At 61.3% G+C, this 113,247-nt stretch carries 103 protein-coding genes, 1 tRNA gene and 2 pseudogenes (1 of these 106 cut by a window edge); 32 read left to right on the top strand and 74 right to left on the bottom strand.

What is annotated here, in order from left to right:
- Positions 1-71: 71 nt before the first annotated feature.
- Genes GTP46_RS12535 through GTP46_RS12575 form a run of 9 tightly spaced genes read right to left on the bottom strand, consistent with a single transcriptional unit; the run spans position 72 to position 12,580 of the window.
- On the bottom strand, positions 72-908 hold the full coding sequence (locus GTP46_RS12535) for an ABC transporter permease (protein WP_161006975.1): 837 nt from the start codon (positions 906-908) through the stop codon (positions 72-74).
- Positions 905-1,810 (bottom strand): ABC transporter permease subunit, encoded by a 906-nt coding sequence (locus GTP46_RS12540; protein ID WP_161006976.1) that lies wholly within the window; start codon positions 1,808-1,810, stop codon positions 905-907. The genes GTP46_RS12535 and GTP46_RS12540 overlap by 4 nt, the downstream gene beginning before the upstream one ends.
- Before the next feature lie 11 nt (positions 1,811-1,821).
- Positions 1,822-2,949 carry an ABC transporter ATP-binding protein gene (locus GTP46_RS12545; protein WP_161006977.1) on the bottom strand — a complete coding sequence of 376 codons (1,128 nt, stop codon included), beginning with the start codon at positions 2,947-2,949 and terminating at the stop codon, positions 1,822-1,824.
- Between the two features lie 54 nt (positions 2,950-3,003).
- Positions 3,004-4,374 (bottom strand): glutamine synthetase family protein, encoded by a 1,371-nt coding sequence (locus tag GTP46_RS12550; RefSeq protein WP_161006978.1) that lies wholly within the window; start codon positions 4,372-4,374, stop codon positions 3,004-3,006.
- Between the two features lie 54 nt (positions 4,375-4,428).
- The gene (locus GTP46_RS12555) at positions 4,429-7,149 is read right to left on the bottom strand and encodes a nitrate reductase (RefSeq protein WP_161006979.1); all 2,721 of its coding nucleotides are present in this window, start codon (positions 7,147-7,149) and stop codon (positions 4,429-4,431) included.
- A 9-nt stretch (positions 7,150-7,158) separates the two neighbouring features.
- A complete protein-coding gene (locus GTP46_RS12560; protein WP_161006980.1) occupies positions 7,159-8,373 on the bottom strand; it encodes an NAD(P)/FAD-dependent oxidoreductase in 1,215 nt (404 codons plus the stop codon).
- Positions 8,370-8,717, bottom strand: a complete 348-nt coding sequence (nirD, locus tag GTP46_RS12565; RefSeq protein WP_161006981.1) for a nitrite reductase small subunit NirD — start codon at positions 8,715-8,717, stop codon at positions 8,370-8,372. The genes GTP46_RS12560 and nirD overlap by 4 nt, the downstream gene beginning before the upstream one ends.
- Positions 8,718-8,727: 10 nt before the next feature.
- Positions 8,728-11,262 (bottom strand): nitrite reductase large subunit NirB, encoded by a 2,535-nt coding sequence (gene nirB, locus GTP46_RS12570; RefSeq protein WP_161006982.1) that lies wholly within the window; start codon positions 11,260-11,262, stop codon positions 8,728-8,730.
- A 13-nt stretch (positions 11,263-11,275) separates the two neighbouring features.
- Complete coding sequence (locus tag GTP46_RS12575) at positions 11,276-12,580, bottom strand: MFS transporter (protein ID WP_161006983.1); 1,305 nt, start codon at positions 12,578-12,580, stop codon at positions 11,276-11,278.
- A 296-nt stretch (positions 12,581-12,876) separates the two neighbouring features.
- Between GTP46_RS12575 and GTP46_RS12580 the strand changes: the two genes are divergently transcribed.
- Positions 12,877-13,233: an iron chaperone gene (locus GTP46_RS12580; protein ID WP_161006984.1), complete on the top strand. Its 357-nt coding sequence runs from the start codon at positions 12,877-12,879 to the stop codon at positions 13,231-13,233.
- A 2-nt stretch (positions 13,234-13,235) separates the two neighbouring features.
- Here the strand turns inward: GTP46_RS12580 and GTP46_RS12585 are convergent, their stop codons facing one another.
- The 17 genes from GTP46_RS12585 to GTP46_RS12665 all read right to left on the bottom strand — a co-directional run bounded on the left by GTP46_RS12585 (position 13,236) and on the right by GTP46_RS12665 (position 31,260).
- Positions 13,236-13,910, bottom strand: a complete 675-nt coding sequence (locus tag GTP46_RS12585; protein ID WP_229258924.1) for a methyl-accepting chemotaxis protein — start codon at positions 13,908-13,910, stop codon at positions 13,236-13,238.
- A gap of 16 nt (positions 13,911-13,926) precedes the next feature.
- Positions 13,927-14,727, bottom strand: coding sequence for an ABC transporter ATP-binding protein (locus GTP46_RS12590; protein ID WP_161006985.1), 801 nt, complete (start codon positions 14,725-14,727; stop codon positions 13,927-13,929).
- A 12-nt stretch (positions 14,728-14,739) separates the two neighbouring features.
- Positions 14,740-15,639, bottom strand: coding sequence for a nitrate ABC transporter permease (gene ntrB / locus GTP46_RS12595; protein WP_161006986.1), 900 nt, complete (start codon positions 15,637-15,639; stop codon positions 14,740-14,742).
- 15 nt (positions 15,640-15,654) lie between these two features.
- Positions 15,655-16,827: a CmpA/NrtA family ABC transporter substrate-binding protein gene (locus GTP46_RS12600; RefSeq protein ID WP_161006987.1), complete on the bottom strand. Its 1,173-nt coding sequence runs from the start codon at positions 16,825-16,827 to the stop codon at positions 15,655-15,657.
- A gap of 349 nt (positions 16,828-17,176) precedes the next feature.
- Positions 17,177-17,794, bottom strand: a complete 618-nt coding sequence (locus GTP46_RS12605; protein WP_161007186.1) for an ANTAR domain-containing response regulator — start codon at positions 17,792-17,794, stop codon at positions 17,177-17,179.
- A gap of 118 nt (positions 17,795-17,912) precedes the next feature.
- Positions 17,913-18,785, bottom strand: a complete 873-nt coding sequence (locus GTP46_RS12610) for an ABC transporter permease (RefSeq protein WP_161006988.1) — start codon at positions 18,783-18,785, stop codon at positions 17,913-17,915.
- Positions 18,782-19,675, bottom strand: coding sequence for an ABC transporter ATP-binding protein (locus GTP46_RS12615; RefSeq protein WP_161006989.1), 894 nt, complete (start codon positions 19,673-19,675; stop codon positions 18,782-18,784). Before GTP46_RS12615 ends, GTP46_RS12610 begins: the two co-directional genes overlap by 4 nt.
- On the bottom strand, positions 19,672-20,667 hold the full coding sequence (locus GTP46_RS12620) for an ABC transporter substrate-binding protein (RefSeq protein WP_161006990.1): 996 nt from the start codon (positions 20,665-20,667) through the stop codon (positions 19,672-19,674). Before GTP46_RS12620 ends, GTP46_RS12615 begins: the two co-directional genes overlap by 4 nt.
- A 19-nt stretch (positions 20,668-20,686) precedes the next feature.
- Positions 20,687-21,556: a TauD/TfdA dioxygenase family protein gene (locus GTP46_RS12625; protein WP_161006991.1), complete on the bottom strand. Its 870-nt coding sequence runs from the start codon at positions 21,554-21,556 to the stop codon at positions 20,687-20,689.
- Positions 21,557-21,645: 89 nt separating this feature from the next.
- Complete coding sequence (gene can / locus GTP46_RS12630; RefSeq protein WP_161006992.1) at positions 21,646-22,317, bottom strand: carbonate dehydratase; 672 nt, start codon at positions 22,315-22,317, stop codon at positions 21,646-21,648.
- An 89-nt stretch (positions 22,318-22,406) separates the two neighbouring features.
- Entirely contained in the window at positions 22,407-23,531 is a 1,125-nt protein-coding gene (dnaJ, locus tag GTP46_RS12635) for a molecular chaperone DnaJ (protein WP_161006993.1), read from the bottom strand.
- 164 nt (positions 23,532-23,695) lie between these two features.
- Positions 23,696-25,630, bottom strand: coding sequence for a molecular chaperone DnaK (gene dnaK / locus GTP46_RS12640; RefSeq protein WP_161006994.1), 1,935 nt, complete (start codon positions 25,628-25,630; stop codon positions 23,696-23,698).
- 76 nt (positions 25,631-25,706) lie between these two features.
- Entirely contained in the window at positions 25,707-26,258 is a 552-nt protein-coding gene (gene grpE, locus GTP46_RS12645) for a nucleotide exchange factor GrpE (RefSeq protein WP_161006995.1), read from the bottom strand.
- A 212-nt stretch (positions 26,259-26,470) separates the two neighbouring features.
- Positions 26,471-27,580, bottom strand: coding sequence for a ferrochelatase (gene hemH, locus GTP46_RS12650; protein WP_161006996.1), 1,110 nt, complete (start codon positions 27,578-27,580; stop codon positions 26,471-26,473).
- Between the two features lie 3 nt (positions 27,581-27,583).
- Positions 27,584-29,236 carry a DNA repair protein RecN gene (recN, locus tag GTP46_RS12655; protein ID WP_161006997.1) on the bottom strand — a complete coding sequence of 551 codons (1,653 nt, stop codon included), beginning with the start codon at positions 29,234-29,236 and terminating at the stop codon, positions 27,584-27,586.
- Between the two features lie 18 nt (positions 29,237-29,254).
- Positions 29,255-30,163 (bottom strand): NAD kinase, encoded by a 909-nt coding sequence (locus GTP46_RS12660; protein ID WP_161006998.1) that lies wholly within the window; start codon positions 30,161-30,163, stop codon positions 29,255-29,257.
- 62 nt (positions 30,164-30,225) lie between these two features.
- Positions 30,226-31,260 carry a DUF3667 domain-containing protein gene (locus tag GTP46_RS12665; protein ID WP_161006999.1) on the bottom strand — a complete coding sequence of 345 codons (1,035 nt, stop codon included), beginning with the start codon at positions 31,258-31,260 and terminating at the stop codon, positions 30,226-30,228.
- Between the two features lie 132 nt (positions 31,261-31,392).
- On the opposite strand from GTP46_RS12665, the gene GTP46_RS12670 reads away from it, so the two are divergent.
- The 3 genes from GTP46_RS12670 to gloA are packed head-to-tail and all read left to right on the top strand — an operon-like array spanning position 31,393 to position 33,413.
- Positions 31,393-31,632 (top strand): hypothetical protein, encoded by a 240-nt coding sequence (locus GTP46_RS12670; RefSeq protein WP_161007000.1) that lies wholly within the window; start codon positions 31,393-31,395, stop codon positions 31,630-31,632.
- 16 nt (positions 31,633-31,648) lie between these two features.
- On the top strand, positions 31,649-32,965 hold the full coding sequence (locus tag GTP46_RS12675) for a PQQ-dependent sugar dehydrogenase (RefSeq protein ID WP_161007001.1): 1,317 nt from the start codon (positions 31,649-31,651) through the stop codon (positions 32,963-32,965).
- Between the two features lie 40 nt (positions 32,966-33,005).
- A complete protein-coding gene (gene gloA, locus GTP46_RS12680) occupies positions 33,006-33,413 on the top strand; it encodes a lactoylglutathione lyase (RefSeq protein WP_161007002.1) in 408 nt (135 codons plus the stop codon).
- Positions 33,414-33,417: 4 nt separating this feature from the next.
- On the opposite strand, the gene GTP46_RS12685 is transcribed toward gloA, so the two are convergent.
- The 9 genes from GTP46_RS12685 to GTP46_RS12725 form a co-directional block, all read right to left on the bottom strand.
- Positions 33,418-34,326, bottom strand: coding sequence for a UbiA family prenyltransferase (locus GTP46_RS12685; protein ID WP_161007003.1), 909 nt, complete (start codon positions 34,324-34,326; stop codon positions 33,418-33,420).
- A complete protein-coding gene (locus GTP46_RS12690) occupies positions 34,323-35,276 on the bottom strand; it encodes a hypothetical protein (RefSeq protein WP_161007004.1) in 954 nt (317 codons plus the stop codon). Before GTP46_RS12690 ends, GTP46_RS12685 begins: the two co-directional genes overlap by 4 nt.
- A 90-nt stretch (positions 35,277-35,366) precedes the next feature.
- Positions 35,367-36,101, bottom strand: coding sequence for an SDR family oxidoreductase (locus tag GTP46_RS12695; protein WP_161007005.1), 735 nt, complete (start codon positions 36,099-36,101; stop codon positions 35,367-35,369).
- Between the two features lie 160 nt (positions 36,102-36,261).
- Complete coding sequence (locus GTP46_RS12700) at positions 36,262-37,584, bottom strand: TolC family outer membrane protein (protein WP_161007006.1); 1,323 nt, start codon at positions 37,582-37,584, stop codon at positions 36,262-36,264.
- 85 nt (positions 37,585-37,669) lie between these two features.
- Complete coding sequence (locus GTP46_RS12705; RefSeq protein ID WP_161007007.1) at positions 37,670-37,993, bottom strand: rhodanese-like domain-containing protein; 324 nt, start codon at positions 37,991-37,993, stop codon at positions 37,670-37,672.
- 15 nt (positions 37,994-38,008) lie between these two features.
- Positions 38,009-38,662 (bottom strand): protein-L-isoaspartate O-methyltransferase family protein, encoded by a 654-nt coding sequence (locus GTP46_RS12710; RefSeq protein ID WP_161007008.1) that lies wholly within the window; start codon positions 38,660-38,662, stop codon positions 38,009-38,011.
- A 169-nt stretch (positions 38,663-38,831) separates the two neighbouring features.
- Entirely contained in the window at positions 38,832-39,476 is a 645-nt protein-coding gene (locus tag GTP46_RS12715; protein WP_161007009.1) for a TetR/AcrR family transcriptional regulator, read from the bottom strand.
- Between the two features lie 74 nt (positions 39,477-39,550).
- Positions 39,551-41,197, bottom strand: a complete 1,647-nt coding sequence (locus tag GTP46_RS30190) for a methyl-accepting chemotaxis protein (protein WP_161007010.1) — start codon at positions 41,195-41,197, stop codon at positions 39,551-39,553.
- A 215-nt stretch (positions 41,198-41,412) separates the two neighbouring features.
- The gene (locus tag GTP46_RS12725) at positions 41,413-41,925 is read right to left on the bottom strand and encodes an arsinothricin resistance N-acetyltransferase ArsN1 family B (protein ID WP_161007011.1); all 513 of its coding nucleotides are present in this window, start codon (positions 41,923-41,925) and stop codon (positions 41,413-41,415) included.
- A 142-nt stretch (positions 41,926-42,067) separates the two neighbouring features.
- Between GTP46_RS12725 and GTP46_RS12730 the strand changes: the two genes are divergently transcribed.
- Together GTP46_RS12730 and GTP46_RS12735 are read left to right on the top strand one after the other, a co-directional pair.
- On the top strand, positions 42,068-42,553 hold the full coding sequence (locus GTP46_RS12730; RefSeq protein ID WP_161007012.1) for a hypothetical protein: 486 nt from the start codon (positions 42,068-42,070) through the stop codon (positions 42,551-42,553).
- An 18-nt stretch (positions 42,554-42,571) separates the two neighbouring features.
- Entirely contained in the window at positions 42,572-44,554 is a 1,983-nt protein-coding gene (locus GTP46_RS12735) for a glycoside hydrolase family 97 protein (RefSeq protein ID WP_229258925.1), read from the top strand.
- On the opposite strand, the gene GTP46_RS12740 is transcribed toward GTP46_RS12735, so the two are convergent.
- From GTP46_RS12740 to GTP46_RS12755, 4 genes are all read right to left on the bottom strand, one after another.
- Positions 44,538-45,335 carry a DUF2145 domain-containing protein gene (locus GTP46_RS12740; RefSeq protein ID WP_161007013.1) on the bottom strand — a complete coding sequence of 266 codons (798 nt, stop codon included), beginning with the start codon at positions 45,333-45,335 and terminating at the stop codon, positions 44,538-44,540. The genes GTP46_RS12735 and GTP46_RS12740 overlap by 17 nt on opposite strands.
- Entirely contained in the window at positions 45,332-45,814 is a 483-nt protein-coding gene (locus GTP46_RS12745; RefSeq protein WP_202414251.1) for a hypothetical protein, read from the bottom strand. The genes GTP46_RS12740 and GTP46_RS12745 overlap by 4 nt, the downstream gene beginning before the upstream one ends.
- A gap of 44 nt (positions 45,815-45,858) precedes the next feature.
- Positions 45,859-47,472, bottom strand: a complete 1,614-nt coding sequence (locus tag GTP46_RS12750) for an ABC-F family ATP-binding cassette domain-containing protein (protein ID WP_161007014.1) — start codon at positions 47,470-47,472, stop codon at positions 45,859-45,861.
- 114 nt (positions 47,473-47,586) lie between these two features.
- Complete coding sequence (locus GTP46_RS12755; RefSeq protein WP_161007015.1) at positions 47,587-48,021, bottom strand: ester cyclase; 435 nt, start codon at positions 48,019-48,021, stop codon at positions 47,587-47,589.
- Positions 48,022-48,116: 95 nt separating this feature from the next.
- Between GTP46_RS12755 and GTP46_RS12760 the strand changes: the two genes are divergently transcribed.
- Positions 48,117-49,034, top strand: coding sequence for a LysR family transcriptional regulator (locus GTP46_RS12760; protein WP_161007016.1), 918 nt, complete (start codon positions 48,117-48,119; stop codon positions 49,032-49,034).
- Here the strand turns inward: GTP46_RS12760 and GTP46_RS12765 are convergent.
- The 3 genes and pseudogenes from GTP46_RS12765 to GTP46_RS12775 form a co-directional block, all read right to left on the bottom strand.
- Positions 49,031-49,431, bottom strand: a pseudogene (locus GTP46_RS12765) (aldo-keto reductase family protein). The gene GTP46_RS12760 and the pseudogene GTP46_RS12765 sit on opposite strands and share 4 nt — an antisense overlap.
- Before the next feature lie 7 nt (positions 49,432-49,438).
- A pseudogene (locus tag GTP46_RS12770) lies at positions 49,439-49,663 on the bottom strand (SRPBCC family protein); the annotation flags it as partial.
- Positions 49,664-49,667: 4 nt separating this feature from the next.
- Positions 49,668-50,687, bottom strand: coding sequence for an aldo/keto reductase (locus GTP46_RS12775; RefSeq protein WP_202414252.1), 1,020 nt, complete (start codon positions 50,685-50,687; stop codon positions 49,668-49,670).
- A 101-nt stretch (positions 50,688-50,788) separates the two neighbouring features.
- On the opposite strand from GTP46_RS12775, the gene GTP46_RS12780 reads away from it, so the two are divergent.
- From GTP46_RS12780 to GTP46_RS12795, 4 genes are read left to right on the top strand one after another with little or no spacing between them, the layout of a single operon-like run.
- Complete coding sequence (locus GTP46_RS12780; RefSeq protein ID WP_161007018.1) at positions 50,789-51,700, top strand: LysR substrate-binding domain-containing protein; 912 nt, start codon at positions 50,789-50,791, stop codon at positions 51,698-51,700.
- Positions 51,701-51,737: 37 nt separating this feature from the next.
- On the top strand, positions 51,738-52,742 hold the full coding sequence (locus tag GTP46_RS12785; protein WP_161007019.1) for a M14 family zinc carboxypeptidase: 1,005 nt from the start codon (positions 51,738-51,740) through the stop codon (positions 52,740-52,742).
- On the top strand, positions 52,739-53,497 hold the full coding sequence (locus GTP46_RS12790; protein ID WP_161007020.1) for an alpha/beta fold hydrolase: 759 nt from the start codon (positions 52,739-52,741) through the stop codon (positions 53,495-53,497). Before GTP46_RS12785 ends, GTP46_RS12790 begins: the two co-directional genes overlap by 4 nt.
- A 14-nt stretch (positions 53,498-53,511) precedes the next feature.
- Positions 53,512-53,775: a YkgJ family cysteine cluster protein gene (locus tag GTP46_RS12795; protein ID WP_161007021.1), complete on the top strand. Its 264-nt coding sequence runs from the start codon at positions 53,512-53,514 to the stop codon at positions 53,773-53,775.
- A 1-nt stretch (position 53,776) separates the two neighbouring features.
- Here the strand turns inward: GTP46_RS12795 and GTP46_RS30100 are convergent, their stop codons facing one another.
- Positions 53,777-53,899, bottom strand: a complete 123-nt coding sequence (locus GTP46_RS30100; protein WP_267877421.1) for a hypothetical protein — start codon at positions 53,897-53,899, stop codon at positions 53,777-53,779.
- Between the two features lie 124 nt (positions 53,900-54,023).
- Here GTP46_RS30100 and GTP46_RS12800 point away from each other — a divergent pair, with 124 nt between their 5' ends.
- Positions 54,024-54,920, top strand: coding sequence for a LysR substrate-binding domain-containing protein (locus GTP46_RS12800; protein ID WP_161007022.1), 897 nt, complete (start codon positions 54,024-54,026; stop codon positions 54,918-54,920).
- On the top strand, positions 54,920-55,621 hold the full coding sequence (locus GTP46_RS12805) for a substrate-binding periplasmic protein (RefSeq protein ID WP_161007023.1): 702 nt from the start codon (positions 54,920-54,922) through the stop codon (positions 55,619-55,621). Before GTP46_RS12800 ends, GTP46_RS12805 begins: the two co-directional genes overlap by 1 nt.
- On the opposite strand, the gene GTP46_RS12810 is transcribed toward GTP46_RS12805, so the two are convergent.
- The 4 genes from GTP46_RS12810 to GTP46_RS12825 form a co-directional block, all read right to left on the bottom strand.
- Positions 55,622-57,841, bottom strand: coding sequence for a glycoside hydrolase family 3 N-terminal domain-containing protein (locus GTP46_RS12810; protein ID WP_161007024.1), 2,220 nt, complete (start codon positions 57,839-57,841; stop codon positions 55,622-55,624).
- Positions 57,838-59,739 carry a glycoside hydrolase family 2 protein gene (locus GTP46_RS12815; RefSeq protein ID WP_161007025.1) on the bottom strand — a complete coding sequence of 634 codons (1,902 nt, stop codon included), beginning with the start codon at positions 59,737-59,739 and terminating at the stop codon, positions 57,838-57,840. The genes GTP46_RS12810 and GTP46_RS12815 overlap by 4 nt, the downstream gene beginning before the upstream one ends.
- Positions 59,740-59,751: 12 nt before the next feature.
- Positions 59,752-61,584, bottom strand: coding sequence for a hypothetical protein (locus tag GTP46_RS12820; RefSeq protein ID WP_161007026.1), 1,833 nt, complete (start codon positions 61,582-61,584; stop codon positions 59,752-59,754).
- 65 nt (positions 61,585-61,649) lie between these two features.
- Positions 61,650-62,645, bottom strand: coding sequence for a LacI family DNA-binding transcriptional regulator (locus GTP46_RS12825; RefSeq protein ID WP_161007027.1), 996 nt, complete (start codon positions 62,643-62,645; stop codon positions 61,650-61,652).
- Between the two features lie 86 nt (positions 62,646-62,731).
- Between GTP46_RS12825 and GTP46_RS12830 the strand changes: the two genes are divergently transcribed.
- The 5 genes from GTP46_RS12830 to recQ all read left to right on the top strand — a co-directional run bounded on the left by GTP46_RS12830 (position 62,732) and on the right by recQ (position 71,125).
- The gene (locus GTP46_RS12830) at positions 62,732-63,544 is read left to right on the top strand and encodes an NAD-dependent epimerase/dehydratase family protein (protein WP_161007028.1); all 813 of its coding nucleotides are present in this window, start codon (positions 62,732-62,734) and stop codon (positions 63,542-63,544) included.
- A gap of 56 nt (positions 63,545-63,600) precedes the next feature.
- A complete protein-coding gene (locus GTP46_RS12835) occupies positions 63,601-65,754 on the top strand; it encodes a glycoside hydrolase family 88 protein (RefSeq protein WP_161007029.1) in 2,154 nt (717 codons plus the stop codon).
- 104 nt (positions 65,755-65,858) lie between these two features.
- Positions 65,859-68,255, top strand: a complete 2,397-nt coding sequence (locus GTP46_RS12840; RefSeq protein WP_161007030.1) for a TonB-dependent receptor — start codon at positions 65,859-65,861, stop codon at positions 68,253-68,255.
- Between the two features lie 187 nt (positions 68,256-68,442).
- Positions 68,443-69,282 (top strand): undecaprenyl-diphosphate phosphatase, encoded by an 840-nt coding sequence (locus GTP46_RS12845; protein WP_161007031.1) that lies wholly within the window; start codon positions 68,443-68,445, stop codon positions 69,280-69,282.
- Between the two features lie 22 nt (positions 69,283-69,304).
- A complete protein-coding gene (gene recQ, locus GTP46_RS12850) occupies positions 69,305-71,125 on the top strand; it encodes a DNA helicase RecQ (RefSeq protein ID WP_161007032.1) in 1,821 nt (606 codons plus the stop codon).
- A 50-nt stretch (positions 71,126-71,175) separates the two neighbouring features.
- On the opposite strand, the gene GTP46_RS12855 is transcribed toward recQ, so the two are convergent.
- The gene (locus tag GTP46_RS12855) at positions 71,176-72,111 is read right to left on the bottom strand and encodes a helix-turn-helix domain-containing protein (RefSeq protein WP_161007033.1); all 936 of its coding nucleotides are present in this window, start codon (positions 72,109-72,111) and stop codon (positions 71,176-71,178) included.
- A gap of 111 nt (positions 72,112-72,222) precedes the next feature.
- Here GTP46_RS12855 and GTP46_RS12860 point away from each other — a divergent pair, with 111 nt between their 5' ends.
- Genes GTP46_RS12860 through GTP46_RS12875 form a run of 4 tightly spaced genes read left to right on the top strand, consistent with a single transcriptional unit; the run spans position 72,223 to position 75,852 of the window.
- Positions 72,223-73,125, top strand: a complete 903-nt coding sequence (locus GTP46_RS12860) for a DMT family transporter (RefSeq protein WP_161007189.1) — start codon at positions 72,223-72,225, stop codon at positions 73,123-73,125.
- A 13-nt stretch (positions 73,126-73,138) separates the two neighbouring features.
- Positions 73,139-74,917: an amidohydrolase gene (locus tag GTP46_RS12865; RefSeq protein WP_161007034.1), complete on the top strand. Its 1,779-nt coding sequence runs from the start codon at positions 73,139-73,141 to the stop codon at positions 74,915-74,917.
- Between the two features lie 30 nt (positions 74,918-74,947).
- On the top strand, positions 74,948-75,457 hold the full coding sequence (locus tag GTP46_RS12870; RefSeq protein ID WP_161007035.1) for a hypothetical protein: 510 nt from the start codon (positions 74,948-74,950) through the stop codon (positions 75,455-75,457).
- Positions 75,454-75,852 carry a hypothetical protein gene (locus tag GTP46_RS12875; RefSeq protein WP_161007036.1) on the top strand — a complete coding sequence of 133 codons (399 nt, stop codon included), beginning with the start codon at positions 75,454-75,456 and terminating at the stop codon, positions 75,850-75,852. The genes GTP46_RS12870 and GTP46_RS12875 overlap by 4 nt, the downstream gene beginning before the upstream one ends.
- Here GTP46_RS12875 and trmB read toward each other — a convergent pair whose 3' ends face one another.
- The gene (gene trmB, locus GTP46_RS12880) at positions 75,853-76,533 is read right to left on the bottom strand and encodes a tRNA (guanosine(46)-N7)-methyltransferase TrmB (RefSeq protein ID WP_161007190.1); all 681 of its coding nucleotides are present in this window, start codon (positions 76,531-76,533) and stop codon (positions 75,853-75,855) included.
- Positions 76,534-76,744: 211 nt separating this feature from the next.
- Between trmB and GTP46_RS12885 the strand changes: the two genes are divergently transcribed.
- Together GTP46_RS12885 and GTP46_RS12890 are read left to right on the top strand one after the other, a co-directional pair.
- Positions 76,745-78,085, top strand: coding sequence for a GH1 family beta-glucosidase (locus GTP46_RS12885; RefSeq protein ID WP_161007037.1), 1,341 nt, complete (start codon positions 76,745-76,747; stop codon positions 78,083-78,085).
- Positions 78,086-78,190: 105 nt separating this feature from the next.
- On the top strand, positions 78,191-79,567 hold the full coding sequence (locus tag GTP46_RS12890) for an MFS transporter (RefSeq protein ID WP_202414253.1): 1,377 nt from the start codon (positions 78,191-78,193) through the stop codon (positions 79,565-79,567).
- On the opposite strand, the gene GTP46_RS12895 is transcribed toward GTP46_RS12890, so the two are convergent.
- From GTP46_RS12895 to GTP46_RS12915, 5 genes are all read right to left on the bottom strand, one after another.
- A complete protein-coding gene (locus GTP46_RS12895) occupies positions 79,568-79,804 on the bottom strand; it encodes a hypothetical protein (protein WP_161007038.1) in 237 nt (78 codons plus the stop codon). It abuts the gene before it with no gap.
- Positions 79,805-79,876: 72 nt separating this feature from the next.
- Positions 79,877-81,004, bottom strand: a complete 1,128-nt coding sequence (gene torT / locus GTP46_RS12900) for a TMAO reductase system periplasmic protein TorT (protein WP_161007039.1) — start codon at positions 81,002-81,004, stop codon at positions 79,877-79,879.
- Positions 81,005-81,006: 2 nt separating this feature from the next.
- On the bottom strand, positions 81,007-81,810 hold the full coding sequence (locus tag GTP46_RS12905; RefSeq protein WP_161007040.1) for a substrate-binding periplasmic protein: 804 nt from the start codon (positions 81,808-81,810) through the stop codon (positions 81,007-81,009).
- Positions 81,811-81,838: 28 nt separating this feature from the next.
- Positions 81,839-82,756, bottom strand: coding sequence for an alpha/beta hydrolase (locus tag GTP46_RS12910; RefSeq protein WP_161007041.1), 918 nt, complete (start codon positions 82,754-82,756; stop codon positions 81,839-81,841).
- 133 nt (positions 82,757-82,889) lie between these two features.
- Positions 82,890-85,364, bottom strand: a complete 2,475-nt coding sequence (locus tag GTP46_RS12915) for a TonB-dependent receptor (RefSeq protein WP_161007042.1) — start codon at positions 85,362-85,364, stop codon at positions 82,890-82,892.
- 240 nt (positions 85,365-85,604) lie between these two features.
- Here GTP46_RS12915 and GTP46_RS12920 point away from each other — a divergent pair, with 240 nt between their 5' ends.
- Together GTP46_RS12920 and GTP46_RS12925 are read left to right on the top strand one after the other, a co-directional pair.
- On the top strand, positions 85,605-87,176 hold the full coding sequence (locus tag GTP46_RS12920; protein WP_161007043.1) for a tryptophan halogenase family protein: 1,572 nt from the start codon (positions 85,605-85,607) through the stop codon (positions 87,174-87,176).
- Between the two features lie 70 nt (positions 87,177-87,246).
- A complete protein-coding gene (locus GTP46_RS12925; RefSeq protein ID WP_202414254.1) occupies positions 87,247-88,128 on the top strand; it encodes a hypothetical protein in 882 nt (293 codons plus the stop codon).
- A gap of 174 nt (positions 88,129-88,302) precedes the next feature.
- Here GTP46_RS12925 and GTP46_RS12930 read toward each other — a convergent pair whose 3' ends face one another.
- Genes GTP46_RS12930 through GTP46_RS12940 form a run of 3 tightly spaced genes read right to left on the bottom strand, consistent with a single transcriptional unit; the run spans position 88,303 to position 90,092 of the window.
- Positions 88,303-89,286, bottom strand: coding sequence for an alpha/beta fold hydrolase (locus tag GTP46_RS12930; RefSeq protein ID WP_161007044.1), 984 nt, complete (start codon positions 89,284-89,286; stop codon positions 88,303-88,305).
- Positions 89,286-89,663: a GFA family protein gene (locus tag GTP46_RS12935; protein ID WP_161007045.1), complete on the bottom strand. Its 378-nt coding sequence runs from the start codon at positions 89,661-89,663 to the stop codon at positions 89,286-89,288. Before GTP46_RS12935 ends, GTP46_RS12930 begins: the two co-directional genes overlap by 1 nt.
- A 21-nt stretch (positions 89,664-89,684) precedes the next feature.
- Positions 89,685-90,092, bottom strand: a complete 408-nt coding sequence (locus GTP46_RS12940) for an organic hydroperoxide resistance protein (protein WP_161007046.1) — start codon at positions 90,090-90,092, stop codon at positions 89,685-89,687.
- Between the two features lie 145 nt (positions 90,093-90,237).
- On the opposite strand from GTP46_RS12940, the gene GTP46_RS12945 reads away from it, so the two are divergent.
- Positions 90,238-90,684: a MarR family winged helix-turn-helix transcriptional regulator gene (locus GTP46_RS12945; protein ID WP_161007047.1), complete on the top strand. Its 447-nt coding sequence runs from the start codon at positions 90,238-90,240 to the stop codon at positions 90,682-90,684.
- Between the two features lie 6 nt (positions 90,685-90,690).
- Here GTP46_RS12945 and GTP46_RS12950 read toward each other — a convergent pair whose 3' ends face one another.
- On the bottom strand, positions 90,691-91,671 hold the full coding sequence (locus GTP46_RS12950) for a choice-of-anchor A family protein (protein WP_161007048.1): 981 nt from the start codon (positions 91,669-91,671) through the stop codon (positions 90,691-90,693).
- A gap of 179 nt (positions 91,672-91,850) precedes the next feature.
- On the opposite strand from GTP46_RS12950, the gene GTP46_RS12955 reads away from it, so the two are divergent.
- On the top strand, positions 91,851-92,102 hold the full coding sequence (locus GTP46_RS12955; protein WP_161007049.1) for a type II toxin-antitoxin system prevent-host-death family antitoxin: 252 nt from the start codon (positions 91,851-91,853) through the stop codon (positions 92,100-92,102).
- Positions 92,092-92,379 (top strand): type II toxin-antitoxin system RelE family toxin, encoded by a 288-nt coding sequence (locus GTP46_RS12960; RefSeq protein WP_161007050.1) that lies wholly within the window; start codon positions 92,092-92,094, stop codon positions 92,377-92,379. The genes GTP46_RS12955 and GTP46_RS12960 overlap by 11 nt, the downstream gene beginning before the upstream one ends.
- Positions 92,380-92,390: 11 nt before the next feature.
- On the opposite strand, the gene GTP46_RS12965 is transcribed toward GTP46_RS12960, so the two are convergent.
- The 4 genes from GTP46_RS12965 to GTP46_RS12980 all read right to left on the bottom strand — a co-directional run bounded on the left by GTP46_RS12965 (position 92,391) and on the right by GTP46_RS12980 (position 94,930).
- Positions 92,391-92,464: transfer RNA gene (locus GTP46_RS12965), tRNA-Gly, on the bottom strand.
- A gap of 44 nt (positions 92,465-92,508) precedes the next feature.
- A complete protein-coding gene (locus tag GTP46_RS12970) occupies positions 92,509-92,808 on the bottom strand; it encodes a hypothetical protein (protein ID WP_161007051.1) in 300 nt (99 codons plus the stop codon).
- Between the two features lie 10 nt (positions 92,809-92,818).
- Positions 92,819-93,391, bottom strand: a complete 573-nt coding sequence (locus tag GTP46_RS12975) for a peptidoglycan-binding domain-containing protein (RefSeq protein ID WP_161007052.1) — start codon at positions 93,389-93,391, stop codon at positions 92,819-92,821.
- Positions 93,392-93,472: 81 nt separating this feature from the next.
- A complete protein-coding gene (locus GTP46_RS12980) occupies positions 93,473-94,930 on the bottom strand; it encodes a sulfatase-like hydrolase/transferase (RefSeq protein WP_161007053.1) in 1,458 nt (485 codons plus the stop codon).
- A gap of 143 nt (positions 94,931-95,073) precedes the next feature.
- Between GTP46_RS12980 and GTP46_RS12985 the strand changes: the two genes are divergently transcribed.
- Entirely contained in the window at positions 95,074-96,300 is a 1,227-nt protein-coding gene (locus tag GTP46_RS12985; RefSeq protein ID WP_161007054.1) for a M28 family peptidase, read from the top strand.
- Here GTP46_RS12985 and GTP46_RS12990 read toward each other — a convergent pair.
- On the bottom strand, positions 96,290-97,171 hold the full coding sequence (locus GTP46_RS12990) for a LysR substrate-binding domain-containing protein (protein ID WP_161007055.1): 882 nt from the start codon (positions 97,169-97,171) through the stop codon (positions 96,290-96,292). The two genes, GTP46_RS12985 and GTP46_RS12990, sit on opposite strands and share 11 nt — an antisense overlap.
- 102 nt (positions 97,172-97,273) lie before the next feature.
- Here GTP46_RS12990 and GTP46_RS12995 point away from each other — a divergent pair, with 102 nt between their 5' ends.
- Complete coding sequence (locus GTP46_RS12995) at positions 97,274-97,672, top strand: tautomerase family protein (protein ID WP_161007056.1); 399 nt, start codon at positions 97,274-97,276, stop codon at positions 97,670-97,672.
- Positions 97,673-97,677: 5 nt separating this feature from the next.
- Entirely contained in the window at positions 97,678-98,235 is a 558-nt protein-coding gene (locus GTP46_RS13000; RefSeq protein ID WP_202414263.1) for a DUF4865 family protein, read from the top strand.
- Here the strand turns inward: GTP46_RS13000 and GTP46_RS13005 are convergent.
- The 11 genes from GTP46_RS13005 to leuS form a co-directional block, all read right to left on the bottom strand.
- The gene (locus GTP46_RS13005; protein WP_161007058.1) at positions 98,232-99,689 is read right to left on the bottom strand and encodes a flagellin N-terminal helical domain-containing protein; all 1,458 of its coding nucleotides are present in this window, start codon (positions 99,687-99,689) and stop codon (positions 98,232-98,234) included. The two genes, GTP46_RS13000 and GTP46_RS13005, sit on opposite strands and share 4 nt — an antisense overlap.
- A gap of 83 nt (positions 99,690-99,772) precedes the next feature.
- Positions 99,773-101,368, bottom strand: coding sequence for an SEL1-like repeat protein (locus tag GTP46_RS13010; protein WP_161007059.1), 1,596 nt, complete (start codon positions 101,366-101,368; stop codon positions 99,773-99,775).
- Positions 101,369-101,377: 9 nt separating this feature from the next.
- Positions 101,378-103,633: a putative bifunctional diguanylate cyclase/phosphodiesterase gene (locus tag GTP46_RS13015; protein ID WP_229258932.1), complete on the bottom strand. Its 2,256-nt coding sequence runs from the start codon at positions 103,631-103,633 to the stop codon at positions 101,378-101,380.
- 7 nt (positions 103,634-103,640) lie between these two features.
- Positions 103,641-105,731 carry an HDOD domain-containing protein gene (locus GTP46_RS13020; RefSeq protein WP_161007061.1) on the bottom strand — a complete coding sequence of 697 codons (2,091 nt, stop codon included), beginning with the start codon at positions 105,729-105,731 and terminating at the stop codon, positions 103,641-103,643.
- A 267-nt stretch (positions 105,732-105,998) separates the two neighbouring features.
- Positions 105,999-107,282 carry a multidrug effflux MFS transporter gene (locus tag GTP46_RS13025; protein ID WP_161007062.1) on the bottom strand — a complete coding sequence of 428 codons (1,284 nt, stop codon included), beginning with the start codon at positions 107,280-107,282 and terminating at the stop codon, positions 105,999-106,001.
- Positions 107,283-107,400: 118 nt separating this feature from the next.
- Positions 107,401-108,600: a THUMP domain-containing class I SAM-dependent RNA methyltransferase gene (locus GTP46_RS13030; protein ID WP_371869655.1), complete on the bottom strand. Its 1,200-nt coding sequence runs from the start codon at positions 108,598-108,600 to the stop codon at positions 107,401-107,403.
- Between the two features lie 42 nt (positions 108,601-108,642).
- Positions 108,643-109,059 carry a CopD family protein gene (locus tag GTP46_RS13035; protein ID WP_161007063.1) on the bottom strand — a complete coding sequence of 139 codons (417 nt, stop codon included), beginning with the start codon at positions 109,057-109,059 and terminating at the stop codon, positions 108,643-108,645.
- 8 nt (positions 109,060-109,067) lie between these two features.
- Positions 109,068-110,339 (bottom strand): glutamate-5-semialdehyde dehydrogenase, encoded by a 1,272-nt coding sequence (locus GTP46_RS13040; protein ID WP_161007064.1) that lies wholly within the window; start codon positions 110,337-110,339, stop codon positions 109,068-109,070.
- Positions 110,340-110,359: 20 nt separating this feature from the next.
- Positions 110,360-111,376: a DNA polymerase III subunit delta gene (gene holA / locus GTP46_RS13045; RefSeq protein WP_161007065.1), complete on the bottom strand. Its 1,017-nt coding sequence runs from the start codon at positions 111,374-111,376 to the stop codon at positions 110,360-110,362.
- 9 nt (positions 111,377-111,385) lie between these two features.
- Positions 111,386-111,931: an LPS-assembly lipoprotein LptE gene (locus GTP46_RS13050; RefSeq protein WP_161007066.1), complete on the bottom strand. Its 546-nt coding sequence runs from the start codon at positions 111,929-111,931 to the stop codon at positions 111,386-111,388.
- A 7-nt stretch (positions 111,932-111,938) separates the two neighbouring features.
- Positions 111,939-113,247: the 3' portion of a leucine--tRNA ligase gene (gene leuS, locus GTP46_RS13055; protein WP_161007067.1), read on the bottom strand. 1,319 nt of this gene lie beyond the right edge of the window; only the last 1,309 of its 2,628 coding nucleotides appear in the window; its start codon lies beyond the right edge, outside the window; it ends in the stop codon at positions 111,939-111,941.

The following is a 113,247-nucleotide window of genomic DNA, read 5'->3' on the forward strand; positions in this document are numbered from 1 at the left end:
CCTTTTGTTAGGGGTGCCAGGAAGCAGCAAACCTGTTTGGGGCCTACTATTACTGATGCGCCGTACCCCTGTTAACCCTTGGCCGCTTGCGCCAGTTGCTTGGAACGCAAGCGCTCGGCGCGGGCGATGTACAGGCTCGATGCGATCACGCCAATCGACACCACCAGAATCGTCAAAGCCGCTACCGCATTCACGCGCGGGTCGAGGCCCAGGCGTGCACGCGAGAAGATCACGATCGGCATGGTCGACGAGCCGGGACCGGACAGGAAGGCCGACAGCACCACATCATCCAGCGACAGCGTGAACGTCAGCAGCCACGCGGAACCCAATGCCTGCTTGATGTTCGGCAGCGTCACCAGGAAGAACACCTGGAACGGCCGGCAGCCCAGATCCATCGCCGCTTCTTCCAGCGACTTGTTCATCTCCTGCAAACGCGATTGCACCACCACGGTCGCATAGGCCATACCAAGCAGGGTGTGCCCCAGCCAGATGGTCACGAGGCCACGCTCCGGGAAACCAAACATCTTCTGCACCGACACCAGCATCAGCAACAGCGACAGGCCGATAATCACCTCCGGCATCACCAGCGGTGCGCTCACCATGCCGGTGAACAGCGTGTGGCCAGCGAAGCGCTGGTAGCGGTCCAGCACAAACGCCGCAAACGTACCAAGGATCACCGAACCGCACGCCGTCAGCAACGCAATGCGCAACGACAAACCGAAGCCGCTGATGATCTCCTGGTCGTTCAGCAGCGCCGCATACCATTGCAGCGAGAAGCCGCTCCACACCATGTCCTGGCGCGAGCTGTTAAACGAGAACACCACCAGCACAACAATGGGAATGTAGAGGAACAGATAGCCGAGCGACAGCCAGCCGCGCCCGAACCAGCGATGCAGGAACTGGGTCATTTGCGGCCTCCCTGCTCCGCTTGATACTTATTGAAGATCGCCATCGGCACAAGAATCAGCAGGATCACCACCACCGTCACCGAGGACGCCAGCGGCCAATCGTTATTGGTAAAGAATTCGTCCCACAACTGGCGGCCGATCATCAGCGTTTCCGGGCCGCCCAGCAGCTCAGGAATCACGTACTCGCCCACCGCAGGAATGAACACCAGCATGGTGCCGGCGATGATGCCCGACTTCGACAGCGGCACGGTGATGCGCCAGAAGGTCTGCCACGGCGTTGCGCCCAGATCGGAAGCGGCTTCGATGAAGCGCACGTCCATCTTCACCAGATTCGCATACAGCGGCAAGATCATGAACGGCAGGTAGGCGTAGACCATGCCGATAATGAGCGAGAACTGGGTGTTCATCAAATGCAGCGGTTCGGTAATTGCGCCGATATCGATCAGGAAGCTGTTGAGAATCCCGTTGTTGGCCAGGATGCCCTTCCATGCATAGATACGCAGCAGGAAGGAAGTCCAGAACGGCATCATCACCAGCATCAGCAACACCGGACGCATGGCCGGCTTGGCGCGCGCCATGAAGTAAGCGAACGGATAACCGATGGCCAGGCACAGCGCCGCCGTAATCGCCGCAAACTTCACGGAGTTCAGGTAGGTAATCGCATACAGCTCGTCCTGCGCGATGAACAGGTAGTTGGCGAACTTGATCTTCAGCGTCATCACGCCGTCGACCATGGTCATCAAGGTGCCGAACGGACTGCCATCACCGGAATCCAGATCGGCAAAGCTGATGCGCAAGACGATCAGGAACGGAATCAGGAAGGCAAACGTCAGCCACAGAAACGGCACGGCAATCACCGTGGTGCGTCCCGGATTCTTGAACAGGTTCTTGAGGAAGTTCATGTCCGCCTGCCTTAGCTGGTCAGCACGACGACGTCGGCGCCGTCCCACCACGCGTACACGCGCTGGTCGCGCTTGAGCGCAGATTCGTCGTGACGCGCCGCATTGGTGCGTGACACCTTGAGCACCATGCCGCTATCGAGCGTGAGGTGGTAGCTGGTCTCGTTGCCGAAGTAGGAGATGCCGCTGATAGCACCCTGCACGCAGTTGTAACCATGCTCGGAGGCGTTGGCGCGCTGCTCCAGCGTTGGCGCGTCGGCCTGCAGTGCAATCTTCTCAGGACGCACCGCCACCGACACTGGCATGCCCAGCGTGCCGGTAATGCCGTGGGTGATGTAATGCTTGCCTTCCGGCGTTTCAACGATAACGTGGTCCGGCTGATCGACCGCCACGCTACCATTGAACAGGTTCACGCTGCCGATAAAGTCGGCGACGAAGCGGCAGTTCGGGGTCTCGTAAATTTCGTCCGGCGCGCCGACCTGCAGGATGCGGCCTGCGCTCATGACGGCGATGCGGGTGGCCATGCTCATGGCTTCATCCTGGTCGTGGGTGACCATCACACAAGTCACGCCCACTTCTTCGATGATGCTGACCAGTTCCATCTGGGTGCGTTCGCGCAGCTTCTTATCCAGTGCGCCGAGCGGCTCGTCCAGCAGCAGCAACTGCGGACGCTTGGCCAGCGAACGCGCCAGCGCCACGCGCTGCTGCTGGCCGCCGGACAGCTGGTGCGGCTTGCGCTTGGCGTAATCAGTCAGCTGGACCAGCGACAGCATCTTCTCAACGCGCGCGGCAATTTCGTCTTTCGGCAGGCCGTCGCGGCGCAGGCCAAAGGCGATGTTGTCCCATACCGACAGGTGCGGGAACAGCGCGTACGACTGGAACATCATATTGATAGGACGCTGGTACGGCGGCACGCTGACGATATCCTGCCCGGCCAGCGTGATGGTGCCCGAAGTCGGCGTTTCAAAGCCGGCCAACATGCGCAACAGGGTCGACTTGCCGCAGCCCGAACTGCCCAACAGTGCGAAGATTTCGCCCTTGTTGATCGTAACCGATACGTCATTGACGGCACGGTCGCCGTCGAATTCCTTCACCAGGTTCTTAATCAGGAGGAAAGGTTCAGCAACTCGCTCTATGGTCATGTTATTAGAAAAGTAAAATAATATTTGCCAAACCTGTGATTATAAAGGCAGCGCTCAAACATGCAGCAATAAGTGTTCCCGCTCCCAAGGGCTGATAACGGTCATGAACTCTTGATGCTCTAACTCTTTGATGGCGGTGTAGACGTCGATGAAGCGTTCACCCAGCACTTCGCGCAGCCGGTCTTCCTGTCGCAGCATGGTCAGCGCCTGCGGCAAACCTTGCGGCAGCTCGTATAAATGGTTGTAGGCGCTGCCGTTGTACATCGGCGTTGGTTCCAGCTGGTCGATCAGGCCAAGATAGCCGCAGGCCAGCGTCACAGCCATCGCCAGATACGGATTGGCGTCCGCACCAATGATGCGGTTCTCGACGCGGCGCTGCTCTACGCCGGAAATCGGAATACGGAAGCCCACAGTGCGATTGTCCATGCCCCACTGGATGTTGATCGGCGCTGCCGTATGGCGCACGATGCGGCGATACGAGTTCACATATGGTGCAAGGATGGCCATCGCGGCAGGCGTGTAACGCTGCAAGCCGCCGATGTAATAACGGAAGTGCGGCGACGGTGAGCCGTCGGGCAAATTAAAGATGTTACGGCCGGTGGCGGTGTCGCTCACGCTCTGGTGCACGTGCATGGCCGATCCGGGCTCTCCGGCCATCGGCTTGGCCATGAAGGTGGCGTACATGGAGTGCTTGAGCGCCGCTTCGCGCAAAGTGCGCTTGAAGTAGAACACATTGTCGGCCAGCGCCATCGCATCGCCGTGCTGGAAGTTGAGGCCCATCTGGCCGGCGCCGGTTTCATGGATCAACGTGTCCACGTCGAGATTCATCAACGCGCAGTAATCGTAGATGTCTTCAAACAGCGGATCGAATTCGTTGACCGCATCGATGCTGTAGACCTGGCGCGTGGTTTCGGAACGGCCGCTGCGGCCTATCGGCGCTTTCAGTGGCAGGTCGGGATCGATGTTCTTTTCAGTGAGGTAGAACTCCAGCTCCGGGCCCACTACCGGCGTCCAGCCTTTGTCTGCATACAGTTTGAGCACGCGGCGCAGCACGGAGCGTGGCGCGAAATCGACCAGCGTGCCGTCGGCGAAGTAGCAATCGTGGATTACCTGCGCGGTGGGATCGATGGCCCAAGGGACGGTGGTAATGCTGCCGGGGTCCGCGCGCAAAATCATGTCGCGGTCCGTGTTGGAGATGGCGCGGTCGTAAGCCGCATCTTCGGTCGGGTAGTTGCCGGTGACGGTCATGCCCAGCACCGCTTCCGGAATGCGCATGCCGCGCTCCTGGGTGAATTTGGCGCGAGGGAGAATCTTCCCGCGCGCCACGCCCGTCAGGTCGGGCACCAGGCATTCAATTTCAGTGACTCGGTTCTCATTGAGCCACTGGTCCATATCAGCATCGGAAAAATTTTCTCGGATAGACATGATGCATTCAAGGTTGCGATCGACAAGTCTAGCTTACCATAATCGCAACCTTGTTTACTGGGCCTCCGCTGCTTCCACGCGTGTTTGCACCAGTATCTTCTTAATCTCCGGGACGCAGGAACCACAGTTGCCGCCGGCCTTCAGGCAAGCCGTCACCTCCGGTACCGTCTTCAAGTCCTTCTCGATGATGGCGTTGCAGATGGTGTTGCGGCCAACGCCGAAGCATGAGCACACGGTAGGACCGGTGTCCGCGCCCTTCTCCACCGGCATGCCGACCAGCAGGCCAACACGATCGATTTCGCTCAACTGCTCTTTCACGAACAAGCTAGCCAGCCATGCGCGCGAAGGCATGTCCTGGCGCGGCGAGACGAAGATGCACTGATCGATGCGGTCATTCACCACGTGCACGGCGCGGTACACGCCGGCGGTGCGGTCTTCGTATTCGAGCCAATCAGCATCAAGGTCGGTCACGCCAAGCAGCTCGCGCCCCCAGGCAGGATAGTCCTTGATGGTGTTGCGGCCTGCGAGTTCGAAGCGCGCGAACTGGCGGCCTTGGATGCGGGTCCAGTGGGCCACGCTATCGAGGTTTACGTCCGAGCGGCTCAGGATGAAACCATGCCAGCTAACGCGGAACTCTTCCACACGCACTGGCGTGTGTTTGAATTCAGGCTCGCCGGAAACCGGGTCCACCACAGGATTGACCACCGCGCCGACGCGGGCGTCGGATGCGGTCTGGCCATTCCAGTGAATCGGAATGAACACCGCACCGCGCGGGATGCCGCCGCCGTGCTGCACACGCGCCACCATCGCACCCCACTCGGAAGTGATGCGTGCCAGTTCGCCTTCGCGCACGCCACTCAGCAACGCATCTTGTGGGTGCATGTCGACGAAGGACTCGGCGATGTGGTCAGCCAGCGTGGCGGATTTTCCGGTGCGGGTCATGGTGTGCCACTGGTCGCGCACGCGGCCCGTGTTGAGCGACAGCGGATAGTCTTCGCTGACGGCATGCTTCGGCGCGCGCGGCGCGGTGGCGATGAAGCGTGCCTTGCCGTCCGGGTGTGCGTAGACATTGTCCTTGAACAGGCGCACTTCAACTTGCAGCTCGCCAGAGGCGGTGCGACGCACCGGCCACTGGGTCGGCTCCATATCGTCGTACTCGCGCTGATTCAGACCGCCAAGGCCGGACATGTCAAATGCGCGCGGCACGTCGCCGACGGCGTTGCGGAAGCCGCTCAGGCGCGCGTGCTCATCGAACACGCCGTGCTGGCCACAGAAATCAAAACCGCTGTAGCCCATACGCTGCGCGAACAGCGACAGGATCTTCCAGTCCGGCAGCGCTTCGCCCGGCGTAGCGAGGAAGGCGCGCTGGCGCGAGATGCGGCGCTCGGAGTTGGTTACCGTGCCGTCCTTCTCGCCCCAGCCCAGCGCCGGCAGCAGCACGTCGGCGTAGGCGGTGGTGTCGGTGTTCTGCATGATGTCGGAGGAGATCACCAGCTCGCACTTTTCCAGCGCGCGACGCACCTGATCCGCATCCGGCAGGCTGACGACAGGATTGGTGGCGATCACCCACACCGATTTCACCTTGCCTTCTTCAATGGCCTGGAACAGGTCCACCGCTTTCAGGCCGCCCTTGTCGGCCATGGCCGGCGATTCCCAGAAAGTCTGCACCACGTCGCGGTGATCGGCGCGTTCCAGGTCCATGTGCGCGGCCAGCATGTTGGCCAAGCCGCCTACTTCGCGGCCACCCATGGCATTCGGCTGGCCAGTGATGGAGAACGGGCCCATGCCCGGCTTGCCGAGTCGGCCGCCGATCAAGTGGCAGTTGATGATGGCGTTGGCCTTGTCCGTACCCGCCGACGACTGGTTCACGCCCATCGAGTAAGCGGTGATGGTCTTGCGGGTGGCGGCGAACAGTTCGTAGAACTCCAGCAGCACCGGCAATTCGATACGGCAGATTTTGGCGACGACGGCTGGATCGGCGCAATCGGCGTTAGCGACGCCCAGCGCATTGTCAAAGCCGTTGGTGTGGTTCTCGATGAAGCGTGGATCGACTGCGCCAATGCGCGACAGATAGCTTAGCAAGCCATTGAACAGCCACACATCGGTGCCGGCTTTGACTGGCAGGTGCAGGTCGGCCAGTTCGCAGGTAGCAGTGCGGCGTGGGTCGATCACCACCAGCTTCATTTCAGGCCGCGCTTCTTTGGCTTTCAAAATGCGCTGGAACAGAATCGGGTGGCACCAAGCGGTGTTGGAGCCCACCAGCACGATCATATCGGCCAGTTCGAGATCGTCGTAGCAGACCGGCACCAGATCTTCGCCAAAGGCGCGCTTATAGCCCGCCACAGCGGAAGACATGCACAGGCGCGAGTTGGTGTCGATGTTGGCGCTGCCGACGTAGCCCTTCATCAGCTTATTGGCGACGTAGTAGTCTTCGGTCAGCAACTGGCCGGAGACGTACAGCGCCACCGCATCCGGGCCGTGTTCGGCGATGATGGTCTTCCACGCATCGGCCACTTTGCCGAGCGCTTCGTCCCACGAGGTGCGGCGCAGGCCACTCTCATCGCGCACTTGCGGATACAGCAGGCGACCTTCCAGCCCCACGGTTTCGCCCAAGGCAGAACCCTTCACGCACAGGCGGCCCTGGTTGGCCGGGTGCTGCTTGTCGCCGGCGATGGCGATCGTGCCGTCGGCCAGCGGCGTGGCCTGCACGCCGCAGCCTACGCCGCAGTATGCACAAGTAGTACGGATAGCCAGATGGTCGGTGGACAGGTTCAAGATAATCCTTCAGGCGGCCCGGTTGGACAGAGCTTCGCCAAATAACAGGGTTTGCCGGATTGGCGTAATGTCGGCGCGGTTCTGGATCAAACCGAAATACCACGGACCGTCCTTGACGTCACCATAAAGTACGGCGCCGGTAACGCGACCATCTTTAATCACCAGCCGCTTGTAGACGCCACGGCGTGCATCACGCAGCACCAGATCTTCACTGCCTTCGCCGCCGATAAAATCACCGACCGAGTACAGGTCCACGCCAGTCACCTTCAAGCGCGTTGGCGAAGTCGATTGCACGTAGCGGCGCACGCCGGCGCCAGCCAAGTGAGCGCCGCACACGCGGGCCTGGTCCCAGATAGGCGCCACAAGGCCGAAAGTGGCGCTGCGGTGTTGCACGCATTCGCCGACGGCGTACACGCGTGGGTCGTAGGTTTGCAGCGTGTCGTCCACCACAATCGCGCGGTCGCAATGCAGGCCGGCCGATTTGGCCAGCTCGATGTTAGGACGCACGCCGGCGGTCATTACCACCAGATCGGCAGGAATCACGGCACCATCCTTGAAACGTACGCCGGTCACGCGGTCAGGTCCAAGGATTTCTTCGGTCTGCGCACCCATCATGAACTTCAGGCCTTTGGCTTCCAGCGCTTTTTGCAGCAGCAGCGCGGCAGGCTTGTCGAGTTGCTGGTTCATCAGCGCGTCGGTCACGTGCACCACGGTCACGGACATGCCTTGGCGTTGCAGGCCATTGGCCGCTTCAAGACCCAGCAAGCCGCCGCCGATTACCACCGCGTGGCGATGATTGCGCGCCATGGCCAGCATGGTTTCCACGTCCTGAATATCACGGAAGGCCAGCACACCTTTCAATTTATGGCCCGGCACCGGGATGATGAAAGGCTTGGAGCCGGTGGCAATCAGCAAACGGTCATAGCGCACTTCGAGGCCGGACTTGGCACGCACGATGCGATTGCGGCGATCGATGTGCACCACTGGGTCACCGGCGTGCAGCGTGATGTTGTGCTGAACGTACCACTCGCGCGTGTTGAGCATGATGTCGTCGATGCTCTTCTCGCCCGCCAGCACCGGCGACAGCAGGATGCGGTTGTAGTTACCATGCGGCTCGGCGCCAAACACGGTAATGTCGTACATGTCGGGCGCCAGCTTGTACAGTTCTTCCACCGTACGCATGCCGGCCATGCCGTTGCCAATGACGACCAGCGCCGGTTTCATAAACCTACCCAGACCTTTCCGCCGTCAATGCGGGTTGGATAGGTGCCGACCGAGTGCTCCGGCGCTTCCAGGCATTCGCCGGTTTGCAGGTCGAAGTGCTGCTTGTAGATCGGCGAAGCGACAACTATGCGCTCGCCCAGCGAACCGACCAAGCCACGCGACAGCACCGAGGCTTCCGAATTCGGATCGTAGTTATCGATGGCGAACACGCGCGGGCCGCCGTCGTCGACGTGGAACACGGCCACTTGTTCGTCGTTCAGCAGCGCGCACACGCCGGTGTTAGGGACGATGTCCTCCAGGTTGCAGACGGCGACCCATTTATCGGTTTGGATATCACGGTGCATACAAATCTCCTTAAGCTGCCTTGACTGCGATAGGGATAACGCGTTTGCGCTCTTCGATAGTGGCCGGGCGAATCTGGCCGCGTTCTTCCATGAACAGCACGTTCTCGTCGCCCTTCTCGCTGTTGACGAAGTGGCGGAAGCGTTTGCGGGTCTCTGGATTTTCGACTGCTTCTTTCCACTCGCAAGCGTAGGTGCTGACCACGTGTGCCATGTCGGCTTCCAGCTCGGCGGCGATGCCCAGCTTGTCGTTGATGATCACGCTCTTCAGGTAATCCAGGCCGCCTTCCATGTTTTCGCGCCAGGTGCTGGTGCGTTGCAGGCGGTCGCCGGTGCGGCTGTAGAACATCAGGAAGCGGTCGATGTACTGTATCAGCGTGGCCTTATCCAGTTCCGTGGCGATCAGTTCCGCGTGGCGTGGCTTCATGCCGCCGTTGCCGCACACGTAAAGGTTCCAGCCTTTTTCGGTGGCGATGATGCCGACGTCTTTGCCTTGCGCTTCCGCGCATTCGCGGGTGCAGCCGGATACGCCGAACTTGATTTTGTGCGGCGTGCGCAGGCCTTTGTAGCGGTTCTCCAGTTCCACGGCCAGGCCGATGGAATCGTCAACGCCGTAACGGCACCAGGTCGAACCGACGCAGGACTTCACGGTACGCAGCGACTTGCCGTAGGCGTGGCCGGATTCAAAACCGGCAGCGATCAGCTCTTCCCAGATTAGCGGCAGCTGTTCAACGCGGGCGCCGAACATGTCGACACGCGCGCCGCCGGTGATCTTGGTGTACAAGCCGTACTTCTTGGCCACCATGCCGACTGCGATCAGGCCATCGGGCGTTACCTCACCTGCCGGCATGCGCGGCACCACCGAGTAAGTACCGTCTTTCTGGATATTGCCAAGGAAGTAGTCGTTGGTGTCTTGCAGGCTGGCGTGTTCCTTCTTCAGCACGAACTCGTTGTTGATGGTGGCGAGGATGCTGGCCGCCAGCGGTTTGCACACGTCGCAGCCCAAGCCCTTGCCATGCTTGTGCAGCAGGTCGCCAAAGGTGCTGATCTTGCCGACTTTAATCAGGTGGAACAGTTCCTGACGCGAGTAGCCAAAGTGTTCGCACACATGGTTGTTAACTTCCATGCCCTGCTTCTTCATCTCGGCCTTCATCACTTGCGTGACGAGTGGCACGCAGCCGCCGCACGCGGTGCCGGCGGTGGTGCACGACTTCAGTTCACCGATGGTGCAAGCGCCGTTGGCGACAGCGGCGCACAGCTGGCCTTTGGAGATGTTATTGCAGGAGCAGATCTGCGCGCTGTCAGGCAAAGCATCCACGCCCAGCGCCGGCCTGGCCGCGCCATCCGATTGCGGCAGGATCAGGAACTCCGGCGATTCCGGCAGCTCGATTTTGTTCAGCATCATTTGCAGCAGCGTGCCGTATTCGCTGGCGTCGCCCACCATCACGCCGCCCAGCAGGTACTTGCCGCAGCTGGAGACCACGATTTTTTTGTAGATCTGTTTGCGCTCGTCGATGAACTGGTAAGAATGGCTGCCCTCTTCCTTGCCGTGCGGGTCGCCGATCGAGGCCACGTCCACGCCCATCAGTTTCAGCTTGGTGCTCATATCGGCGCCAGCGAATTCGCCCGCTTCGCCCAGCATGTGCTTGACGGCGACGCGCGCCATTTCATAGCCCGGCGCCACCAGGCCGAAGATCATGCCGCCCCACAGCGCGCATTCGCCAATCGCGTACACGTGCGGATCGGAGGTGACGCAGTTGTTGTTGATTTCAATGCCGCCGCGTGGGCCGATGACCAGTCCAGCTTCTTTCGCCAGCATGTCGCGAGGCCGGATACCGGCCGAGAACACGATCATGTCGGCATCCAGATGGCCGCCATCGGCGAACTCCATGCGGTGGGTGCCATCCACGCCGTCAACGATGGCGGTGGTGTTTTTACCCGTGTGGACGGTCACGCCCAATTCTTCAATTTTACGGCGCAGCACACGGCCGCCGCCATCATCCACCTGCACTGCCATCAGGCGCGGCGAGAATTCAACCACGTGGGTTTCCAGCTTCATGTCGCGCAGGGCCTTGGCGCATTCGAGGCCCAACAAGCCGCCGCCGATTACCACACCGGTCTTCGAGCGCTGGCCGCATTCCAGCATCGCTTCCAGATCTTCGATGGTACGGTAGACGAAGCAATCCTTGCGCTCCTTGCCCGGCAGCGGTGGCACGAACGGGAAGGAGCCGGTGGCAATGACCAGTTTGTCGTAGTCCAGCACACTGCCATCGGCGACAGTAACCGTCTTCGCTTTAGTATCGATGGCGGTGGCGCGGCTGTTCAGGCGCAGCACCATGCTGTCGTTTTGCTCAAAGAAGCCCGGCTTCACCAGCGACAGGTCTTCCGCCGATTTACCCGAGAAGAATTCGGAAAGGTGCACACGGTCGTACGCGGGACGCGGCTCTTCGCACAGCACGGTCACTTGCAGATTCGGCGTACCGCTGTTGGCCAGGCTTTCCAGGAATTTGTGGCCAACCATGCCGTGGCCGATAACGATAATTTTCATGATGCGATTCCTATTAAGCTGCCAGCTTGGTGGCGATTGCGGATTCTTCTACGGCGTCGCTGCTGAAGCGTGCAGCCAGTGCGCACAGGGCGGATACCGCGACCAGCACGCCAAGGATGCTCAGAGTTTGTTGCACATCGCCAGTGCCCTTCATCAGGAAGCCTGCTGCGACAGCGCCTACATTGCCGCCAGCGCCGATGATGCCGGCTACGCCGCCCAGGGCGCGCTTGTCGACGAACGGCACCACGGCGTAAGTCGCACCGCAAGCCATGTGGGTGAACAGGCCGAAGAACAGCATGGCGGCGATAGCCAGCGTGGCGTTGCCAGCGTGGGCAAACATCAGCAGGCCAGCGCCTTCGCCCAGCATCAGCACGAACAGCAGGTTGACGCGGTTATTCAGATTGCCGGCGGCGGCGAATTTGTCCGAGGTCCAGCCGCCCAGTGCACGGGCGAACAGCGCCAGCAAACCGAAACTGCCTGCTGCCATGCCAGCTTGCGCCAGCGTCAGTTTGAAGTGGTCGACGTAGTAGGTGGCAGCGATGTTGTGGATGAAGATCTCGATACCGAAGCAAGCGCCGTAGGTGACGAACAGCAGCCATACGCGGTAGTTCGATGCAGCCAGTTTGAACGAATCCCAGCCGCCTTTCTTTCCCCCCTCAATCGTGATGCCGGCGGCACGCAGTTCGGCAAAGTTACCTTGCGGGCAGTCTTGCGTGAAGCGGTAGTAGACGCCGGCCATGATGATCATCAGGACGCCGGGCACGATCAGGGCAGCGCGCCAGCCGTAGCCTTCACCAACGCCCAGCATCACCATGGCGGCCATCAGCAGCGGCATGGCTGCTTGCGCTGCGCCGCCGCCGGCATTGCCCCAGCCTGCGGCGGCCGCGTTGGCGGTGCCCACCACTTTCGGCGCGAACATCACCGAGGTGTGGTACTGCGTAATCACAAAGCTGGCGCCGGCCGCGCCGATGGCGAGGCGGAAGAACAGGAAGCTCTCGTAGCTCTGCGCGAAGGCCACGCCGATCACCGGGATGGAACCCAGCAGCAGCAAGCCGGTGTAGGCTTTACGTGGGCCGAAGTGGTCGCACAGCGGACCGATAATCAGGCGCACAACGATGGTCACTGCCACCGCTGCGATGTTGATGTTGGCGATTTGCGCCACCGTCAAACCGAATTCGCCTTTAATCACCGGCATCAGCGGCGCGCAGGCGAACCATGCGAAGAAGCAGACGAAGAATGCCATCCAGGTCAAGTGGAACGCCCGCATCTGAGGCGTTGAAATCGAAAAGAGCTTGATGCTGGTAGCTTTGCTGGCCATTTTTTTATCCCGTTCAGAAAACAAAAAGGCGTCCGCACAACCACAGTCGCAAAGACCGGATTGGGCGGACGCCGTTGTCCTGCCAGTCCGTCCTTGGACCAGCTATGAATTCGTGTACTTCGGGGAGATCGCCGTTGATCCCTTGCCCTATGCATTGCAAGAGGTGTGCCAGCCTTGAAAATGCAGCGCTACAGGGGGAAAGAGCGATTCAACAACCGCGCAGGAGGCGCGACGGTGCGATGTTGCGGTGCACAGCGCACGCTATCGGTGCAATACGATGGTGCTATCCTCAAGAGATGAGCGCTACTAAATTTGAGACGATCGCCAGCTACCTGGCGGCTGTGGACGAGACCAAGGCGGGCACCCTTCGGTCTATCATTGACTTTGTCGCGGCCGAATTTCCGGCACTGAGCGTCAAGATGGCTTGGAACGTCCCGCATATTCATCGGGACGGTCAGTATGTGATGGGGCTAGCCGCATATAAGAAGCACCTGACACTTGCGCCGTGGAGCGTGTTTGTCATGGAGGACTTCAAGGACCGTCTCGCTCCACTGGTGGTGTTTAAGAATTGCTTCCAGATCCCGGTCGATTGGAAAATCGAACAGGACCTGCTGCGCGATCTGGTGCGCGCACGGCTGGCGGAGCTGGATTAGCACTAGCCCGCTGCTGCCAGCGCAGCGGCCACCATCTCATCGATCTCGCCGCTGATGTTGGACAGTACGCCCGCCACCACCGAGAACTCCTTGCCGGCCTGCCCTGCGCGCGCCGCCACGATGCGGGCGTTAAAAGCCACCATGCGCGCCTGGCGGTTGATGGTGTCAATATCCGTAATCACGCCACGCAACTGCTTCTTCATCAAGCGAGCGTGCAGCTTGGCCTGTTCTTCGTAGATGCCGGTGATTTGATTGAGAATCGCCAGCGTCGGCGTGGTGATGCTCACCAGCTCCCCCAGCAGTTCCGCGCTGTCGCTGACATCCTGCGCAATCGCGCGCAGCGTGCGCTCGGCCAGATCAGCAAACGCCGTGATGGCGCGGTCGCCTTGCAGCTTGCCGAAGTAAGCCTGCTCCAGCTCCGGGCAGAATACGCCCGGCAAGCCATCACCATCGGTCAGCAGCGATTTGTGCGCGGCGCGGAACAGCGCCAGCGTCTCTTGCGCAATCGCCGCTGCGCCGTCCTGCTGCTGCGATGCCAGCACGGCGTACAGCACCAGCCGCTGCGAGGTGAAGCGGCGACGCCCGGACAAATTAATCAGGGCGCCGAAGACTTCTCCCGGCAGTGGTTTGCCGCCATGCGAGCCGGCGGCGGGGGCGATAGGCGCATGCATATGCATCGTATTTCTCCTTTAGTTAAGCGGCTTTGGCGGGATGCGCCTGTTTCCGATACAGGAATTCCAGCACCGCAGTGCGATATTCCATGTACCTGGCATCCGACGCCAGCGCCACGCGGTCGCGTGGCCGCTCCAGCTGCACATCGACGATTTCACCAATGGTGGCAGCAGGGCCGTTGGTCATCATGACGATGCGGTCGGACAGCAGCACCGCTTCATCAACATCGTGCGTCACCATCACCACCGTGGACTTGGTGGCGGCGACAATCTTCAACAACTCATCTTGCAAGTGGGCGCGGGTCAGCGCGTCCAGTGCGCCGAACGGTTCGTCCATCAGCAGCACTTTCGGCTCCATCGCCAGTGCACGGGCAATGCCGACGCGCTGCTTCATGCCGCCCGAGATTTCATGCGGGCGCTTGGTTTCGGCAGGCGTCAGGCCGACCAGCGCCAGCGCCGCCATGGTGCGTTCCTTCAGCTGCACTTTGGTCTCGGTGGCGCCGAACACGCGCTCCACGCCGAGGTAGATGTTTTCGTAGCAGGTCAGCCAAGGCAGCAGTGAGTGATTCTGGAACACCACCGAGCGCTCCGGCGACGGTCCGGCGATCTCGCGGTTAGCGCACAGCAGCACGCCGTCGCTGGGCTTCAGCAAACCGGCGATCAGGTTGAGCAAGGTGGACTTGCCGCAGCCCGAGTGGCCAATCAGCGTAATGAATTCGCCCTTGGCGACTTTCAGGTCGATTTCACGTAGCGCGTGGAATACACCCTTCTTGGTGTGGAATACCATCTCCACGGCTTCGATATCGATGAATTTATCTTCCATGACCGCCGCTCCTTAGTTGGATACTTGTTCGTAGGTGAAGGCACGGGCCAGCGCTACCAGCGCCTGTTCGAGCAGCAAACCAACCAGGCCAATGGCGCCGATGGCGATGATGATGTGCGGGACGTTCAGGTTATTCCACTCATCCCATACCCAGAAGCCGATGCCCACGCCGCCGGTCAGCATCTCGGCAGCGACGATCACCAGCCACGCAGTGCCGATCGACAGGCGCACGCCAGTCAGCACAAATGGCAGCGCTGATGGCAGCAGGATCTTGGTCAGGATCTTCCACTCGGACAGGTTGAGCACACGGGCTACGTTCATGTAATCCTGTGGTACGCGCTGCACGCCGATGGCGGTGTTGATGATCATCGGCCAGATCGAGCAGATGAAGATCGACCAGATCGCAGCAGGGTTGGCCGACTTGAACACCAGCAGGCCAATCGGCAGCCAGGCCAGCGGCGACACAGGTTTCAGCAGGCTGATAATGGGACTAAACATGGCGTTCACAAATTGCACGCGGCCGATCAGGAAGCCCAGTGGAATACCGACCAGCGCCGCCAGGCCGAAGCCCATGCCCACGCGCTGCAAGGATGCCAGCAGGTTCCAACCGATGCCCTGGTCGTTAGGGCTGTTGCGATAGAACGGATCGGAGAACAGTTTGATCGCTTCTTGCAGCGTGGCGGCCGGCGTCGGGAAAGTGCTGTTTTTCACAGTGATGATCTGCCAGACCAGCACCAGCAAGGCTGCGCCCAGCAGCGGCGCGATGATTTTCAACGCGGTGGCCGAGATTTTTGCACGGGCGCGCGCCGTGGTGTTGGCGGCTAGCGGACGGCGTGGGCGACGAGCCGGCTTTTCGTCAGCTGCGGCAGCGGCGACAGGTTCGGCGCTGTCAGGTTTGAGCATGGCGTTCATGGCATCCTCCCGTCATCAGGCTTTGATCTTGAACGAGGCGGCGAACGCTTTCGGGTTCTTGCCGTCCCACACGGAACCATCCATCATCTTCGACGTACGCAGTGGGCTCTTAGGCACCGGCGTCTTGGTCATGGTGGCGGCATCCTTGAACAGATCGATCTGATTGACCGAGGTGGCCACGGCCAGGTAGTCAGGATCATCTTTCAGCAAGCCCCAGCGGCGGTGCTGCGTCATGAACCACATGCCATCCGACAGGTAAGGGAAGTTGACCGCGCCGTCGTTGTAGAACTTCATGTGATTCGGATCGTCCCAGGTCTTGCCCAGGCCATTCTGGTAGCGGCCCATGATGCGCTGGTCGATCGCATCCTTGCTGGTGTTGACGTAGGATTTATCGGCGATCACTTCAGCCATCTTGTTCTTGTTGGCCAGCGAGGAATCGATCCATTTGCCTGCTTCCAGAATCGCAGCCATCATGGCGCGGCAGGTGTTTGGATATTTTTTCGCGAATTCCAGCGTGGAGCCCAGCACCTTCTCCGGGTGATCCTTCCAGATTTCCTGGGTGGTAGTGGCGGTGATACCGACGCCGTCCATGATGGCGCGGTGATTCCACGGTTCGCCTACGCAGAAGCCATCCATATTCCCGACCCGCATATTGGCCACCATTTGCGGCGGCGGCACGGTAATGACCTTGGCATCCTTCAGCGGATTGATGCCGTTGGCGGCCAGCCAGTAGTAAAGCCACATGGCGTGAGTACCGGTCGGGAAGGTTTGCGCGAAGGTGTATTCGCGTGGATCGCTACGCATCAGCTTTGCCAGCGAGGCGCCATCGACGCCGCCCTTGTCCGCTACTTTTTTCGACAGCGTGATGGCCTGGCCGTTGTTATTGAGGCCCATCAGCACCGCCATGTCCTTCTTCTGGCCGCCGATGCCCATCTGTACGCCGTAAAGCAAGCCATACAGCACATGAGCTGCGTCAAGATCACCGTTGGACAATTTGTCGCGCACACCGGCCCACGAAGCCTCTTTGCTCAACACAAACTTGACGCCGTACTTCTTGTCGAAGCCCAGCACCGAGGCCATCACCACGGAGGCGCAGTCGGTCAGCGGGATGAAGCCGATCTTGATTTCTTCCTTCTCCGGCTTATCCGAACCTGCTGCCCAAACTCCCCCAGTCGACAAACCCAACATACTTCCCCCCGCTACAAGACCTGCACCATGAATGATTTTTCTGCGTGTTTCGTTGACGGCTTCCGTCTTCGGTGGCGTGCCTAGTTTCTTATAGTTCATGGTGCATCCCTTTTTGTAGTCGTCGATAACTATGAGCCAAAAAAAACGCCTACCCTCACGAAACGAATTCATGATTGGTAGACGTCGTTGTCTGGTGAGTCTTACCGCCGTTGGCAAGACACAGCCGCGCATCATTGCGCTTGCATACCGTTATGCAATGTCCATGCCAGCGGATTTACAGGGAAAAAGGGGCTTTTCAGGCAAAATGATGCACCGCTTTTGCGCGGTGCATCATTTTGGGTGGGCAGTTTTAGCCCAGCAGGTCTTCGACGTCGAGAATACGCTGGGCCACTTCGGACAGCTTGAGGTTTTTGCTCATCGCCATGGAGCGCAGCTTCTGGTAGGCCTGTTCCTCGGTGTAGCGCTGGCGCTCCATCAGCAAGCCCTTGGCGCGTTCAATCACCTTGCGCTCGGCCAGCTTGCTCTTGGTGTCACTGAGCTCGTCCAGCAGCTTCTGCTCGCGTTTAAACTGGGCTAGCGCCACTTGCAGCACCGGCTTGATGCGCTCTCCCTGCAGGCCGGCCACGATGTAGGCCGACACGCCCGCTTCCACGGCGGCTTCCATGCTTTCCGGGTCCTGGTCTTCGGTGAACATAACGATGGGACGGCGCTCGTCACGGGTGGCGATGACGATGTGTTCCAGCACATCGCGCGCGTCCGACTCGGCGTCGACGATGATCATATCGGGTTGCAGCTGGGCGATGCGCTCGGGCAGGTACATGTCCGGTGGCAGCGAGGCGATGATGTCGTAGCCCGCTTCCAGCAGGCCGATGCGCAGCACCCGCGCACGTTCGGCCTGTGCATGCAGCGACTCGTCATCCTCGTCATGGATGACGGTGTTGACAACGACGATACGCAAATTAGGCATGGCCGGCTTACGCATGGGAGTGATTCATGACTCTGCTGCAAGCAAGAATCAAACCAGTAATTTTGATGTGCATTTGCAGATTTTACGGCACAACGCACAACTCCTGCCAGACTATCCTCTAGCGTTGCATGCCCCAGCGGCGGATCGTCAAGGTTTCCAGTGGACGGAAAACCACGTTATCGACGATCAAGCCAATCAGGATGACGGCGGCCAAACCGGCGAACACCTTGTCGGTATAGAGCTCATTGCGGTTCTGGAAAATGTACCAGCCGAGGCCGCCCTGGCCGGCGGTGGTGCCGAATACCAGCTCGGCCGCGATCAGGGTGCGCCAGGCGAAAGCCCAGCCGATTTTCAGGCCAGAGACGATAGATGGCAGCGCTGCCGGGACCAGGATGTGCAGTACAAAACGCAGACCGGTGAGGCCGTAGTTGCGGCCGGCCATACGCAGAGTGTCAGGCACGGACTGGAAGCCGGCGTAGGCGCCCAGCGCCAGCGGCCACAGCACGGCATGCACGATCACGAACAGCAGGCTGGCTTTGCCGAGGCCGAACCACAGCAGTGCCAGCGGCAAGAGCGCGATAGCAGGAAGCGGGTTGAACATGGCGGTCAGCGTTTCCAGCAAGTCGCGGCCGATACGGGTTGACGCAGCCAGCGCGGTCAGGGCGAAGGCCGCAAGGATGCCGATTACATAGCCTTGCAGCAGGACGGTGAGCGAGACGCGTACACGGTCCAGCAGTTCGCCACTGGCGATTCCTTCAATGAAGGCTTGCGCGGTTTGCAGGAAGGTTGGCAACAGCAGATCGTTGGCCTGCCAGCGCGCGACGGCTTCCCACACGGCGGCCAGCAGAGTGAGGATGACGGCCTTGCGTAGCCAGCCCTGCTGCCACAAGTTGCGCGCTAGCGGCAGCGCCGGCGCAGCAGGCCGCAGCACGGGCGGCATGACGCTATATTCGCGCTCTTGACGAATCGGCGGATCGAGAACGAGGCTCATGGCGCAACCCCTCGCCCGTCATTCCCGCGCACGCGGGAATCCATAGACCGCTTGTCCGCACGCTCAGCATAGGCACCGGCTTGCGCCGGTGCGACGGCGCCTGCGGCCGCGTCGTCCGCGCCGAACAGCAATCCATGGATGCGTTGCGAGGCCGCCTGAAACTCCGCACTGCCCGCACTCGCCAAATCAAACTGATGGCTATTCAACTCCGCCCTCACCTGCCCCGGATGCGGCGACAACAGCAAAATCCGATTCCCCACCACCAGCGCCTCCTCAATCGAATGCGTGACAAACAGCAGCGTAAAGCGCAGCTCTTCCCACAAGCGTCCCAGCTCCTCCTGCATCTTGCGCCGTGTGAGCGCATCAAGCGCCGCAAACGGCTCGTCCATCAACAGCACCTCCGGCTGCATCGCCAGCGCGCGCGCAATCGCCACCCGCTGCTTCATGCCGCCTGACAGCGTGTGCGGATGCGCATTCTCAAATCCGCTGAGGCCCACCTTGGCTATCCAATGCATGGCCCGCTCGGCCGCCTCGTGACGACTCACACGCTTAGTCATCAGCAGCGGGAACATCACGTTCTCCTTCACCGTCTTCCAAGGCGGCAGCTGGTCGAACTCCTGGAACACCACGATGCGATCCGGTCCAGGCCCGCGCACCTCCTCGCCATTGATCGAGATACTGCCCGCCGCTGGCTTGATGAAGCCCGCTGCCGCCTTCAACAAGGAAGACTTGCCGCAACCCGAAGGCCCGAGCAGCACAAAGCGATCACCGCGATACACATCGAAGCTGACGTCGTGCGTGGCGCGCGTGCCGCCGTATTCGAGGCTCACGCCATCGGCACGCAGCAGCGGTGCGATGCCGCCGGTAGGGCTGACGACCTGCAGGCTCATGACCCGGCCGCAATCACAGGATCTTCAAAGAAGTAATCGCGCCAGCTGGCTGGCTGCTTCTTGATCGCACCAACGCGGTACAGAAACTGCGCCAGGCCATAAGTATTCTGCGGCGCGACGCTGAAATTCACCTGCGGGTTCTTGATAATCTTCAGCAGCAGCTCACGATCCACCTTGGCCTTGCTGATGCGCAGATACGTATCCGCCGCACCTTCAGGATTTTTGGCGATGTACTGCGCCGCTTCTGCCAATGCAGCGGTGAAGGCGCGATACGTTTTCGGATTCTCGTTGCGGAACTTCTCGGTTGCATACAGCACCGTGGCGGAGCTAGGCCCGCCCAACACATCGTAGGAATTCAGAATGATGCGCGCATTCGGATTCGCCGCCAGCTCCTGCTCCTGGAACGGCGGATTGCCGAAGTGACCGTTGATCTCCGTACCACCAGCAATGACGGCCGCCGCTGCATCCGGATGCGGAAGCGTCTGCGTAAATTTGTCCAGTCGTGCAAACTCCTTCTCGCCCCACTGCTTGGCCGCAGCGTACTGCAAAATGCGCGACTGCACCGACACCGTCACCGCAGGAAGCGCAATGCGATCCTTCTCGCTCAGGTCCGCGATCGACTTCACTTTCGGATTGGTGCTCACGAGGTAGTAAGGGAAGCTGCCCAGCGACGCCACGCCCTTCACATTCTGCTTGCCGTTGGTGCGGTCCCAAATCGTCAACAGCGGGCCGACGCCAGCGCCGGCGATATCGATAGCGCCCGACAGCAGCGCATCATTCACCGCCGAACCGCCCGACAACTGCAAGCGCTCCACCGTGATATCGACACCAAGCTTCTTGCCCTGCTTTTCAATCAGCTGCTGGTCCTGCGCCACATTAAGCAACAGATACACCACGCCGAACTGCTCGGCGATACGAATGCGTCCTTCGGCCTGCGCGGGTGTAGCGGCAGCGAGCGAGAGGGCGAGAACAGCGGCGGTCAATCTGAACATGGTCATCCTCTTCGAAGAGTTAGAAAGGCACATCGCCTTCAATGGTGGTGCGATACAGCTTGCGGCGCAGATGATCGGGCGTGCCACCGGCAAGGTGCATCAGCGAACGGTTATCCCAGAACACCAAATCATGCGGCGCCCAGCGATGGCGATACACATGCCCCGGCTTCACGCTATGCGCGAACAACTCGGCGAGCAGCGCGCGGCTCTCGTCTTCAGGAAGGCCGACGATACGGGTAGTGAAATGCTCGCTGACGAACAACGCCTTGCGGCCCGTCTCCGGGTGCGTGCGCGCTACCGGATGCTCGACCGGCTTGACCTCATCGATCTGCGCCTGCGTCAGCGCGGGGCGGAAGGGGCTGCGGCGGCGCAGCTCTTCATACTGCGCGAGATAACTGTGCTCAGCGCGCGCGCCTTGCACCGCATGGCGCAGCGCGGCCGGCAGCGTGTCGTAGGCGAGGTGCATATTGGCGAACAGGGTGTCGCCACCTTCCAGCGGCAGCTCCTGCGCGTGCAGCATCGAGCCGAGACTGGGCGTCTCTTTGTATGAAAGGTCCGAGTGCCAGAAATGGCCGGCATCGCCCAGGCCGAGCGGCTTACCGTTCTCGATGATATTGGAAATGATCAGCACTTCCGGATGGGAAGGCAGCTGGAAATTGCGCAGCACATGAATCTGCAGCGGGCCGAAGCGGCGGCTGAAATCGACCTGCTGTTGCGGCGTGATGCGCTGATCGCGGAACACCAGCAGATGGTGATCCAGATGCGCTTTATGAATGCGCTGGAAGTCCCGCTGCGGCAGCGGGCGGTTCAGGTCAAGCCCAAGAATCTCCGCACCGAGCGGCGCATCGAACAACTCAACCTGAAAAGAATCCTGAAGAACGGCAGCCATGACACACTCTCTTGTAAAGATGTGCCATACAGTCTATGCCGCCGTCCTTATTTAGAAAACGAAGCTTATCCGATATCGTTATGCGGATTTTAGACGGTTTCGTACTTTGCCAAACGCTGCTGCACTGCGGGAGCCAGTTGATCCAAGGCGCTGACAGCGATGCCCATGTCTTGCAGCTTGCCGTCGTTGATGCCGTAGACCCAGCCGTGCACGGTCAGTTCCTGGCCGCGATCCCAGGCGTCGCGCACGATGGTGGTTTGCACCACGTTGTTCACTTGCTCGACCACGTTCAGTTCCACCAGGCGTTCCGAACGTTTCTGCTCGTTGACCACGCTCCCCAGATAGCGCTCGTGCTTCTGGTTGACGTCGTAGACGTGGCGCAGCCAGTTGTCGACCAGGCCGACGCGGGCGCCGGTCATGGCGGCGTGTACGCCTTTGCAGCCGTAGTGGCCGACGATGATCACGTGCTTGACCTTCAGCACTTCAATCGCAAACTGCATTACCGACAGGCAGTTCAGATCCGAGTGCACCACTACGTTGGCGATATTGCGGTGGACGAACACGTCGCCCGGGGCCAGGCCCAGCAGTTCATTTGCCGGCACGCGGCTGTCGGAGCAACCGATCCACAGGTATTCCGGCGCGGCTTGCGTGGCCAGTCGGTTGAAGAAGTCCGGGTCACGTTCAACTTCCGATGCGGCCCACTGACGGTTGTTCTCCAGCAGGTGGCGCAGGGGGGATGTGCTGTTTTTCAGGCTTTCCATGATGCTCCTCTCGTACATAAGAAGACCGCCGGTCTGCCAAAAAAGGCAGCGCGGCGGTCCGATGTTACCAAGCTTGCGTGACCGGCAAATTACTCAAAAAAGTCCTTCACCTTGTCGCGCCAGGTCTTCGTCTGTGGGCTGTGCTTGGAGCCGCCCTCAGTGGTGGATTTCTCAAACTCGCGCAGCAGTTCCTTCTGCTTGTCGGTCAGCTTGATCGGGGTCTCAACTGCCACGTGGCAGAACAAGTCGCCCGCAAAGCCGGAACGCACGCCTTTGATGCCCTTGCCTTTGAGGCGGAAGGTCTTGCCCGACTGGGTGCCTTCAGGGATCGTAAACGATACTTTACCAGACAATGTCGGCACTTCGATTTCGCCGCCCAAGGCTGCCTTGGCAAACGAGATCGGCATTTCGCAATGCAGGTCGTCACCTTCGCGCTGGAACACCGGGTGCGCCTTGATGTGGATTTCCACGTACAAGTCGCCCGACGGCCCGCCATTGGTGCCCGGCTCGCCGTTGCCGGACGAGCGGATACGCATGCCGTTGTCGATACCGACCGGGATCTTCACTTCCAGCGTCTTGTTGCGCTTGATGCGGCCCTGGCCGGCGCATGCAGCGCATGGCTCAGGAATGATCTTGCCGGTGCCGTGGCATTTCGGGCAGGTCTGCTGGATGCTGAAGAAGCCCTGCTGCATGCGCACCTGGCCGTGGCCGGCGCAGGTCGAGCAAGTCACCGGCGAGGTGCCTGGCTTGGCGCCGGAACCGTGGCAGGTGTCGCACTTGTCCCACGACGGCACGCGGATGGTGGTGTCGAAGCCGTGTGCGGCCTGCTCCAGGGTGATCTCGAGGTTGTAGCGCAGGTCGGCGCCGCGGTACACCTGCGGGCCCTGGCTGCGGCCGCGGCCACCGCCAAAGATGTCGCCGAAGATGTCGCCAAACGCATCGCCGAAACCGCCAGCGCCGCCGCCGCCGAAACCTGCGCCCGCATTCGGGTCCACGCCAGCGTGACCGTAACGGTCATACGCTTCGCGCTTCTCCGGATTGGTCAGCATTTCGTAGGCTTCTTTGACTTCCTTGAACTTGTCTTCCGCGTCCTTGCTATCCGGATTGCGGTCCGGATGGTACTTCATAGCCAGTTTGCGATAGGCCTTCTTGATCTCGTCTTCGGTTGCGCTCTTTGCGACACCGAGTATCTCGTAGAAATCACGCTTTGCCATATTGTCGTAACCTTGCTTATATTCTGTACTGATTTATGCGAAAAAGCCGAGCCGGCGGCATGGCCACGCGACTCGGCGTCGTCGCTCCCGCGTAGGCGGGAGCCCATGCTGACTGTCCATATCCGACTCAGCATGGATCCCCGCCTGCGCGGGGATGACGGATCTTACTTGCTGTCTTTAACTTCTTTGAAGTCAGCGTCGACCACGTCGTCTTGTGGCTTGGCTTGCTCAGCACCTGGGGCTGCACCTTCAGCACCGCCGGCAGCTTGCTGCGCTTGCATGTCGGCGTACATCTTCTCGCCCAGCTTCTGCGAAGCGGTCGACAGTGCTGCCACCTTGGCGTCGATCTCGGCCTTGTCGCCCGATTTGATCGAGGCTTCCAGGTCGGTGATCGCCGCTTCGATCTTCTCTTTCTCGCCGGCTTCCAGCTTGTCGCCGTATTCGGTCAGCGATTTGCGGGTCGAGTGCACCAGTGCGTCGGCCTGGTTGCGCGACTCAGCCAGTTCTTTCACTTTCTTGTCTTCTTCAGCGTTGACTTCAGCGTCTTTCACCATCTTCTGGATTTCCGCTTCGGTCAGGCCCGAGTTAGCCTTGATCGTGATCTTGTTCTCTTTGCCGGTGGCCTTGTCTTTGGCGCCGACGTGCAGAATGCCGTTGGCGTCGATGTCGAAGGTCACTTCGATCTGTGGGGTGCCGCGTGCCGCTGGCGGGATGCCTTCCAGATTGAACTCGCCCAGGCCTTTGTTGCCAACCGCGATTTCGCGCTCGCCTTGGTAGACCTTGATGGTCACGGCTGGCTGGTTGTCGTCAGCGGTCGAGAACACTTGCGAGAACTTGGTAGGAATCGTGGTGTTCTTGTGAATCATCTTGGTCATCACGCCGCCCAGGGTTTCGATACCCAGCGACAGCGGGGTCACGTCCAGCAGCAGCAAATCTTTACGCTCGCCCGACAGAACCGAACCTTGGATCGCAGCGCCGACGGCCACAGCTTCATCCGGGTTCACGTCTTTACGTGGATCCTTGCCGAAGAACTCTTTGACCTTTTCCTGCACCTTAGGCATACGGGTCATACCGCCGACCAGAATGATGTCGTCGATGTCGGTGACTTTAACGCCTGCGTCTTTGATCGCGGTTTTGCATGGCTCGATGGTGGCGATGATCAGCTCTTCCACCAGCGATTCCAGCTTGGCGCGGGTCATTTTCAGGGTCAAGTGGACCGGCGCGCCGTTCGCCATGGCGATGTACGGCTCGTTGATTTCGGTCTGCTGCGACGACGACAGTTCGATCTTCGCGCGCTCAGCCGAAGCCTTGATACGCTGCAGAGCGATTGGATCTTTTTTCAGATCCAGACCGTTGATCTTCTTGAACTCTTCGATGATGTAATCGATGATGCGCTGGTCGAAGTCTTCACCGCCGAGGAAGGTGTCGCCGTTGGTCGACAGCACTTCGAACTGCTTCTCGCCGTCGACGTCAGCGATTTCAATGATCGATACGTCGAAGGTACCGCCGCCCAAGTCGTACACGGCGATTTTACGGTCGCCTTTTTCAGTCTTGTCCAAGCCGAACGCCAGAGCCGCTGCGGTTGGTTCGTTGATGATACGTTTGACTTCCAGGCCAGCGATACGGCCGGCGTCTTTGGTTGCCTGGCGCTGCGAGTCGTTGAAGTACGCAGGAACGGTGATGACGGCCTCGGTGACTTCTTCACCCAGGTAGTCTTCTGCGGTTTTCTTCATCTTGCGCAGCACTTCCGCCGAGATTTGCGGAGGAGCCAGTTTTTTGTCGCGTACGCCGATCCATGCATCGCCGTTGTCGGCTTTGGTGATCGAGTAAGGCATCAGGCCGATGTCCTTCTGCACTTCCTTCTCGTCGAATTTACGACCGATCAGGCGTTTGACCGCGAACAGGGTGTTCTTTGGATTGGTGACGGCCTGGCGTTTTGCCGGCGCGCCAACCAGAATTTCACCATCTTCTTGATAAGCAATGATAGATGGCGTCGTACGTGCGCCTTCAGCGTTCTCGATTACCTTAGGCTGACCGTTTTCCATAACGGAAACGCACGAGTTGGTGGTTCCCAAATCGATACCGATAATACGACCCATGATTTTTCTTCCTTATTTGCTAAAGTTCAGATGGTACTAATATGTGGAAAAGCTGTCTTATTTCAAGAGCTTATAGTTACTTGGCTTGCGCTGCGGTGACGATGGCCGGACGCAGCAGGCGGTCGGCAATCATATAACCCTTTTGCAGCACAGCAACAACGGTGTTGGCTTCCTGGTCGGCAGGCACCACGGCAACAGCCTGGTGCTTGTTCGGGTCCAGTTTTTCGCCTTGCGCCGGTTCAATGGCAATCAGGCGATTGCGTTCGAAGGCTGCGGACAGCTGCTTCAGCGTCATTTCAACGCCTTCCTTCAGCGATTCCAGCGTCGGCGCTTCGACTTTCAGAGCCATTTCCAGGCTGTCTTTCACGGGCACCAGCGCTTCGGCAAAGCTTTCTACCGCAAACTTGTGGGCCTTGGACACGTCTTCCTGGGCGCGGCGACGGATGTTTTCACCGTCGGCTTTGGCGCGCATGAAGGCGTCGTGCATGTCAGCCAGCTTGGCTTCGGTACCGGCCAGCTGCTGTTCCAGCGATGGCAAGCCTGCTTCCGGGGTCGATGGTTGGGCCGACGCAGCGGCTTCGGCCGCCTCTGGATTAGGTGGTACGGCTTGGTTTTCCTGATCTTGCATCTAAAGACTCCTACAATCGTATTTGTTTGACATTACTTTTGTTACCGCTGTGGCAGCAAATGGGGCAATAACCTACGATTTCAAGGGTTTATTTTGCCTGCCATTTCGACAACACGAGCTTGTATCAGGCGGCTATTTTAACAGGCTGGCACTCGTCACCCGCAAGTGCTGATTATGGGGTGACGGTGTGATTGTGGCGGGAATGTTGCTTTTCAGTCTGAGGCGCCGAGTTGCAAGGCGGCGACGCGGCCGGATTCTGCCTCTTTTTTCATCGCCTCGCGCTGGGATGGCGCCAGCTGAGTCGGCCAACCGATGATGTGCTGCTCGGCGATTTCGGCCAGCGCGGCAATCCAGGCCGGGGATTCGTTCAGGCAGGGAATGTAGTGGAATTCTTTGCCACCGTTGGTTTCGAAATCATGGCGAACCTCCATACTGATCTCTTCCAGCGTTTCCAGGCAATCGCTGATGAAGCCGGGGCAGATCACGTCAACGCGCTTGACGCCGTCGCGCGCCAGCTGGGCCACAGTAGGCGCAGTGTACGGTTGCAGCCACTCGGCCTTGCCGAAGCGCGACTGGAAGGTGACCACGTACTGGTCCGGCGTCAGCTTGAGGGCGGCGGCCAGCAGGCGCGCGGTTTTCAGGCATTCGCAGTGGTAGGGATCGCCCAGCATTAATGTGCGCTTGGGTACGCCGTGGAAGCTCATCACCAGCTTTTCCGGCTTGCCGTGCTGCTCCCAGTGGTTGAGCACAGATTGCTGGAGGGCGCGGATATAGCCGTCGTGGTCGTGGTAATTGCGGATGAAGCGCAGCTCGGGAATGTTGCGCACGGTGCCGTAGTGCTGGAATACAGCGTCATAGATAGAACCGGTGGTGGTGCCCGAGTATTGCGGGTAGGCCGGCAGCACCAGGATGCGCTCGGCGCCATCCGCCTTCAGTTTGCTCAACACTTCCGGCAGCGATGGAGAACCGTAGCGCATCGCCATCTCAACACTCAAATCCTGATGGCCGCGTTCGCCAAGCGCGCCGCGTAGATACAGCGCTTGCGCAGCAGTGTGCGTGCGCAGCGGCGAACCTTCGCGAGTCCAGATCGATTCGTACTTTTTAGCCGATTGGCCGGAGCGGAACGGCAGGATGATCAGGTTAAGAATAAACCACCAGACCGCACGCGGAATCTCAACCACGCGCGGATCGGACAGGAATTCTTTCAGGTAGCGGCGTACCGCAGAACGGGTCGGCGCGTCGGGCGTGCCCAGATTCACCAGAACGATGGCGCTACGGCCAACTGCGCCGTGCTTGTGATGAGGTTCTTTTTGAAAGGTCATAGATCAGGAAGCGAGAAGTTCGCGGGCGTGTTTGCGGGTGGTGGCGGTGATTTCGAGGCCGCCCAGCATGCGGGCGATTTCTTCGACGCGCGATTTGGAATCCAGCACGTCGATGCGCGAGGCGGTTTTGCCGTTGTCCAGCGTGCCCTTGGCGACCTGGAAATGCTGGCCCGCCTGGCTGGCCACTTGCGGCAAGTGCGTTACGCACAGTACCTGGCGCTCCTGGCCCAAGCGGCGCAGCAAGCGTCCTACTACTTCCGCCACGCCGCCGCCAATGCCGCTATCCACTTCATCGAAGATCAAGGTTGGCACGGTGGTCGCGTTGGAGGTGATCACGGAAATCGCCAGCGAGATACGCGCCAGCTCACCGCCCGATGCCACTTTCGCCAGCGACCGCGCCGCCACGCCGGCGTGACCAGCCACCAGAAACTCCACCTGCTCCAGTCCATACGCCGCCGGCTCGCATGCGTTCAGCGCGACTTCGAAGCGGCCGCCAGTCATGTTCAATTCCTGCATCGCTTTAGTGACGGCGTCGCCCAGCAACTGCGCGGCGCGCGTGCGCGTGGCCGACAGCTTCTGCGCTTCCGCCGTGTAGGTAGCCTTCAGCTTTTCTTCCTGCTTGCGCAAGCCTTCCAGATCGGTGGCATCGGCCAGTTGCGACAAACGCGTAGCCAGCTTGCTGTGCTCTTCTGGCAGCTCGTCTTCCAGCACGCGGAACTTGCGCGCTGCCGAATGGATCGCATCCATGCGCGCTTCCACCGTGCGCAAACGCGCCGGGTCCAGATCCACGCGATCCAGATAATCGTTCAGCGCATACACCGCTTCCTGCAGCTGGATGCGTGCCGGTTCGATCAAATCCACAATCGGCTGCAAGCCGCTATCGATATCGGCCAGCTTGCCCAGCTTCTGGTTCAGCGACGACAGCTGCGACAAAATCGGATGGTCCTCGGCTTCCGAGATGACGGCCAGCGCATCCTGCGCGCCCTCCATCAAACTGGCCGCGTGCGACAGGCGGCTCTGCTCATTGCTGACCTCCAGCCACTCGCCCGGCTTGACCGCCAGCTTTTCCAGCTCGTTGACTTGCCATTCCAAACGCTCGCGCTCATACAGCACGTTGGCCGCATTGGCCTCGAATTCTTCCAGTTGGCGTGACAGCGCACGCCATGCCTTGTAGGCAGCGGCCACGGAACGCGCCTCGCCGCCTGCACCGGCCTGGCCATCCAGCAGGTCGCGCTGCGCCTCGGTCTTCATCAGCGACTGGTGCGCGTGCTGGCCATGGATATCAACCAGCAGGTCGCCCAATTCGCGCAACTGCGCCGCCGTTGCCGCTACACCGTTGATATAAGCCTTGCTGCGGCCCGCGTTGTCGATCACGCGGCGCAGCAGCGCGCCGCCCTCCTCCACCGCAAATTCATTCGCCGCCAGCCACTCGCCGGCTTGCGCACTCGCCGCAAAATCCGCCGTGATGTCGGCCTTGGCCGCGCCTTCGCGCACCACGCTGGCATCACCGCGTCCGCCCAGCGCCAGCGTCAGCGCATCGATCAGGATCGATTTACCAGCCCCGGTTTCGCCGGTGAACACCGTAAAGCCGGCGGAGAATTCCAGTTCTATCGTATCGACGATAACGAAATCACGAATGGACAGGGTACGCAGCATGGAGACTTGTAGAAGTAGTTAAACGAGTTTGCCTTCACCGGAAGGGTACTCATTCCAGTGCAGTTTTTCACGCAAGGTGTGATAGTAGCTCCAGCCATCCGGATGCAGGAAGGTGATCGCATGCGGCGAACGCTGGATCACAATCCGGTCCTGCGATTGCAGGCTGGCGAAGGTTTGCATATCAAAGTTGACGCTGATGTCGCGGCCACGCACGATCTCAATCACGATCTCGCTGGACTCCGGCAGCACGATAGGACGGTTCGACAGCGCATGCGGCGCAATCGGCACCAGCACGATGCCGCCCAGCGCCGGGTGCAGCAGCGGGCCGCCGGCCGACAAGGCGTAAGCAGTGGAGCCGGTCGGCGTCGAGATAATCAGGCCGTCGGAGCGCTGGTTGTACATGAACTGCCCGTCCACATCGACGCGCAGCTCGGCCATGCCGGCACCGGTGCCACGCGAGACCACCACGTCGTTGACCGCCATGCCGACGTGGATCACGTCCGCGCCGCGCATCACGCGGCCTTCCAGCAAAGTGCGGCGTTCGGCCTTGTAGCTGCCGCTCAGGATGCGCGCCAACGCATCGTGCATGCCGTCTAGGGGAATGTCCGTCATGAAGCCGAGGCGGCCCTGGTTGATACCGATCAGCGGCACATTGAACGGCGATAGCTGGCGCGCGATGCCCAGCATGGTGCCATCGCCGCCCATGACGACGGCGGCGTCGCACTCGGCGCCGATGCCGGCCGCGTTCATCACGCGGCGGTCGTCCAGCTGCAGGCCGAGGTGGGATGCGGTCTGCTCTTCAAACACCACCTCGTAGCCGCCGTTTTCCAGGAACTCCACCACGCTGCCCACCGATTCAGCAATGCCGTCGGTATTCGGGCGCACGACCAGGGCGATGGTTTTAAAAACAGTGGACGTGAGGGTCATAAAAGTCTCGGCTTTCGGCTAGGGCGTCGTCACTGTACATTTAAACAGTGCCATGTGCAAGTTTAATGGCCGACCGTCAGGATGCCCATGCCAGCCGAAATCATCACCGCAAACGCCAGCGCCAGTATGTAGAACAGCATCAGCACCGACCAGCGCACGAAAGTGCCAAAGCGGCTGCTGTGGTAGACGCGCCGCATGGCCCATGGCAGGTAGCCGATCAGCCAGCACCACAGCAGGAACTGCAGCAGGCTGAATGGCGACAGCAGGACAGCACTGAACATCAGGAAGGCAAACGCATTGGTGTGCAACGCGAACAGCATATGCTCGCCGAAACGGCGGCCGGAGCCCAGATACAGCACCTTGAGCAGCAAGGCAAACACCGGCATCAGGCAGAAGATCGCGTACGGCGCATAGTGGTTCATGCCGTTCTTGAAGACCTTGACCTGCTCCTCCGGCGGCAGCTGGTTCAGCGCGTGCCACTGGCGGCGCAGCAGCGGCAGGCTGCTCAATTTGCCGTCGATGTATTCCTCGCTGATGTTGAGGTCCGCGTCGTTGCCATCCTTGGCGTCTTTGTCAGCTTTGTCGCCGCTATCGTTTTGCTCGGCCTTGGCGGCGCGGATGTCGGACTTGGCGTCTTCGGCCGCCATCTCGCTCATCGCATCAGCCAGCGCGTCGCGCGCGGCGGATTTGCTTGCCTCGCTGTCGGCGTCGTGCGGCTTGCCCGCCGCCGACACGGCCTGGGTGGCAATCGCCTGGCCGACGGTTTTCTTATCGCCGTGCGTCTCGCCGTCGCTGGTGAATTTTAGCAGCGCGAAAAACAGCACGCTGAAGGTCAGGTACATGCGCAGCGGCTGCACATAGCGCACGCGGCGGCCGCGGATGTATTCGTTGGTCAGTTCGCCCGGCATCAGGATCAGCCGCTTCAGCGAGCCCCACAGCTTGCCCTCCAGCGCCACGTAATGGCCGATGAACTCATGCAGGAACTCGCGCGTACTGGCGTGGTGCAGCACCGCCTCCTGCCCGCAATTGGCGCAGAAATGGCCGGTCAGCGGCGTTTCGCAGTTGGCGCAGTTATCCAGCTTGGCGGCAGAGCTCATGCAAAATATCCTGATGAAGAAATGTGGTCTAAATGATAAACGACTTTTCCTGCTGTTGTCAGAATTCAATCTGGCGACTGACGTAAAACCAACTTGCTAAGATGGCTTGAACCCATTGCGACGGAGACCGCCATGAAAGACCAGCACGTCAATACGGACGCCAAGGTAAAAGACGACGGCGTCAAACGCATGCCGCACGAGCGCGATGAAGCGCCTGACGACCAGGGCGCCAAGCCGCGCAGCATCATGCGCCAGGCCGCTGCCGACGTGGATAGCGGCATGGTCGATACCGACCTGCACAACCAGCGCGGCGTGGAAAAGCCGCGCAGCGACGCCAAGGCGCAACCGCAGCCCAACGTCAAGAGCGACTGAGCGAGGGAACAGCCATATGCGCTATGCCATTTCGCTGTTGCTCGCCGCCTGCGCGCCGCTGTTGACGCACGCCCAGTCCTTCCCGCCCGGTTTCGGGCCCAGCCCGCAGCTGCCCGAGCCTGAGCACAAGCTGATCCCGACCCTCAACGTGGCGCCGGCCGAACCGTTTTCAGCGCAACAGCGCCCGCTTGCACCGCCCGGCTTCAGCGTGACCGCCTATGCGCACGGACTCGATCATCCGCGCTGGCTGTACACGCTGCCGAATGGCGACGTGCTGGTGGCCGAAACTAATGCCCCGCCCAAGCCGGACGATAGCAAGGGCATCAAGGGCATGGTCATGAAGCAGCAAATGAAAAAAGCCGGTGCCGCCACCGAATCGGCCAACCGCATCACGCTACTGCGCGGTCTGGATGGCAAAGGCGAGGTGCAGAGCCGCAGCACCTACCTCACTGGCTTGCACTCGCCATTCGGCATGGCATTGGTCGGCAAAGACTTGTACGTGGCCGATACCGACGCCGTGCTGCGCTTCCCCTACCAGGAAGGCGCCACCAGCATCAGCACACCCGGCGTGAAGGTGATGGACCTGCCCGCCGGCACCATCAACCACCACTGGACCAAGAACATCATCGCCAGCCCGGACGGCAAATACTTGTACGTGACGGTCGGCTCCAACAGCAACGTCGGCGAAAACGGCATCGCAGCGGAAACCGGCCGCGCCGCGATCTGGCAACTGGAACTGGCCACCAATAAATCGCGCCTGTTCGCGACCGGCCTGCGCAACGCCAACGGCATGGGCTGGGAACCGCAGACGCACGCCCTGTGGACCACCGTCAACGAACGCGATGAGCTGGGCAACGACCTGGTGCCGGACTATATGACCTCGGTGAAGGAAGGCGGTTTCTACGGCTGGCCATACAGCTACTACGGCCAGCATGTCGATACCCGCGTGTCGCCGCAAAAGCCGGAGCTGGTGGCCAAGGCCATCGTGCCCGACTATGCACTGGGCGGGCATACTGCTTCGCTGGGATTGACCTTCTATGAATCGGCGCTGTTCCCGCAGCAGTATCGCGGCGGCGTATTCATTGGCCAGCATGGTTCGTGGAACCGCAAGCCGCACAGCGGCTACAAGGTGGTGTTTATCCCATTCAGCGGTGGCAAGCCGTCCGGGCCGCCGCAGGATTTCCTGTCCGGCTTCCTCAGCAGCGAAGGCAAGGCGCAAGGACGTCCGGTCGGCGTGACGGTGGACCGGCAAGGTGCGCTACTGGTAGCAGACGATGTGGCCAATGTTATCTGGCGGGTGGCGCCGTCGCCGACGCAATCGGCTGGGCGCTGATAAAATCCTTGTTTCGCTTCATCACCAACAAGGATTTACCATGCGCATCCTGCACACCATGCTGCGAGTCGGCGACCTGCAACGCTCCATCGATTTCTACACCAAGGTACTCGGCATGAAACTGCTGCGCACCAGCGACAACCCGGAGTACCAGTACACGCTGGCCTTCCTCGGCTTTGGCTCGAACCCTGACCACGCCGAGCTGGAACTGACCTATAACTACGGCACCACCAGCTACGACATGGGCACGGCCTACGGCCACATCGCGATTTCGGCGGAAGACATCTACAGCACCGCCGCCGCAGTGAAAGCCAATGGCGGCAATGTCACGCGCGAGCCGGGTCCGGTCAAGGGCGGCACCACCGTGATCGCCTTCGTTACCGATCCGGACGGCTACAAAATCGAACTGATCGAACGCAGCTTCGATGGCCAGGGCGCCGGCCTGTAAGTCGTCACACTGCGGCTGCGCCCAGCGCGGCGCAGGCCGCAATCACCATCAGGCTGACAGGATCCCGGCTGACATACAGCAGCGGATCCTCATTGACCTCGCCCCGGAACGACAACACCCACAAGCGCCCCAGCCACAGCATGGCCAGCGGCACAATACCGAACAGCCACGACGGATGGCGGTACAACTTGAGCACGTTCTCCGAATTAAAGTACAGCATAAAAATCACCACCGAGACGAAGGCGCTGTTCATGCCCAGCATGCCGATCGGCGCGCGGTCGGCGGTGGCGTAGCCGCGTCCGGAGGTTTTCTCCTTGCCCACGCGTTCCAGGTTGAACAACTCGCTGTGCCGCTTGAGCAGCGCCAGCGACAGGAACAGGAAGAAGGAAAACGCCAGCAACCAGAACGACGGTTCAATGCCCGTGGCCGCGCAGCCGCCCAGCACGCGCATGGTGTGCAGCAGCGCCAGCGTGACGGTATCGACCATCAGCAAGCGCTTCAGGTACATCGAGTAAGCGACGGTGGAGACGAAGTACACCGCTACCGCAGCCAGCAGCAGCCGGCCGTAGCAAGCGCACAAGGCCAAAGCGGCCAGCGCCAGCAGCACACTGACACCGCGCGCCAGCGTGGCCGACAAGGCGCCGCTGGCAATCGGACGATGGCGCTTGGTGGGGTGATGGCGGTCGTCTTCCGCATCCATCGCATCGTTGAGCAGGTAGGCGCTGGAAGCGCACAGGCAGAACGCCGCAAACGCCACCAGCGATTGCAACGCGGTGGCGCCGTTGATGGCGTGGCCGGCCAGCATCGGCACGAACACCAGCAGATTCTTCAGCCAATGGCGCGGACGCAGGCCCTGCCACAAAGCGCGCGCGGTGGACGGCTGCTGGCGCAGTTCGAATTCAGCGCTGGTCATGCCGGCACTTTCGCCGGCGTCCACTGCTCCAGCCGTGCTGCCAGCCACAAGGCGGCGAATGGCGCCAGCATTGGGTACAGGCCCCAGATGGCGCGGCCGTCGATGCGCACGCACAGCGCGGCGTACAGCGGCGGCAGCACCATCAACAACAGCAGCGATTTCAGCGGCTGCAGCGCCGGGGCGCTGGATGCAGAACCGCGCATGCCCAGCAGCGCCAGCGGCAGCACCAGCCCGGCCGCCGTCACCAGCGAGGCCAGCGAGCGCACGTCCTTCAAGGCGGTGATGACGGTGTAGATGCTCGGCGCCCACACATAGCTCGGCAGGCCGGGAATCAGCCACCAGCGCACCGCTACCATCCACGCGCCGGCGGCAGCCAGCGCCACCAGCCCCGGCATGATGGCGATGCGGCGCATGGCCAGCAGCCACACCAGCAGCAGGATGTTTTCTTCACGCACGGCAGCACCGGCGACGCCAGCCACAGCGGCCAACCACGGCTGGCCAGACAGCACTGCCAGCACGAAGGCAGCGCGGGCGCAGAGCGAGGCGGGGTCGGTCAGCAGGTAGGGCGCGTACCAAAAGGTGGGCACCGACAGTAGCAGCAGCAGGCCGGCGATGACTGCGCCTTTGCGGCCGATGCCTGCGCGCAGCGCGGCCAGCGTCATCATCACGGCGGTGGCGCTGATGCACAGCCAGTTGAGCAGGGCGAAGCTTTGGCGGGTGTCACCGGGTATCGCAGCAGCCAAGGCAGGCGCCAGCAAGCGGTATGGGAAAGGCGCGCGCAGCTCGCTCGCCGGGATTTCGCCGCGCAGGTAACGGGCGGTATTGAAGTATGCCAGCGAATCTTCCACCGTGCCGCCCCAGCGCCAGATCATGACCAGCAAGGCCAGCGCGGCAAAGCCGCCGATGAGGATGAGAAGTTGTTTGCGTGTCAGTGCTGCGGAGGTAGTCATGCGGCTTTAATGATTTGATAACGGACCGGATACTACCTCCTTCTTAACTTTTAGTCCATGCGCGCACATCGGCACCGTGATGTGTGCTCCTTACACCATGCCGCCGTTGGCACGCAGGGTCTGGCCGTTGATCCAGCTACCGTCCGGACCGGCGAGGAAGGACACGGCGCTGGCGATGTCTTCCGGCTGGCCCAGGCGCTCCAGCGGCGTCATCTTGGCGAGACGGTCGATCAGCTCCGGCGTTTTCCCGTCGAGGAACAGAGCAGTGGCGGTCGGTCCCGGCGCGACCGCGTTGACGGTGATATTCTTGCCACGCAGTTCCTTGGCCAGAATGGAGGTCATGGCTTCCACGCCGGCCTTGGTGGCGACGTAGGCCGAATAACCCGGCAGCAGCGTCCCCACCAAACTCGACGAGAAATTGATGATGCGGCCGCCCTGCTCCAGCTTGGCCGTGGCCTCGCGCATGGTATTGAAGCTGCCCTTGAGGTTGACGGCCACCAGGCGGTCAAAGGTGTCGTCATCGGTGGCGCCCAGCTGTGGCAGTTGCGGCGGCATGATGCCGGCATTGTTGACCAGCACGTCCACGCGGCCGAGTTGGGCGATGGTCTGCTCGAACAGCTTGCGCACCTCGGCCGCACTGGCAACGTCGGCCTGCACGGCGATGGCAGTGCCGCCTTGCGCGGCAATCGCGGCTACGACCTTGTCAGCCTCGGCCACGTTCCCGGCGTAGTTGACGACCACGGCAAAGCCGTCCTTGGCCAGACGCCGGGCGATGGCGGCGCCGATGCCACGGGATGCGCCGGTGATGATGGCTACTTGTTTCATGGTCTTGCTCCTTCGGATGTGTTTGGGATGTGTTCAGTATCCGCCTACACAAGGAATGAATAAATCCATGAAATTTGCTATGACTATGCAGTTTTCACTAATAATTAGGACAAAAAAATGCCGGCGCGAGGCCGGCATTGATCGAAGGTAAATCGTAGGTTTAGTGCACCAGCAGCGCGTTGATCGGCGCCAGGTCCGCTTCCTTCAGCGAGCCGGCCGCCGATTTCAGGCGCAGGCCATTCATGATGGTGTCGTAGCGGGCTTTCGACAGGTCTTTCTGGGTCGAGTACAACAGCTTTTGCGCATTCAGCACGTCGATGTTGATACGCACGCCGACCTGGTAGCCCAGCTTGTTCGAATCGAGCGAGGACTTGCTCGACACTTCCGCCGCTTCCAGCGCCTTGACCTGGGCCAGGCCGCTGGTCATGCCGAGGAAGGCCTGGCGCGCGGTCTGCGAGGCAGCGCGCTTGGTCGCTTCCAGGTCATTGCGGGCCTTGTCTTCCAGGGCGATGGTCTCGCGCACCTTGCTGGTCACGGCAAAGCCGCTGAAGATCGGGATGTTCCAGCTGACGCCGATGGCATTGTTGTTGATGGTACTGCCGCCGCCCGACTGGTAGGAGTGCGAGCTGCTGGCGATCAGATTGGCGGTCGGCAGGTGGTTGGCGCGGTTGCGCGAGATTTCACGCTTGGCGATTTCCACGTTCAGGCCGGCGGCCACCACCGAGTAGTTCTGCGTTTCAGCCGAGCTGATCCAAGGCTCCACGGCGGCCGGCGACGGCGGCGAGATCGTCACGCCGGTGCGCAGCGGCGCCAGGTCGGCGGTGCTCTGGCCGATGATCACTTGCAGCGCGGTGCGCTTGTTGTCCAGATCGTTGATGGCGGCAAATTCCTGCGCCACCACCAGGTCGTACGCGGCTTGCGCCTCGTGGGTATCGGTGATGGTCTGGGTGCCGACTTCAAAATTGCGCTTGGCCGAGGCCAGCTGTTCGGTGGTTGCCACTTTCTGCGCCTGGGTCGCGGTCAGGTTGTCCTGCGCGGTCAGCACGTCGAAATACGCTTGCGCCACGCGCACGATCAGGTCTTGCTGGGCTTGCGAGAAGGTGGCTTCGGCAGTGGCCTGGGCCAGCTTGCTTTGCTGGTAGGTTTCCCACGCGCCCCAGTTGATCAGCGGCTGCGACAGCGACACGGTGTAGCTGTTGGCGTGGTAATTGGTATCGCCCTTGACCATATTGCCGGTAAAGGCTTCGGCGGTGGTCAGGTCGCCGGAGTTGCGGGTATTGGAACCGCTGGCCGACACATTCGGCAGCAACACGGAGCGCCCCTGGGTGATGCGTTCCTGGCCGGCGGCAAGCGATGAGCGGGCGCCGGCGTAAGTGGCGTCATTGGCCAGTGCTTGCTGGTACACCTGGAGCAGGTCGGCCGCCTGTGCGTTGAGCGTCAAAAAGGCGCTGGTGATCAGCACGGCGATAAGGGGTCTCTGCATTGCAATCTCCGTTGGAGTCATCAAAAAAGTTGAACAAATCAAAAACACTACTTAGCGCCGCGCCGGCCGGCAGCGCGGCGGCCAGTTAATACTTGGCCATCGTGCTATCGACTTGCAGCGCCCAGGCGTGGATGCCGCCGGTCAGGTTGACCATCTTGCCGAAGCCATTACGCTCCAGGAAGGCGGCCACCTGCATACTGCGCGCACCGTGATGGCAGATGCAGACAATCGCTGCATCCTCATCGAGGTCGTCAATGCGCGCCGGGATGGTATTCATCGGGATCTGGACTGAGCCGTCGATGCGGCAAGTCTCGAATTCCCAGTTTTCTCGCACGTCCAGCAACATCGGGCTAGGACGGGCGTCGTCTGCCAGCCAGTCGGCCAGTTCCAGCGCGGTGATCTGCTGCATGGCTAACCTTCCCGCTTAAAACTTGAACTGCGACGGCGCTGCTGCCGAAGCCAGCGCTTTCACGTTGGTTTCAAACAGGGTGCGGGTGTCGTAGCCAGCTTCGCCGGTGCGGGTGATCAGCTGTGCCTTCATCGCCGGCGCCTGGCCGATGATGACTGCCAGGCGGCCGCCCACTTTCAATTGTTGCAACAGCGCTTCCGGCAGCACCGGCAGCGAACCGGACACCACGATCACATCGAACGGCGCGCCGTTGGTCCAGCCTTGCGCGCCATTGCCCTGCTCCACGGTCACGTTGGTGACGCCGTTGTCAGCCAGGTTCTTTTCCGCCAGTGCTTTCAGTTCCGGCGACAGTTCTACCGCCGTCACCTTCTGCGCCTTGTGGCCCAGCAGTGCCGCCAGGTAGCCGGAACCGGCGCCGATCAGCAGCACGGCTTCGTGCTTTTTCAGGCCCAGGTCTTGCAGCAGCCGGGCTTCAATCTTCGGCGCCAGCATCAGTTCGCCGCCAGGCAGCGGAATTTCGATGTCGGCAAAGGCCAGCGCCTTGTGCGCGGCCGGCACGAAGTTTTCACGTTTGACAACGTGCAGCAACTCCAGCACCTCGGCGTCCAGGACGTCCCAAGGACGGATTTGCTGTTCGATCATGTTGAAGCGGGCTTGTTCGATATTCATCTTATGACTCATGTCGGGATTAAATAATCCGTCATTTTATCGTTGAACTGGCATGGAGGCACATATTAACGATTCGACGGGCCGTTCGCGGGAAATTGCGACAGGTTGCAGTTTAAGGGGGGTGAACCTGCGAAAATGGCAAGCTGGACGGAAAAGTACAGGGTAGCACTCACGGTTTGGGCGCTTCCAGGCCAACCAGGGTGGTGCTGATAAAGGTGTCCAGGAAGGCGTGCGGGTCGACCGGCGGCATCTCGCAGGCCGGCATGATGGAGCGGTTCCACATCATCAGCATCATCACCGGGGCGATCAGCACCTGGGTCATGATGGCCGGATCGACCGGGCGGAATTCGCCGCTGGCGATGCCGCGCTCGAGCACGCCGGTGATCAGGGCGCTGCCACGCGCCACCACTTCTTCGTTGTGGAACTTGACCAGCTCGGGGAAATGATGGCCCTCGACCAGCATCAGCTTGGTGATGCCGGCGATCGGCGTGACGCAAATCCGCTCCCACCAGCGCATCAGCAAGGCACGCAGCAGTTCGCTGCTGGGACCGTCGAACACCGCCGCATCCTGCTCGGCCTCGCCGATGGTGGCCACGATGGTTTCGCGGATCACCGCCTTGAACAGTTCTTCCTTGTTGGTGAAATACAGGTACAAGGTGCCCTTGGACACGCCGGCGTGCTTGGCCACGTCCTCAAGACGCGTGGCGGCATAGCCACGCTCAACGAACTGGTCCAGCGCAGCCGCCAGCAACTCCTGCGGCCGCGCATCTTTGCGCCGCTCCCAGCGTGGCTTGGTATCCTGAGTGGCTTGCATGGGTGTAATGACAGTAACTTACTTGTGAGTCATTAATATAAACGCAAGCCGGGACAGCGTCAAGCAAGCTGATCTTAGAATGCCACAGCCTTGGCGCGCGTCACCATCTTCAAGCGGGGTGCAGCACTGGCCGCCGGGCGCGCTCTGGGCGGCAGGGCATGCTGCTGATCCAGCACGAACTTGCCTACCACGCCCGCCAGTTGCGCAGCCTGCCCCTGCAAGGATTCCGCCGCCGCTGCCGACTGTTCGACCAGCGCCGCATTCTGCTGGGTCACCCCATCCATCTGGATCACGGCCTGGTTGATCTGCTCTATCCCCAGGCTTTGTTCGCGGCTGGCGGCGGTGATTTCGGTAATGATGTCGCTCACCCGCCGCACGCTCTCCACCACATCCGTCATGGTCGCACCGGCCTGGTCCACCAATTGCGAGCCCGACTCCACCTTGCTGACCGAGTCACTGATCAGGGTTTTGATTTCTTTCGCGGCAGCAGCGCTGCGCTGCGCCAGGTTGCGCACCTCCGACGCCACCACCGCAAAGCCGCGGCCCTGCTCCCCTGCGCGCGCCGCCTCGACCGCCGCGTTCAGCGCCAGGATATTCGTCTGGAAGGCGATGCCGTCAATGACGCTGATGATCTCCACGATTTTCTTCGAGGAGTCGTTAATCGCGCTCATGGTATGCACCACATCGGCAATCACCAAGCCGCCGCGGCTGGCCACCTCCGATGCGGTACGGGCCAGACTGTCGGCCTGGCGGGCATTGTCGGCATTCTGCTTGACGGTGCTGGTCAGTTCCTCCATTGACGACGCGGTTTCTTCAAGCGAACTGGCTTGCTCCTCTGTGCGCGACGACAAGTCCAGATTGCCGGCGGCAATCTCTTGCGATGCGGTGCTCATGGTGTCGGTACCGGCGCGGACCTGGCTGACAATCGCCTGCAGGCTGTCGTTCATCGCCTTCAGCGCGCCCAGCAGCATGCTGGTTTCATCGCGGCCACTGACCTCGATCCGGCTGGTCAGGTCGCCGGCAGCCACGGTCTGGGCGATTTCCACCGCGCGGTTGATCGGCACGGTAATGCTGCGGGTAATCAGCTGGGCCAGCACGATGCCAAACAACACCGCCACCACCGTGATCACGATGACCATGTTGCGGGCGAATGCATAGTTAGCGCTGGCGGCCTCCGTCAGCTCTTCGTTCTGGTGCCGCTCCGATGCGACCAGCGCCGCCAGGCTCTTGCTCCAGCCCGCTTGTATCGGCAGCAGCTCGCCCATCAACAGCTTGATCGCCTCGGCATTTTGGTTCGCCTGCCCCAACTCCTGCACTTTCTGCATGAGCGGCCGGGCCGCAGCGGCGCGGTCCCTGATGTCGCCCGTCAGCTGGGTTTCGTCAGCCTGGAGGCCATACTCCTTGAACGTGGCGCTGAGCTTTTGCTCAGCCTCATCGTACTTTTTCAGTTGCTCGGCCACCCGCTCCACCTGCGCCTGCATCTGCGTGCGGTCTTCCAGCAAGACGATATTGCGCAGCGCGATCATGCGGTCATCCAGGCTCATTTTCATGTCCGACGCCAAATTTGCCTCGACATCATTGGCCTTGGTGATCTCGATCATCGCTTGCTGCATGGAAGCCATACGGCTGAGCCCCATGATCGCCACGCCCACCAGCATGCAAAGAATGATAGCGAACGCGACAGAGAGCCGAGGGCCAATTTTAAAGTTGCTGAGTGACATTTTTCTACTCCTATGCAAGGGGATTTGCAGCGGCGGGGCTAGGCCGTAGATGAGGTGCCGCGTTGGAGCACGGCGGCGATTTCTACAAGAATTGCAAAAAATCGATGGGGATCGTCAAGCGGTTTGGGGCGTGACGATGCTATGGTCGCAGTTTACAGTAATTTCCACTCGGAAACACAGCCTTTCCAAAATGATAGAGTCCGGCGCTACGGTTCTTAAGCCGTCGTATCGGTGGAATGGCCTAGCGTCTTTTGCCAGTAGCCGACATCCAGCCAGCGGCCAAATTTGAAGCCGACTTCACGGAACTGCGCGACCTGCTGGTAGCCCATTTTCTCATGCAGGGCGACGCTGGCGTCGTTCGGCAAGGCGATGCCGCCAATGACCAGATGACAGCCGCGTTCGGCCAGCTGCGCCAGCAAGGCCCCGTACAAGGCCGAGCCCACGCCCTGCCGCGCCGCCTCGGGCGCCAGGTACACCGAACTCTCCACTGAAAAACGATACGCATGCCGCACGCGCCATTTGGTGGCGTAGGCATAGCCCATCACCTTGCCGTCCTGTTCCGCCACCAGCCACGGCAAGCCGGCCGCCTGCACATCGGCGATGCGCTGCGCCATCGCCGCGTCCGTGACCGGCTCTTCTTCAAAACTGATGGTGGTGTTGAGGATGTAGGGATTGTAGATGGCGGCAATGGCCTTGGCGTCGTCGGCGTGAGCGGGGCGTATCGGCATGAATTCTCCTCTGGTAGCCACATGATAATCGCGATGCGTTGCGCGCGCTTTACTAAACACGGTCCAAAACGCAGAGATTGGTTGAAAGATCGCCAATCCAGCGGTACATTTTTCGTCACTAAAAACTAAAAATGGAGACACTATGCCTACTCGTCGCGGATTTATCGCGGCCGTGGCGGGCTTGGCGCTGGCCAAGCCGTCACTCGCCCAAACGCAGCCTTTGGTGGTGTATGACGATGAACTGAGAAACGGCTGGCAAAGCTGGAGCTGGGCCAAGGTCGACCTGGCCGTGCCGGTCAGTGGCGCCAAGCCGATCAAGGTGCAGGGTGACCCGTGGAGCGCGCTGGCGTTGCACCACGACGCCTTCTCCACTGCCGGCTACACCAAGCTCACCTTCACCATCAACGGTGGCGCCCAGGGCGGCCAATCGCTGATGATCAAGGCCATGGTCGACGGCAAGCCGGTCGATTCCAGCTTCGTCATCCAGCCCAAGGCCAAGACCTGGACCCAGGTCGAAGTCCCGCTCAAGGAGCTCATCGCCGAAGGCAAGACCATCGACGGCATCGCCTGGCAGGGGCAAGCCAACGCCTACAGTCCCTACTACATCACCCGCATCCAATTCGAATAAGCCCGGAGACGTACACGCATGACAGATCCCATTCGCGCAGCAAGCCTGCTGTTTCTGAGCGCTCTGGCCGCATCGGCCGGTGCAGAAACAGTGACCATTAAATCGCCCGATGGCCGCAACATCGTGGCGATCGATAGCGATAAATTCACCTACGCCGTCAGCCGCGACGGCAAGCGCATCATCGATGCTTCACCGCTTGGCCTCAATCTCGACATCGGCGCCATCGGTCGCGGTGCAAAGCTGGGCGGACAAACGCAGCGTGGCGTCAACGACACTTACCAGATCGTGGTTGGCAAGGCGCGCAGCGCGGCGGATCATTTCAACGAATCGGCGCTGTCCTTCGCCGCCAACGGCAAGGCGCCGCAATTCCAGCTGCTGGTGCGCGCCTACGACAACGGCGTGGCGCTGCGCTATGTGGTGCCGGAGCAGGCCGGCCTGTCTGCCTTCAAGGTAATGAATGAAGCCACGCAGTTCAACTTCGCCAAGGACTACGACTGCTGGGGCGCCAACATGGGCCGCTTCGACACCAGCTTTGAAGCGGAATACGACCAGACCAAAGCCTCCGCCATCCGCAACTTCCACAACTTCATCGCGCCGCTGGTGTGCAAGACCGGCAGCGCCACCTTCGCCATCGCCGAATCGGATGTGAAAGACTATCCGGGCTTCTACCTGTCCGGCCGTGGCGATGCGGGGCTGGGCGTGATGGTCACGCTGCCGCCGCGCTTCGACAACAACCGCGATTACCGCTTCCGCAAAACCGTCTCCGCCAATGTGCAGCTGAAGGGGCAAGGCTTCCAGAGCCCGTGGCGCGTGGTGATGCTGGGTGATACGCCGGGCGATCTCACCACCTCGTCGCTGATCCCGACGCTGGCCGCGCCATCGCAAATCAAGGACACCAGCTGGATCAAGCCATCCAAGACCGCGTGGGACTGGTGGAACGATTGGGCCGTCGACGTGCCGAATGCGGGCGTGAACACCGCCACCTACAAGGCCTTCGTCGACTTCTCGAAAGAGATGAAGCTGGACGATATCCTGATCGACGAAGGCTGGTCGGTCGGTAGCGACATCGAACCGAATCCGCAAGCCGACGTCACCCGCGCCAAGCCGGAGATGGACATGCCGGCCCTGCTGCAATACGCCAAATCGAAAAACGTCGGCGTGTGGCTGTGGGTGCAGTGGCAGCAGCTGGACAACCAGATGGACGCCGCCTTCGCGCAATACGCCGCATGGGGCATCAAGGGCGTGAAGGTCGACTTCATGAACCGCAACGACCAGGAGATGGTCGACTGGTATCACAAGGTACTGAGCAAGGCCGCCGAGCATAAGCTGATGGTGGACCTGCACGGCGCCTATCCGCCGAATGGCCTGAACCGCACATGGCCCAACTACATCACGCAGGAAGGCGTGCTCGGTGCAGAGAACAACAAGTGGAGCGCGCGCATCACGGCGACGCACAACGTCACACTGCCGTTCACGCGCATGATCCTTGGTCCGATGGATTACACGCCGGGTGGCTTCCACAACGCCACACCGTCCACCTTCGTCTCGCGCAACCACGAGCCGCAGGTGATGACCACGCGCGGCCAGGCCATCGCCATGTACGTGGTGTACGACAGTCCGTTCCAGATGGTGTCCGACAGCCCGGCCGCCTACAAGAACGCCGACGGCTCGTGGGCAGACGGCGCGCAGTTCATCCAGACCGTGCCAACGTCATGGGATGAAACGCGCATCCTCGCCGGTGATATCGGCCAGTACATCGTCTCGGCCCGCCGCAAGGGCGACACGTGGTACATCGGCGCGATGACCAATGAAACCGGCCGCACGCTCAAGCTGCCGCTGTCCTTCCTCGGCAAGGGCACGTTCAACGCGCAGCTGCTGCAGGACGGCGCTGATGCGAATCACCTGAACGCCAGCAGCAGCAAAGTCAACGCCGCACAAAGCATCACGCTGAAGCTGGCGCCATCCGGCGGCGCAGTGGCGGTGATCAGCGCGGCCCCTTAATCTCCTGCACGCGCCAGCCTTCCTCGCGTGACTGGAGGAAGGCCTGCATGGAGTCCACCGTCACAGCGTTGATGCGGTCCGAAAACCGCAGCGCGCTGGGATGATCATCAAACGCGATGTTCGCCTTGAACATGCGTCCACCGAGCCGCATCAGCGGGCCGATATTCATCTCGGTCGGCTGATAGCCGGCCAGCTTCAGCCAACCCTGCGCCTGCTCGCGCGTGCGCACGCGAACGTCGCTGGCTTCGGACGCCGCTACTACTTCCAGCACCCACTGGTTGGAGTTCTGGTACTTGGTCGAAAACGGATACGCCACCATGTTGTACTTCAACTGATGCAAGCGGCGCAGCGTGGCCGGATCGGCCAGCATCTCCTTCAGGTGCGCTGCTACCTTGGGCGGCGGCGACATCACCAGCACATCCAGTGTGAACGGATCGTCGAGGAAGAAATTCGCCAGCCCATCCACCCACAGTTCGGAATCGGCAGTGCCGCAATCGTTGAGCAGTTCATACACGCGCCACGGCTGGCCCGGTACGGGACGGAACGCCAATCCGGCGTGCGAATACTTCAAATGGTACTTGGATAAATCCTGCCCCTGCCGCGCCACCAGCGCCACATCGGCGCCAGATGCCTCGAGCGCTGATTGCAAGCCCAGGCCTGCTGCCATGGCGTCGCTAAAGGCTTTCTGTGTGATTGGCTTGTCTTCGCACGAGCGTCCCGCGTGCGCAGGAACAGCGCTGCAAGCGGCCAGCAGCGCGGCGATGCCGAGTGCGCGCCTCATTGGGCCGGCAGGCGCTTTTGCGACAGCAAGGCCTCGCCCAATGCATTGGGAATGAAGGCGACCACTTTGCCGGAGGCCACCAGCAGCGTGCCGGTAGTCTCGGAGATCACCGACACCGTGGTGCCGACCGACATACCGATTGCGTCCACCGTTTTGCCGCTGATCTTGACGGACAGCTTGGCGCCAGTCGATACCGACGACAACAAAATCTCCACCACGCCGGCCGCACCCTGCACAATGCCGCTGACCACATACGCACCACCCGCAATCATCGCCACCGAAGCTGCGCCCGGACCGGAATCACCATTGCCGGAACCGGCCACGCTGATCACCGGCGACGCCACGATGGACAAGGTGCCGATGGAGATTTTTTCGGACGCATTCATATTGCTCATGCCATCCGGACCAGCGATAGCGCCGGTGCTCAATACCACTGCAGCAGCCGCGATGGCCGCGCGAAATGCGGCTTGTGCCGTCATATGCTCTCTCCCTTCAAGGTAGTGTGCTTGGCCGCATAGTATTCCTAATTTGCCAACGTTTGCAAGCACCAGCCTTCGATGCCGGCCTCTAAACGATGCGTGAGACACAGCGCTTGCAGAAAGGTTTCATCGTGCGATACCACGAGTAGCGCGCCTTGATACTGGCGCAGCATCGCCTCCAGTGCCTCCAGCGACGCGAGGTCCAGGTGGTTGCTCGGTTCATCCAGCAGTAGCAGCTGCGCCGGCGGATACGCATACAGCGCGCAAGCCAGCGCCACCTTCAATCGCTCGCCGCCGCTTAGCGTTTCCAGTGGCGCTGCTGCCAGTTGCGCATCCAATCCCATTTGCGCGAGATGTGTGCGCAGTGCCGATTCACCGGCCTCGCAGTTTGCCGCCAGCAGGTGCTGGATCGCGGAATGCTGCGGCGTCAGGCCCGCAAGCTGCTGGTCGAGATACGCCGTGCGGACACGAACGTCGCATCGTCCTGCCAGCGGCGCAAGCTGCCTTGCCAGTATGCGCAACAAGGTTGATTTGCCGCAGCCGTTCGATCCAACCACGGCGATGCGCTGCTCGCCGCTGATAGTCAAACTGATGGCACGCGTGGCTTGCGGTGCATATGGCAGCACCACGTTTTCCAGTTCGGCGACACGCGCGCGTACTGCTTGCGGGCCCGCCAGCGCATGCATGGCGATGACGGCGGCAGGCGCAAGCTGCTGCGCAGCCTCGCACACGCGCTTCGACAATAATTCCTGCTGCTCCGCATGCTGCTGCCGCAACCTGCCGGCCGTGCCTTGCGCGCGGTTCTTCTGCCCACCCAACAGGATCTTGGCTTGGTTGGCATCGCGGCCATCGCTCGCGCCTTTCGCCATGCGACGCTCCTGCCGTTCGTGCTGCTCGCGCATGGCCGCGGTTTCGCGCTTGCGTTCCAGTTTACGTTGATCAAGTTGGCGTTGCGCGCTTTCGCGTTCAACGCGCTTGCATTCGGCGTAGAAGGAATAGCCGCCGCCATAGCTGCGCAAACCGAGCGGCGATAGTTCGACGATGCGGTCCATCTGCTCCAGCAGTTCGCGGTCATGGCTAATCACCAGCAGGCCATGCGGCCAGCGCTGCAACTGCGCCTGCAACGCCAGCCGGTTGGCGCGGTCCAGATGGTTGCTCGGTTCATCGAGAATCAGGAAGACTGCGGAAGACAGCCACGCAGCGATCAGCGACACGCGCATCGCTTCACCGCCACTCAGAGAGGCGACCAGCGTGTCGGGCCGCAGATGCGGCAAGCCGTGGCGATCGAGCTCGGACTGCAAGCGCTCACGCATATCCCACTGCTCGCCAACCGCATCGAAGTCCACCGGATCGGCGCTGCCGTTTTCAATGCGCGCCAACGCGGACAGCACGTTCTGCACGCCGGCCAGCGCAGCCACCGTGCCTTCTTGCGCGATATGCTGCGAAAGGTAGTGCACCTTGCCGCCGCAAGCCACACGGCCGGACGACGGCGCAAGTTCGCCCGCCATCAAACGAGCGAGCACACTCTTGCCCGCGCCGTTGCGGCCAACAAGGCCAGTGCGGCGCTGGTCAAAAACTTCGTTCAGGTCTTGGAAAAGCACGCGGCCATCGGCCAGCGTGAAAGAGACGCCATCCAGCGTCAGAAAGGTATTCGTCATGGTGAAGCCCAATAATGATGTGTCAAAACCGTCCCGGCAGGGACCAGCGTTAGGAAGACAACAGCATTAATTGCGCATCGGACGAATACCTCATATGTGAATGCGCCAAATATATCAGCGCGGCGGCCAGGCGTCTACCTGGTTCAGCATCGCGAACCAATCCTCCAGATGCCAGGTGTGGGTGATACGGTCTTCAGTCAGATGATGAAACTCGTGGATGGCGATGGCAATCGGCTTGCCGCTGGCGGGGATACCGAAGAATTCACCGCGATGGGTGCCAGTGATCTGCGCCCGCACCGCAGCGCGGCCATCGCGTCCAAAGATATCGTGGATCGTAATCTTCACATCCGGGAAAGCTGTGGTGAACATGGCGACAATCGGCCGCATACCGTCCCTTCCCGGCTGCTGGCCGGGACCGAGCGGAATGTCCTGCCAGTCCGCCGTCAGCGCCAGGTCGAGCAAATCGGGATTCTGTTCGTTGAAGGCGCGATAAAGGTTTTCAATTGCTTGCTGCTGGGCCGTGGTGAGGCCGTTTTCCTGCATAGTCATGATGCGGTTCCTGAGTGAATTAGCGACCCGCCCACTGTAGCTGCGCCAACACACGCAAGTCCAATCGATAATGGATATGCAGTATTATCCATTTTATGGATCTTCATGGCATCGACCTCAATCTACTGGTGGCCTTCGACGCGCTGATGTGCGAACGTAACGTCACGCGCGCCGGCGTACGCATCGGCCGCACCCAGCCCGCCATGAGCGCTGCGCTCTCGCGACTGCGCCTGCTGCTGAAGGACGACCTGTTCGTGCGCAGCGCCAGCGGCCTGCAACCGACGCCGCGCGCGCTGGAACTGGCTGCGCCGCTTGGCGAAGCACTGGCCAGCATCCAGCGCACGCTGGAGTTCACGCAGGAATTCGATCCATCGCGCTCCACCATCCGCTTCACAATCGGTCTGTCGGATCATCCAGCTTTCACCGTGCTGCCCGCGTTGCACAAACGGCTGTCGCAACTGGCGCCGAACGTTAAGCTGCACATCCGCTCATTCACCGCACGCGACGACGCCCTGGCGCTGCTGGACGCTGGTGAAGCCGATGTCGCCATCGGCGTCCCTGGCAGCAGCACGCCGCGCATTCCCACCATACCGCTGTTTGAAGAACGCTTCGTCTGCGTGGCGCGCAAGAAGCACTCGCTCACCAAAAAGAAAATGACATTGGACGCCTTCCTCGCGTGCCAGCACCTGCTGGTATCGCCGGAAGGCGACGGCGTCGGCCACGTCGATACTGTGCTGGCGCAGTTGGGCCGAAAACGCGATATCGCCGTCACGCTGCCGCAGATGTATGCGGCGCCCACCATCGTCGCCAACAGCGATTTGCTGGCGACGATGATGGAGGGTGCGATTCAGGCCAGCGGCTTGCGCGACCAGCTCGCGCTGCTTTCGCTGCCGAAGGAGATCACATTGGCGCCAGTGCCATTCGTGCTGCACTGGCATCGCCGCAACGATGCCCATCCGGCCCAGCGCTGGCTGCGGGAGCAGATCGCGCTGGTGTGCCGCCGCAAGGCTTAGTCCCAAACTGGCGCGAGGCCTTCAGGACTGGTCAGGCGTTCGCCGCGATCCAGCATTGCGATCTGCGCCATGTCCTCCTCGCTCAAATGCAGCGCCGTGGCGTTCGGCGATCTTCGCAATCACCGGATCACCCAGCACCTTGCGGTTTTGCAGATACGGATGCAGCTCGATCTGGTTGGTCGCAATCGCCTGCTGCATCAGCTGCAACGTGAAGATGGACACGCCGATCTGGCGCGCCAGGCCTAGCTCCTTGGCCTCCGCCAGCGCCAGCGCCATCACGAACTCCTGCACCAGCACTGCGCCGCCCGGCGATGGCCACTTCTGCTTCGTTACCGTAAATCTGCGCGGTATCGATTACGCGGTAGCCTGCTTCCAGGCCGTTACGCACCGAGTCCAACGCCGTTCAGGATCGAGTAGCTATAAAAGCGCTCCTTGTCGTCAAAGGCTTCCAAACGTTCGACGATAGCCTCACCGTCCGGATTGGCCAGCGTGCGTACGCGGCCGCCTTCACTCAACTCACTGTGCGGAATGTAGGGCAGCCAGTCCGGCAGCGCATTGAAGCCGCCGATCAGTTGCCACACACAGCCCGCACTCACGGGCAGCTGAATACTTGCAATGGTGTTGGCCATGTTCTTACTCCTTCGCGTCGCCAGGCAGCGGCGCGGCGGCCGATACCAGCTTCTGTTCACGCATCTCCTGCCAGAACGCGGCAGAAGGCTTTTCATTCAGCGCAGCGTGATCCTCTTCGATGCGCTCCGGACGGCTGGCGCCCGGGATAACAGCTGCCACAGCCGGATTGGCCAACGCGAACTGCAAAGCCGCCGCCTTGACGCTAACGTTGTGGCGCTGCGCGATGGCCTTGATACGCTCCACCTTAGCGATGATTTCCGGCGACGCCTGTTGATACTCAAAGTGCGCGCCACCCGCCAAAATACCCGAGCTGTAAGGGCCGCCGACCACGATGTCCATGCCTTGCTGGAGCGCGGCAGGCATCAGGCGTTGCAACGCACGTTCATGGTCGAGCAGCGTGTAGCGGCCGGCCAGCAGGGTCACGTCCGGTTTCGGTTCGTTCAGGTCCAGCAGCAGCTCCACCGCCTCGACGCGGTTGACACCCAGGCCCCAGCCCTTGATCACGCCTTCGTCACGCAGGCGGTCCAGCGCCCGGAAGGCGCCGGTGCGGGCAACTTCGAATTGCGCCAGCCATTCATCGCCGTAGAAATCCTGTGCCACGTCGTGCACGAACACGATGTCCAGATGGTCGGTCTTCAAGCGTTTCAGGCTGTCTTCGATTGAACGCAGGGTAGCGTCGGCGCTGTAGTCGTTGACGATCTTGTTCGGACGGCCGAACTGGAACACCCCGCCCTTCTCGCCCAGCTGGCGCGCAGCCGGATCTTCCACTTCATCCAAAATCACGCGGCCGACTTTGCTGCTCAGGATGTACTCGTCACGCTTGTGACCCGCCAGCGCTTCGCCGAGGCGGATTTCCGACAGGCCGGCGCCGTACAGCGGCGCGGTGTCGAAGTAGCGCACGCCCTTATCCCACGCCGCCTGCACAGTGGCCAGCGCCTCGGCGTCAGGGATGTTACGGAACATATTGCCCAGTGGAGCGGTGCCGAAGCCCAGTTTGCTTTTCAGTTTGTTACGGATACTCATCTTGATTCCTTGGTAAATGAAGAAAGTGAAGCCAGTTTAAGTTGACGTGATAAGACTGTCCAAGACATAATTTGCACAAGTTAAGTCACAAAAGGTCTGACATGTTAGACATCCGCCAACTTCAATACTTCGTCACCGTGGCCGAAGAGGAGCACGTGGGACGCGCCGCCGAAAAGCTGCACATCTCGCAGTCGCCCTTGAGCCGGCAGATCGCCCAGCTGGAAGAAAAACTGGGCCTGACGTTGTTCGAACGCAGCCAGCAGCGCATCCGCCTGACGCGCGACGGCCGCACCTTCCTGGCCGAGACGCAGGCTTTCCTGGTCCATGCCACGCGGCTGGAGGCGCTGGCCAAGCGGCTGGGACGCGGCGACGAAGGTGGCCTGTGCATCGGCTACGTCGAAAACGCCATGCACGCTGGCGTGCTGCCGGCCGGCCTGCGCGCGCTGCGTGCCGAGCGGCCGAACGTGCACGTGGCCTTGCATAGCCTGTACTCGTCCGAGCAGCTGGAAGGCCTGCGCCAGCGCAGCCTCGATATCGCGCTGGTGTGCGATCCGCCGGCGGAAAACGATCCCGACCTCGAACGCGCACGCGTGCTAAGCGACCCGATGATGCTGGCCCTGCCCCAGGGCCATCCGCTCAGCGCAAGCGGCCAAGCCTTGCAGCCGTCCGACCTGGCCGGCCTGGAATGGATCGCCGTACGCCACCACGAAACCGGCGAACATCACCACAACTTTGTGGCGGCATGCGTACGCTCCGGCTTCACGCCGCAGATCAAGATGGAAGCCAGTGAACCGGTGACCGCCTTGAGCCTTGTGGCGGCGGGACTGGGCGTGGCGATGGTGCAGCAAGGCTTGCAGCATCAGGCGCCGCCCGGTGTGGTGCTGCGCGAGCTGTCGTGGTTCGACTACCACGCGCCGCTGTGGGCGGCGTGGCACCGCATCAACCTGCGGCCGCTGGTGGCCACTTTCCGCGAAACGCTGTTGGATTTGGCGGCGACGACAAGCGAGCAATAGGCTACACTGGCAGTCATCTCTTTTTGTGTTGCCCGTCATGCCCGAGAAGAACCTGCCCGAACTCATCACCCTGAAACGTCTGATCGACGAAGGCGGGAAGCATCTGGAAGTGAGCACGCCGCACACGGTGCAGATGGACGGGCGCCACTTCCCGGTCTACACCATCGCGCTGGGCAATCCGAGTCCGGACGTGCCGGCGCTGGGCTTCTTCGGCGGCATCCACGGGCTGGAACGGATCGGCACCCAGGTGGTCCTGTCCTTCCTAGAAAGCCTGCTGGCGCGGCTGCGCTGGGACGCGACCTTGCACCAGCAACTGGAGTCGATGCGACTGGTGTTCATGCCGCTGGTGAACCCGGGCGGCATGTGGCAGGCCACCCGCTGCAATCCACACGGCGTAGACCTGATGCGCAACGCGCCGCTGAGCGCCGTCGAGAAAGTGCCGTTCATGCTGGGCGGGCAGCGCTACAGCCATCACCTGCCATGGTATCGCGGCGCCGAGGGCGCGCCGATGGAGCAGGAAAGCCAGGCCGTGTGCGACGTGGTGCAGCGCGAGCTGGTGCCACGCCGTTTCAGCATGGCGCTTGATTGCCACTCCGGTTTCGGCTTGCGCGACCGCATCTGGTTCCCGCATGCGCACACCACCACGCCGATCCCACACCTGGCCGACATCGGCGCGCTGGAAGAATTGTTCAGCACCGCCTACCCGAATCACAACTACGTGTTCGAGCCGCAAAGCCGCCAGTACCGCACCCACGGCGATTTGTGGGACTACCTGTACCTGAACAGCGATCACGTGTTCCTGCCGCTGACATTGGAGATGGGTTCGTGGCTGTGGGTGAAAAAAAATCCGCGCCAGATTTTCGACCGCATCGCCATCTTCAACCCGACCGCGCGCCACCGCCTGCAGCGCGTGCTGCGGCGGCACCTCGTCCTGTTCGATTTCCTGATGCGCGCCGCCTGCAGCCATGGACGCTGGACACCGGAAGGCATGGCCCGCACCGTGCAGCACCGGCGCGCGCTGGCGCAGTGGTATCACACATGAACAGCTGGATCCTGCTGCGCGGCTTGATGCGCGAGCAGCGCCACTGGGGCGACTTCCCCGGCCAACTGGCGCAAGCGCTGCCCGATGCCACCATCATCACACCCGACCTGCCGGGCAACGGCCAGCGCCACGCCATGCGCAGCGCGACCACGGTGGCGCAGATGGTGGAATTCTGCCGCCAGGACCTGCGCACGCGCGGCGTGCCGGCGCCCTACTCGCTGCTGGCCTTATCGCTGGGCGGCATGGTGGCGGTGGAGTGGGCCAGCCGCTATCCTCACGAGATAGAGCGCTGCGTCTTGATCAACACCAGTATGCGTCCCTACAGCCGCTTCCACCAGCGCCTGCGCTGGCAAAACTACCCTGCGATATTCAAGCTGCTGGCGCAAGGCGGTATTGAAAACCAGGAGCGCCTGATCCTGCGCCTGACCAGCCGCCGTGGCGACGCTGCGCAGCGCGCGGCGCTGCTGTCGCACTGGCTGGACTACCAGCACCAGTACCCGGTCACGCGTGGCAATGCGCTGCGCCAGCTGTGGTCCGCTGCCCGCTTCCGCGCACCGTCACGCAAGCCTGCGATGCCGACGCTGGTCCTGAGCAGCGCTGGCGACCAGCTGGTTGATCCACGCTGCTCGCTGAAACTGGCTCGCGCATGGCAAGCGCCGCACGCCGAACATCCCGATGCTGGCCACGACCTGCCGCTCGACGACGGCCCATGGGTGGCAGCGCAAGTCGCCGGATGGCTGCGGCAACTCAGGTAAAATACTGCCCCATCATGTCCTTCCAATGCCGCCCTGCTTGCGGCGCCTGCTGCACGGCGCCCTCCATCTCCTCCCCGATACCCGGTATGCCGAACGGTAAACCGGCCGGAGAGCGCTGCGTGCAGCTGGATGATAATGAGCGCTGCAAAATCTTTGGCCATCCCGACCGGCCAGCGGTCTGCGCATCGCTGCAGCCGAACGTCGAGTTTTGCGGTGAATCGCGTGAGCAAGCCATGCGCTGGCTGGGCTACGTCGAAGAAGCCACCCGGCCGTCCTGAATCAGCGCAGCGTTACCAGCTGCGCCAGCATTTTCATCAATTCTGCAGAAAACTTAGGCATCAGCGGCGCCTTGGCGGGGGCCGTGCAGCCGGGCTTGCAGGTGGGTGCGGCGGTCTGGATCATGGCAATCTCCTTCAAAGAAAACTTGTTCATTGGAGTTTTAACGGCTTATAGGTTATATTTTCTGCCAGTCTCGAAGTGTTATCAAACGAGTTATTTTCGCCATTTGAATAAGAAAAGCTTGTCCATGCCCAAACCGCTGCGCTCTCTTTCCGGCCTGCTCGATTTCGATTGCGCGGCGCGTTGGGGCAGTTTCAAACTGGCCGCGCAGGAGCTGCACAAGACCCCGGCCGCCATCAGCCTGCAGGTCAAGCAGCTGGAGGAAGCACTCGGCTTCGAACTGTTCGTGCGCCATCCGCGCCATATCGCGCTGACCGAGAAAGGCCAGGAGCTGGCCGCCACTGTGCGCCGCATGCTGGCCGACCTGAATACCAAGGTCGCCGCGCTGCAAACCGGCGACGAAGAAAAAATCCTGCGCATCTCGACCACGCATTCGCTGGCCATCAAGTGGCTGGTGCCGCGCCTGGCCAGCTTCACCAAGCTGTATCCGGAGCTCGATATCCGCATCGATTCCAGCGACAATCTGGTCAACATGGACGACGGCAGTACCGACATCGCGCTGCGCACCTACGACATCGTCCCCGGCGATCCGGACCTGTTATTCCACGACCGGCTGGTAGCGGTCTACAGCCCATCCTTAGTGCCGCCCGGCGCCACCGAGATTACGCTGGCGGACCTGCACCGCTATCCGCTACTGCACGAATTCACCACCGACACCTGGATCGCGCTGCTACGCCAGAACAATGCGCTCAAAGGCAAGTACAACTTCTCGCGTGCCTACACCAACTTCGCGGTGATGGTGCAATCGGCGGTGGCGGGACAAGGCATCGCCCTGGTGTCGCACGCCATTGCCAGTGAAGACTTGCGCAGCGGCGTGCTGAAAATGGTGTGCTGCGAAAGCGCGCCCTATCGCCGCGGCTACCGCATGATCGTCAGCCACGGCAAGCAAGGCATGGCCAAGATCACACATTTCTGCGACTGGCTGCGCGAGGAAGTAGCCGATATGCAGAAAGGCTTGCGTTGATGCGCACACCGATCATGGCCGCGCTGCTGGTGCTCGCGGGCGCAGTGCAAGCCGCCGACAAGCCACCGCTGCGCTACGTTGAAAAAGTCGACAACCTGCTGGGCGCTACCATGCCGGTGACGGAATTCCAGGACACGCTGGGCGCAGCGCTGGCGCGCCAGCTGGGCCGCAAGGTGGAGTATGTGAAACTGCCGCGCAATCGCATCATGGCGGCGCTGGAAAACGGCGACGGCGATGTGCTGTGCAGCTACCTGCCCGAGTGGCTGCCCGGTGATGTGGACTGGACTCGCGCCTTCATTCCGATCAGCGAAGTGGTGGTGTCGTCGCCACGCGTGAAAGCACCTGCCACGGTGGCGGAATTGCGCGGCAAGCGCCTGGGCATGGTGCTGGGCTTCCGCTATCCGGAATTGGAAAAGATACTGGGACAGGACTACATCCGCGACGACGCGCCATCCGCAGCACTGTCGGTGCGCAAATGGCTGGCGGGACGTTTCGACTATCTGGTAGTGCCGCGCAATGTGATCGATAAGCAGTTAAGCAAAGGCGCGCTGCCACGCGGCTATCACATTCTGACGGTCTACGAAGTGAAGACCAAGTGCGCGGTCTCGCGCAAGAGCCAGATCAGCGCCGCCGACTTTAACAACGCCATCGAGGCATTGGATAAAGCCGGCGAGCTGACGAAGATCCTCAAGCTGCGCTGATTACTGCGTGAGTTGCAGCGCGCTTTCGAGACGGATGTCGTCCGAAGCGCTGCCCACCATCAGTTTGAACTCGCCTGCCTCCGCGCCCCACTTTAATTGGCGATTGAAGAAAGACAGCGTATCGCGGTCGATGGTGAAGCTGACGCGCTGCGTCTGGCCCGGCTTCAAATGCACTTTCTGGAAGCCCTTCAACTCCTTCACCGGCCGCACCACCGACGACACCATGTCGCGCAGGTAGAGCTGTACGATCTCCGTGCCTTCCACCTTGCCGCTGTTGGCCAAATCGAAGGACAGCGTCACCTTCTGCGCACCGGCCATCGTGGCGCTGCTCAGTGCCAGGCCGCTGTATTTGAAGTCGGTGTAGCTCAAGCCATGACCAAAGGCGTAGCGCGGCGTGTTGACGGAATCAATGTAGGCCGAGCGGTACGTCACATTCTTTTCGTCTGTGACAGGCCGGCCGGTGTTGTACTGCGCGTACGACACCGGAATCTGGCCCACGCTGCGCGGGAAAGTGATCGGCAGTTTGCCGGACGGGTTGTAGTCGCCGAACAGCACATTCGCCACCGCGTTGCCACCTTCACTACCGGGGAACCAGGCGTAGATGATGGCATCGGCCTTGTCGGCAATGGTGTTGAACACCAGCGGACGGCCGGCCAGCATCACCACCACAATCGGCTTGCCTGTGGCCTTCAGCGCGTTGAACAGCGCTTCCTGCTGACCCGGTAGCGTGATGTCGGTGCGCGACTTGGCTTCACCGCTCATGTCCCACGTTTCACCCACGGCCAGCACGATCACGTCCGAACGCGCTGCGGTGGCGACGGCATCGGCAAAACCTTCGCTGCTGGCGCAGCCGGGTGCGCAGGCCTGGGCGTAGCTGATCTCCGCCTTGCCGGCGTGGCTGCGGATGCCGTCTACGATGCTGACCACTTTGGCGCGTTCGCCCTGTACTACCCAGCCGCCTTCCAGGTCACGCTGCGAATCGGCCAGCGGGCCTATCACCGCAATGCGCTTGGTCTCGCGCGACAGCGGCAGCAGTTTCCCCTCATTTTTCAGCAGCACGATGGACTTCTGCGCCACATCCAGCGCAGCGGCACGGTGCGACGCATCGCCCAGCACCGCCTTCTCGCGCGCCGCATCGGAGTAGCGGTACGGATCATCGAACAAGCCCAGTTCAAACTTCTTGGTCAACACACGGCGCACGGCTTCGTCCAGCACCGGCATCTTCACCTTGCCAGCCTTGACAGCCGCCTCCAGATGCTGGCTGTAGGCGTAGCCTTCCATGTCCATATCGCTGCCGGCGTTGATAGCCTTGACCGCTGCATCAGACAAATCGGCCGCATAGCCATGCGGTACCATTTCGCGCACCGAACCCCAGTCGCTGACCACAAAGCCCTTGTACTTCCAGGCGCCCTTCAAAATATCGCGCTGCAGGAAGGCGTTGCCGGTGGCTGGCACGCCGTTCAGCGTGTTGAAGGAATTCATAAACGTCGCCGCACCTGCATCGGCTGCGGCCTTGAACGGCGGCAGATACACCTCGTACAACTGCTGTTCGCTCATGTCGACCGCGTTATAGTCGCGGCCCGCAATCGCCGCGCCGTAGGCAGCGAAGTGCTTGGCGGTTGCCATCACCGAATCGGTGGCGCCCAGCTTCTTGCCCTGGAAGCCGTGCACGCGCGCGGTGGCGATCTGCGAACCGAGGTAAGTGTCTTCGCCCGCGCCTTCCATCACACGGCCCCAGCGCGGATCGCGGGCGATGTCCACCATCGGCGCAAAGGTCCAGTGAATGCCAGCGGCTGCGGCTTCTTTCGCAGCGACGTGCGCGGACAGCTCAATCGCATCCATGTCCCACGACGCAGCTTCACCCAGCGGCACCGGAAACACTGTCTTGTAGCCGTGGATGACGTCAAGGCTGAACAGCAGCGGAATCTTCAGGCGCGATTGCAGCGCCAGCGCCTGGATCTCGCGCGTGTCGGCCACGCCGGTCACGTTCAGCATCGAACCAACTTTGCCGGCGCGGATATCGGCCAGCTTGTCGGCGTATGCGCTGCTGGTTGGACCGGTGAACTGGCGGCCAGACAGTTGATGCAGCTGGCCGACTTTCTCGGTCACCGTCATCTGCTTCATCAGCTCCGTGACCTTGCGGTCGATTTGTGCGTCTTGCGCGTGGGCGGACAGCGCCAGGGCGGCGCTGATGGCCGCAGCAATTTTCAATGTCTTCATTTGTATTGTTGTTGCTTCAGTTCGTAGTAGGACTTCAGCGTGTAGAAGGCTTGCTTCTTCTTGCCGGTCTCGGAGATCAGACCCTTGCGGTTCCAGTAATCCTGGAAGTAAGGATGTGGACGGCGGGGCGAACGAAAGTCCGTCAGTACCCACGGCGTCATGCCACGCAAGCCGGGAATCGCATCCAGCAGCTTGAAGGTGTTTTTGTACAGCTGGTCCTGATACTCCTCGCTCCACTTGGTATCGCTATCCGCGTGGTAGCCGCCCAGCGCATCGGCGCCGAACTCCGTCACCAGCACCGGCTTGTTGTAATTGACCTTGAAGGAGAATTTCAGCATTTCTTTGTTGTTGGACCAGTACCAGCCGGCGTATTCATTGAAGCTGGCGAGGTCGATCTTCTCCGCCAGCGGGTCCTCCACCGTCACCACGTCGCCAACGCGATGCACTTCCAGCGCTGCGCCAACAAGGCGGGTACGGTCCAGCGAACGCACCGTGTCCGCCAGCTTGCCCATGAAGGCCGTACGCACAGGACTCACCGGCGTTTCATTCCCGATCGACCAGATGATGACGCTGGCGCGGTTCTTGTCGCGCACCACAAGGTCGGTCAGCTGCTGCGCCGCGTTGGCGTAGACTTCAGGCTTCTCCCACGAGATGGTCCAGTACACCGGAACCTCGGCCCACACCAGCAGGCCCATTTCGTCGGCCAGTTTGATCATCTCCTCGCTATGCGGATAGTGCGCGAGGCGGACGTAATTGCAGTTCATGTCCTTGGCCCATTGCAGCATCATGCGCATATCGCCTTCGCCGCGCAGGCGGCCTGGAATCAATGGATTCTCGTCGTGCAGCGAAATCCCGCGCAGGAATACCGACTTCCCGTTCAGCAGGATGTCGTGGCCGCGCGTTTCGATGCTGCGCAGGCCGATGCGGTCGGTCAGCGTATCGGTCGCGCCGGCGATAGTCACGTTGTACAGCTTAGGATCTTCCGGCGACCAGTAGCGCACCTTATTCTTCGGCAGCACGATGCTGACGGCGGCGCGGCCATTGGCGTCGGTGTGCACCAGCGTCTTCACGCCCAGCTCCGCGATGGAAATGGTGACGTCCTGCGCCCGCTTGGCACCGGCCAGTTGGACGTGGCCTTCAATGCGGCCCATATCGCCCTTGGCCAGTTGGATCTGGTAATCCTCGATGTAGGTATCCGGCGTTTCGGCCAACAGCACGTCACGCGTGATGCCGCCGTAGTTCCACCAGTCGGTGTTCACGGTCGGGATGTCGTCCTGGTGACGCGTGTTGTCAGCCTTGACCACCACCGTGTTCTCGCCGTTCTGCAAGCGGCCCGTCACCTCAAACTGGAATGGCGTGAAGCCGCCCTTGTGGCTACCCACCTTCTTGCCGTTCAGGTAGACGTGTGCCTCGTAATTGACCGCGCCAAAGTAAAGGAAGTAGCGCTTGCCGTCCTTCGGAGCAGCGTTGAACTTCTGGCGCAGCCACACCGTGCCTTCGTAGAATTCCAGCTTGGCCGCTTGCGAGTTCCAGTCGCCCGGCACCGCCATCGTCGGCGAGCCGTCGAAGTTGTATTCGACCGCATCGTCCTTGTCCTTCGGTTTGCGGTCATCGTAGAAACCACCCGCACCGCTTGGCGACTGGTCGAACGGCTGGCGGCGATAGTTGTAGTAGCCCGTCTCGTAAGGATCGATGATGTAGCTCCAGCGCCCGTTCAGCGACAGATGCTGGCGGCCGTAGATGTTTTGCAGCGTGGGCGGCTGCTTGGCCAGTTCGGCACGCGCGCCGGATCCCTTGTTGGCTTGCGCCTGTCCTGGCGCCTGGTCATCCTGCGCTGTCGCCGCGAAGTTCGCAGCCAGACAGCTTGCTAGCAACAGCAGCTTCCACATTTGTCGCATCCATGTCTCCTTTTATTGATATTTGATGGTCCACTTGATCGTCAGCGGCGCATTCATCGTCAGTTTGCCGGTGCTGCAGGTGACCAGCGTTTTCATCGGCCCATACGGTGCCATGAAATCCTTGCTGCCGTTGGTCGGCGCCGATGCGCATTGCTGCAAGCCGCTCACGCTGTACTCCTTCACATCGCCCTGCGCGAAGGTGACGGTATTGCCGTTCATCTTAGCCTGATCCGAGAACGACGCGAATTCCAGCGTGATGTTCGACACTTCCTGCGTGCCCACCGGCGTGTAGACATCGGTGCGGGTCATCGCGCCGTGTTCCAGCGTGTAGGTGGTTTGCAGCTTGATGCGCGCGTCTTTCTGGGGGCTCTTCTTGCCGAGGCGGTCCAATTCATCCTGATGGTACGTGACCGTGTAGCGCTGGCCATCCTTGCCGGTCTTGATGTCCTTGATCCACGCCGCGCCGATTAGCTGCGCGCCGTCCGCCATCGTGAACTTCGGCAGCAGCTGCGCATGTGCACCACCGCTATCGGCCACGCCAGAGACCAGGCCCGGCGCGAACGGCAACGGATAGTAAGGGCTGTTGTCATGCTGGCTGATGCCGCCGTTGATCATATTCAGGCCCACCACGTGCTTCCCGTCGCGGAAGATGGACAGGGCGCGGTCATACTCTCCTTGCGCAAAGGTGGTGGTACTGAACTGCGGGCGGTTCTTGTCCAGCCACGCTTGCAGGTCCGCCTTCGGCTGCACGTCCTTGAAGCCGGCCTTGTTCCACGTCTCGTTGGTGTAGATCAGCTGGTGCAGCAGCGAGAAGTTCTCGCCGAGGATGCGGTGCTTGCCACGATAAGTGTCGGTGCGGCGCCCCTTGCCCCACATGTCCAGCGAGTGCATGGCCGGGTCGTACCAGAAATTCATATAGCGCTCCGCGATGCGCGAGGAAAAGGCATATGCGTACTGCTTCTCTTCGGGCGTCAGCACATCGAGGTAGGCGGAGACAGACAATATCTCGATCAGCGCCGTCTCACCATACGGCCCGAGGCTGCGGCCAAAGCTGAAACCCTGGCCATCTTCGTTGGCGACATTCAGTGCGATGTCGGCAGCCTTGCGCAGCAGGCCTTTCAGCTCCTCGGTCGGCTGCAAGCCGGTTTCGAGGAAGCGCTCGCAAATCTCGGCGATCAGCAGGATGGAGTAGCGGTCGAAGCGCCCTTCGCCATCCGTCTCATCGGAGAAGCCGAATTTGCCAGAATATTTTTTGTAATGGGTGAGCATTTTCTCCAGCAGCACCTTGCCCGCGCTGTCGTCCTCCCAACCCATCATCATGCGCAGGCGCGCGATGCTGAATGCCACGCCGTAGTAATTGGTCGGCAGATTGATCAGGTCCCATTGCGGCGTAACGAAGGTGCGCCAGTCCAGCTGCTTGCGCAGTTTCTCCAGCGTAGCCGGGCTGACGGCGCGTTCCAGCAGGCCCGCCTCCTTCAGCTGCACCAGCGTGCCAATGTAGTAGTAAATGCCCCACGTGTGGTTGTCCATGCCGACCGTCATATCGGCGATGTCGCGGTATTCCTTCAACTTCCGCTCCAGCGACGGATCGTCCTTCGCGGTGTTGAGCAGCACATGGCCGAGACCTGCCGCCACCTTCCCCGGCAAAAATTTGTCGCCGCTCTTGAACGGCGAAGCGCCATCCAGCACCATGCCTTCCCGCTCCGCCACCAGCTTGGCAAAGAAGTAGTCCAGCTGCTGGTAGGCGTTGTCTTGGACGATGCGATTCATCGGGGCAGCAGCGAAGGCCGGCGCGCAGGCCAGCGCCGCCACCAGCGCGGCGGTAGTCGTGGGAAGGAATTTCATGGTGTCTCGATTATTATGGAAAACGTTTTACAAATAGTAGGCGATTTTGCCGATCAGGTAAACACTTACACGTTGCGGTTGAAGGTGGAATGGCGCAGCACCAGCTGCGGCTCGATGATGGTGGAAGGCTGCGCCGGCTGGTCGCCGATCTGCACCAGCAGCTGCGTCATCGCCGCTGCGCCCATCCGCTCACTTTGCAGATCAACCGTGGTTAAAGGCGGCATGCTGTAGCTGGCGAAATCGATGTTGTCGAAGCCCGCCACCGAAATATCTTCCGGCACGCGGAAGCCCAAGGTCTGCGTGGCCTTCATGAAGCCCATCGCCATCAAGTCGTTGTAGCAAATCAGCGCATCAGGATGCGAGGCGCCCAGCATGATGGAAGAACTCATGCGCTCACCTTCCTGCGCCGACGGCGAACCGCCGTCGAACACCGCCAGCTCCAGGCCGGCCACCAACAGGCAGTCGCGGATGCCGGCCAGCCGCTCCTCGTCGCGGCGCGATTTGGAGAAGCCAAGATAGGCGATGTGCTTATGCCCCAGCGTCATCAGGTGCCGCGCCAGCATGGCCGCGCCACGGCGGTCATCACCCGCCACCCACGGGATCTCGCGCTGCGTCAGGCGGCCGAGGAACACCAGCGGCTTGCCCAGTCCGACCATCCAGTCCATCTCCGTTTCCGGAATCCGCGAGATGACGATCATGCCGTCCACGCGGCGGCTCAGCGCCTCCAGCAGCGGGCGTTCGCGGTCCGGATTTTCCTCGGTATCGACCAGCAGCAGGTTGTAGCCGTGCGCCTGCGCCACGCGGTTGGCACCCTTCACCACGCTGCTGAAGTGCGGATTCGCCACATCCAGAACGGACAGGCCGATGCTCTGCGTGCGGCCCGTAATCATGGACTGCGCCAGTGGATTGGAACGATAGCCCAATTCCGCGATCACCCGCGTCACCGCCTCCTCCACGGCTGGCGAAAAACGCTGTGCGCCGTTGACGAATTTGGACACCGTGGCGGTCGACACACCGGCGCCGGCAGCCACATCGCGGATGGTGGGAACAGGCTTTTTCATGAATTGATTGACCCCGGTAAGAATTTCGATATACTGCTGATTAAACGTTTAACCACAATACCTCCACATACCCATAAAAGCAAGCCATGAGCAATACGAAACCATTCAAACGCATTCTGCTGACCGGCGCCGGCGGCGGTCTCGGTACCGTCCTGCGCGAACGCGCCAAGGCATGGGCGGACATCGTCCGCCTGAATGACGTGAAGGACCTCGGCCCCACCGGCGAGGGTGAGGAGATCGTCATCGGCGATCTGGGCGACCGCGATAAAGTCATGCAGATGATGGACGGCGTGGATGCGGTGCTGCACTTCGGCGGCATTTCAGTGGAAGACAAGTTCGAGCCGATCATGAACGCCAACATCCTCGGCCTGCACCACCTGTATGAAGCAATCCACAAGTGCGGCGTCAAGCGCGTGATCTACGCCAGCTCCAGCCACGTGGTGGGCTACTACAAGACCACCGATCTGGTGGACGCCAACATGCCGCTGCGTCCCGATGGTTTCTACGGCGTCTCGAAAGCCTTTGGCGAAGCGCTGTCGCGCTACTACTACGACCGCTTCGGCACCGAGACCGTCTGCCTGCGCATCGGCTCCTCCTTCCCGGAGCCGAAGAACCCGCGCATGATGGTCACCTACCTCGCCTACGACGATCTGGTGGAACTGATCCGCTGCTCGCTGTTCACGCCACGCGTAGGCCACACCATCACCTTCGGCACCTCGGACAATGCGACCAAATGGTGGGACAACAAACACGCTTCGCACCTGGGCTATGTGCCCAAGCACAGCTCCGCAGAATTCGCCGGCCACTTCCCGGATAGCGCAGATTATCCAGCGGCCGAAGACAAGCCAACCATTTATCAAGGCGGTCCGTTCGTCACGGCAGGCCCCATGTACAAATAAACTGAGACAAAGACCACATGACCTCATCGCACCTTCGCATCGCTGTTTTGGCTGCCATGGCAGCCATGTTCCAAACCGCGCACGCCGTTGCAGCCGAAGCGCCGGCCACGCAGGCCGCAGCGCCATCGGCAGCCATCAATCCGAAAGCCGTGCTGTCGGCGATGGAGCGCGTGGCCGACTGGCAGCTAGCCAACCCTAGCCAGCACCGTCCGGACGACTGGACGCAGGCGGTAGGCTACAACGGCATCATGGCGCTGGCGAATATCTCCGGCAGCAGCAAGTACCGCGATGCGATGATCGCAATGGGCGAAAAGAACAGCTGGAAGCTCGGTCCCAACCACTACCACGCGGACGATCATATCGTCGGCCAGACCTACGCCGAGCTGTATCTGCAACTGCGCGATCCGAAAATGATTGCGCCGCTGGGCGCCAGTTTTGACGACATCCTCACCAACCGCCGCAGCGGCTCGCTGGATTTCACCGTCAAAGGTAATCAGGATCGCTGGTCTTGGTGCGACGCGCTGTATATGGCGCCACCGGCGTGGCTGCGTTTGTGGGCCATCACCGGCGACCAGCGCTATCTGGACTTCGCCATCAGCGAGTGGTGGACCACCTCGGACTACCTGTACGACAAAGAAGAACACCTCTACTTCCGCGACTCCAACTACTTCGACAAGCGCGAAGCCAACGGCAAGAAGGTCTACTGGAGCCGGGGTAACGGCTGGGTGATGGGCGGCTTGGTACGCGTGCTGCAGTACCTGCCGGAGAATCACCCGGAGCGCCCACGCTTCATCCAGCAGTACCAGGACATGGCGGCCAAGCTACTCACGCTTCAACAAGCGGACGGCTTGTGGCGCGCCAGTCTGCTCGATCCGGCGACCTATCCGATGAAGGAATCGAGCGGTTCGGCGCTGTACACCTACGCCTTTGCATGGGGCGTGAATCAAGGCCTGCTCGATGCCAAGGCCTTCAAGCCCGCCGTGCAGAAAGCATGGACCGCGCTGATGGCCAACGTGCAGGCCGACGGCAAACTGACGCACGTGCAGCCGATCGGCCTTGCGCCGAAAGTCTTCGACGACAACCTGACCGAAGTCTATGGCGTCGGCGGCTTCCTGTTGGCAGGCAGCGAGGTGTATCGCATGGCAGTTCTGGAAAAGACCAAGCCGCAAACAGTGAGCGTGGCCAATCCAACCGACGGCGTGCGCGGCGACGAACTGGCGGAAGCGAAGCTCGGCGCCGGCATCAACAAGCCGGTGGTGATGGATGCCGCCACCTCGGCGATCGTCAACTCCCAAGTGATCGGCAAGCAGATTGTCTTCCCGGTCAATCTGGCAGCGGGCGAAACGCGCCGCTATCTGGTGCTGCCTGCGGAGCGCCTTGCAGCGGTGCCGCCGGCCGACGTCAGAGCCCACGCGCGCTTTGTGCCGGAGCGTCTCGACGATTTCGCCTGGGAGAGCGACCGCACCGCGCACCGCGTGTACGGCCCGGCCATCATCAAGGATCCAAAAGAGCACCTGATCAGCAGCGGCGTGGACGTGTGGGTGAAAAAGGTACGCACGCCGGTAATCGATAAATGGTACAAGCGCGGCGAGTACCACCACGACGTCGGCGAAGGCTTGGACTACTACGATGTAGGCCAGAGCCGCGGCTGCGGCGGCACCACCATCGTCGCCGACGGCCAGCTGCATAACTCGTCCAACTTCACCAAATACAAAGTGATTGCCGACGGTCCGCTGCGCGCGGTGTTCGAGCTGACGTACGGCGGTTTCGCGGTCGGCAACGGCCGCACCGTCTCCGAAGTGAAGCGCTTCTCCATCGACGCTGGCTCCAATATGACCCGCGTTGAAACCAGATACACCAGCAACAGCAAGGAGCCGTTGACGGTGGGTGTCGGCATCGTCCAGCGCGATGGCGTCGGCCACTACACCGCCGATGCCGGCGCGGGCTTCAACAGCTACTGGGAACCGGCGCGCGGCGACAACGGCAGCACCGGCTGCGGCGTGATCCTGCCGGCTGGCGTCAAAGCCTTCGACGTGATCGACAAACAGCAGCTCACGCTAGGCACGGCGCAACCGGGCCAGCCTTTCGTCTACTACTTCGGCGCCGGCTGGAGCAAGAGCGGCGACTTTATCGACGCTGCTGCATGGGACGCCTACGTGCGCGGCTACGCGCAGAAGCTGCAAGCACCACTCAAAGTCAGCACCAAATAATTCCCCTGCCGCCGAGGCTCTCGGCGGCTTTTTTCAACCTCGAAATGGAAGCGCTGCCACAAACTAGTTGAAGTACCCATACCAATAAAACTGGAGACACCACAATGCAATCGAACCAACCGAAACTGCGGCTCATCACAGCTGCGGTTGCCCTCACCCTGATCGGTGGCGCAGCCGCTGCGCAGGAAGCAGCACAAGCCGATAACGGCAAACTAGAATCCGTCATCGTCACCGCCAACAAGCGCGCGCAAAACCTGCAAGACGTGCCGGCCTCGATCACCGTCCTGAGCGACGCCGTCCTGCAACGCGCCAACGTGCGCGACCTGGAAGATGTACCGGCCCTGTCGCCGGCGCTGACGCTGTCCTACGGCACCCAGCCGGGCAATTTCAGCATCAATATGCGCGGCATCGGCACCTTCTCGCTGGGCATCGGCGTGGAGGCTGACGTGGCCGTAATCGTCGACGACGTGCCGCTGGGCATGCAGGCCGGTGCGTTCAAAGACCTGGCCGACGTTGGCCGCATCGAAGTGCTGAAAGGCCCGCAAAGCACGCTGTTCGGCAAGAGCTCGATTGCCGGTGCGATCAACATCACCACCAAGCCGATCGGCGGCGCCTGGAAAACCAACGCCACCACCTACGTCACCAACGACAACGAATGGCGCGCCGGTTTCAGCACCGGCGGCTCGGTGTCGGACACGCTGCGCCTGCGCATTGCCGCCAGCAAGACCAACTTCGACGGCACGCTCAACAACCTCACCACCGGCAAGAAGCTCAACGGCAGCAAGGGCGACAACCTCAGCGGCAAGCTGGAATGGCAACCGCTGGACCAGCTGACCCTGACGCTGACGCCGCACTACAACCGCACCGAAAAATTCTGCTGCTCGACCGCCTTCACCTCGATGTCGCCGGGCGCGCTGTACCGCAATGCGCCGCAGCTGCCGCCGTCGGTGGTGCTGTCCGGCATCCACATCAGCCCGGACAACCGCGACGTGCGCAACGATTATCCAACCGGCGGCAAGTTCCACGACGTTGGCACTGGCGTCAAGCTGGACTGGGCGTTTGACGACAACAGCGAGCTCAAGGGGCACACCCTGAGCTCGATCTCGTCTTACAGCAAGTACCATATGGACGACTACCAGGACAACGACAACACCGACGTCGACATCTTGCCTTTCCTGTTCCTGCCCAACGGCCAGCCAACCGGCATGCACGGCGGCCTGTACCAGTATGGTTACTTCGACGTCAAATCGACCACCCAGGAATTCCGCCTGACCTCGCCTGACAAAGGCGCGCTGCGCTACGTCGCCGGCCTGTGGTACGGCAAGAACGTCCTGACGCGCGAACTGACCAAGGCGCCGCTGATCCAGGCCTACGGCACCGCTTACGGCGCCGACGCCTGGAACATCAGCAAAGCCATCTACGGTCAGGGCTCGTGGGACTTCCGTCCGGACACCAGCCTGATCGCCGGCGCCCGCTACAACGATGAAGACACCGGCTACAACTTCCGCCGCTACACCGTGCCGCCGCAACCTAAAGCGCTGACCGAGTTCTACACCAAGGCCGACAACGACAAGAGCGCCACCTACAAACTCGGCCTCGAACACCGGCTGAATAAAGATGCGATGGTCTACGCCATGGCCTCCACCGGTCACAAGGGCAAGGCGTATGACCTGACCTCGGGCTTCACCGCAGCCACCGCCAAGCTGCCAGCCGTAGCGCCGGAAACCGCCGACAGCTACGAGTTGGGCTGGAAACAAAGCCTGCTGGATAACCGCGCGATGTTCAGCGTGGCGCTGTTCCGCACCAACTTCAAACACTTCCAGCAATCGTCCAGCTTCTTTGACGACGACGGCACTTTCCGCACTGGCCTGAACAGCATCGGCGGCCTGCGCACCCAGGGTCTGGAAGTGGAAGGCAATATACGCGTGACGCGCGAACTGCAGCTGAACGGCAGCTTCGCCTACACCCAGGCCACCATCCAGGAATTTGAGAATGGCCCGTGCTACAACGTCATCAATGCAGCTGGCACCGCCGGCACGCCGGGACCGGGCTGCGCGCAAAATCCGAAGTACAACAACACTTTTGTGCAGAATCTGGCCGGCAAAACCCTGCCGAATGCGCCGAAAGTGAAGGTCAACCTCGGTGGGCAATATGATTTGATGCTGCCGTCGTACGGCTTCAACGGCTTCATCGCCGGTTCCACGCGCTACCAGAGCCGCACCCAGTTCTCGCTGAGCCAGGATCCAAACACCATCCAGGGCGCGTATGCGATCACCAACGTCAGCTTCGGTGTGAAGGACAAACAGGACCGCTACAAAGTCACCTTCCTGGTCAACAACCTGTTCGACAAGCGCTACGCGACCGGCCTCAACAACGCCATCGCCAACGGCACCTGGAGCCCGAAAGCGCCGAACAAGCCGGTCGCGGTCAATACCACCGAATGGATGCCGCCACGCGACTTCCAACGCTACTTCGGCGCCCGCCTTGACGTGACGTTCTAAGTTTCAACCAGCATCTCCCTCGTCTTTTGCCCTCACAGCCCGCTGCGAGGGCTTTTTTTCGCCCTATTTTCGTCATTACGGTTGAGTGAGATTCATAAAAAATTAACGTTGACATGGTAAGCTTCGACCCCGGCACCCTCCACGCTGCCGCCACTTTCCCTCAACCTCCACCTGCAAAACTGAATTCATGGATATCGTACTCGCGCTTAAAGCCATCATCATGGGCCTGGTTGAAGGCTTCACGGAATTCCTGCCGATCTCCTCCACCGGCCACCTGATCCTGGCCGAGCACCTGCTGGGCTTCCAGGGCATGGAAGAAAAAATGAAGGTGTTCGAGATCGTGATCCAGGCCGGCGCCATCTTCGCCGTGGTCTGGGAGTACCGCGCCCGCATCGCCAAGGTGCTGAGCGGCCTGTTCAGCGACAAGCTGCAGCAGCGCTTTGCGCTCAACGTGGTCATTGCCTTCCTGCCGGCCGCCGTGCTGGGCGTGGCGTTCAACAAAGCCATCAAGGCGGTGCTGTTTGCGCCGGTGCCGGTGGCGATGGCCTTCATCATTGGCGGCTTCATTATCCTGTGGGTGGAAAAACGCGAAAAGGCGAATCCGGCCATGGCCCGCATCACCTCGGTCGACCAGATCACCCCTGTCGACGCGCTGAAAATCGGCCTGGCACAAGCGTTTGCGCTGATCCCGGGCACCAGCCGTTCCGGCGCCACCATCATGGGCAGCATGATCTTCGGCTTCTCGCGCCAGGTAGCGACCGAGTTCTCGTTCTTCCTCGCAATTCCGACTCTGCTGGGCGCTACTGTATACTCGCTGTACAAGGAGCGCGCGCTGTTGTCGGCCGCCGATTTGCCATTGTTCACGATCGGCACTGTGTCGGCCTTCATTTCGGCCTTCCTGTGCGTGCGCTGGCTGCTGCGTTACATCAGCTCGCATACCTTCACCGTCTTTGCCTGGTACCGCATCGCCTTTGGCCTGCTGGTGCTGGCAACCGCATACACCGGCACCGTCGTCTGGGCCGACTAACACGTAAAGTAGTCGCAGCATCATGGATCATCAGGATAACAACGAACGCGCTCTCCACCTGCTGCAAACCGTCTTCGGCTACCCAGCCTTCCGCGGCCACCAGGGGGACATCGTCGGCCACGTGGCCGGCGGCGGCGATGCGCTGGTCCTGATGCCCACCGGCGGCGGCAAGTCGCTGTGCTACCAGATCCCGGCCCTGCTGCGCGACGGTGTCGGCGTGGTGGTGTCGCCGCTGATCGCGCTGATGCAGGACCAGGTCGACGCGCTGGAAGAAGTCGGCGTGCGTGCGGCCTTCCTGAACTCCACCCAGTCGTACGAAGAAGCCAGCCGCATCGAGCGGCTGGTACGTACCGGCGAGATTGATCTGGTCTACGTCGCGCCCGAGCGGCTGATGACGGACCGCTGCCTGAACCTGTTCCAGAGTTCTAAAATTTCGCTGTTCGCGATTGACGAGGCGCACTGCGTATCGCAATGGGGACATGACTTCCGGCCTGAGTACATCAAGCTGTCGGTGCTGCACGAGCAGTTCCCCAACGTGCCGCGCATTGCGCTGACCGCGACTGCCGATCCGCAAACGCGCGCTGAAATCGTGCACCGCCTGCAGTTGGAGGATGCGGCGCAATTCGTGTCGTCGTTCGACCGCCCCAACATCCGCTACCAGATCGTCGAGAAAGCCAATGGCCGCAAGCAGCTGCTGGACTTCATCACTACCGAGCATGGCGGCGACTGCGGCATCGTCTACTGCCTGTCGCGCAAGAAGGTGGAAGAGACGGCGGAATTCCTGAACGAGAACGGCGTGCGCGCACTGGCTTATCACGCCGGCATGGAGCACTCGGTGCGGGCGGCGAATCAGGCCAAGTTCCTGCGCGAAGAGAACATCGTCATGTGCGCCACCATCGCTTTCGGCATGGGCATCGACAAACCGAACGTGCGCTTCGTCTGCCATTTGGATCTGCCGAAAAGTATCGAAGGCTATTATCAGGAGACCGGCCGCGCGGGACGCGATGGCGAGCCGTCCAGCGCCTGGATGGCCTACGGCTTGCAGGACGTGGTGCTGCAGCGGCGGATGATCGACGAATCCGAGGCCGACGAAACCTTCAAGCGCGTGCTGGGCAACAAGCTCGATGCGATGCTGGGCCTGTGCGAAACCCTGAGCTGCCGGCGCGTGCGCCTGCTCGAGTACTTCGGCGAGCAGGCCGGCCCTTGCGGCAATTGCGATACCTGCTTGATTCCGCCGGTGTCCTTTGATGGCACGGTGCCGGTGCAGAAGCTGCTGTCGACCGTGTACCGGGTCGACCAGCGCTTTGCGGCCGGCCATGTGGTCGACGTGCTGCGCGGGCAGGAGACGGATCGCATCAAGACCTGGCATCACGATTCGCTGTCGGTGTTCGGCATTGGCGCGGACCGCAGCGAGCAGGAATGGCGTGCCATCCTGCGTCAGGTGATCGCACTTGGCCTGCTGACCGTCGACCATGAACAATTCAGCTCATTGAAATTGACCGACGCCGCGCGTCCGGTGCTGAAAGGCGGGCAGAAAGTCCAGCTGCGCCAGTACCAGAAGCCGGTCAAGCAGAAGCCTAGCCGAGCCGCCAAAGGCTATGTGGAAAGCGACCTGTCGGCGCAAGAGCAAAAGATTTTCGACCGCCTGCGCTCGTGGCGTATGGGCACGGCGCGCGAGCACAACGTCGCCGCCTACATCATCTTCAACGACGCCACCCTGCGCGAAATCGCCAAAGCCCGCCCGACTGCGCTGGACGACTTGCGCGGCATCTCCGGCGTCGGCGAGAAAAAACTCGCCTCCTACGGCGACGAAATCGTCAGTTTGATCAGCGAGATGGAGTAACCCGTCACTCCTGTGCAGGCGGGAATCCATGCTGTACATAGGTTCCCGCTTTACGCGGGAACGACTCGGATGGCGCTGCGGTAGCGGCGTGGCGAAGCGCCGAGGGCATCGCGGAAGCGGTGGCTGAAGTGGCTAAGGTCTGCGTAGCCGCAGGCGTCGGCGATTTGCTGCAACGGTTGATCTGTGGTCTTCAGCAGCATACGTGCGTGTTCGATACGGCGCGCAGCGATCCATGCCGATGGCGGCATGCCGAATGAGACTTTGAACATCCGCACCAGGTGGAACTCCGACATGCACGCCAGCTGCGCCAGCACGCCCAGCGTGATGTTCTGCGCCAGATGCGCTTCGATGTAGTCGGCCAGCCGTCGCCGCACCGCCGGCGAGAGGCCGCCGCGCACGCGTGCTTGATGCTGCGGCACTGATTGCGCCAGCAGCAGGTGGCTCAGGGTTTCGTGCGTGACTTCGTTGGCGCGCAATTGGGCGTCTGGCCCATCCCACGACATCTCGGCCAGCGCCGCGCACAAGTGGCCGATGCGTTCGTGCTCAAAGTAGGTGCGGTCGGCCAACGTCAGCTCGCGTGGTTCGCGGTCCAGCTCCACCACCGCGCGCCGCGTGAAGTGCTCGGGCAGGAAGTAGATGTGCATGAAGTGCATTTGCCCGCGCACCGTCCACGAAGACTCGTGCCAGTCGGGCAAAGTGCACAGCCGCTTCGGCGCGCCATACAAACCAGGAAGCTCGGTGCGTTCGGTACGATGTCCGCCGTCCAGATAGTAGGACAACGTGTGGTGGCCCGGCTGGTTGTAGCTGGTTTCCGCGACCGGCGTATCGCGCCGCCAGATCGCCAACGCCAGTTCATCGCCCAGCCACGCAAAGCGCTCCAGCTGCGCATCGGTCTCCGACATGGTCTTGAAAACGGAATGCGACAGCTGCCCGTCCGGCAATGCGGACAGCAAGGTGGCAGGCAGGTTGTGGACGCGGGAGGACATGAATAAAGTCTAGCACGCTGCCACGCCACGCGCTGAGCGCGGGCGCGCGTTCAAGCCGATATGCGCAATTTCAGACAAGTCGCCCAGCTGCATGCCCGGCATGCTGGCGGCATGAATATCTTCCTCTACCTCCTCACCGTCCTGATCTGGGGCACTACGTGGATCGCCATCACCTTCCAGCTGGGCGTCGTGCCGGCGCCGGTGTCGATCGCTTACCGCTTCTGGATCGCCAGCGCCGTGCTAATGGTCGGCCTGCTGATCACGCGCCGACAGTGGTGGCCGCCGCGCCAGGCCTGGCCTTATCTGTTCGCACAAGGCATAGCACTGTTTTGCCTGAATTTCCTGTGCTTCTACTACGCCAGCCAGTGGGTCACCAGCGGCCTGGAAGCGGTGGTGTTCTCCACTGCGCCGCTGTGGAATGCCATCAACGGCCGCATCTTCCTCGGCCGCCCGATTAAGCCGCAGGTGATGTTTGGCGCGCTGCTCGGCCTTGGCGGCATTGTGCTGCTGTTCGCGCCGCAGATGGCCGGCCACTGGCACGACAGCCACACCCTGCTCGGCCTCGCGCTGACGCTGGGCGGCACACTGTGCTTCTCGTGCGGGAACCTGCTCTCCAGCCGCATGCAATCGCTGGGCCTCGGCCTGACGCCGTGGCTGACCAATAGCTGGGCGATGCTGATCGGCTCCACCACGCTGGGCGTGGCGGCGCTGGCGCTGGGCATGCCGTTCACGCTCGATCCCGCGCCGCGCTATCTCGGCGCCCTGCTCTACCTCGCGATTCCCGGCTCGGTGATCGGCTTCACCGCCTACCTGATGCTGGTCGGCCGCATTGGCCCGGACCGCGCGGCCTATTCCACGGTATTATTCCCCATCGTAGCGCTGACTATTTCGACTATTTACGAAGGCTACCATTGGACACCGCTGGCCCTGTGCGGGCTGGCGCTGGTGTTGATGGGGAATCTGCTGGCATTCCTGCCACCGTCCCTGCGCGCCAAACTGATGGGAGCCGCATAGACCAGGAGATTGCATGATCCGCACCGGCCTTTTCGCCGCACTGGCACTGAGCCTGACCGCACACGCCGCCGACAAACCCGCCGACACGGTCTACCGCAACGGCTACATCTACACGGTAGACGCCAAGGACAGCGTGCAGCAGGCACTGGCCGTGCGCGGCGGCCGCATCGTCTACGTCGGCGATGACGAAGGCGTGAAGGCCATCACCGGCAAGAAGACCGAGGTGATCGACCTGCAAGGCCGCATGCTGATGCCTGGTTTGATCGACGGCCATATGCATCCGCAATCCGGCGGCAGCCGCTTGCTCAACTGCAGCCTGAATTACGAGGCGCTGACGGTGGCCCAGTTCCAGTCGCGCATCCAGGCCTGCATCGACAAAGATAAAAAATCCGGGCCGGAGCGCTGGCTCATTGTGGTCAACTGGTTCCAGCAAGGGATGCTGCCAGATGGCGTGGAGACCACGGCGGCCACGCTGGATGCGCTGAAGACCGAGCGGCCGATCATCGTGCGTTCCTCGTTCGGCCACTCGGCACTGCTGAATTCCAAAGGCATCAAGGTCGCCAAGATTGAGCGCGACACGCAAGACCCGGCCGGCGGCAAGATCACGCGCGACGACAAAGGCAACGCCACCGGCTTGCTGGAAGATGCGGCGCAGGATCTCGCCATGAATTTGCTGCCGCCGTTGACGGTGGCCGAGAACCTAGCCGCGTCCAAGGCCGCACTGGCGGCAATGCGCCAGCAAGGCATCACCACCTTCCTCGACGCCTACACCGACCCGGAAACCATGACCGCCTTCGCCGACCTGCACAAGCAAGGCAAACTAACGGCACGGGCGCACTTCGCGGTGCTGATCGATCTGGATAAAGGCGCAACGCCGCAAAGCGCGGTGGCGGAACTGCTCAAGCAGCAGAAGCAGTTCGACCAGGGCCCGACCAAGGTTGCGCCATCAATGCAGGTGCGTCACGCCAAGCTGTTTATGGACGGCGTGATTTCCGCACCCGCCTTCACCGGCGCGATGATCGATCCTTACCTCGTCAACAAGGGCACGACGGAGAAGCCGAACTGGCAGCCCGGCCCACACAACGGGCCTGCAAGCTACTTCTCGGCGGAATCGCTGCGCGCCACGCTGACGGAGCTGGCGCATGCGCGCATCGACCCGCACATTCACGTTGATGGCGACCGTGCGGTGCGCGAGTCGCTTGATGCGATTGCCGACTTGCGCACCACGGCGGAAGGCAAGCGCGTACGGCCTGCGTTGGCGCACGATGAAATCGTCGCACCGGCGGACTATGCGCGCTTTGCGCAGCTCGACGTGACGCCGGTGCTGTCCTTCCAGTGGGCCAAGCCTGCGCCGGACACGGTGGGCGCGTTGAAGGACTTTATGGGGCCGCAGCGTTATGCACTAGTGGAGCCGCAAGCGCTGCTGCTCAATGCCGGCGCGCGCATTGCATATGGCAGCGATTGGCCGGTCGATCCGCTGGATGAATGGTTCGCGCTGAAGGTCGGCGTCACCCGCACTGCGGCGCCGGATGCGGGCAAGGAATACGCGGGTACGCTGACGGCGCAACCGGGCCTGCCGCGCGCTGCAGTGCTGCGCGCGATCACGCTCAACGCGGCGTACACGCTGCGGCAGGAGACGCAAACCGGTTCGCTGGAGGTGGGCAAGCTGGCGGACTTGATTGTCCTTGATCGTAACTTCTTCACGATACCAGCAGAGGACATCGCCAACATCAAGGTGCTGCAGACGGTGGTGGGCGGGAAAATCGTCTATCAGTCGAAAGGCATGCGGTAAGATATCGCCCTTTGCATAAACAGACACGCCATGACTTTCGCCATTTCCCTGTTGATCATCCTCGCCACGGCGGCGGTGGTTTACGCGATCATCAAAACTAATCCGAACAAGCCGCAGCCATTGCCCTTGCCGACCGGCGTGCCGTATGAGCCTAAGCTGCCGGATGCTGCGCCTGTGCTGCATTGGTCGGATGGCGGGCGATTCATGGTGGAGGTGATGACGGAGTCGCGTTACCAGCCGACTTTAAAAGCGCTGGCAGGAGAACATGGCGAGCGTGCGGCCGCCGCGCAGTATGTGGCGACGCTGATGCCGGATGATCACAACGCGTATGAGAACGAGGCGGTGGCGGTGTTTATCGAAGGCCGCATGGTGGGCTATCTGTCGCAGAAGGCGTCCATCAAGTTCCGCGAACTACTGCGCAAGAAGGAAGCCGCCGGCCAGCCTAGCACCTGCGACGCGCAAGTGCGCGGCGGCGCGCTGTGGGAAGGCAAGCGCCTGCAGTACGTGGTGGTGCTGGACGTAGAGCCGCTCGAAAAATGAAGATGCTCGCCGCCGCGCTTATCGCAGCAGTAATGCCGGCGTGGGCGGCCGAGCCGCCGCTGGTGGTGCACTACAACGAGCGGCCGCCGTATCACTACACTGAGCGTGGCGTGCCGGCCGGCGATGCGGTGGCAAAGGTGGCGGGCGCGCTCAAGGCCGCGCACATTCCATATCTGTTGCGCAGCACGCCGGCCAAGCAGCAACTGGTGCTGCTACAAAAGAACGAGTCGCCCGCCTGCATGCTGGCGTGGGTGGATCTGCCGGGCCGCGATGGCAAAGGTAAGCTGTCGGAAAAGATCTACGAAGAGCGCCGCCTGTGGTGTACCAAGGCGACGCCGGATGAGACGATGCAGCGCATCGATGCAGCACTGCGCAAGGCAGCGCTGCCGAAGTAATTACTGCTTGGTGAAGACCAGATCCCACACGCCGTGGCCCAGTTTCAGGCCGCGGTTTTCAAACTTGGTCAACGGACGATACGCCGGCTGCGGCGCGTAGCCGTCGGCAGTATTCTGCAAGCCCTCTTCAGCGCTCAGCACTTCCAGCATCTGCACCGCGTAGTCTTCCCAGTCGGTCGCCAGGTGGAGGTAGCCGCCCACTTCCAGCTTCTGCACCAGATGCTTCACAAACGGCGACTGCACCAGACGGCGCTTGTTATGGCGCGCCTTGTGCCACGGGTCCGGGAAGTAGATGTGCACACCGTGCAGCGAACCATCCGGAATCATGAAGTTCAACACTTCCACCGCATCGTGCTGGATCGCCTTCAGGTTGGTCAGCTCCTGCTCGCCGATCAGTTTCAGCAAGCTGCCCACGCCCGGCGTATGCACTTCCACGCCGATGAAGTCCTTCTCCGGCATCACGCCGGCGATATGCGCCGTGGTGCCACCCATGCCGAAGCCGATCTCCAGCACCACCGGCGCCTTGCGGCCAAAGGTCTGCTCATAATCCAGCGGCGCTTTCTGGTACTGGATCAGGAACTTCGGGCCCAGTTCTTCCAGCGAACGCGCTTGCGCGGTCGACAGGCGGCCGGCACGGGTCACGAAGCTGCGGATGCGGTGTTCGGTCGGGTCGTACAGCATGCCCCGCGCTGGGGCGTCTTTAGGCGTATCGGAAGACATGGTGGGAATCGTCGAAAATTATTTGAGGCGGCATTATATCAGGCTTAACCCCTTGTTTTTCCAAATCGATTGACACTCGCAGGCAGTTGAGGTCTAATCAAGACCTGAGGCGTGAAATCGTTTTCAAACGTAGCAATGTCCTCCATTTCGATCCTGACAAACTTATTAAAAAATGACCGATTTCACGCAATTCCCACCCTCGTTCACCTGGGGCGTCGCCACCAGTGCATTCCAGATTGAAGGCGCCTCCAGCGCCGACGGCAAGGGCCCATCGATCTGGGACACCTTCAGCCACACTCCCGGCAAAGTCATCGACGGCACCAATGGCGACGTGGCCTGCGACCATTACCACCGCTATCCGGAAGACGTCGCCATCATGGCTGGCCTGGGCGTGGACGCCTACCGCTTCTCGATGGCGTGGGCGCGCGTGCAGCCGCAAGGCAAAGGCGCATGGAACGAAGCCGGCTGGGACTTCTACGACCGCCTGCTGAAAGAACTGGAAGGCAAAGGCATTGCCGCCCACATCACCCTGTACCACTGGGACCTGCCGCAAGGTCTGGAGGACGAAGGCGGCTGGCTGAACCGCGACACCGCCTACCACTTCGCCGAGTACGCGGCGGAAGTGGCGCGGCGCTTCGGCAACCGCGTGAAAACGATTGCAACGCACAACGAGCCGTGGTGCACGGCCAATCTCGGCTACGGCAACGCGCAATTCGCGCCGGGCGTGGCCGACCTGAAGCAGTCGATTCAAGTGTCGCACCACCTGGTGCTGTCGCACGGCCTGGCCATGACCGCCATGCGCAAAGTCGGCAGCTCGGCCCAGCTGGGCATTGTGCTGAACCAGTGGACCGCCGACCCGGCCACCGACAGCGAAGCCGACAAGGCCGCCGCTGAATTCGAATATTCGCGCTCGGTTGAATGGTTCATGGATCCTATCTTCAAAGGCAAATACCCTGAGTACGCGCTCAAGGTCCACGGCGACAATGCACCGGTGGTGCAGGCCGGCGACCTGGAAGCGGCGCACCAGAAGATCGACTTCCTCGGCGTGAACTACTACTTCCGCGCCTTCTGCTCGACCGAAGTGCCACCACGCCAGCCGGAGTGCAAACTGGGCAAGACCGACATGGGCTGGGAAATCTTCCCGGACGGCCTGACCGAGCTGCTGCTCAAGCTGCACGATGCCTATGACCTGCCGCCGATCTACATCACCGAAAACGGCATGGCCAATCCGGACACCATCGTCAACGGCGAGATCCCGGATGCAGCGCGCATCGATTTCGTGCAGCGCCACCTGAAGGCCCTGAACGACGCCCGCCTGCAAGGCGTGAACATCCAGGGTTACTTCCTGTGGTCTCTGCTGGACAACTTTGAATGGAACTCGGGCTACGCCAAGCGTTTCGGCATCGTCCACGTGGACTACGCCACGCAGAAGCGCACGCTCAAGCACAGCGCGCTGTGGTATCGCGACTACCTGATCCAACAGCGTCCGCAGAAAACTGCGCACGCCGCCTGAGCAACGCAACTGTAGTACCGCCGCCGGCCTCGTGCCGGCGGCGCCCGTTCAAGCCGGCCGCAGAGCTGGTGCTACACTCCATAACGAGAACCAGAGGACGACAACATGACCACCGCGCAATCCGCAGTTCAGCAGGAACCACAAGCGCCGCAAGAGCAAGCGTCTCCCGGCGCCGTGCCGCCTTCCCTGTTCCGCGCCATGTTCGCGCGCGGCACGCCGATGCTGTGGGTGCCGAGCGGCTACTTCGCCATGGCGCTGACCTACATGATGCTCACCAGCGTGACCTCCATCATGTTCAAGAACCTCGGCATGGACAACGGCCAGGCCGCGCAATACGCGAGCTACCTGATCCTCGCCTACACCATCAAGCCGCTGTTCGCGCCCTTCGTTGAAATGTACCGTACCAAGAAGTTCTTCGTGCTGTGCGCGCAGCTGATCGTCGGCCTGGGCTTTGCCGGCGTGGCGCTGGCGATGTCGCTGCCCGACTACATGGTCATCATGGTGTTCTTGTTCGGCATCCTGTCGCTGGTGGGCGCAACGCAGGACATCGCCTCCGACGGCGTGTACGTCACCGCCCTCGACACCAAAACCCAGTCGCTGTTCTGCGGCATCCAGAGCCTGAGCTGGAACATCGGTCCCATCGTCGCCTCGGGCGGCATGGTGTACCTGAGCGGCTGGCTGCATACGCACTACTTCCACCACCAGGCCGGCACCTTTGGTCCCGAGTGGATCGATTCGTGGCGCATCATCTTCTTCATCGTGGCCGGCATTACCATCCTCACCGCGCTGTGGCATATGCGGGTGATGCCGGATGGCGCCAAGGCGGAAAACGCACCGAAGTCGGTCGGCGAAGCGGCCTACATCCTCAAGGATTCCTTCATCACCTTCTTCCAGAAGCGCGACGTGTGGCTGATGGTGGGCTTTGCCTTCGTGTTCCGCCTGAGTATCGGCCTGCTGGAAAAAATCGGCCCGTTCTTCATGGTGGACCCGGTGGCGCAAGGTGGCCTGGGTTTGTCGAACGAGATGCTGGGCCTGATCTACGGCACCTACGGCCTGATCGCCGTGCTGCTGGGCTCCCTGCTGGGCGGGATCTTCGTGGCGCGTCGCGGCTTGCAGAAAACCTTGTTCATCCTGTGCTGCGCGGTCAACATCCCGAACGTGACGTTCCTGCTGATGTCGATCTACCAGCCGGACAATCTGATCGCAATCTGCGCCGGCGTGGCAGTGGAAAAATTCTTCTTCGGCTTCGGCTCGGTGGGCTTCATGATCTACCTGATGCAGCAGCTGGCGCCGGGCAAATACACCACCACCCACTACGCCTTCGGCACCGGCCTGATGGGCCTGTGCATGATGGTGACCGGCGTGGTCAGCGGCCACCTGCAGCAGCTGCTGGGCTATGTGCACTACTTCTGGCTGGTGATGGCAGCGACCATCCCGTCCTTCCTGGTGACCTGGTTCGCGCCGTTCCACCACAAGGACTGATCAGGCACCGCCAGCGAGGGAGCGCAAATCTTCCTCGCGTACGCGGCGCTCGGGGCCCAGCACGCGGGCGATCACTTGCGGCTTGAGTCCCATCTTCTGCAACAGCGCCACCGCGCCGGGCGTGCCAATTTCACGCTGAACTTGCAGCGCCTGCCGCACGATGAAATCGTACGAGTGCCAGCCGGCGGTATCCGATGTTTGTGGCGCGCGCTGGCGCCGGTCATGGTCCGGGATCATCACGGCCTCCTCATCTTTGCATTGCAGGCGCTAGGGTAACGCAAGATGGCGCCGGCGCGGCGTACAGTAGGCCTACTCCTTGGCCGGGTCGTAAGACAGCACGACTTTGTAGTTCTCCGGCGCAATCGAGGTATCAAACGGATAGCTGCTGAGGTTCTGCTGGTCCAGCATCCCCAGTTTGACCAGGATGGTGTGTGGCTGCTCCTTGCCGCGCCCTTCCAGCAGATTGACGGCGGCATCGATCGCCACCCGCGCCTGGCTCACGCCCTTGGTATCGGCGGCCGCATAGATTTCCTTGTTGCGGACCAGGTGCGCGATCTCGCTGGTCAGGTCGAACGCCACCACGCGGATCTTGTCGTTCAGTCCCGCCGCCTTCAACGGCGCCAGCGCCGCCGGTGCGCAGCCGGTGCAGCCAAGGATGTAGTCGAGCCGCCTGCCATGCTTGCTGAGGATACGTTCCGTCAGCTGCGACTGCAGCGCGCGCTCGCTGTCGCCGTAGCGGATGTCGAGGATGTTCACTTCAATCGGTGCTTCCTGCGCGGCGATGCGCGTGCCATCGACCTCGCCCTTCACCCAGCCGGCGCCCATCGGCCCCGGCAGTAGTGCAATGTTGATCGACTTCAGACCGCGCTGCTGGGCGTCACGCACCGCCCAGCGGGTGGCTTCCATGCCCATGCCGCGCAGCGAGGTGGTCACCTTCAGGTTCAATTCTTCGCTGCGGCTGTCGTTGGCCAGTTCCAGCACCGGGATGCCGGCCGCCCGCGCCCGTACGATGGAGGGATTATTGGCCGTCATGCTGATCGGCGAAATTACAATCGCGTCGTACTTGGCGGCGATGGCCTCTTCCATTTTCTGCACTTGCCCATGCAGGTCGTCGTAGCCGGCGGCGGGCAGGATATCGACTACGATGCCCAGCCGCTTCGCTTCGGTAATGACACCGTAGGCGCAGCCGCTCCAATACGGGTCCTTCATGTGCGGGAACAGGAAAGCGATGCGCCAGCGTTTGCTGGCATGCGTGGCCGGCGCGTACGTGCCCTGCACCAGCCGGCCGCTGGCCAGCGCATCGTCCGCCGTGCCGTTCTGCTGCACCGGGCGGAAGATCGAGGTCACCGGGATCGGCACGAACTTGGCGCCTTGCTGCGCCAGTGCCGACGCCGACCATAGCGCCAGCAGGGATAAACTTACGATGGACTTCTTCATATTCAGGGCCTGTGTTTGTCGCTGCATGCCGCGGACGGCCGGGCCGCACCGTCGCTGGCCGGCACCAGCACGCCATTGCGGACGCCGAGCCGCGCCAGTTCGCCCGAACGTACCATCTCGGTGAACAGCACGTTGTAGCGGTCGCGTACAGCGGTGAATTGGGGATCGCGCGGGAAGGCCAGGTAGCCGTCCAGCGTTGTAATGTCGGGGCACAGCACGGCCAGCGACTCGCGCAAATGCAAGCTGTCGATCAAGCCGGTGGTGTTGCGTTCATTGGTGGCCAGCAGGTCGATGCGGCCGACCGCCAGCATCTGCATGCCGTTTTCCAGCTGCGGTGCTTCGCTGATGTCCAGCTGCGCACGCGCCAGATCGAACTGGGCGCCGTAATGCCAGCCGCGCACCGTGGCGATGCGGCGCTTGCCAAGCGCGGCGAAGTCGCCATGCCACGGCACCTCCGCCTCGCGGCGCGCGTAGAACACCATGCGGTCGCGATAGAAGGCCAAGTCGAGGAAGGCGTAGCGCTTGAGCCGCTCCGGCGATTTGTACGGTCCGACCAGAATGTCGGCCTGCGCCCGCTCCACCATCGCCTGCGCACGCGGCCATGGATACAGCCTGAACACGATGGTGTCGCCGGCGCGTGCGGCCAGCTCGCGCAGCACGTCCACGCCGAGTCCCTGCCACTGGCCGTCCGCATCCTGTTCAAAAATATGGCTGAAGGTGGCACCGACCGCAATCCGCTGCGCCGCGTAAGCGGCCTGCGGTGCGCTTGCACCGAGAACCACAGCCAGCAAGAGAGAGATCGTCACACGCATAGTGATACCAATACTAGCACGGCTAACGCAGATGCCGCCGCAGGAAAGCCACGCTGGCATCGACCGTCGGCTGCAGCCACGGGTCGAACAGCCAGAAGGAGTGCGGCGTATCGGGCAGCACCAGCTGGTCGGAGGCCACGCCCACTTGCGCCATCTTCTCCATCATGGCCTCGCGTCCGGCCGAAAAGCGCGGCTGGGCACTGCCGATGAACAGGATCGGCGCCATGCCGGCACGGACGTACTGGATCGGCGACGCGGCGCGCCACAGCGCGGCCTGGTCGGCGTAGCGGCCGCCGAACCAGGCGCCCGCCGCTGACGGATTTTTGTTCGGATCGTCCTCGTACTTGAGCGCCAGTGCGCTGGTGAAGTCGGACAGGCCGTCGATGTTGATGATGGCCTTGACCTCGCCGCCGCTGCCCGGCCCCACGCCGGCCAGGCTGGCGATTTGTCCGCCGGCCGAACCGCCGGCCAGCGCAATGCGCTGCGGATCGATGTGCAGTTCATCCGCATGCGCGCGCAGCCAGCGCACCGCTGCCTGCACGTCCTGCACCGCCGCCGGATAGCGCGCCTCGCCCGACAGGCGATAGCTGACCGTCACCGCCGCAAAACCCTGCTGCGCCAACCGCAGTGCCATCGGCACGAACTCGGAACGGTAGCCCGATTTCCAGCCGCCACCGTGCACCAGCACCACTGCCGGCAAGCGCTCGCCCGCCGGCAGGTAGGCATCCAGTTTCAGGCAATGCACGCCATGTTGGGCGTAGACTTGATCGGCCACCTTGCGCACGCCGTCCGGCAGCGCATCGCCGGCGATGCGGATCTGCGGATACTCGCGCGCCAGTTTGGCGTAGGTATGCGGCGCATCGTAAGTGTTGGTGGGATCGGGCGGCGCTTCCACACAGGCCAGTGCGGCGGCAGCGAGAACGGAACTCAGGACGGGCATGCAAACCTCAACGAGAAACACACGCTATGAGTATGGCATAAAAATATGACGTAAAAAAAACCCCTCGGCCGGGGGACGGCGCGAGGGGTGCTAAGACCACAGACAACACTGGACTACATGAAAAACTCTTTGCTTAGAACGAGCGGCCCACGTTGATGCCGAAGGTACGTGGCGGCAGGTACTGCGCTTGCCACGGACCGTTGGCGTTCATGGCGCTGGTCTTGATCTTGCCGTCTTCAACGTTACGCACGAAGGCGTCGAAATACCACTTCGAGTTGGCGTCGTAGCGCAGACCGAGGTCGGTACGGTTGTAGGCCTTCTGGCGGTCCGGCTCACCCAGGTTGAACACGCTCAGCCAGCTGGCGGTTTCGTAGTGGGTGCTGATGCGCGGGATCAGCGTGCCGTCTTCCAGCGCGAAGCTGTGCTGGTACTGCAGCTGGGCGCTGAACTTCGGTGCGTGCGGCATGGTGTTGCCGGTCACGTCCAGGCAGGTCGCGATTTGCTTGTCCGGGCACACTGGCAGCGCATAGTCGTTACTGCCGCCGACCAGGTGCTTCAGGACCGCGTGGGTGTAGGCGGCGGTGAACTGCACGCGGTCAACCGGCGTGATCTTGGCGGCAATCTCGGTCTCCACACCCCACACGGTAGCGCCTTCGGCGTTGCTGGTGGCCAGGCCGCGGGTACCGTCCGGATTGGTAACCGGCGCGCTGAACTGGAAGTCCTTGAACTTCGAGTAGTAGGCCGAGTTGTTCATACGGACTTTGCCACCCAGGAAGGTCGACTTCGAACCAACCTCGTAGTTGGTCAGCGTTTCGGCGCCGTAAGGACGGCCGCCGTCTTGCAGGCCGCCCGACTTGTAGCCGGTCGAGACCGACGCGAACACCATATTGTTCTTGTCGATGTCGTAGGTAACGCGGCCCAGGCCGGTCAGCTTGTTGTCGCTGTAGCTGCCGCTGTTGAACGAGTACGGCTTGAAGCCGTTGTTGCCGCCTGCGGCCAGCGGATCCATCGACGGGCTCACCGCTACTTGCGGTACGGTGTCATAGTTGCTCCAGCCATTGCCAAGGCCACCGATGTTTTCGCGTTTGTCCGAGGTGTAGCGGAAGCCGCCGGTCAGGTGCAGTTGCTCGCTAGCGTTCCAGGTCGCCTGGCCGAAAGCCGCTTTCGAATCCACGGTCTCTTTCGGCTGGATGAAGGAACCCTGCCAGCTGACGGTGCCGATCTCGGTGCCGTTCATGATCGGGATGTCGAAGCGGATGCCGTTGTCTTCGTTGGCGTAGTACAGGCCCAGCAGCCAGTCGACGTCACGCTTGCCAGTCGACATGATCTCCAGCTCATGGCTGTAGTTCTTGTACTTGGACCAGACGGTATTATTAGCCTGGTAGCCCGAGCTGCCGGTGCTGTTGGTGGCGGTGGTGAAGCTGGTGGCCGGGTTGGCGCCGCCGTCCTGGTCGAAGGTCGAGGAACCGTTGAAGCGCGAGTAGCCGGCGATGTAAGCCAGCGCCACATCCGGATTGATCTGGTAGTCGACACGGCTGCGCACCGAGTTGGAATCGCGGTTGACGTTAGGTGCGGTGTCGATCAGGGCCGACCAGAATGCCTGGCCCGGGCGCTGCTGCTGCAGCAAGTTCATGTTCGGCGTACCACGGTCGACGTAGTGCTCGTAAGCGATGTTCCACTTCAGGTCAGCCGACGGCTGCCACAGGAAGCTCAGGCGCACCGCGCTCTGGTCCTGGGCGTTGTACTTCTGGCCGTTGCGGATGTAGGCGTTCTCGTTGATCGGCTTGAAGGTGACCGGGTTCAACGGGTGCGCAGCGTTCCAGGAGGCGATGCCCGGTGCGGCGGCGGCTTGCTGGGCGGCCAGCGATGGAATCACCGGCGCCTGGTAGTCGACGTAACCGTCGTGCTGCTCGTGCACCACGGCCACGCGCATGGCGGTGGTGCTGCTCAGTGGAATATTGAACGCGCCACGGGCACCGATGCGGGTGTAGTTGCCGTAGCCGACTTCGAAGTTGCCGGCGTTGCTGCCGATTTCCGGCTTCACGGTCTGCATATTGACGGCGCCGACGGTCGAGTTACGGCCCCACAGCGTGCCTTGCGGGCCGCGCAGGACTTCAATCGCATCCAGGTCGAATAGCAGCGCGGTCGCGCCTTCCGGACGCGGCGAGTAGACGCCGTCGACGAAGCTGGCCACTTCCGGGTCGGCGTACTCGGTCTTGGCCGAGTCGTTACCGATGCCGCGCAGGGTCATGGTGATCACGCCGTGGTCGCCCTGGCCGGTGGCTGCAAAGCCCGGCACCAGGTTGACGACGTCCTGGATGGTTTGTACGTGGTTATCATCCAGAGCAGCGGCGTTCAGCGCGGTCACGGCGACCGGCGTCTTCTGCAACGAAGTCGTGCGCTTCGTGGCAGTGACATACACCTCGGTGATCTTGCTGGCGTCAGCCGGTGCGGCTTGTTCCGCTGCCGGTGCGGCGGCGGCCGCTGCAGTAGCTTGGGCGTCGTCGGCGGCGTAAGCGACGTTGGTGCCGGCCATCAGGGCGAAGATGGCCATCGAGATTGGGGACAGCAGCAAGCGCTTCCCGGACTGCGGTACGTGGACGTTCATAAGTCTCCTTGTGCGTAGCGATCGCCGAGGGGGAGGAGGCGGTGCTACCATTTATCTTAGAAAACGATTTCATGTTGTTTGAAAACGATTTCAATTTATCTGAAAACGTTTTCTGTATTTGTGAAATCGATTTCATGGTACATAATCTGTCTTACCGATGTCAAATTAAAAATTGTAGCAGCGTTGTATCTCCGGTCTCTCCCCTATGCCGGATGGCTGCTTTACGGAGACGAAGATGCTATGAAAACGTTACCAAAAAATGGTGTCAAGCAAGTTTTAATCGTTGGCGGTGGTACTGCCGGCTGGCTGACGGCCTGTTTTTTAGCCAAGCAACTGGGTGTGGGCGCCGAGGGCGCGGTGCAGGTCACGCTGGTGGAGTCCAAGGAGATCGGCATCATCGGCGTCGGTGAAGGCACTTTCCCATCAATCCGCGGCACGCTGGCCACCATCGGCATCGACGAAGCGCGCTTCATCCGCGAATGCAACGGCACCTTTAAACAAGGCATTCGCTTTAACGACTGGGTGCGCGAGCCGGGCGCACCGGGCGCGGACCACTACTTCCATCCATTCAGCCTGCCGAGCCAGCGCCCGGGCGGCCCGGAACTGCTGCCCTACTGGCTGCAAGGCGCGGCCGGCAAGGAGGTGGGCTTTGCCGCCGCCGCCACCATGCAAAAGCGCGTGGCCGATGCTTCGCACGCACCGAAGCGCGCCAGCGACGCCGATTTTATGGGGCCGCTCAATTACGCCTACCACTTCGACGCCGGCAAGTTCGCCGCCCTGCTCTCTACCCACGCCCAATCGCTGGGCGTGAAGCATGTGCAGGCCACGGTGGAACGGGTGGCGCTGGATGAAGATGGCGCCATCGGCGCGGTGCATACCAAGGAAGCGGGCGTGCTAACGGCTGACCTGTACATCGACTGCACCGGCTTCCGCGCGGCGCTGATCGGCGAGGCGCTGGGCACTTCCTTCCACAACATCAACGACGTGCTGTTTGTCGACCGCGCACTGGCGATGCAGGTGCCGTATGACCGCCCCGATGCGCCGATTGCGTCCTACACCATCGCCAGCGCGCACGAAGCGGGATGGACCTGGGATATCGGCCTGCACGAACGGCGCGGCATCGGCTACGTGTATTCGAGCCGCCACACCGACGATGCACGCGCCGAGCAAGTGCTGCGCAACTACATCGGCAAGCAGGCCGATGGCCTGAATCCGCGCCAGCTCAAACTGAACGTCGGCTACCGCGAGCAGCACTGGGTGAAGAATTGCGTGGCGGTGGGCCTGTCGGGCGGCTTCCTGGAGCCGCTGGAGTCGTCCGGCATCGGCCTGATTGAAACAGCGGCGTACCTGGTCAGCTACCTGTTCCCGCACGACGGCGATTTCGCGCCGGTGGCCAAGACCTTCAACGAAATGATGAAGGCGCGCTATGAGCGCATCGTCGATTTCGTCAAGCTGCACTACTGCCTCACGCAGCGCAAGGACAACCAGTTCTGGATCGATAACGCCGATATGGCCAGCGTGCCGCAATCGCTGCAGGACAAGCTGGCCATGTGGCGCCAGCGCGCGCCGCACCGCATGGACTTCGTGGTGGACTACGAGATGTACCCGCCATCGAGCTGGCAATATGTGCTGTACGGAATGGAATACCAGACCGGTTTGTACGCCAACGCCAAAACGCTGCCGCGCATGGAGGAAGCACGCCATGAGTTTGCGATGATTCAGCAAATGTCGCAGCGCGCCCTGGCCGACCTGCCGAGCCACCGGGCCATGGTCGAACACCTGGCGCGGCGCGGCGAACGCAAGACCGCTTGAATGTGGGCGCACGAACAGAGCGCATAAGTAGAGCAGCGCATGATGGGGCACCACCAATCAAGGAGCCATCATGCAAACACAAACACTACAAGCGAGCCATGCGGGCATAGCTGTTGCCACCGCGCCAGACGGCGATGGCTATGCCTCCGGCACTTCATGGGGCGCCATCCTGGCCGGCGCCGCAGCGGCGGCAGCGCTCTCCTTCATCCTGCTGATACTTGGCGTCGGCCTCGGACTGTCGTCAGTCTCGCCGTACCAGTACAACGCCACGCCGCTCGGTTCTGCCAGCGTGGGATGGATTGCTTTCACCCAGCTGGCCGCTGCCGGCGTCGGCGGCTACATGGCCGGCCGCCTGCGCGTGAAGTGGGCCGCCATCCACGGCGATGAAGTCTATTTCCGCGACACCGCACATGGCCTGCTGACGTGGGCCGTCGCCACGCTGGTGACGGTGGCAGTGCTGGCGGGCGGCGCGCGCGCAGTATTCAGCGGCGCCATCGATTCCGGCGCTGCAGTCGCCACCGCAGCTGCCACCGCAGTCGCACCAGCCGCCGGCCGCGCCAACACCTACTTTGCCGACATGCTCCTGCGTTCGCCGGATGGTGAAGTGGCCAGCGAATCGCAGCGCAATGAAATCAACCGCATCCTGCTGACCGATCTCGCCTCCGGCAAAATTAACGGCGGCGACCGCGCCTACCTTGCACAGCTGATTGCCAAACGTACCGGCATGGCGCAAGCCGACGCAGAGCAGCGCGTGGACCTGATCTACGCCCAGGCCAGCCAGGCTGCAGCCGATGCCAAAGCCAAGGCCACCGCCGCTGCCGAACAGGCACGCGTTGCGGCCGCCCATTCGGCGCTATGGATGTTCGTCGCCCTGCTGCTGGGCGCTTTCATCGCCGCGATCAGCGCCATTGCCGGCGGCCGTCACCGCGATCATGCGCGGGTCATTATTTAAACTTAGGAGAATACTATGCGCTCGATCTTACTCTGGATGCTAGGCATCCCACTCCCTATCATCATTCTGATCGCCCTGATACGCTAAGTACTACGCAGCTTTCGCCGCCGCGTCCAGTTTGGCGCTGGCGGCGATCAGCAGCACGCGTTTGCCACAGTATAGACAACACCTGGCTTACAGTTTTTCCAGATCGAGCACCGCTTGCGCAAAGGCGTCCGGTGCTTCCTGCGGCAGGTTGTGGCCTACGCCGCCGGCGATGTGCTGGTGCTGGTACTTGCCGGTAAAGCGCTTGGCGTAAGCGGCAGGTTCCGGATGCGGCGCGCCGTTGGCGTCACCTTCCATGGTGATGGTCGGCACCGAGATGCTCGGGAACTTGGCCAGCTGTGCTTCCAGCTGCGCATATTTCACATCGCTCTTTTCGAGGCCGAGACGCCAGCGGTAGTTCGATACTGTGACCGCTGCGTGATCCGGATTATCCAGCGACAGCGCGCTGCGTTCGTAGGTGGCGTCATCGAACTTCCACTGCGGCGAGGCCAGCTTCCAGATCAGCTTTGCAAAGTCGTGGTGATTCTTTTCGTAGCCCACGCGGCCGCGCTCCGTGGCGAAGTAGAACTGGTACCACCATTGCAGCTCCGCTTCCGGCGGCAAGGGCTGCTTGCCTGCCTCCTGGCTACCGATCAAATAACCGCTAACCGACACCAGGCCTTTCACACGCTGCGGCCACAAGGCGGCGACGATATCGGCGGTGCGTGCGCCCCAGTCGTAGCCGGCCAGCGTGGCCTTGTCGATTTTCAGCGCATCCATCAGCGCAATCACGTCGGATGCCAGCGCGGCCGGCTCGCCGTTGCGCGGTGCTTGCGCATCGAGGAAGCGCGTGCTGCCGTAGCCGCGCAGGTGCGGCACGATCACGCGATAGCCTTTGGTAGTCAGCTTCGGCACCACGTCGACAAAGCTGTTGATATCGTAAGGCCAACCGTGCAGCAGGATCACCACCGGGCCGTTGGCCGGGCCTTCGTCCACGTAGCCGACATTCAGCTCGCCGGCCTTCACCTGCTTGATGGTGCTAAACGTGGCCGGGGCGGCGGCGTGTGCCGGGGCGGCCAGTGCGGCGAAGGTGAGTGCGACGGCGGCGGCTACTTGGCGATAGGTGGTTTTCATTACGCGTCCTCCAGGATTACTGTGGAAAGGCTGGCGCCATCATTGACGCCGGCATCGAAGGCATACGGATCGACGCCGTCAAGGCAGCCGATATTGACGCGCCACAGCAAAGGATCTTTGCGCGTCTGGTGGAACGGATAAATCCCGCAGTGTTTGCAGAAATAGTGCCTGGCCACGCGGGTGTTGAACTGGTAGAGGGTGAGCGCATCCTCGCCCTGCACGATCTTCAACTCGGCCGCCGCGAACGGCGGTGACATCAGTGCGCCTTTCCGGCGGCACAGGCTGCAGTTGCAACGCGCGGCCGGCGACAGCACGGTGCGTACTTCAAACTGGACGGCGCCGCAGTGGCAGGAACCGTGGTGCAGATCGTTGGACATGATGTGCTCTCCCCTTTTCGCTTAGACCAGGTTGATCTCGACGTTGATATTGCCACGCGAGAGTTTGGAGTAAGGGCAGTTCTGGTGCGCACCGTCCACGATGGCTTGCGCCGTTTCGCGGTCCAGGCCCGGCAAGCTGACGTTCAGGCGTGCCTGCAGGAAATATCCAGTCTCATTGTTGACCAGATCGACTTCGGCATCTACTGCCGTTTGGGCGGGAAGTTTGATGTTCAATTGGCCCGCCGTCAGGCCCATGGCGCCGATGAAGCAAGCCGACCAGCCGGCCGCGAACAGCTGCTCCGGATTGGTGCCGGGCGCGCTGCTGCCAGGGGCCGACAGTTGCACGTCCAGGCGGCCGTCGCTGCTGCGGGCAGCGCCATCGCGGCCGCCGGTGGTATGGGTTTTGCCGGTGTACAGTACTTTGCTCATGATCTAACTCCTTGTTGGTTGATTTTACATCGCATTCGATTGAAGCGCATACGTTTCATATTATCAGCATTTTTAAGCGTGTCAAGCTCTTTCGATTAAATCGTATCCGATATATAATCGAGTCATCTACCAAAGGAGAGGCATCATGAACAAACCAGGCACGCCGCAGCTGTCGGATTTCCTGTGCTTTGCGGTCTATTCGGCCAACCTGGCGTTTGGCAAGGCCTACAAGCCCATCCTGGACAAGCTGGGCCTGACGTACACGCAGTACATCACCATCATCGCGCTGTGGGAAGAAGATAAGCAGACTGTGAGCGGGCTGGGCGAGAAACTCTATCTCGAATCCAACACGCTGACGCCGATTTTGAAGAAGCTGGAAGGTATGGGCTATGTGCACCGCGCACGCGACACCACCGACGAGCGCATCGTGCGCGTCGGCCTGACGCCGGAAGGCCGTGCCCTGCGCGAAAGCGCCCTGCAGATGAACTTGCGCAGCGCCACCGGCCTGACGCCGGAGGAATTCCCGGTGCTGCAAAAAGCGGTTGTCAAACTGCGCAACAACCTGGTGAAGGCAGCACCGGGGAAAGGCTGAGGCTTATTAGGCCTGCTTGCGGCGGCGCGCCACCAGCCCCATCAGACCGAGGCCGCCCAGCAGCATGCCGTAGGTAGCCGGCTCCGGCACTGCCGAGGTGACGTAGCCGTGGAACGGCTCGTAGCCGATTTCCACCGTGCCGTTCATGGACTTGGCGATGATATTGCCCTCCAGGTGGCCGGCGCCGCGCAACTCGGCGTTATTGGCCAGTACCGAGCCGTACACAAAGGTGTTGATGTTGACCACGCTGGCGTCAACCAGGTTATAGATCACATTGGCGCGCAGCGCCGCCAGCTGGCCATCCTGGCCGCCACTGAAAGTGACATCGGTGCCGGTCACATTGATCACCACCGTCGAGCCGGCCTTGATGTCGCTCAGCACCAGGTTCTTCACCGCGCCGCCGCTCAGGTTGAACACCTGCAGGTTGGAGGTCTTGTCGCCCTTCAGGTAAGTGCCGCTGCTGTCGATGGTGACACTGCCATTGCCGGCGGCGCTGCCCAGCGTGCTGGACAGGCTGGTAAAGCCGGTGCGGGCGGCGTCAAAGTCCAGCACGCCGGCGATATTGCTGCTCTTGTTCAGCGTCAGGTAGCTCACCGAGCTATTGGTGCCGCCGTAGATACCAAAACCATTCCAGTTCTTCGTATATTCCGTAATCGGGCCAATGCTGGCGTTGGTGTCGATGCCAGTACCTGGCGAGGCGTAAATCGTGCCGTCGCCCAGTTTGACATTCCCGCGCACCACCACCGATGGCAGACTGGTCGGCACCTGGGTGCGGTAGCCGATCGAGAAACCCGACGTCTTCAGATCACCGCCCACGGCCAAGCGCCCCTCGACGTCGGTCACCTTGTTCACATTGCCGTAGAAAAAGCCGCTGTAATCGGAAGCGACGCCGAAGTCGAAACTCGGTACAGCGGCCTGGACGGTGCTCATGACACCGGCAGCCAGACTTGCCGCAATCAGGCGGCCGATCAAAGTAGCTTTTTTCATGGTATTAAAGTGGTATGGCTTTTAGAGTCACGAAGTATATAACAATCGCAACACATGTGCTCATTTTTGCAATTAATTTTATGCAAAAACAAATACAAACGTTTCCAAAATGCATTTGAGAAACGAAAGCGCCGAAGTGCTACTATGAAGTCTGTTAAAGACCTTTAGAAGACCTCACCATGGACACTATCCTGGCGCCCTCCTCCGTAGGCATTAGCGAACTGAAGGCAAATCCAACCGCCGTGCTGGAGGCATCGGGCGACCAGCCAGTCGCCATCCTGAACAGGAACAAGCCAGTCGGCTATCTGCTGACAGCCAAGGCGTGGGCAAAAATCCACGAAATGCTGGAAGACAAAGAGCTCCTCAAGATAGCTGAGGGCAGGATGAAAGATGGGAAGAAACCAGTCAGGGTGACGCTGGATGACCTATAGCCTCGACTTCCATCCTGACGCCCTCAAAGAGTGGCACAAGCTGGACGAGAGCATCAAAGGCCCATTCAAAAAGAAGTTGAAAGAGCGCCTGGAACATCCCCGGGTTCCGAAAGCGCACATCAGTGGCGGCACAGACCTATACAAAATCAAGTTGGCATCAAGCGGATACCGGCTGATCTATAAAGTCATAGACGACACCATCACCATCTACGTTCTATCAGCAGGAAAACGACAAGACAATGCCGCTTATAAGAAGGCTCTGGAGCGAGATTCGTAAGCTTTAAGGACTGGAGCGGGTGAAGGGAATCGAACCCTCGTATGAAGCTTGGGAAGCTGCCGTTCTACCATTGAACTACACCCGCGTGCCACGCATTCTACGCGGCTTCACTGATCACTGACAACTTCTCTACCTGAAACTGATGACCGAGTCATTTGTGTTGCTGCGTATGATTTCACTAATCTTGGCGTCATCCTTGTATCTCACACTCAACGTCTTGAGCTGACTCTGGGCGCGTTTGCAGTACTTCACAACCGAGCGCTCGATTTCTCGCTGCCGTGCTTTGTTCAAGCCACCATCGAACTCGCCGGCAAAGTGCTTGCAATCCTCGGCATTGTGAATAAAGGCCTGGACATCTTGCGGAATGGTTTCCTTGGCCTGTGTCAAGGCTGAAAAAAGGCAAAGAACTAAGATCATTAGGATCTTCATTTTTTCCTCCTTAGCGCCCGTTGTTAGACCAATGCGGCACATCTTTGATTCCATCGTAGTACTTTTTTACGCCATAGGTAGCGCCGACTTCAATCAGCTGTTTATTCATTCCCGTGCGCGGACCGGTCTTGATCTGAACCAGTGCACCTGTCGCATCCTTGATGGATACGGCCCCTCGCCAACAGATCGACATGTCAACTGCCAAGCCAGCATTGTGCTGAGAACGAAGTGCAGGCTTAGTGCGGAGCCGACGAATAGAAAGCGCTTCCACCATCTCTCTGGCAGCATTGACCGATGCAGCAGTTGTAGGATGTACCCACTCGATGTCTACTCCAGGCACAGAGGGAATGGAGGACGGATCGATGCCATCGTTCACTATCCGCCACGACCAATGCATGAGGTAAGAGCGCTTTAAGGGCCGATAAGTCGCGCTGACAGAAACCTTGATGCCTGCCGCCGTCATCGCAGCAATAAAGTCTTCAACGGCGTAGCGAAACATACCAGACAGATCCCTTGTGTTGCTACTGCTATCAAAGCGTCTTACCCAGTGGGCGCCACTGAGCTTCGTAACGTGCGTAGTCATCTTAAACCTCCACTATCTTGGATTGAAGAGGTTCAAAGAGTACGCCTGGCGATTAAGCCTTACTTTGATCTAAACCGAATGCTAGTGATCTTCTGGATCGGACCACAGTGCCATGTAGAGCTCCGAGCGGTTGAGGAGGTTCTTGTCCATGTCTGGCAGGCGGTCTTTAGGCGGGTGGTAGGGATGCTGGTTGAAACCGCTGTAGCCGAGGGCCATGCGGCCGCCTGCTACTTTATAGCCGGCGAATTCGAGGATGGTCGGCATCAGGTCGAAATGCAGCAGCTGCTGGCGGTTCGGCGTTGGCGCGTCTTTCGAGATGAAGGTGTTGAAAATGGTGCGGTCCGGCAGTTGCGACAATTTCGGCGTCAGCGGATTCTTGCGCGACAGGTGGTCGCCCAGGATCACGATGTTGGTGTTCTCCAGATAGCCGTTGTCGCGCGCGTAGCGCACGAAGTCCGCCACGTCCGCCGCCGTGCACGAGATCACGCCGTCAAAGCCTTCATACCCGCGCTGCGCGCAGCTGGCCGACAGGTGGCCTTCCGGTTCGTGCGTATCCACCGTCAGCAAAGTCAGGTTGAACGGCTGCTGCGACGCCGACAACGTACGCAACTTGGTTTTGGCGCGGCTGAATAAATCGTTGTCGTATAGGCCCCAGCCATTCATGTCCTCCGCCGCCACGCCGCTCTTCAGCCATTCGTCCTTACCATACACCTCGTGATAATGGTGCTGGCTGAGGAACTTGTCCTTGCCCGCAAAATTGGTCGAGGCGCCGCCCATGAACACATTGCGATAACCGCGCGCCGCCAGCAAGTCGGTCAGGCACACGGCGTTCTTGAGGAAGGAGTTCATCACCTGCCCTTGCGTGTTACCGTCGAAGATAGTCATGCGCTCCAGCGGCACGCCGCACTGGGTCGACACCATGGCGGCGATGGTCCAGCCGGTACCTGGCACTTGCTGGTAGTCCGTAAAGCTGGTGCCATGCAAATCGTTGAGCGGTGCAAGCAGATCGCGACCGAAAGTGGCCTTGGTGCTGTAGCCCTGCTCCAGGCTTTCGACATAAATCAGGATCAGGTTTTTCGGCTTCTCCGCCAGCACGGCAACCTGCTCCGGCCGCACGTAGTTGGCGCCGAAATAATCCGGCCCGAAATCTGCTGTTACATACTTAAACGCCGAAACGTCGCACACCCAGAATGCAGTCGCACCAAACACCAGCAGCTGCGGGAACCAGCGGTGGATGCGATAGCACAGCATACGGCAGCTTTCCGGCGCGCGGACAATCGCGTTGCGCAGCCGCGTCTCGATGTAGAACAGCAGCGCCAAGAACGCCAGCGGCGCCATCACGCACCAGCGCACGAAGCGCCATGTCACGGCTGGATCGACGGTGTCCATCAACTCCACGCCGAAGTTCATGTGATAGGCAATCTGGTCGAGATCCGGCTGGCCGAACGAGCGGTGGATCCAGTAGCTGAAGCAGAGCAGGAACAGGGCCAGTAAATACAGGCCACTACGCAGCACGCGCGATCGGAGTTGTGTTTTCATTCCCCCATCTTGGCGAACCAACTTGTCTGTAAAGTTGCGAAGCGTGGGCGTTTTGTATCGTAGTGTTGGGCATCGCTTACATAGATTTACTTCGCAAGTTGATGCACAATGACCGGGCCTCTTTTTGACGATAAGGACTTGATATGAAAGTAGTTTTAGGTTTGAGCGTGGCGCTGGCGCTGGCCGCGCCGCTGGCTTCCGCGCAGACGCCGGCCGATCCGATCGCGGTGATGGTGAAGCAGCTGGAACTGGAGAAGTACAAGGCCACGATCAAGAGCCTGACCAAGTTCGGCGACCGTCGCCAAGGGACGGAGCGCAACCGCCAGGCACTCGACTGGATCGAGGCGCAACTCCAGTCCTACGGCTGCACCAACACCGAACGTTTGCAATATCAATTTACACAGCCGACGCCGGGCGAACCTGCGCCGAAGCGCGCGCCCGGCATTCCGAGCGGCGGCGCCGGCGGCCCGCCGGGACAAGGCGGCAGCACCTTGTTCGGCAACCGCATCCCAACCGGCGTGAATAGCGACCCAATGCGCCAGCCCGACGAGCGCCTGCGCGCGCTCAACGCCGAGCAAACGCCAGTCGGCACCTCGCTGCGCGAGAACGTCTACTGCACCAAGGTCGGGACTACGCATCCAGAAGAAATGTACATCGTCAGCGCCCACATGGACGGTATCGGTTTCGGCGAGGCGGCCAACGACGACGGCTCCGGCACCGCGTTGGTGATGGAGCTGGCGCGCATCTTCAGCATGCCGGGCGTGGAGACCGATCGCTCGATCCGCTTCGTCTTGTGGAACAACGAGGAGACCGGCCTGAATGGCGCTGCAGCCTACGTCGAGCAGCGCAAGAATTTGCAGGGCATCGAGTCGCCGAAGGGCTCGGGCAAATATCCTGAACCGAAGTGGCTCGGCATGATCCAGCACGACATGATGATGTACGATCATGGCATGCCGATTCCGAAAGTGGGGGCGGACGGCAAGACCACCTTCGTGTCGCCACCGGAGCAGCGCCTTGAGGCGGACGTCAACATCGAGTACCAGTCGACGTCCAAACAAGCCGAGGGTTCGGCCAAGCTGGCGTGGGCCTTCCGCGCCGCCAACGACAAGTACGCAACCAACTACCCAGCCGCTGTCGGCTTCCATATGACGAACACCGATTCGACGCCGTTCATGGATCTGGTGCCATCGATTTCGCTGCGCGAGAACGAGCGCGGACAGCAGATTGGCGCGGGCTGGAATCCGAACTGGCACCAGCCGACCGACAACTACGACAACTACTCCGACAAGGATTTCCTGCTTGGCCTGAACGCCGCGCAGACCACCTTGTCCGGCGTGGCGCAGCTGGCGGGCGTTCGCATCAAGAAGTAAGCGCCTGTAGCACGATGTCGTGCAGGCGCTGCGCCGGCGGATTCAGTTCCGCTTCGGCGCGATGCAGGCGCAGGCCGACGTCGGGCAGTGGCGGCAGCCCTGCCGCATCATGCACATCCAGCACGCGCAGCGACGGCGGCAAGCCCATGTCGGTGCGCACAGTCAGGCCCAGTCCTGCCGCCGCTGCGGCCCACACGCCGGACAAACCGGGACTGGTGAAGGCGATGCGCCATGCGATGCCTGCCTGGTCCAGCGCCCGCGTGGCGGCAGTGCGCATGATGCAGGGCGCGTCCATCATCACCAGCGGCAGCGGCTCGCGTGCGTTGAGGTCCAGCGCCAGCCGCGTGGTGTCGGCCGGGCCGATCCAGCGCATCGGCAAGCGGCCCACTTCTACCGCCAGCGGCGCGGCCGTGCCGTTGTCCCAGGCCAGCGCCAGATCCAGCTTGCCGCCGTCAAGTAACGCCATCAATTCCGTGTTGCGCGCCACCCGCGCCTCGATGCGCACTTGTGGATGTACGCGGGTGTACCTGCCCAGCACCTCGGTCAGCATTTGTTCGCCGAAATCCTGCTGGATGCCGAGCCGCACGCTACCCGCCAGTTCGGCGCCGCGCACAGCGCTTGCCGCTTCGTCGTTCAGGTCCAGCAGGCGGCGCGCGTAGGCGAGCAGCGATTCGCCGGCCGGTGTGGGCGTCATGCCACGGCCTTCCTTGCGCAGCACTGGCATGCCCAGTTGCTCTTCCAGTTTTTTTAGCTGCGCGCTGACGGCAGAGGTGGAGCGCCCCAGCCGGTCTGCCGCCTTGGCGAAGCTGCCCATGTCGACGCCGGTGACAAAGGTGCGCAGCACGTCGAGGTCAAAGGTGATACGTCGCATAACCATCCCGATTTATCGAACTATCGATCAAAATATTCCTGATTTTCAGGATTAATTTAGGCGCGTATCGTGTGGATGTCAACCAAAAAAAGGAGTGTCATCATGCCGATGAGCCGCATCTCCCTCTTGAAGGGCAAGTCTCCCGAATACATCCGCGCGCTGGGCGATAGCTTGCAACGTGCGATGGAGGAGTCGTTCAATGTGCCGAAGAACGACCGCTTCCAGCTGGTACACCAGCACGAGCCTTACGAAATGATGTTCGATCGTTCTTACGAGGGGGGACCGCGTTCAGATGATTTTGTACTGATCGCAATCACCATCGGCAAGCCACGTAGCACGGAGATGAAGCTGGCGTTTTATGAGCGGCTGGTGGGATTGCTGGCCGATTCGCCGGGCTTGCAGCCGGAGAATGTGATGATTGTGGTGTCGTCATCGCAGGGGGATGACTGGTCGTTTGGCGGCGGCCGTCCTGCGGCTTCGTTGCTGGGAGTGCGGTCGTGATTGCGATGCAGTATAGCTTTGTGCTGCCGGCGGATTACGACACGGGCGTGATCCGCGAGCGCATTGCGGTGAAGGGGCCGTTGCTGGATGAGTTGCCGGGATTGGTCTTCAAGGCGTATCTGCATGCGCTTGAGCCGGAGCAGACTTATGCGCCGTTTTATTTGTGGCGCGATGAGGAGGCGATGCATGGCTTTCTCAATGGGCCGGCGTTTGCTGGTGTGGCGCGGGCGTTTGGCTGGCCGTCTGTGAAGACGTGGACGCCGTGGCATGCAACCGTTGGCGCGAATGTGCGGCAGGCGCGGTTTGCCACGCGCAGTGGCGCGGTGATTGCGCCGTATAGCGTGTTGTCTGAACTGCGTCTGCAGGAAGAGACGTATGCGCGGCAGGCGTTGGCGCAGGGCGCGCTGGCGGTGGTGATTGGCTTCGAGCCGGTGACGTGGACGATCACGCGCATATGCCTGTGGCGCGATGCGCCGCCGGCAGCGGGCGAGCAGCGCTACGATGTCGGCCACGTGTCCGCGCCGGGCGTAGCGCGGGCGCGAGCGAGCGGCAAGCGGGGTTAGCGTAGCAGGAGCAAGGCTTGCTGCGGCAGGGCGTTGGCTTGGGCGACGATGGAGGCGCCGGCAGCGCGCAGGATTTTGGTGCGGGTGAGCTGCGTCGCTTCGTCGGCATAGTCGGCGTCGAGAATGCGCGAGCGGGCGGCCGATAAATTCTCGACCGTGTTACTCGCATTGCTGGCGGCGGCCGTCAGGCGGTTCATATCCGCGCCGAGCAGCGCGCGTACATCGTTCACTTCATCCAGTTTGCCGTCGAAGTAATCCAGCGCGTCGCTGGCGCCGGAGAAGGTCGACAAATCCATCGCTGGCTCGCCCGCCGTGTAGGTGGCGCGTGGCTGGTAGTCCGGCGCGCCCGAAGCCACCGACGCTTGCTTGCCGGCGACCAGCCCCGCCTGCGCCGGATTGTTCCCAGCGATGCGCATATTGTGCGCGCCCGGCTGCGGTGCCTCATTCACCGTCAACGTGCCCCGGTTCGTCCCTGCCGCCAGTCCCAGCGAACCAAGCGCACCGGCCACCGCTTCCGACAGCACAATGTCGCGGCCATCCACTGCCGTCAACGTAATCGTGCTGCCACTGGCGCTAGCCGTGACACCGCTGGTGCCTGCAGTTGCGCTAATCGCGCCCGCGGCATTGGCCGCACGCGCCGCCGCCGTGCCGCCGCCGATCGCGCCCACATCCACACCATTGACCGAGAACGCCGCACTCGCCAGCGCACCGCCAACACTAACGCCGCCGTCCAGCGTAGTGGTGGCGCTGGCGGTGATGTTGCGAATATTGGCGCGGTTGATCGCCGCTGCCGCCGCGAACGCGCTGCCGGCACTCTGCCCCGCCTGGGCACCAGCCGACGACGCCCCCACCACTGCGCCATTGATCACCACATCGCCATACTTCAACGCGCCTAGCACCGTGGTGCCAACCGCCGTGGCCTGCTGCGGCGCTATGTCCACCAGGCCGATTGAATAGCCGGCCGTGATCACCGCCTGCGGAATCGCCAACTGCATGATCTGACCGGACTGCGCGCCCACCTGTAGCTGCTGCGAGAACGAACCATCGAGCAGCTTCTGGCCGTTGAAGCGCGCGCCGTCGACGATATCGGCATTTGCCGACACCAGCGCGTTCACCTCGTTCTGGATGGCCGTGCGGTCAACCTTGCTGTTGGTATCATTGGCCGCCTGCACCGCCAGTTCGCGCATGCGCTGATAGTTCTCGTTGATCTGTCCCGCCGCGCCATCGGCCACCTGCAGTGCCGAAATACCATCGTTGATATTTTGATTCGCCCGCCGCATGCCGTTGATCTGCGATGTCATGCGCGAACTGATCGCCAGCCCTGCCGCATCGTCGCGCGCGGAATTAATCCGCTGCCCGCTCGATATGCGCTGCAAATGCACGTTCATATCCTCGCCAGCGCGCGTCAAGCTGCGCTGGGCGTTCAAGGATGTGATGTTCGAGTTGATTTGCATGGGCGGTCATCGTCCCAAGCGCGGAATTGCGCTTGTCGTCTAAATAACGGCCATGCAAAGGGGAACTTGAAAGGAAATTGCGCTTAACCGGGCAACAATTCCATGCGCTCGCGCGCCTGCGCCAGCTGCAATGGATCCATACGGCTGGCCGCATTCGGCAAATAGCGCGCAGCGGCGTTGTAGCCGGAGCGTTCCGCCATGGTCAACCACATCCACGCTTGCGCGGCATCCGAACGCACGCCCTGCCCGGCCAGGAACATCAGGCCGAGATTGAACTGCGCCCGCGTGTGGCCCTGCGATGCTGCCTGCAGATACCAGTGATAGGCCTGCGCATAATCCTGCGGCAGGCCGAGGCCATTGTCGTAGCGCAGGCCAAGCGCGAACTGCGCCTGCGTGTGGCCCTGCTCCGCCGCCTTCTGATACCACTGGTTGGCTTGGCGGCAGTCCGGCTGCGGGCCTTCGTCGTTGTCGTACAGGAGGCCAAGGCTGTACTGGGCCGCCACATAATCCTGCTCGGCGGCGCGGCGGTACCAGCTCATCGCCTTGCGATAATCCTGCGGCACACCGCGCCCCGTTTCATAGCGCAGGCCAAGGTCGAACTGCGCGCGCAAATGGCCTTGGTCGGCCGCCTTGCGATACCAGAAAATCGCTTCCTGATGATCGACCACCACGCCGTGGCCAGCGTCATAGATCAAGCCCAGATGGTACTGCGCGCCGGGGAAGCCCTGCTCCGCCGCCTTGCGATACCAGAACTGCGCCTGCTCGTAATCCTGCTCCACGCCCTGTCCGTGATCGTAGCGCAGGCCAAGATTATTCTGCGCCGCCGCGTGTCCCTGCTCGGCCGCCTTGCGATACCAGTCCAGCGCCTTCTGCTCATCGCGCGGCACGCCTTGCCCATTATCGTAGATCAGGCCCAGATTGAATTGCGAGCTGGCGTGATCCTGCTCCGCCGCGCGGCGATACCACAGGATGGCCTTCTGTGCATCCTGCGCAATGCCGTCGCCCTTATCAAAGCGCAGCGCGAGGTTGAACTGCGCCGGTGCGTAGCCTTGATCGGCCGCCTTGCGATACCACGACATGGCCTGTCCCACATCCTGCGGCACGCCTTGCCCATTGTCGTAACGAAGACCGAGATTGAACTGCGCGCGCGCATAGCCCTGCTCCGCTGCCTTGCGATACCAGAAGATAGCCTGCTTGAAGTCCTGCGGCACGCCCTTGCCGGTGTCGTACATCATGCCGAGATTATTTTGCGCGCCGGCATCGCCTTGTTCAGCGGCCTTGCTGAACCAGTGCATGGCCTGCAGCGTATCGTTAGGCACACCCTGGCCTTTGGCATACAGCCAGCCAAGGTTGTACTGCGCGGCCGCATAGCCCTGCTCCGCCGCCAGGCGATACCACGCCGCCGCCTCTTCGAAATTCTGCTCGACGCCCTGGCCCTTCTGGTACATCACACCCAGGTTGTACTGCGCGTGTTCGAGGCCCGCCTGCGCGGCCTGGCGATACCACACCACGGCCAGCTCAAAGCTCTGCGCCACGCCCTGTCCATTGAAATACATAAAGCCCAGGCTATGCTGGGCATTGGCGACGCCGCGTTCTGCCAGTCCCTTGACGCGTAGGAATTCAGCTGTGTATGTACTGCCGTTGTTCGCGTCGGCTTCGTTGGGACTGTATTTCGTCATGCTGTCTTATCAGGCTTGGATCGCAATCATCGCCGGTTGATCATCTTCGACGGTGGTGGGCACCGCGTGCAGCATAGCGACCGATGGCGACGACCGGCGATTCTGCTCTTGCAATACATCGATAAAACTCGCCAGCGAAATCGGGCGATGGTACAAATAACCTTGCATGGTGGTGCAGCCGTTGGCCTCCAGATAGCGCGACTGCACCTCGGTCTCCACGCCTTCCGCCACCAGGTGCAGGCCAAGCCCGCGCGCGATAGAGATGATCGCCAAAATGACCGGGTAGTGGCCATGCTCGTCGTGGATCTCTTTGACGAAGGACTGGTCGATCTTGATGGTGTGGATCGGGAAGCGGTGCAGGTAAGCCAGCGACGAGTAGCCGGTGCCAAAATCGTCAATCGCTACCGACACGCCCAGCTGGCACAATTTGTTCAGCTGTTCAATCGCATACTGCGGATTGCGGATGCAGATGTTCTCGGTGATTTCGACTTCGATCTGCGCCGGCGAAATGCCGTAACGCGTCAGCGCGCCGCGCATCTTCTCGAAGAAATCGCCGCGGTCCAGATATTGCGGCGACAAATTCAGCGACAGACGCAGCGCATCGCCGCCGTGGGCATTCCATTGCAGCAGGTCGCGGCACAAGGCGCCCAGCATCCAGTCGGAAATCGGCAGCATCAGGCCATTCTCTTCGGCGAACGGCAGGAACTCGCCGGCCGACAGCAAGCCGCGCTGCGGATGGTTCCAGCGCATCAGGCCCTCCGCGCCGATGATGCGGCCCGTGGCCACGTCGACTTGCGGCTGGTAGTACATTTCCAGTTCGTTGAACTCCAGCGCCTTGCGCAGCGCCTGTTCCAGTGCGATCTTCTGGTGCGACACATCCAGCATCGAGTTGTGATAGAAGCTGTGGCCATTTTTGCCCAACGCCTTCACCTGATACATGGCGATGTCCGCATGGCGCAGCAGTTCGTCGATGGTCTCGCCGTCGCCCGGATAAATCGCGATGCCGATCGAGGCCGAGATGTGCACCTGATGGCCATCGAGGTCGAATGGGCGTTGCAGGCTTTCGAGGAATTTATCGGCGATGGCCTTGGCGTCCTGGCGGTCGCGCAGCTCCGGCAGCACGATGGTGAATTCGTCGCCGCCCTGGCGCGCCAGCGTGTCTCCACGGCGCAGGCAATCCTTGAGGCGTTGCGCTGCCTGTTGCAGCAGCTCGTCGCCCTTCACGTGGCCCAGCGTATCGTTCACCAGCTTGAAGCGGTCAAGGTCAACAAACATCACTGCCAATTCGGTCAGCTTGCGCTTGGCCTGGATCACCGCGAGGCCAAGGCGGTCCTTGAACAACATGCGGTTCGGCAGGTCGGTCAGGATGTCGTGATACGCCTGGTAGGAGATCACTTCCTCGGCGCGCTTGCGGTCCGTGATGTCGCGCGCCACACCGTAGGTGCCAAAGAACTCGCGCGTCTTCACTTCGTGATCCGGGATGTGCATGCCGATCGCGTTCAGCGAGATCGTCATCAGCGTGTTGTTGAAGGTGCGCTCAACACCACCACCGATATTGCACTTCAAACGCAGCTCGACGTTGCGCGAGGCGCGTTCATCGACGCGGCGTTCGTTGAAGGCGTAGCGCGCGCGCTCCTGGTCTTCGTCGTGCACCAGTACAGAGTAATGGCGGCCAATCAGCTCTTCGCGGGTGAAGCCCAGCAGCTGCGTCACGCGGTCGTTCACAAAGGTGAACTTGCCTTCGTGGTTCAAGGTGTAGATGATGTCCGGCGACGAATCGACCAGATAGCGATACATCTTCTCCGAGTTTTCCAGCTTCGATGCGATGCGTTCATTGTCGATGGCGAGGCGGCGCTTTTGCAGCGCGTTCTCCACCGTCTTGAGCAGCTCCTCGCGGCTGTAAGGCTTGCGCAGGTAGTCGTAGGCGCCGCGTTTCAGCGCGCCGATGGCCGCTTCGATGCCGACGTCGCCGCTCATCACGATCACGTCGCCGTCGATCTCGCGCGCGTTGATGTAGTCCATGATCTCGTGGCCGCTCATGTCGGGCAGGCGCAGATCGAGCAGGATCAAATCGAATTTCAGTTTGGTCAGCTGGGCCAGCGCTTCGCTGCCGCAAGTGGCGGTGACCAGGTGGTAGTCACGGTCGCGCAGCAGTTCGTACAGGGATGACAGCAGCCGGGGTTCATCATCAACCAGCAGCAGGCGCGGACGGTTATCGTTGGAGAGAGCTTCGACAGGGGCGAGGTCGACAGGGTTCAGGTTCATCATGGCCTTAAACGGAATCCATCACCCGCGTTTGCACGCCGGCGACTTGGCTGGTACTGCCCTTGGCGGGCAGCAGGATTTCAAAGGTAGTACCCGTTTTGCCGGAGCGGCAGGTAATCAGGCCTTGCATTTTCTTGACCAGGCTATGGACGATGGACAGTCCCAGCCCGTGATTGGCCCCTTCCTTACTGCTGCGCACAGGCGAGAACAGGTTGGCCAGCACGTCGGCCGATAGACCCGGACCGGTATCACTCACCACCAGTTCCAGATACAGCTTGCGTTCACGGTTCACGTGACCGCGATTCGAAATCTCGATCTTGCCGCCGTCGCCCAGGGCTTCAACAGCGTTCTTGATCAGGTTCACCAGGATTTGTTTGAGCAGGTCGGCATCACCGTCGATTTCGGCCGGTTCCTCCTGCATGCGCACCACGATCTGCACCGAGGCCGGTATGAATTCAGTGGCGCGGAATAAACGCAGCACGTCGTCCACCACTTTGCCCACATCGGTAGTGCGCGCCGTTTCGGTCGGCTGCAAATCGGCCAAGCCGTTAATCAGCTGGCCGACGCGGTCGATCTCTTCGTTCAGGATCGACATCTCACCCACCACCGGCTCGCGCTTGGCCAGTTTGCCGTCGAGGACAGACAGGTAGTTCTTGATGATCGACAGCGGGTTGTTCACCTCATGCACCACGCGGCGCGAGGCTTCGCGATATTCTTCCGCCACGTGGGCGATCTGGCGCTTGGCGTGACCGCGTTCGCTGATTGCGGTTTCCAGCGACGCCGCAGCCTGTGTGCCGAACGATTGCAGGAAGCGTTCGCGCTTTTGCAGGTGCGGCATCTGCCAGGCCGGCGTGCCGCCGATCAGCACACCGAGGCAGCGCTGGTTTGCCACCAGCGGCAGGCACACCATGCTCTCGCTGCCGAGAATGCGGAACAGCTGTTCTTCCGACACGTTGAGCATCTGGCCTTCGCGGTTCACGTAAGCCAGTTTGCGCTCCAGCGCAGACTGCGCTACCGGGCCGCCCTTATTCAAGGGGATGACGAATTCCGCCAGCCGTTGCTGGCCTTCGCCGGTCGCCATGCCGTGCAGCGCGTGACCGGTTGGATTCTCCAGCAGCAGGACAGCGTTTTCAAAATCGAACAGGATGCGCGCCGAGCGGGTGATGGCTTCCAGCAGGCCCGCTTCGCCGTGTTGGCGCGCGAAGGTCTGGCCCATCTCGGACACCAGCATGATGTTGCGCACTTCTTCCGACAGCCGTTGCTGCACTGGGTCTACCAGCGGCGGCGCGTATGCGGTCGGCGCCACGATATCGTCGGCCCCGGCCAGATCGATGCCGAGGTAATTGGCCGACTTCTCCACTTGGCGCGCGGCGTTCTTGATGATCAGTTCCAGCTGGCCGGCATCGAGGTTGCACAGGCGCGCCGATTCGGCGATGGCCTGTTCCTGGTCGTCGTGGCAGCACAGCAGGTGCGCCAGGCGCACCATGCGGATCAACGGATGCGCCGCTTCCAGGCGCGTGATCGGCTCGTGGTGATACAGCACGCTGTCGGCCAGGAAGGAATCGAGATTCCAGCGCTCGATCAGCCATGCGCCGGCTTCCGAGTGGGTGATTTGCAGCGTACGTTGTTCGACCGCGCACAAGTCTTCATCGTCGCGCGCGGTGAAGTTGAAGGCGTATTCTTTCGGCGCGGTGGCCAGCAGCGCGAGACGGCCGACGTTGTGCAGCAGGCCGGCGAGATACGCTTCCTCGACGTGCGGGTATTCCATCTGTTTGGCGATGTCGCGCGCGATGACGGCGGTGGTGAGCGAGCCTTTCCAGAAGCCGCGCAAGTCGGTGCTACCCGAATGAGGGAAGCTGTTAAAGGTCTGGAATACCGATTCGCTGATCACCAGCGTCTTGATCATGTCGGTGCCGAGCGACACCAGCGATTGTTCGAGGCCCACCGTGCGCTGGTTGCGGTGGTAGGCCGAGCTATTGGCAACGGTGAGGATTTTGCTGGTCATCGCCGCATCTTTGGCGATCAGCGCGGCGAGTTCCGGCATGCCGGCGTCGTCAGCCTGCAAGTGCTCAATCAACTTGATGAGTATCTGCGGCATAGCCGGCAGACGGGCAATCAGCAGTCGATTGCGAATATCATGGTCAGATTGTTGATGCATCGTATCAAGCATTGCCGCCAATAGACATCGATCAGGGGGCGGAACTTAACGGCAAAATTCCACCAACGTTAGGTTTTATGCGGTTTCCAGCCGGTTTTTGGGGATGGAAACATTGCCTCAAAAAATTATATTATCATAAAGTCTGATAATAACTTAACAGCAAGCAAAATTTCTTTCTAAACTAAGTCAATTTCCTGCCGTTAATAATTATCGTTCCGGATAGCGCGTTAGCATGCTCCGGTAATAGCGCGACGTCAACCACAAAACGAGAGCAGAGGCACTAAAGCCCATCTGTCCTGCGGCTAACCACAGCGCGGAGTGTGATAGGAAGGGCGCAATCACCCCTGCCACAATCGCCCCCAGCAGGGTCACGGCGAACGATTGGCACGAGGCCACCGTGCCACGAATGTGGGGAAAGAGATCCAGCGCCAGCAAGGTCGCCCCCGGCGCCACCAGCGACATCCCGAAGGTATAAAACAACATCGGCAGCACGGTCCACGGCAGTGCCGGCGGCAGGAACACGTGGTAAATCAGGTTCAGCGCGGACGCCGACAGCAGGAAACAGAAGCCGATGCCGATCTGTCGCGAAAATGTCATTTTTCCGGCAATGCGATTCGCCGCCAGCGCGCCGAGGAAGATCCCGGCCACCGAAGGAATAAACAGCCAGCCGAATTGCGAGGCGCCGAGATGCAGCTCCTGCGGCAGGAATACCGGTGCGGCCGAGATGTAGATAAACAGGCCGGCGAAGTTCAGCGCCACTACGCCGGTCTTCAGGTGGAACAGCGGCGAGCGCAAGATCTCGCTGTAGTTACGGGCCAGGAAGCGCGGGTTGAACGGATGGCGCTTTTCCGGCGGCAGCGTCTCGGGCAGGCGGCGGTAGCAGAAAATGAACAGCAAGATGCTGTACGCCAGTAGCGACAGGAAGATGGCACGCCAATCAAATAGCGTCACAATCCAGCCGCCAAGAATCGGCGCGATGGCCGGGGCGATCGAGAAGATCATGGTCACCAGCGACAGCAGGCGCGCAGCCGCGGCGTCGGCGTACAGGTCGCGGATGATGGCGCGGCCCACCACCACCCCGGCGCCAGCTGACACGCCCTGCATGATGCGGAACACCCACAGGTAGTGCACCGTGTGCGCGGAAGCGCATCCCAGCGTGCCGATGGCGAACATGGCCAGCGATACTAATATGACGTTGCGGCGGCCGAAGGCGTCGGACAGTGCGCCGTGCCAGAGGACCATGCCGGCGAAGGCCAGCATATAAAAGGTCAGGCTTTGCTGCACTTCCAGCGGTGTGGCGTTCAGCGTGGACTGGATGTTGGGGAAAGCAGGAAGATAAGCGTCGATGGAGAACGGGCCGATCATCGACAGCCCGGCCAGCATGGTGGCAAGAGCAGCGGCAGTCAACGGCTTGCGGTGCGGCGGCTCGGGCGGAGGAAAGTCCTCGATGGTGTCCTGGTCGGGCAGGTCGGCTGGAGGTGTGGGCAGCATAAATCGTTTTCCTATTTGATCTGCCCTGCCCGCCGTCATTCCCGCGCAAGCGGGAATCCATACGCAGCGTGCGGGCATGCGATGCATGGGTTCCCGCCTGCGCGGGAACGACGTGCGTTTACTCTTTTGGCTTGGCAGCTTCGCGGCGGTTAAAGCCTGCCACCATATCGAAGCGGAACAGACGGCATTCCAGCGCGCCGTTGAAGAATGGCGTCTTGCGCGCTTCCTTCAAACGCAGCAGCTTAGGCACGCCCAGATCCGCCGTGAACAGGAATACCGTCCAGCCGGCGAAGCGCTGTTTCAGCGTGCTGCTGAAATCTGCATAGAAGCTGTTGGCCAAATCATCCTGCGCCAGCGAGCTGTCGCCACGCACACCGATACGCTCGCCGTACGGAGGATTGGTCAGCAGGATGCCCGGCTGCGCGGTTGGCGCCTGCACTTGCTGCGCTTCGATCTGCTTCAGCGGCACATCAAACAGAATGCCTGCGCTGCGCAGGTTGTGACGCGCCATCGCCACCATGTCGCCCGAGATATCGGAACCGAAAATGGTCGGCTCGGCCGGCAGCGGATTCGGTTTGATCGAGGTCTTCATGTCCATCCAAGGCTGCGGATCGAAGTCATGAAACTTCTCGAACGCGAAACTGCGGCGCGCGCCCGGCGGCACGCCTTGCACCATCTGCGCTGCTTCGCACAGGATGGTGCCGGAACCGCACATAGGGTCGAACAGCGGCATGCCCGGCTTCCAGCCCGACACGCGCAGCAGGCCAGCGGCCAGGTTTTCGCGCAACGGTGCGTCGCCGGTTTCGGTACGCCAGCCGCGCTTGAACAGCGCTTCGCCCGAAGTATCCAGATAGACGATGAACTGGTGCGCATCAACGAAGCCGAAAATGCGCATGTCCGGTTCCTTGGTATCAACCGACGGACGCTTTTTGTATTGATCGAGGAAGCGGTCGCAGATCGCATCTTTGATTTTCAGCGTGGTGAACTCCAGGCTTTTCAGCGGCGACTTCACCGCCGTCAGGTCGACGCGGATGGTATGGTCGTAGCCGAACCACTCTTCCCACGGCTGCGCCAGGGTCAGGTCGTAGATATCGTTCTCGTTCTTATAGCCGCCAGCGGCCATGCGCATCAACACGCGCGAGGCAATTCGCGAGTGCAGGTTGATGCGATACGAATCCGTGAGGTCGCCGGAAGCGTGCACGCCGCCAGGGACTTCGTTGTGCACCTTCATGGTGGTGCTTTGTTGCGCGATTTCGCGCAGTTCTTCGGCTAACGCCGCTTCCATGCCGCGTGGGCATGGGCAAAAGAAGGATGCCATAGGTGTACCTTTTGTCCGTTAAAAAAAACTGCCGTTTTACGATTAAAACGGCTTCACTACTACCAAAATCACGATCGCCAGCATGATGAATACTGGCAGCTCGTTAAATACGCGGAACCACTTGTGGCTACGTTTGTTTTCGCCGCGTTCAAACTTTTTCAGTATGCCGCCGCACATGTGGTGATAGCCGATCACCAGCACCACCAGCGTCAATTTGGCGTGCAGCCAGCCTGGCATGTGCACGCCGTACTGCATATAAACCAGAATCGCCCCGAACAGCACTGCAAACACCGACAACCACATCGAGAACCGGTACAACTTACGCGCCATCAGCAGCAGGCGCGCGGTGGTGTTCTTATCGGTCTCCATCGCCATGTTGACGAAGATGCGCGGCAGGTAGAACACGCCGGCCATCCAGGCGATGACGAAGAAAATGTGCAGTGCTTTAATCCAGAGCATGTAGTTCCTTAATTGCGTACTTCACCGTGGCCGAACACCACGTATTTCAGCGAGGTCAAACCTTCCAGTCCGACCGGGCCGCGTGCGTGCAGCTTGTCGTTCGAGATGCCGATTTCCGCGCCAAGGCCATATTCAAAACCGTCCGCGAAACGGGTGGAGGCGTTGATCATCACCGAGGCTGAATCCACTTCGCGCAGGAAGCGCATCGCTGCCGAATGGTCTTCGGTGATGATGGACTCCGTGTGCTTGGACGAGTAGGTGCTGATGTGATCCATCGCCTCGTCCATGTCGGCTACGATCTTGACCGACAAAATCGCGGCCAGGTATTCGGTCGACCAGTCTTCTTCCGTCGCATCGACCAGGTGCGGATAGCCGGCGGCGGCGAGGATCGCTTTCGCTTCAGCGTCCGCGCGCAGCTCGACTTCCTTGGTCGCATACAGCTTCGCCAATTCCGGCAGCACGACCGGCGCAATCGAGCGCGCCACCAGCAGCGTCTCCATCGTGTTGCAGGTGCCGTAGCGATGGCACTTGGCGTTGAAGCCGATGTCCAGCGCCTTCTTCATATCGGCTTTGCTGTCGATGTAGACGTGGCAGATGCCGTCCAAATGCTTAACCATCGGGACAGTCGCTTCCGCCATCAAGCGTGCGATCAGACCCTTGCCGCCGCGCGGCACGATCACATCTACATACTGCGGCATGGTGATCAGCGCACCGACAGCAGCGCGGTCGGTGGTGTCGACGACTTGCACGCCATCTTCGGGCAGGCCCGCTCCAAGCAAACCTTCCTTCACCAGCTTGGCCAGCGCGCGGTTGCAATGGATCGCTTCCGAACCGCCGCGCAGGATGGTGGCGTTACCGCTCTTGATGCACAGGCCCGCCGCATCCACCGTCACGTTCGGACGCGATTCGTAAATGATGCCGATCACGCCCAGCGGCACGCGCATCTGGCCGACTTGGATCCCGGTCGGGCGGAATTTCAAACCGGAGATCTCGCCGATCGGATCCGGCAGCGCGACGATCTGGCGCAAGCCTTCCACCATCGTGGCAATCGCCTTGTCCGACAAGGCCAGGCGATCCAGCATGGCCGGCTCCAGCCCATTGGCGGCAGCGGCGTCCATGTCCAGTTTATTGGCGGCGCGCAGGGCGTCGGCGTCACGTTCAATTGCATCGGCGATCAGCAGCAGCGCGCGGTTGCGCTGCGCCGTATCGGCGCGGGCCATCGCGCGCGCAGCCTTGCGCGCCTGCTGCCCCAGTTGTTCCATGTAGTGCTTGGTGTCCATCGTTGTCCCGTTCGAGCGGGTCAGCCGCGGGCGACCTTCAACGCCAATTGGAGCATGGCGTCCCATGCGTCGCCTGCATGCGCTTTCGCGCGCAGACCCTTGATCATCTTGTCCACTTGCGCGGCGTCCTGCATTGCCGCTTCCAGCGTTGGCAGCGAAATGCGGCGCAGCGCGGGATCCATCATGCGTTCTTTCGGTCCCCAGATGCGATGCTCTTTCAGCAGCGCGCCCAGAGGCCGGCCTTGCGCCATGCCCGCCTTCAGCTTGAGCAGCGTGCGGATCTCGTCCGACACCGCCCACAACACCAGCGGCAAAGCCTCGCCCTCGCCTTTCAGGCCATCCAGCATGCGGATCAACCGCGCCGGATCGCCTGCCAGCATCGCTTCACTGAGCTTGAACACATCGTAGCGCGCCACATTCAGCACCGCCTCGTGTATCTGCTCGTAAGTGAGCTTGCCCGGCTCGTGCAGCAAAGCCAGTTTTTGAATCTCCTGATGGGCCGCAAGCAGATTGCCTTCCACGCGGTCTGCGATGAAATCAATGCTCTGCCGGTCCGCGCTCTGCCCTTGTTGGGCAAGGCGCTGGCCTATCCAATTGGGCAAATGCGCCCGTTCCACCTGCGGGATGTCGATATACACCGCCGCTTGCTGCAGCGCGGTCACCCACGCTGCTTTCTGCGTCTGCCAATCTAATTTCGGCAACGTGATCAGAGTCAGGTTATCCGGACTCAGATCCTTCACATAATTTTGCAGCGCCGCGCCGCCATCCTTGCCCGGCTTGCCGGTCGGGATGCGCAGCTCGATCAGCTTCTTGTCGCCAAACAGCGATAAAGCCTGATTGGCCGCCAGCAGTTCGCCCCACTTGAAGCTGCGCTCCACGGTCAGCACATCGCGCTCGGAGTAGCCTTGCGCGCGCGCTGTCTTGCGGATTTTGTCCGCAGCTTCCAGCGCCAGCAAATGCTCGTCGCTGGTGATCACGTACAGCTGCGACAGCGATTTGCTTAAGTGGCCGTCGAGCGCCTCCAACCGTAATTGCATCGTCTGACCTTACTGCTTCGGCGGCAGCGACACGCCCGGCGTTTTCACGGCGGCGATACGGCGCATCATCTGCTGCACCAAATCGGTCTGCATGTCTTTGTACAGCAGCGCTTCTTCCTGCTCTTTGGCCAGCAGCTGCGTTTCGTTAAAGTCGATCGGGCGCGTCAGCGTGATCGTGGTCGGCGCCAGCAGCTCGCCGCCTTGCTTGTCCAGCACGCGGAACACGATGTTGTAGGTCAGCAGATACTGACGCACGCGGCCATTGCTGTTCAGGGACAGAATGGTTTTGGTCTTGGTCTTTTCAGGATTGGTCAGCACCTCGATCACGCCGTCGGCATCCTTGGCGTCATTGACTACCGTGGTGCCGCCATTGGCGCGGATGTTGCGCTTCAAATCGATCGCCAATGGCGACGACTCCGGCAGTCCCACGTACAGCGTCGGGAATGGCAGCGTGTAATGACCGCTGTCGCCGCGCAGGTGGAAGCCGCAGCCCGACAGCGCCAGCGTCGCCGCCAGCACGGCTGCACTCAGAAACTTGGAAGTAGTCGTCGCCATATCTGCCTTACACCACGATGTTGACCAATTTGCCCGGCACCACGATGATCTTCTTCGGCGTGCCTTCGATGAACTTCTGCACCGCTTCGTTGGCCAGTGCGGCGGCTTCGATGGCGGCTTTGTCAGCGCCCTTCGCTACCACCACGCTGCCACGCAGCTTGCCGTTCACCTGGATCATCATCTCGATTTCCGACTGCTCCAGCGCGGCTGGATCAACTTGCGGCCATGCGGCATCCAGGATGTCGCCAGAATTTTCACCATAGCCCAGCTCTTTCCACAGCACGTGGGTGATGTGCGGTGCGACTGGGTTCAGCAAGCGCAGGAAAATGGCGTAGCCTTCCGACAGCACGGCTGCTTCCACGTCCTTGGCCGATTCCAGCGTGTTCAGCATCTTCATGCAGGCCGATACCACGGTGTTGTACTGGATGCGCTTAACGTCGTAGTCAGCTTGCTGCAATACCTTGTGCACTTCGCGGCGCAGGGTTTTGCTGGCATCGGTGGTGGCAGCGGCGCTCAGTGGCGCGCCGGCGGCGGCGATGGCTTCACGCTGCGCGTAGCCGAAGTTCCATACGCGCTTGAGGAAGCGGTTCGCGCCTTCCACACCACTGCCCGACCATTCCAGCGTTTGCTCTGGCGGCGAGGCGAACATGGTAAACAGACGCGCGGTGTCGGCGCCGTATTGTTCGATCTGCGCTTGCGGGTCGATGCCGTTGTTCTTCGACTTCGACATTTTCTCGGTGCCGCCGATTTGCACTGGCTGGCCGTCGTCCTTGAACACCGCGCCTTGTGGGCGGCCTTTGTCGTCCACGGTCAGGTCAACGTCGGCTGGATTGAACCAGGTCTTCTTGCCGGAAGGGTCTTCGCGGTAATAGGTCTCGTTCAGCACCATGCCCTGGGTCAGCAGGTTGGTGAACGGCTCGTCGAATTTCACCAGGCCGAAGTCGCGCATCACTTTGGTCCAGAAGCGCGCGTACAGCAAGTGCAGAACAGCGTGTTCGATACCGCCGATGTACTGGTCCATCGGCATCCAGTAATCGTTGCGTGCATCGACCATCGAATCCGCGCCTGGCGAGGTATAGCGCATGTAGTACCACGACGAATCGACGAAGGTATCCATGGTGTCGGTTTCGCGACGCGCTGGCTTGCCGCACTGCGGGCAGTCGCAGGTCAGGAAGGCTTCGTACTTGTTCAGCGGGTTGCCGCTGCCATCAGGTACGCAGTCTTCCGGCAGCACCACCGGCAGGTCTTTCTCAGGCACCGGCACCGAGCCGCAATCGGCGCAGTTGATCATCGGAATCGGCGTGCCCCAGTAGCGC

This window comes from Duganella flavida (assembly GCF_009857445.1).
Classification (GTDB): Bacteria; Pseudomonadota; Gammaproteobacteria; order Burkholderiales; family Burkholderiaceae_D; genus Rugamonas; species Rugamonas flavida.

What these genes read in the sequence shown, in the direction of transcription:
- GTP46_RS12985 (WP_161007054.1), top strand. Translation starts at nt 95,074, where the DNA reads ATGAAAGTAGTTTTAGGTTTGAGCGTGGCGCTGGCGCTGGCCGCGCCG.
- trmB (WP_161007190.1), bottom strand. Translation starts at nt 76,533, where the DNA reads ATGCTGTACGACCCGACCGAACACCGCATCCGCAGCTTCGTGACCCGT.
- can (WP_161006992.1), bottom strand. Translation starts at nt 22,317, where the DNA reads ATGGAAAGCCTGAAAAACAGCACATCCCCCCTGCGCCACCTGCTGGAG.
- hemH (WP_161006996.1), bottom strand. Translation starts at nt 27,580, where the DNA reads ATGACCTTTCAAAAAGAACCTCATCACAAGCACGGCGCAGTTGGCCGT.
- GTP46_RS12590 (WP_161006985.1), bottom strand. Translation starts at nt 14,727, where the DNA reads ATGGAAGATAAATTCATCGATATCGAAGCCGTGGAGATGGTATTCCAC.
- recN (WP_161006997.1), bottom strand. Translation starts at nt 29,236, where the DNA reads ATGCTGCGTACCCTGTCCATTCGTGATTTCGTTATCGTCGATACGATA.
- GTP46_RS12930 (WP_161007044.1), bottom strand. Translation starts at nt 89,286, where the DNA reads ATGAAAACCACCTATCGCCAAGTAGCCGCCGCCGTCGCACTCACCTTC.
- nirD (WP_161006981.1), bottom strand. Translation starts at nt 8,717, where the DNA reads ATGCACCGTGATATCCAAACCGATAAATGGGTCGCCGTCTGCAACCTG.
- GTP46_RS12700 (WP_161007006.1), bottom strand. Translation starts at nt 37,584, where the DNA reads ATGCAGAGACCCCTTATCGCCGTGCTGATCACCAGCGCCTTTTTGACG.
- GTP46_RS12620 (WP_161006990.1), bottom strand. Translation starts at nt 20,667, where the DNA reads ATGTTCAGATTGACCGCCGCTGTTCTCGCCCTCTCGCTCGCTGCCGCT.
- GTP46_RS12780 (WP_161007018.1), top strand. Translation starts at nt 50,789, where the DNA reads ATGTTAGACATCCGCCAACTTCAATACTTCGTCACCGTGGCCGAAGAG.
- GTP46_RS12760 (WP_161007016.1), top strand. Translation starts at nt 48,117, where the DNA reads ATGGATCTTCATGGCATCGACCTCAATCTACTGGTGGCCTTCGACGCG.
- GTP46_RS12910 (WP_161007041.1), bottom strand. Translation starts at nt 82,756, where the DNA reads ATGCCCGTCCTGAGTTCCGTTCTCGCTGCCGCCGCACTGGCCTGTGTG.
- GTP46_RS12550 (WP_161006978.1), bottom strand. Translation starts at nt 4,374, where the DNA reads ATGTCTATCCGAGAAAATTTTTCCGATGCTGATATGGACCAGTGGCTC.
- nirB (WP_161006982.1), bottom strand. Translation starts at nt 11,262, where the DNA reads ATGAAAATTATCGTTATCGGCCACGGCATGGTTGGCCACAAATTCCTG.
- holA (WP_161007065.1), bottom strand. Translation starts at nt 111,376, where the DNA reads ATGCAATTACGGTTGGAGGCGCTCGACGGCCACTTAAGCAAATCGCTG.
- torT (WP_161007039.1), bottom strand. Translation starts at nt 81,004, where the DNA reads ATGAAGAAGTCCATCGTAAGTTTATCCCTGCTGGCGCTATGGTCGGCG.
- GTP46_RS12915 (WP_161007042.1), bottom strand. Translation starts at nt 85,364, where the DNA reads ATGAACGTCCACGTACCGCAGTCCGGGAAGCGCTTGCTGCTGTCCCCA.
- GTP46_RS12810 (WP_161007024.1), bottom strand. Translation starts at nt 57,841, where the DNA reads ATGAAGACATTGAAAATTGCTGCGGCCATCAGCGCCGCCCTGGCGCTG.
- GTP46_RS12845 (WP_161007031.1), top strand. Translation starts at nt 68,443, where the DNA reads ATGGATATCGTACTCGCGCTTAAAGCCATCATCATGGGCCTGGTTGAA.
- GTP46_RS12960 (WP_161007050.1), top strand. Translation starts at nt 92,092, where the DNA reads ATGACCTATAGCCTCGACTTCCATCCTGACGCCCTCAAAGAGTGGCAC.
- GTP46_RS12865 (WP_161007034.1), top strand. Translation starts at nt 73,139, where the DNA reads ATGATCCGCACCGGCCTTTTCGCCGCACTGGCACTGAGCCTGACCGCA.
- GTP46_RS12995 (WP_161007056.1), top strand. Translation starts at nt 97,274, where the DNA reads ATGCCGATGAGCCGCATCTCCCTCTTGAAGGGCAAGTCTCCCGAATAC.
- GTP46_RS12685 (WP_161007003.1), bottom strand. Translation starts at nt 34,326, where the DNA reads ATGACCAGCGCTGAATTCGAACTGCGCCAGCAGCCGTCCACCGCGCGC.
- GTP46_RS12820 (WP_161007026.1), bottom strand. Translation starts at nt 61,584, where the DNA reads ATGAAATTCCTTCCCACGACTACCGCCGCGCTGGTGGCGGCGCTGGCC.
- GTP46_RS30190 (WP_161007010.1), bottom strand. Translation starts at nt 41,197, where the DNA reads ATGTCACTCAGCAACTTTAAAATTGGCCCTCGGCTCTCTGTCGCGTTC.
- GTP46_RS12605 (WP_161007186.1), bottom strand. Translation starts at nt 17,794, where the DNA reads ATGCCTAATTTGCGTATCGTCGTTGTCAACACCGTCATCCATGACGAG.
- GTP46_RS13030 (WP_371869655.1), bottom strand. Translation starts at nt 108,600, where the DNA reads ATGGCATCCTTCTTTTGCCCATGCCCACGCGGCATGGAAGCGGCGTTA.
- GTP46_RS12710 (WP_161007008.1), bottom strand. Translation starts at nt 38,662, where the DNA reads ATGAATATCGAACAAGCCCGCTTCAACATGATCGAACAGCAAATCCGT.
- GTP46_RS12575 (WP_161006983.1), bottom strand. Translation starts at nt 12,580, where the DNA reads ATGGCCAGCAAAGCTACCAGCATCAAGCTCTTTTCGATTTCAACGCCT.
- GTP46_RS12610 (WP_161006988.1), bottom strand. Translation starts at nt 18,785, where the DNA reads ATGAGCCTCGTTCTCGATCCGCCGATTCGTCAAGAGCGCGAATATAGC.
- GTP46_RS12875 (WP_161007036.1), top strand. Translation starts at nt 75,454, where the DNA reads ATGAAGATGCTCGCCGCCGCGCTTATCGCAGCAGTAATGCCGGCGTGG.
- GTP46_RS12805 (WP_161007023.1), top strand. Translation starts at nt 54,920, where the DNA reads ATGCGCACACCGATCATGGCCGCGCTGCTGGTGCTCGCGGGCGCAGTG.
- GTP46_RS12790 (WP_161007020.1), top strand. Translation starts at nt 52,739, where the DNA reads ATGAACAGCTGGATCCTGCTGCGCGGCTTGATGCGCGAGCAGCGCCAC.
- GTP46_RS13020 (WP_161007061.1), bottom strand. Translation starts at nt 105,731, where the DNA reads ATGCCGCAGATACTCATCAAGTTGATTGAGCACTTGCAGGCTGACGAC.
- GTP46_RS12950 (WP_161007048.1), bottom strand. Translation starts at nt 91,671, where the DNA reads ATGAAAAAAGCTACTTTGATCGGCCGCCTGATTGCGGCAAGTCTGGCT.
- GTP46_RS12835 (WP_161007029.1), top strand. Translation starts at nt 63,601, where the DNA reads ATGGCAGCCATGTTCCAAACCGCGCACGCCGTTGCAGCCGAAGCGCCG.
- dnaJ (WP_161006993.1), bottom strand. Translation starts at nt 23,531, where the DNA reads ATGGCAAAGCGTGATTTCTACGAGATACTCGGTGTCGCAAAGAGCGCA.
- GTP46_RS12675 (WP_161007001.1), top strand. Translation starts at nt 31,649, where the DNA reads ATGCGCTATGCCATTTCGCTGTTGCTCGCCGCCTGCGCGCCGCTGTTG.
- GTP46_RS12705 (WP_161007007.1), bottom strand. Translation starts at nt 37,993, where the DNA reads ATGCAGCAGATCACCGCGCTGGAACTGGCCGACTGGCTGGCAGACGAC.
- GTP46_RS12750 (WP_161007014.1), bottom strand. Translation starts at nt 47,472, where the DNA reads ATGACGAATACCTTTCTGACGCTGGATGGCGTCTCTTTCACGCTGGCC.
- GTP46_RS12785 (WP_161007019.1), top strand. Translation starts at nt 51,738, where the DNA reads ATGCCCGAGAAGAACCTGCCCGAACTCATCACCCTGAAACGTCTGATC.
- GTP46_RS12870 (WP_161007035.1), top strand. Translation starts at nt 74,948, where the DNA reads ATGACTTTCGCCATTTCCCTGTTGATCATCCTCGCCACGGCGGCGGTG.
- GTP46_RS12755 (WP_161007015.1), bottom strand. Translation starts at nt 48,021, where the DNA reads ATGACTATGCAGGAAAACGGCCTCACCACGGCCCAGCAGCAAGCAATT.
- GTP46_RS30100 (WP_267877421.1), bottom strand. Translation starts at nt 53,899, where the DNA reads ATGATCCAGACCGCCGCACCCACCTGCAAGCCCGGCTGCACGGCCCCC.
- GTP46_RS12615 (WP_161006989.1), bottom strand. Translation starts at nt 19,675, where the DNA reads ATGAGCCTGCAGGTCGTCAGCCCTACCGGCGGCATCGCACCGCTGCTG.
- GTP46_RS12670 (WP_161007000.1), top strand. Translation starts at nt 31,393, where the DNA reads ATGAAAGACCAGCACGTCAATACGGACGCCAAGGTAAAAGACGACGGC.
- GTP46_RS13015 (WP_229258932.1), bottom strand. Translation starts at nt 103,633, where the DNA reads ATGAACCTGAACCCTGTCGACCTCGCCCCTGTCGAAGCTCTCTCCAAC.
- GTP46_RS12975 (WP_161007052.1), bottom strand. Translation starts at nt 93,391, where the DNA reads ATGACTACGCACGTTACGAAGCTCAGTGGCGCCCACTGGGTAAGACGC.
- GTP46_RS12895 (WP_161007038.1), bottom strand. Translation starts at nt 79,804, where the DNA reads ATGATCCCGGACCATGACCGGCGCCAGCGCGCGCCACAAACATCGGAT.
- GTP46_RS12600 (WP_161006987.1), bottom strand. Translation starts at nt 16,827, where the DNA reads ATGTTGGGTTTGTCGACTGGGGGAGTTTGGGCAGCAGGTTCGGATAAG.
- GTP46_RS13000 (WP_202414263.1), top strand. Translation starts at nt 97,678, where the DNA reads ATGCAGTATAGCTTTGTGCTGCCGGCGGATTACGACACGGGCGTGATC.
- GTP46_RS12990 (WP_161007055.1), bottom strand. Translation starts at nt 97,171, where the DNA reads ATGCGACGTATCACCTTTGACCTCGACGTGCTGCGCACCTTTGTCACC.
- GTP46_RS12735 (WP_229258925.1), top strand. Translation starts at nt 42,572, where the DNA reads ATGACAGATCCCATTCGCGCAGCAAGCCTGCTGTTTCTGAGCGCTCTG.
- GTP46_RS12730 (WP_161007012.1), top strand. Translation starts at nt 42,068, where the DNA reads ATGCCTACTCGTCGCGGATTTATCGCGGCCGTGGCGGGCTTGGCGCTG.
- GTP46_RS12660 (WP_161006998.1), bottom strand. Translation starts at nt 30,163, where the DNA reads ATGACCCTCACGTCCACTGTTTTTAAAACCATCGCCCTGGTCGTGCGC.
- GTP46_RS12725 (WP_161007011.1), bottom strand. Translation starts at nt 41,925, where the DNA reads ATGCCGATACGCCCCGCTCACGCCGACGACGCCAAGGCCATTGCCGCC.
- GTP46_RS12860 (WP_161007189.1), top strand. Translation starts at nt 72,223, where the DNA reads ATGAATATCTTCCTCTACCTCCTCACCGTCCTGATCTGGGGCACTACG.
- GTP46_RS13050 (WP_161007066.1), bottom strand. Translation starts at nt 111,931, where the DNA reads ATGGCGACGACTACTTCCAAGTTTCTGAGTGCAGCCGTGCTGGCGGCG.
- GTP46_RS12980 (WP_161007053.1), bottom strand. Translation starts at nt 94,930, where the DNA reads ATGAAAACACAACTCCGATCGCGCGTGCTGCGTAGTGGCCTGTATTTA.
- GTP46_RS12625 (WP_161006991.1), bottom strand. Translation starts at nt 21,556, where the DNA reads ATGGCTGCCGTTCTTCAGGATTCTTTTCAGGTTGAGTTGTTCGATGCG.
- GTP46_RS12925 (WP_202414254.1), top strand. Translation starts at nt 87,247, where the DNA reads ATGCAAACACAAACACTACAAGCGAGCCATGCGGGCATAGCTGTTGCC.
- GTP46_RS12825 (WP_161007027.1), bottom strand. Translation starts at nt 62,645, where the DNA reads ATGAAAAAGCCTGTTCCCACCATCCGCGATGTGGCTGCCGGCGCCGGT.
- GTP46_RS12665 (WP_161006999.1), bottom strand. Translation starts at nt 31,260, where the DNA reads ATGAGCTCTGCCGCCAAGCTGGATAACTGCGCCAACTGCGAAACGCCG.
- recQ (WP_161007032.1), top strand. Translation starts at nt 69,305, where the DNA reads ATGGATCATCAGGATAACAACGAACGCGCTCTCCACCTGCTGCAAACC.
- GTP46_RS12920 (WP_161007043.1), top strand. Translation starts at nt 85,605, where the DNA reads ATGAAAACGTTACCAAAAAATGGTGTCAAGCAAGTTTTAATCGTTGGC.
- GTP46_RS13010 (WP_161007059.1), bottom strand. Translation starts at nt 101,368, where the DNA reads ATGACGAAATACAGTCCCAACGAAGCCGACGCGAACAACGGCAGTACA.
- GTP46_RS12945 (WP_161007047.1), top strand. Translation starts at nt 90,238, where the DNA reads ATGAACAAACCAGGCACGCCGCAGCTGTCGGATTTCCTGTGCTTTGCG.
- GTP46_RS12560 (WP_161006980.1), bottom strand. Translation starts at nt 8,373, where the DNA reads ATGAAACCGGCGCTGGTCGTCATTGGCAACGGCATGGCCGGCATGCGT.
- GTP46_RS12545 (WP_161006977.1), bottom strand. Translation starts at nt 2,949, where the DNA reads ATGACCATAGAGCGAGTTGCTGAACCTTTCCTCCTGATTAAGAACCTG.
- GTP46_RS12690 (WP_161007004.1), bottom strand. Translation starts at nt 35,276, where the DNA reads ATGACTACCTCCGCAGCACTGACACGCAAACAACTTCTCATCCTCATC.
- GTP46_RS12815 (WP_161007025.1), bottom strand. Translation starts at nt 59,739, where the DNA reads ATGCGACAAATGTGGAAGCTGCTGTTGCTAGCAAGCTGTCTGGCTGCG.
- GTP46_RS12535 (WP_161006975.1), bottom strand. Translation starts at nt 908, where the DNA reads ATGACCCAGTTCCTGCATCGCTGGTTCGGGCGCGGCTGGCTGTCGCTC.
- GTP46_RS12885 (WP_161007037.1), top strand. Translation starts at nt 76,745, where the DNA reads ATGACCGATTTCACGCAATTCCCACCCTCGTTCACCTGGGGCGTCGCC.
- GTP46_RS12940 (WP_161007046.1), bottom strand. Translation starts at nt 90,092, where the DNA reads ATGAGCAAAGTACTGTACACCGGCAAAACCCATACCACCGGCGGCCGC.
- GTP46_RS12540 (WP_161006976.1), bottom strand. Translation starts at nt 1,810, where the DNA reads ATGAACTTCCTCAAGAACCTGTTCAAGAATCCGGGACGCACCACGGTG.
- GTP46_RS12935 (WP_161007045.1), bottom strand. Translation starts at nt 89,663, where the DNA reads ATGTCCAACGATCTGCACCACGGTTCCTGCCACTGCGGCGCCGTCCAG.
- GTP46_RS12830 (WP_161007028.1), top strand. Translation starts at nt 62,732, where the DNA reads ATGAGCAATACGAAACCATTCAAACGCATTCTGCTGACCGGCGCCGGC.
- ntrB (WP_161006986.1), bottom strand. Translation starts at nt 15,639, where the DNA reads ATGAACGCCATGCTCAAACCTGACAGCGCCGAACCTGTCGCCGCTGCC.
- GTP46_RS12955 (WP_161007049.1), top strand. Translation starts at nt 91,851, where the DNA reads ATGGACACTATCCTGGCGCCCTCCTCCGTAGGCATTAGCGAACTGAAG.
- GTP46_RS12855 (WP_161007033.1), bottom strand. Translation starts at nt 72,111, where the DNA reads ATGTCCTCCCGCGTCCACAACCTGCCTGCCACCTTGCTGTCCGCATTG.
- grpE (WP_161006995.1), bottom strand. Translation starts at nt 26,258, where the DNA reads ATGCAAGATCAGGAAAACCAAGCCGTACCACCTAATCCAGAGGCGGCC.
- GTP46_RS12840 (WP_161007030.1), top strand. Translation starts at nt 65,859, where the DNA reads ATGCAATCGAACCAACCGAAACTGCGGCTCATCACAGCTGCGGTTGCC.
- GTP46_RS12890 (WP_202414253.1), top strand. Translation starts at nt 78,191, where the DNA reads ATGACCACCGCGCAATCCGCAGTTCAGCAGGAACCACAAGCGCCGCAA.
- GTP46_RS13040 (WP_161007064.1), bottom strand. Translation starts at nt 110,339, where the DNA reads ATGGACACCAAGCACTACATGGAACAACTGGGGCAGCAGGCGCGCAAG.
- GTP46_RS12970 (WP_161007051.1), bottom strand. Translation starts at nt 92,808, where the DNA reads ATGAAGATCCTAATGATCTTAGTTCTTTGCCTTTTTTCAGCCTTGACA.
- GTP46_RS12580 (WP_161006984.1), top strand. Translation starts at nt 12,877, where the DNA reads ATGAGCGCTACTAAATTTGAGACGATCGCCAGCTACCTGGCGGCTGTG.
- GTP46_RS13025 (WP_161007062.1), bottom strand. Translation starts at nt 107,282, where the DNA reads ATGCTGCCCACACCTCCAGCCGACCTGCCCGACCAGGACACCATCGAG.
- GTP46_RS13035 (WP_161007063.1), bottom strand. Translation starts at nt 109,059, where the DNA reads ATGCTCTGGATTAAAGCACTGCACATTTTCTTCGTCATCGCCTGGATG.
- GTP46_RS12800 (WP_161007022.1), top strand. Translation starts at nt 54,024, where the DNA reads ATGCCCAAACCGCTGCGCTCTCTTTCCGGCCTGCTCGATTTCGATTGC.
- GTP46_RS13005 (WP_161007058.1), bottom strand. Translation starts at nt 99,689, where the DNA reads ATGCAAATCAACTCGAACATCACATCCTTGAACGCCCAGCGCAGCTTG.
- GTP46_RS12585 (WP_229258924.1), bottom strand. Translation starts at nt 13,910, where the DNA reads ATGCATATGCATGCGCCTATCGCCCCCGCCGCCGGCTCGCATGGCGGC.
- GTP46_RS12745 (WP_202414251.1), bottom strand. Translation starts at nt 45,814, where the DNA reads ATGACGGCACAAGCCGCATTTCGCGCGGCCATCGCGGCTGCTGCAGTG.
- gloA (WP_161007002.1), top strand. Translation starts at nt 33,006, where the DNA reads ATGCGCATCCTGCACACCATGCTGCGAGTCGGCGACCTGCAACGCTCC.
- dnaK (WP_161006994.1), bottom strand. Translation starts at nt 25,630, where the DNA reads ATGGGTCGTATTATCGGTATCGATTTGGGAACCACCAACTCGTGCGTT.
- GTP46_RS12740 (WP_161007013.1), bottom strand. Translation starts at nt 45,335, where the DNA reads ATGAGGCGCGCACTCGGCATCGCCGCGCTGCTGGCCGCTTGCAGCGCT.
- GTP46_RS12795 (WP_161007021.1), top strand. Translation starts at nt 53,512, where the DNA reads ATGTCCTTCCAATGCCGCCCTGCTTGCGGCGCCTGCTGCACGGCGCCC.
- GTP46_RS12775 (WP_202414252.1), bottom strand. Translation starts at nt 50,687, where the DNA reads ATGAGTATCCGTAACAAACTGAAAAGCAAACTGGGCTTCGGCACCGCT.
- GTP46_RS12695 (WP_161007005.1), bottom strand. Translation starts at nt 36,101, where the DNA reads ATGAAACAAGTAGCCATCATCACCGGCGCATCCCGTGGCATCGGCGCC.
- GTP46_RS12715 (WP_161007009.1), bottom strand. Translation starts at nt 39,476, where the DNA reads ATGCAAGCCACTCAGGATACCAAGCCACGCTGGGAGCGGCGCAAAGAT.